Here is a 115,343-nt window from a genome sequence, read left to right as displayed (position 1 = left end):
TCGCACGCACCACGTTTTTCAGCAGAGGCCGCATCGACGCCGACCATGCGGTGGGCCGTTCGATCACGTCGAGGTAGGCTGCCGAATCGAATACCGCCGACGTTTCGGTCTCGTACAGCGTGAAGTAACGGTGCTGCCCCGGCACCGAAGACCGGTAGCGGCGGCCGGCGATGAAGCCGGCAATGCCGACCCGCTCGGGCACATGCTCGTCGGTATGCCAACGGTTGTATTCCGCGTCGGATTCAGCGCTGACGTCGTTCCATAGCGCGAGAAACGCGGGACCGGAAATGGCCATGATGCAACACTCCAGCTAATCGAAAACACCTCAGGATGGGCGTGCGTGCAGCACACGCGGCGCGGCTGCGGGCATGCTGAACATGCACAGCGCGGCAATCAGCGCGGGCACCGCGACCAGCACGAACAAAGTCTCATAGCCCAACCCCGACGACAGCAGGAATCCCCCCATCACCGAGCCGAGCATCGATCCGAAACGGCCGATCCCGGTGGCCCATGCCACGCCGGTCGCACGGCTGGTTGTTGGATAGTGAGTCGCCGCCAGACCGTTGATGCCGACCTGCGAACCGCTGATGCAAAAGCCCGCGAGAAAAACAATTGGGCCGAGCACCGCGGGTGTCGTGTAGGTCTGCCCGACCAGGTAGATCACGGCGCCGGCGAGACAGTACGCGCAACCCAGCACCCGATGCGGCGTCGCCAGATCCATGACGCGGCCGAGCAACAGACCGCCACACGTGCCGCCGACGGACCAGAGCGCAGTAGTCAGCGCCGCCGTCTTCATCGTGCCGCCGGAATGGGTGATGATGGTCGGCAGCCAGCTCGACATCAGATACAGCACCGACAGGCCCATGAAGAAGGTCGTCCACAGCAGCAGCGTGCCACGGCGATAAGGTGCCACCAGCAGTTCGCGCACCGCCGAGCGCAGTCGCTCCGGTTCGCGCGCGAGGAAGTGGCTATCCGCCCGCACCGTGGCCGCCGCGATACGTTGGCCGAAAGCACGCAGGTCCGCTTGCCGGTTCGGACGGCGCAGCGCGAGAAAGCGCATCGACTCCGGCAGCCACAACCACAACACCGGCAGCAGCAGCAAAGGCGTCACACCGCCGACGATCAACATAGCGTGCCACCCGAAGCGCGAGATCACCTGCGAGGCCACCACCCCGCCGAGCGCCGAGCCGAGCGAATTGCCGCACAGCATGATCGTGATGATGGTCAGGCGCCGACGCGCGGGGGCATATTCCGCCGTCAGTGTGACCGCGGTCGGCGTGGCGCCACCGATGCCGACGCCGGCGACGAATCGCAGCAACGCCAGCTCCGTCACGTTGGTGGTTAGCAGGCTGAACAGCGTCGCGAAACCGAAAAACGCGACCGACGCGAGCATCACCGGCCGTCTTCCGCGGCGGTCAGCGAGCGGGCCGAAGATCAGTGAGCCGGCCATCATGCCGATCAGGCCGAACAGGAAAATCGGCGAGAGCTGGTTGACCGTCAGCCCCCACGCCGCACGCACCGACGGCGCGATATAAGCGGCGAGCCCGATATCGATACCGTCGATCGCCACCGTCAGGAAGCAAAGCACGACGACCAGCCACTGGAAGCGGCTGATCGGCTGCGTGTCGACAAACTCCTGCACATCTATCAAATCGTTCTGCATCATGCTGCATGTCTCCTGCTCACATCCTATTTTGCGCGCCTGGTTCGGCGCGTCGACGCCGGTCTCTTAGAAGAGCTTTCTGAGGCCCACCCGCAGAGCCAGTTGATTCGAGTTGCTCGACGGCGACAATCCGAACAGATCCGCGACAGCCTGTTTGCCGGTCGAATCGACGCCACTCGCGTGTTGCCAGATGGCCATGCCGTACACGTAGGTCGACTTCGAGAAGAGATAGGCTGTGCCGGCTTCCAGCGAGTTGTAGTGACCGCCCGGCGAAACACTGTACTGCCATGCCACGGCGCCCATTGTGGCCGGCGTGAAATTAAACGCGTAATTCACCTGGTAGTTGTTGAACGCTGCGTTCGCGGGCGCCGTACGATTCGACGCCGTTCGGACAATGTCGAGAAAGCGCACATTCGAATACAGAAACGACCATTGAGAGCGGCCATATACGTATTTCGCGCCGCCGCCGAGCACTTGCTGGCTGGTTGCAGTCACATAGTTCTGGAAGATCGGATTGGTAACCGGATTGGTAAAGGCCCCGCCCGCCACCGGCGAGGCGCCCGCACCGAAAATCGAGGTAGCCGGCGTTCGCATGTTCATGTACGCGCCCGCAAGCGTGAGGCCGCCATTTACATATTGCGCGCCTGCGCCGTAAGTCCTGTCGTGCGAGAAATCTCCCGGCGTACCACCGAGGCTCAGCATCGCGCTGTAATTGAAGCCCCGATAGATCGGGCTTTCGTATTTGATCACGTTGCTGATCTTGTTGTAATTCCACGAACCGTCGATATCGCCGAGCGTGGCGCCGAGCCCGCCTGCGAACAGAAAACTGGTGCTCAGCGGCACGAAGTAGTCGTTGGTCATGGAGTACTGACGGCCCAGGTAGAGATTGCCCCAGTCGCCGCTCAGGCCCACGAACGCCTGTCTGCCAAAGAGTGTATTGGCGGGCTGAAAGGCCCCCGTCTCGACACTGAAGCCCGCCTCGAGCACGAAGATCGCCTTGAGATTCGAGCCTAGATCCTCCACGCCACGCAGACCGAACTTGTCGCCGGCGCGCCCGCCGCTATAGGTTTGCACGGCTGACTTGCCGCCCTGATTGTTGGTATAGGTGAGTGCGCTATCCACCGCCCCGTATAGCGTCACACTACTTTGCGCGTGCGCTAGCGCGCACGCCGCCAATGGCAGGCAAGCAACCAGATGTTTCACTTCCGTCTCCTGTTCGTTATCCGGGGTTGCGGCTGGCGCACCCTCTTTTTTTAACCAGGGCACCCGGTAATGAGCGGCCTGTCAGGAAAATGATCGCCGAAACGGGCGGCCGGAAATAGCAGCAAACGAGAAGTTCAGAACACGGTTTCTGGAAAATATCGGCGCGCGCGGCCGGAAACGTCGACACACTTCAGAGGAAATCGTCCTCGCGGGCGAGCTCGGCGAGACCCTGCGTCAGAAAATCGAGCAGCGCGTGGAACAGCTTCGGATTGTTATGATCCACCGGGCGTAGCACCTTGATCCAGAAGTCAGGCAGCTCGAAACCGGCGAGGATCTGTACGAGTTGACCCTGCTGGACACTCGCCTTCGCGCGGTAACGCGGAAGCACCGCAATGCCGAGACCGTCCACGGTAGCGCGATGCATCGCGTCGATGTCATTGGTCGAGAACGCACTGTTGACGGCCACGTCGATGCGGCCCGAGCCATGTTCGTCGAAGGTCCACGTACGGACCGGGCTGAGATACGAATAGAGCAGACATTGATGCGCAGGCAACTCGGATGGATGAACCGGCTCGCCGTATTTCTCCAGATACGCCGGCGACGCATAGACGAGCCGCTTGAACGGGCAGAGTGGAAATTCCTCGACGCCGTCATAGGCGACCGGCAAACCCGTGATCACGAAATCGAAACCCTCGAGCAGGGGATCGACCGGCCGGTTCCGCAATTGCAACTCGATGTCGACTTTCGGATGTGCACGGAAAAAATCGTTCAGCAGTTTACCGAGAAAATGATTCGTGAATGACGAGGGTGCCTTGATCCGCAATCGGCCCGTAAGCGCCGGGCCGCCGTCGACGGGGCCGCTCATCAGGCGCTCATAGGAGGCAAGGAAATCGCGCGCCAGCGCAACCGTCTCCCTTCCGCTCGAGGTCAGATGCAAACTGCGTGTGGTGCGTTGAAACAGCAGCGTGTTCAGTTCTTTTTCGAGCGCACCAACCCGTTTGGTGATCACCGAGCCTGCTACGTTCAACCGCAGCGCCGCACCGGAAAAGCTACCGATCTCCGCCACGGCGAGAAACGCGCGAACGTTGTCTACGCTGTCCATATGTAACCGCTTCCGATAGTTTTCGCAATTAAACTGCCATGCGCCAGGTCAGTTGATCGTGACTTTCGCCCTTTCAAGTATAACTGTCAGCAGCGATCCGTTCCGGGCTGAAGCCGCGTGGATCTGTTGCAGTAAGGCGCTCCGTTATTATGTGCGGAACGACACGAACACCTGAAAGCGCGATGAAGACGTTGAATCCGGCAGTGGCCCGAGTGCTCAAACACCTGCATTATCCGTTCGACGGGTGCTGATAATCATGTAGCCGGCCTGCCCCCGTTCCAGTAGAACGGTCGGCGTAGAGTCAGGGTGCAAACCCACCGACTTGACGCACAGGAGGCCGGCATGAACAAGTTTAGTGGAATCGACCTGCACTCGAACAACAGTGCGGTGGTGGTCAGCGATGACGCTGACCGGGTTCTCTACCAGCGGCCGTTAACGAACGATCCGCTACAGATCCGGGCGGCTCTGGCAGCGCACCGTGAAGGGCATTGTCACGTTGCTGAGGCAGTCGCGTAAGATTGAGCGATGAAGAATGCAAAATCGCTTTATCGCGGTCATCGCTTTCCGGCCGCTGTTATCAGCTGCGCCGTGCGCTGGTACTGATATGACTTCGCGTGTCAATCGCGACATTGGGTTTCAGGTTGTTGCATCGACGCATGAATTTCCTGAGGGCGGCGCAGCAGTAAGTCTCGACGGTGGATCGCACTGACATCCGCGGGTTGGATACCGCATTACAGAGGTCCGCCTCATGAGCCTGCCGCTAACTTCCGCCGCAAGTTGGTGATGCCCGTTGCGTAATACCATCGCGGGTTGCTCGGATGCCGGGCTGCGCCGCCTTCAGGAAACTCCTTCCGTTGTTCGGGAAATCACACACAGGCCGCGGGCGGTTTGCTGCGAGGTATTGCAAGCGCCATGGCCAGTCGACTGATGTCCCAGATGAACGCCGCCAGTTCACGGGCAATAGCCACGACCGTGATGTTGATGGGCTTGCCTCGCGCGGTCAGCCGGCGGAATCGTCGGCACAGCCGCACCTGGGCGTCCCAGGCGCGGTCGATGATGGCCTTGGGCAGACCTTCGAGACGGGCCTGGATTTCCGGACTGACGCGGGCAGGATGGCGGTAACTCCAGGCCGCTTCGACCAGCAGTCTTCGGGCGTAGCTGTTGCCGGTTTTGGTAATGCTGCCCTGGCGGCGTTTGCCTCCCGATGAATGCTCGGATGGCGTTACGCCGAGCCAGGCCATCAGCTGACGCGGGTGTTCGAAGCGGGACAGGTCGCCTACTTCTGAAATCATCCCGACGGCGGTAACGAACTGGACGCCCCGCATGGCCTGCAGGGCCAGCACTACCGGATAGAAGCGCCAGGAGATCACCGCTTCGCGTAGGGCTGTTTCGAGACGGGCGCACTGCGCAAGCCGGTCCTCGATCGTGCGCCGGTGTTCGTCAAAGGCAAGGTGCTGCCAGGCGCTGGGAAACGAACAGCGGCCCAGCCAGCGACGGTGCGCCTCGCCCCAGTTTGCGCTACCGGTATATCGGACGCCATGCGCGAGCAGGAACGACTTCAGTCGATGCCGTGCACGTCGCAGATCCTCGCGGGCAGCCGCCCACGCGCGGGCGAGATCCCGGAATGCCTCGTCTTCAATGCCGGGCACGTACACGGCCGACAGGTCGTCGGCGCGCAGCGAGCGCGCCAGCTTGATGGCATCACGCCGGTCGGTCTTTACGCGCTCGCCCGGCTTGCGCGGGATCAGTGAAGGTGCGCAGACCATGCAGTCGAAGCCCTTCTGGACGAGCTGACGGTACAGCCCGTAACCACATGGACCTGCCTCGTACACGACGCGCACGTGCGGCGCCTTGGATTGCAGGCGTGTGCACAGGCGATCGATGTCGGCCCCGGTTGTACCGGTCTTGCCCAGCAGCTCGATCTCGCCCGCGTCGATCGCGTAGGCGACCGTGATCGAGTCCTTGTGAAGATCCAGTCCAACGTACACCGTGCTATCGTTTCGCATGCTGGCCTCCGTGGAGGAAATCGCCGGGGCATGGCCCAGTCCACGCCCGTGCGGCTCTGACAGCAATGCTAACCCGCGTTCAGTTTCCCCACGGCGGGCCAGCCCTTGCCTCACGCAAAGTCATACTGCCTTCCGGTTTCAGTTGAGCTTGCGCGACATTGAAGAGCTGCTCTTCGAGCGCGGCGTCGTGGTGAGTTACGAAACCGTTCGCCGCTGGTGCGATAAATTTGGCACGGGGTTCGCGTATCGCGCCAAGGCTGTGCGACGCAAACCGGGCAGTACCTGGCATCTCGATGAGTTGTTCGTGAGGCTGCGCGGTGAGCCTTATGTGCTGTGGCGAGCCGTCGACGAGCACGGCGCCGAACTCGATATCCTGCTGCAGAAGCGGCGCGACACGGCCGCAGCCGAACGATTCTTCAGGCGCGTGCTTCGTTCGTGCCCGGTGCCGCGCAGGATCGTCACCGACCAGTTGCGCAGTTATCCGGCCGCGAAGTCCAGGATCCCCGAGCTGGCAAACGCCAGACACGTGTTCGTTAAGGCTGCAGCCCGCGTGAACAATCGGGCCGAGAATACCCATCAACCTACGCGTGAACGTGAGCGGCTCTTGCGCGGGTTTCGCGACCCAAAGCGCACCCAGGTGTTTCTCTCGAGCTTCGGACCGATCCGGCAGCACTTCGCGCTCAAGCGACATTTGCTGCGCGCTTCTCTCTACCGCAAACAGCTCGCTCAGCGTTTTGACGCATGGCATCGTTTCACCGAACTCACCCAGAATCCCTCAGCCGTCTGAGCTGATACGCGTCCTCTGTAGATTTGCGCCGTCGATCAGCCAACGTGACAATGCCTGCACGACATCGTCGATGACCGTCTCAACGGCGGCGTCCAGTCGCCCGCCTGGTATGCGACCGCAAGGCGACGGCTGCAGGGTGCTCGTTACAGGATTCGCGAGAAAGCGGCGACGCAAGCGATAGACAGTCGCCCAGTGAACGTTGAGCAATTGCGCCGCTCGTTTCGCCTGCTCCCGGGAAAGCACGCCGTTTCCTAGCGGTCTCAGCACTGACGCTATCTTCGCTGCCCGAGCTTCAATCTCTTCTGAGGAAGCCATGTCTGCCCTCAATACGCAGGAAGGACGCGCTAGCAGCATTAAAGAACATGGAAGCGACGCTAGCAACGTTAGTGGACAACGCGTGACTCAGTCGTTGTATCGCTACAACAACCTAAAGTCGCTCGGTTTTCGACTTTTCGATAGGTATGTATGACGTTTTACGACAAATTCGGCGCTAGCAGTTTCGTTGACACGGCTAGCGGCAATTGTGAGCTCCAACACTGTGAATAGCGAACTGTGGTCTGTCGCGCGTCGGACGGAACGGATTTACTTCACCAAGCTAACTCGCCACCAAAGCGAGGACGCGAAGCGGACTGCCCGAGCCATTCTTTATCTTAAGTGGAGCCGAAACGATGATCGCGCCGGTCGGAGGCAGGAGATCGAGGTTGGTCAAGCATTGAAGACCGTAGCGATTTGCGCCGTGCATCAACGTATGGCACGGGTAAGGGATTGACCAGGCATAGGCCTGGCCTGCATCGGTGTTGATTGTCTCCACGCCAAAACCGTGAACGTCGCGTTCGTGAATCATCCACTCCACCGCTTCCTGCGTCGGACCTGGCGTGTGCGCCCCATCGTCTCTCAGATTTAGAAATTCAGCCGGATCGGTACGCTTTGACCAGTCGGTACGGAACAGAACCCACGCGCCCGCAGGTATCCGACCGTGCTGCTCTTCCCACCTCCTGAGATAACCGGAAGTCAGCAGCCAGTCCGGATTCTCGGCGACCTCCGCGCTCGCATCGACTACGACCGTGGGCGCCACGAAGTTGCGTGCATCGATCGTATCAACAGAGTTGTGTGGATGATCCTTTCCAGTTACCCAGTGGACAGGTGCATCGAAATGCGTTCCCGTATGCTCACCACAGGAGAAATTGTTCCAATACCAGCCCGGCCCCTTCTCGTCATAATGGCTGATCGTCTCCATCTTGAACGCCCACACCTGCCCGAACTGCGGAGGGAGCTGAAGCGCGGGAAACTCGGGTGACAGTGTCTGTGTAAGGTCGACCACTCGCACATCTCCACGAGCAAGGCCGGAGGCAAGTTCACTAAGAGAGGAATGCATCGTTCAATCTCCTTGTCTGAGAAGCTATTACACGCATACGGAGTAGGCACTTCGCTCGTTCCCGTCGCCTTTATGCAAGAGCGTATCGGCGCAGCGTTTCACGCAGCCGGTTGCCGTGTTCATCGGCGAGAGCGGCGTCGCGCAATTCGCGCAGCGTGGCAGGTGCAATTCTCGCGCCCGCCCTGACGACTGCCGCCATCACCGTCTGGTAGTTCTTCAGGCCGCGCGCGTGCGTGTCGCTATAGCCCTTCACGAGACGCTGGCACTGCGCGACCTCGATAGCGAGCGCCGGATTGAGCTTCGCTGTCTCGATGATCCGCTCCAGCCAGTCTTCAATGCGCGCGTGCTCGATCTGGTAGCGTAACGTGCTGCGGCGCATGCCGCGCAGACGCGAAACCGCATACAGCGTCAGATAACCGCGCAACGAACTCGTTGTCACGACGCGTCCCGACCGCGTGAACCGCCGCACCAAATGATGTACCCAATGCGGCTGAGCGAGCCAACGGCCAAGCGCAGCTGGCAACGTCTCGCAGATTTCCTCGATACGCGGGTGCATGAACTCGTTGATCGCAAGCAACTGATTCTCCTCGGCGCGCACTTCGCCGCGCACCCGTTCGAAGCGCGAGCCGCGCGTCTTGAGATCCGCGACACGGATGGTGTCTTCGTATGACATCCACAGCGCGAGATAACGTGCGGTCTCGCGCAGCAGAGTCGCGTCGTCGACTGGCAGCGCACGGCGCAGTTCGGAGAGGCGGTCCAGATAAAATGCTGCGTAGATGATGTCCTGGTAGTCGATCAGGCGCCGCACCCCTTCGATCGCGAAAGTCTGCGCCTCAGGCGGCAATTCGGCCCGCACGCGTGCGAGCAGTTTCGCGGCCACCGGATGGCTGGGCACGGCCGGTGGTACAACCTCGGCCTTCGCGCCCTCCGTTGGCTCATCAGCACCACCGCGAAGATAGGCCAGGTCGAACGCGCGCAAGCTTGGCTTCACACCGACACCGCCACGCTCGATCGTTTCCGCGAACTGCTTGCGGCTGAACGGCAGCACGCCCGTTCCGGCCAGCGCGCCGAACAGCACCGCGCTGATCACGCTGCCAGTCGCCTCGGCAGCCTCTGCCATGTCGAAGCGTATGAAGCGCTTTGCCGCCTGCCTCGCGTGGGCGATCAACGTATCGCTATCGACACGGCCGTCGCCCATTGCGGCCTTTTCACCGATCGAATAGACGCGGTGCGTGGACGTCACCAGCGTCGTGCGGTCCGGCGTAACCAGACCGCGCTGCACTGCGCGCCCAGCCTCCATAAGCTCAGACGCGAGCACGACGTCAACATCTCCGGGCAACGGCATCAGCGCGAGTACCGGCGTGCGGCTGCTCGAACCGGTCAACTCGCGCGGGAACAGCTCGACATAATAGATCGTTGCACCGGTCCTTTGCGCGACACCAGGCACCGACGTGGTCTGCGCATAGTAACCGTTGTGCTCGCCAAGATCGACGATCCAGTCGGCCAGCACCCCGCCGCCTTCGCCACCCATGGCGAGCACGGCAACCTTGATGGGCTGAGCGTTGCTCATCTATTTCCCTCCTGAATCAGAACGCAAAGCGTGCGCGACGCTGAGCATCACGACGTTGCAACCAGCCGATCACCGCATTGCGTACTCGCTGGCGCAGCTTGTCGACGCGTGTCGGATTGCTGACGATCTGCGCACGATAGAACGACGGGCACAGGACAGCCGCATGCGATACCTCGCCGCATAGCCCGCAACCGACGCAACTGTCGAGCACGCTCGCAACCGGGTCGGTACGTAGCGGATCGGGATTCGGTTTGATTGACAGCGACGGGCAGCCGGATAAGCGGATACACGAGTGATCGCCAGTGCAGGTGTCAGAGTCGACACCGAAGCGCTCGCGTACCACGCGCTCACCCGCCGCAATTGCCTTGCGGGTCTTCGGTTTCTCACGGCGCTGCTTGTTTAGCATGCATTCGCTCTGCGCGATCAGTACCTTCGGCCCTTTCGAGGTGGTGGTGAGCGCTTCCTTCAGCGTTGCCATCATCGTCTTCAGGTCGTAAGTACGACGCACCGTCTTCACCCACTTCACGCCGACCCCGCGTACCGCCTGCTCGATCTCGTGACCGGTGCTGCGTGTCGGATTGAGTGCTGTCGACGAAAGAATGTCCTGGCCGCCCGTGGCCGACGTGTAGCTGTTGTCGACCACGATCGTCAAATTGTCGCTCCGGTTGAACACCGCGTTCGCGATACCGCTCGTGAGCCCGTTATGCCAGAAGCCACCGTCCCCCATCACGGAAATCGCGCGCCTGTCAGCGCTCGCGTTGAGCGCGGAAGCACTCGCGCTGCCGAGACCATAGCCCATGGTCGTCGCGCCCAGGTTGAATGGCGGCAGAATTGAAAACAGGTGGCAACCAATGTCGGCGCTCACATGATGCGCGCCGAGTTCACGTTCGACCAGCTTCATCGCGGTAAAGATCGGGCGCTCCGGACAGCCGGTGCAGAATCCGGGCGGGCGCGCATGCACATTGGCGTCGAGCGCCGCAACGGGATCGTGGAGAGCAACCTCGGCCTGCGCCGCTTCAGCGGGCTCTGTCACCGCGAGGGGCGTGGAAGAGACCGCCAATACCGGAATAACTTTTCGGGGAACCGGTTGCGGTTCGAGCACGCCATAGCGCTCGAAGAATGCGCGCAAGCCCTTGAGCACGGTAGCGGTGTTGTACTCGCCAGCAAGCGGCAGCATGTCCTTGCCGTGCAACGCCACGGTCGAACCGCACTGCCGCAGAATCGAACTCGCATTTTGCTCGACGAAGTTCGGCTGGCCTTCTTCGATCACCAGCACCGCACGTTTGCCTTTGCAAAAACGCTCCCATTCCGAATCGATGAGCGGATACGCAACGTTCATCACATACAGCGGAATTTCCGAATCGCCGTACACGTCGGCAAGACCGAGGCGTTCCAGCGCGCGCATGACTGTGTTGTAGCTGCCGCCCTGCATCGCAATGCCAATCTCGCCGGCGTCAGCCGAGAAGACCTCGTTGAGTTGCCGCTCTTCGATGAACTTGACCGCGGCCGGCCAGCGCTCATGAATCTTCTCACGCTCATGCATGAAGCTCGCGGGCGGCAGCACGATACGGTCGACGTCGCGACTCGGGTTTTCGAGTGCATCCTTGATCGAGAACGCCGCGCGGCGATTGTCCGAGGCGATGAACTGGCCATGCACATGGCAAGCGCGGATGCGCAGTTGCAGCATGACCGGTGTATTGCTCGCCTCCGACAAATCAAAACCGTCCTTCACCGCCTGCACGATGCAAGGCAAGTTCGGCCGCGGGTCCAGCAACCAGATCTGCGACTTCATCGCGAACGCGTGACTACGCTCCTGCATGATCGATGAACCTTCGCCGTAGTCTTCGCCGACGATGATAAGCGCGCCGCCCGTCACACCACCCGACGCAAGGTTCGCGAGCGCATCGGAGGCGACATTAGTGCCGACGGTCGCCTTGAACGTCACGGCCCCGCGCAACGGATAGTTGACCGACGCGGCCAGCGACGCGGCAGCCGTGGCCTCGCTCGCACTATTCTCGAAGCGGATGCCGTGATCGCTGAGGATATCCTGCGCATCAGCCAGCACGTCCATCAGGTGTGAAATTGGCGCCCCCTGATACCCGCCCACGTACGCGACTCCGGATTCCAGCAGCGCCTTGGTCACGGCCAGGATGCCCTCGCCGCTGAATAGTTCGCCCGCACCCAGACGCAGCTTCTTCACCTCTTCGACAAACGACCGCTCAGCCATGGCGTCTCTCTACCTTCCAGATTTATGCAATGCAGATGCCCGCGAGGACTTTCAGCGCAATCCTTCATGTGTGGACTCATCCAGACTCGTGGACTAGTCCACACCGAAGTGCGTCTTTCAATGCAGCCCAGTATAGGTGGCGAAGGAGAGTCAGCCTAATCAATCAAATTCGAACCGTGCATAAAATCGTTTATGACGGCCGTGTGCTATCAATCTTCGTGAAGGCTGTCGATAATCACCGAGCGGAGCCAGCGATTGCCCTCCTCCGACTCGAATGCATCGTGCCAATGCACGGTGACTTCAACTTCCGGAATCTGGACTGGGAGCGGATAGATAACAAACTCGCCTCGCTCGTTGAACAGGCGCGCCACCCGCAGTGGCAACGTGACCATCCATTCCGTGCGCTGGATGATCTGCGGGACAACCGTGAAGTGAGGCACGCGTAACGCGATTCTTCGGTGCAAGCCTTCCGCCTGCAGCAGGTGTTCTATGTTGCGATGGCTGCTCTCGCTCGATCCAACGGAAATGTGCGACAGGGAAAGAAATTTCTCGCGGGAGATCTGTCTGGCAGGCAAGCCTGTGCGCTTGCGCGTCATGCAAACATAAGGCTCGTGAAACAGCAGCGCGTATTGCGTCGTCAGCTTGAGCGCCGGCATATTGCCGATTGCAAAATCCAGTTGTCCGAGCCTGAGCCTTTCTTCAGTGTCAGCGATGGGAATCTGCTGCACTGAGAGCCTGACGGACGGTGCGGTTTGCTGAAGCTTGGTGCACAGGATCGGCAGAAAAACCTGCTCGCCGACGTCGGACATCGACAGATGAAATTCCCGGCTACTGGCACCCGGGTCAAAGCGATCGCCATGACGGAATACTTCACGAAGCGAAGAGATCGCCCGGTTGACAGGTGCAGATAGCTCCGTTGCGGTTGGGGTAGGCAGCATCTCCCCGGTGGTGCGCACGAAGAGCGGGTCGTCGAAGAGTGAGCGGAGCCTCCCGAGCGAATAACTGACTGCGGGCTGTGACAGACCCAGCCGCTGCCCGGCGCGCGTCAGGCTGCGCTCCTCCAGAATTGCCTGAAAGACACGCAGGAGGTTCAGGTCAACGTCGTTGAAGTCCACCACAATGGATTCCTTGCTCTTAAAGATCACCGGCGTGACCAATACGCACCCGTACTTCTTGCAAACGCATGGGGCGGTCCCCGATCAGGGACTGTCTGAAATGAAAATGGCGGCCTGGCGTGCGCCGAACTCACGTTGCCCACGCCAATGCGGAGGGCGGCGCAGGTCATTATTGTAGACGCGTCAAGTGATGGTAGGGTCGTATGATCGGGCGACGAGAGCGCTGTTTGCAAACAGACGCCTAGCGAACCGTGGCTCCGGTCGCGCTGTCTTTTTCATTGTGAGCTGACCTGGAAGCGCAGGCCAGCTTCGTGCTCATTCAACCGAAGATATGCGTTCGGTCGTGGTTACCGCTGGAGCGGATACCGTCCCACCCGAAACTCAGAACTTCTTCCGAATCCCGATCCGCAATGCCACCTGGTTGGCCGAGCTTGACGCCGCCAGCACGGGTGCGAGATCGGCAACCGCGCCGCCTCCGGCTCGCATGTAGGTCGCGCTCGCGTAGACATCGGTCGACTTCGACAGGAAATAGTCCGCGCTGGCGTCCGCCTCGTGGTAGTGCGGGGCTTGCCCGGTTGCGGACACATTGCCCTCGGTATAGCTATACGCGACGCCGAGTTGCAACGCTGGGGTGATCATATAGCTACCCACGATTTCAGCGATGTTGAAGGTCACGTGCCCACCGATCTTCGCACCCAGGCTGGGGTCGAGATTGCCGAACTGTGTGTGGGTCCAGTCCGCCGTGATGCGCGCGGGTCCCATCGTATAGGACGCCCCGACACCGAACACCTTGTAGCTGCCCGCCGCGAGACCGTAGTTGCCGTCCACTGTGTTCCCGGCGGTCCAGACGCCGTCCGGCACTGCCGTAGCCGGATGATCGATCGACGTATACGCGCCGACGAGCTGGAGGTTGCCGGTCGCGTATTGCAGTGCAAACGACTTCGCGCTGTTGCTGGCGAAGTTGCCCGGCGCGCCGCCGAAACTGTAGATACCGACACCTGTGAGACCCGCGAAGGTCGGCGAAACGTACTTGACCGCGTTTTGCAGACGAAAGTCGATGCCGTTGTTGTCGAGATCCCCCGGGTGCGGGAACAGTATCCCGCCGGGCAAGGTTCCGTTGGCCGACAGCGCACCGATATAGTCGCCAATCGCCTCACCCTGACGGCCGAGCGTCAGCGTACCGTAGCGGTCATTCGACAGCCCCACGTAAGCGAGGCGGCCGAACTCGCGCCCGCCCTGGCTGAGCGCGCCGGTGTTGACGTTAAAGCCGTTCTCCAACCGGAACAGCGCGGAAGTGCCGCCGCCGAGATCCTCGACGCCTTTCATCCCCCACCGATTGCCTTGCGAGATACTGCCTTGCATTTGCCACGCGCTGTGCCCGCTCTGGTTGCTGGACCAGGTGAGACCATCGTCAATGATGCCGTAGATGGTGACGCTGCTCTGCGCATGCGCTACCTGGAACATTGATAGGATACCGAATGAACAGGCAAGCAGTTTCTTCATGAATTTTCCAATTCCCGGTGAGCGTTTTTTTCGAGTGGTGTAACTGAACGGCTAGTAACGCGCGCCGCGGAAGCGGCCGCGCGGCGGTATGTCAACGCCGACGGGCAACGATTCGGTGTTGTGCATCCAGTGCGAGACTGACTGCATCGCCGGTCTCCACAGGAGAGTCGAGACGCGCGATGACAATCGGTCCCGCGTCTGTGGCAACGCTCGCCAGGTGGATGTCACCGCCGTTATCCGCACCCACTCGGCGCCGGACGGCAGTCGCCGCCGTCACGGTACCGCCCTCTGCGTCGAGCGCCGACCACTCGGCGCCCCCACAGGACGGGCACAGGTAGCGAGCCGGAAATAGCGTGGTGCCACAGTGCGTACAGCGGAAAACTTTTATGCTCATTGCGCGCCTCGATCGAAAGCTTCAAGCACCACCGCATTCGCACACATACCGTAGCGATACTCGACCATGCCGTATCCACTGACTAGCGCCCGCCGGGCACCCGCTACCTGACGCTCGCCAGCCTCACCGCGCAACTGTGTCAGAGCTTCGACAAGTCCGTGCATTCCACCAGCAGCGCCCGCCTGCCCGGCCGAAAGCTGTCCCCCCGACGTATTGACCGGCAATTCTTCCGACGCAATGCGCGCGATCAACGCACGCATGTCGCCGTCCGGCGCGAAGCCCAGGTCCGCCAGTTGAACGAGCACCATCACCGGATAGTCGTCGTACACGGACACGAGATCCATGTCGACGGGCGTCATGCCAGCGTCGCGCCACAGGGTCGGCGCAAGTGCGGCAAGCGACGTCTGCAATCCGTCGCCCATCTGGTGGTCAGGGTTATAGCTGCAGCGCAGCGCACGCACCGCGACATGCCGGTCGTGCTTCGCGAGGTCGGCGCGCGCGAGAACGATCGCGTTCGCGCCACTGACGACCGGGACGCAGTCGAAGCGTCCTAGCGGTTCCGCTACAAGCGGGGCGTCCAGATACGCCTCGACGGTCAGTGGCGCACGATAGACGGCTTGCGGGTTGCGCGAGGCCCACGCTCGCTGCGCAACGCACAGCGCGCCATAATCCGCGCGCGACAGACCGTAACGTTGCGCATGCAACTGCGTCATCATCGCGAACAGCGCGTTCGGCCCACCGCTTTCGAGGGGCCGCAGCCAGGTGCGCGTCGTCAGGTTGTAATGGTCGACGAGTTGCTTGAAATCCGCTGGCTCGAAGCGATCACCCGATACGAGCACGATCACGTTGGCGTCGCCACACTGGATCGCGCGCACTGCATGTTGCAGCAGGTTGATTGCGCTGGCGCCGCCGTGACAGTCGTCCATGCACCAGCGTGGCGAGAGCCCAAGGCGCCAGGCAACGTCGATCGCGTGATCCGGAGCAAGGGTGAACGATGCCACTCCCAGCCCGTCTACTTCATGGGCGGCGAAGCCTGATTGCGCCAGCGCTGCGGCGAACGCTTCCGCCAGCAGATCGCCTGTCGTGCCTTCTGGCGCCTGGCGGCGATAGGGAACTTCCACCCCGCCGCAAAGCAACACCCCCGCATGGTCGCGTGACTGCATGATCGATCTCCCCTTTAGCGTGCGGAGCGTTGCGCTGTTTCCCGCGCACAGAGAAGCGCCACGACGGTAATCGCACCCATAGCCATAAGCATCAGCGCAACCGGCCACGCCGCGTGGTACTTCGCGAGCAGCGCGGTGGCCACGAGCGGCGAGAGGCCGCCCGCGAATACGGAGGCGATCTCGTGGCCCAGCGCCATGCCTGAATAACGGACCTCCGTGCTGAACAGTTCGCCCATCAGGCTCGGCTGGGTCCCGATCATCGCACCATGACACACGCCATTGGCCAGCAGGAAAGCAAGCCAGATGAGCCCCGGCACCTTCGTGTCGATCAGCCAGAAGAACGGCAGCGCAATGACGATTAGCCCCACCGCGCCGATCATGTACACGGGCTTGCGGCCGATGCGATCGGATAGCCGGCCCCACACCAACATCATGCCCAGCTCGACGGTCATCGACACCATCACCCCCGCGAGCATGACCGAACTCGGCACGCCGATGAACTTCCCATACACAAGCGAGAAAGCAAGGAAGATATAAGACCCGCCGTTCTCGGCCACGCGCAGGCCCATTGCGATCAGCAGCTCCTTCGGGTGACGGCGGATCGCTTCGAGCACCGGCGTGTGCGTTGTCTTGCCCGCCGCCGCTGCCTTCGCGAATTCAGTGCTTTCCGGCAACCTCGAGCGGATGTAGACGCCGACGCCGAAGATCACGATCGATAGCAGAAACGGTACGCGCCAGCCCCAACTCATGAACGTGTCGTGTGGCAGCTTTTGCACGAGAAAGAAAACCGCCGCCGACAACACAAAGCCGCCGCCCACACCGATCTGGCTCCATGACGCATACATGCCGCGCTTTTCCGGCGGCGCCGACTCGCTGATCATCAACACGCCACCGCCCCATTCACCGCCTGACGCGACACCTTGCAGCACGCGCAGCACAAGAAGCAGCGCCGGCGCCCACAGCCCGGCCTGGCCATAGGTCGGCAACAGGCCGATCAGAAACGTCGCGCCGCCCATGATCGATAGCGTCCACACGAGCGCGCCCTTGCGTCCGTAGCGATCGCCGATGTGGCCGAACAGTACGCCGCCGAACGGCCGCGCAGCAAAACCGACGGCAAAGCCTGCGAACGCAGCAAGCGTCCCGATCAACGGGTCGGTGCCTTTCGGAAAAAACAGTTCGCCGAATACCAGTGCGGCCGCCGTACTGTAGAGAAAGAAGTCATACCATTCGAGCGCATTGCCTGCGACCGATGCCATGACTATGCGTCGCAACGACTTCTGATCGATCCCACCGCTGACGGCTTGTACGTCAGGCGCGGGAAAGGTTTGCGTGCTTGCCATACTGTCTCCGGTATGCCGCAATGCGGCACGAAAATGGGCTGGTGCGACGATCTATAGGCTGCGAGACGGCTGAGCGTGAGCGGCTCGCTTCGCGCGAGCGCGCCAGGGTGATGGCGTAGATGAGTAGCTCGCCAGGCTATGCCGCTAGGAACGCTTGAGCCGGTAGCCGGATTTTTCGAGGTCCCACGTGCTCTCTGTCACACCGGCCTCGCGCAGTTTGTACTTCTGGATCTTGCCGTTTTCCGTTCTGGGCAGCTCGCGCACAAAGTCGAGAAAGCGCGGCACAGCGAAGTACGGCAGACGCGGCTCGCAGTACTGGATCAGATCCAGTGGCTCCAGCGTCGCGTTATCGCACAGCACGAGTGCCGCCATCACCTCATCTTCGGCGAGTTCGGAGCGCACTGCGAATACTGCGGCGATTTCAACCGAAGGATGGCTCAGCAGAGCCTGTTCAACTTCGTAGGACGAGATGTTTTCTCCGCGCCGCCGGATCGCGTCCTTCTGCCGGTCGATGAAACGGTAGTAGCCGTCGGCTTCGCGTACCACGCGATCCCCAGTGTGAAACCACAGATTGCGCCACGCTTCGACCGTCTTCTCCGGCATGCCGAAGTAGCCGCTCGCGAGCGCGCATGGCTCGTCCGCCCGGATAATCAGCTCGCCAGCCTCGCCGTCCGGGACGGGATGGTCGTGCTCGTCGACGACGCGCGCATCGAAACCCTCCGTAAGCTTGCCCATGAAGCCGGGACGCTGTGCGTCGATGTGGGCGCCGATCACGAAGTTCGTTTCCGTCGAACCGTAACCGTCCAGCAATGCAATTCCGCAACGCTCGGTGAACTCATGCTGGAACTGACCCGGCACACCCGGCGCTAGCGCAATGCGTACCCTGTGTGCGCGTTCGTTCGGCGACACGGCGCGGCTGAGCAGAATCGGCACCATCGCGCCCAGCACGGACGTGACAGTCGCTTTGGTCTCAACGAGCGCTTCGAAGAAACCGCTCGCTGAAAAGCGACGATCGACGACAAGCTCGGCATCGTGCGTGAGCGCCTGAAAGAAGAAGTTCAGTGCATTCGTATGGAAGAGTGGCAGGCACGTATAGAGCACATCGCCGGCCGTGACGCCGAGATAATCTGCCGTGTGCCTGCCCCACCAATAAAACTGCGCGTGCGAACAGATCACGCCCTTTGACAATCCCGACGTCCCCGACGTGTACAGAATCGCGAGCGGATCGCTATCGGCAAGCTCTGCGGCTGCGACCGGTTCACCCCGCGGCGGCAGCGGCACAGACCGAACGCTGTATGCCGGCGCTGCGCTCGGCTCTTCCCCAATCAGCCACACAGATTCGACTGCCAGGTCGCGGGGATCGAGTGCGTAAACGGCGTCGACGAGATGGGTTTCGGCAACGACCAATCGTGCGCCAGAGTTGCGCAGAATGTGTTCGAGTTGCAAGCCGCGCGAAGCCGTATTGATCGGAACCGCGATCGCGCCGAGCCATGCGCACCCCAGAATGATTTCCATGAACTCGCTGCGATTTGTGCAAAGCAGCACCACCCGGTCACCGCGTCCCACGCCTTGAGCGGCCAGCGAACCCGCACGGCGCGCAGCGATATCGAGCGCCTCGGCGCCGGTCCATTGCGTCAAGCGATCAGAGAAAAGCGGTGCGTGCGGGTTTCGGGCCGCACGAGCGGCCAGCATTTCCGGCAGCGTGAGTCTCGTGGTGTTACTCCCGGGCGCCTGGCTGCAAATCGCAGCTGGCATGTGGATGTTGCCCATGTCGTCCCCGCCTGAAATGTATGCAGGCGAGTCTAGGATTCGCGACGGACATGTGTCAAATTCATCAATTTTGCTCTCGCTATCAATCTGGCGGATTTTGGGGTGGCACGCTCAGTTCGTCCAACCGACCAGGCTAAGGTGCGTTTTTACAGTTCGCCAATTCAATCTGCAATCCTTATAAACTATCGCCAAAAGCGACGCATTCGTGCCGAACCCTGTATTCCCACTACGGCGCTGGAACAGTGGAATTACCCTGAGTTGCGCGTTTCGCATCGAGACGCTTTTCTGCTGCAATGAGGTCGATTGGATAGTCATACCGTACTGCGTCGGGCTGATATCCAATCGCGACCAGTTCCCTGAGTTCCTGCGTCACCTTCATCCGGGTCACAGCGCTATCGCTCGATGTTTGCGCGAACGCGCCCCCGGGGAGAAGAACCAGCGCAGCGGCAACCGACACCACAATTCGAGGCATGTTCATGATCCACACTCCTGGCGAGGCGCTAAATGAGGTTGCGCCAGCCTCGCTCAGCCAAGTATAGGTGCGAATCCGCAGCGACAGAAATGCGTGAATTAACCGAAAGGTATTCGAAAGGATTATTCAAATATCACCCGAATCCCCGCCGGGCAAGGCCTCATTGATGGCAGACGCCAGGCCCGCGGGATTGTCCCGCATCATGAAGTGCCCCGCGTTTTGCACGATACTGACCGCGATACCCATCCTCGATAAACTGTCCGCGTCGGGATGCGGCAGCGAGCGCTCGCCGAAAATCGCTGAACGCGGCATTTCCAGCCGGAACAGCAATTCGCGCCACGCCACTGAATCGCCTTCTACCAACGATGTCGCCGCACGATGGACTGCTCTGGCACAGGAGATCGCGAGAGCGCCCGCCCAAACGGGATCGCCCTCTTTCGATGCGGTCGCGACCGTTTGCGCGTGGCCGTACAACAAGTAGTCAGATTCAGAGTAGGCCGCAATCTCGCGACTGAACAATCCTCCGCCCGCGTCGAGATTTGGCTCTGCGAGAACCAGATGGCGTACCCGGCGAGGCGCCAGCGTAGCCGCGACGATAGCGACCGCCCCGCCCATACTGTGACCGAAGAGATCGACTTCTGTTTCGAGACGCTGAATGAGTTCGACGACCGTTCGAGCATGGTCCTCGACGCGATATCCGAAACTCTCAGGCCGATCGCTATACCCGGATCCCAGCAGATCGACCAGAATGCTGCGCCGCCTCGTCAATGCCGGATCCGCAATCACTTGCGGGTAGTCACACGAGGACGCGCAGCCAAGTCCGTGGATAAACACTAGCGGCGTGCCTCCCCCCGGAATGTCATGGAATCGGAGCGTCGCGCTTTGCCCGGAAAGCTTGAGAGTGCGCACGAATGATCCTCTGTCGATGTGCCAGGCCTGTGGGTTCAGGCGGTCGCTTGAGTACGCGCCGGCGGCGGCAAGACTTCCGGCGGAATCGGGCAATCATAAGGCTTGCGCCCGCGCTTTTCGTCAAGTTCCACTTTTGCTGCGCGCAGCACATCAGGTTGGCCGACCAGATCGACGGCCGTGGCCGCCAGCGTCTGCGCCGCCAGCAACATACCGCGATGAGCCAGCGTCGCCTTTCCCTGCGAGACCATTTGCCACGAATGAAAACCTGTTCCCCATGCGAAGCAGGACGTCAGACATTGCGTGGTCGGAACGACCCAGGTGACATCGCCGACATCGGTCGAGCCTGTCACCGGGCGCACCATGTCGGCCCGATACGGCTGGATGTCCGTAACGATCGGACGCGGGTCGCGCAGCGCCGCCGCGAAGTGACGGGCGCTATTCTCGAAATCGTCAGACGAAATGGTCTGCTGAATCTGCCTCGCGAATTCGACGTCGCGATCGCTGACGTCGAAGCCGCCGAGCGCCCGCATGTTCCGGTCGAGAACCTGATCGAGCGTGTCGTTATGCAGCACGTTCGAGCACGCCTTATCAAAAACGATCTCGAGACGCGTGCCGGTCATCAATGCGGCACCGGCTGCGATCTGTTTGACACGCTCGAACAGGTCCCGCGCTTCTTCGCTGCGCGGTGCCCGCACTGTATAAAGCAGTTCGGCGAGTACCGGCACCACGTTGGTCGAAATGCCACCGGAATTGATGTAAGCGAAATGTACACGTGCCTGATCCGGCATGTGTTCGCGCAGGTAGTTGACGCCGATGTTCATGAGTTCTGCGGCGTCCAGCGCGCTGCGCCCAAGATGCGGCGCGAGAGCCGCGTGCGCAGCCTTGCCGTGAAAGCGGAAATACGCCTGAACGTTCGCGAGCGTGGCGTTCATGAACACCGAATTCGCTACCGACGGATGCCAGCTCAACGCGACGTCGAGGTCGTCGAACAATCCCGCGCGCGCCATAAAGGTCTTGCCGGCAGCAGCTTCCTCGGCGGGGCAACCGTAGAACCTGACCGTGGCGTCGATATTGTTGGCGGCAAAATAGTCTCTCGCGGCAACTGCGGCGAGATGTGCGCCCGCGCCGAGCAGGTGATGGCCGCAGCCGTGTCCATTAGTGTTGACGCCGTCAGCGGCCGGTACGCAGACCAGCGCGCCGCTTTCCTGGCTCAGCCCGGCCAAAGCATCGTACTCGCCCAGAAATCCGACGAGCGGGCCGCCGCTGCCCGCCTCCGCCACAAACGCCGTCGGCAGTCCGGCCACGCCACGCGTCACGCGAAACCCTTCTTCCTCGAGTAGCGCCGCGTGCAGTTCGGCAGAGCGATATTCGCTGTAGCGCATCTCGGCGTACGACCAGATTTCATTTGCCAGTTCAACGTATCGCTGCTGCTTTGCCTCGACGAGACGCTTCACCTGTGCTGCGTGCTCCACATAGCCTCCATTCGTTCAGGATCGGTAGTCGTTTCGAAAGATTCGCGCCGCCAACCGCGGCGCAAATTTTTCCACTTTCTGCTGGCGTAGAGTATGTCGACAGATAACCGGCCAACAACTCAATGAAAGTGTTGCCGTTGACTCCCGGTTGTCTCCTCCTGAAAAAATTTGGTGTCATACATTGACCATGAAGCTACATCAACTCCGCGCACTTGTTGCGATCGCCGACACCGGCAGCATCCGGAACGCAGCCCGCGCCACGGACCTCTCGCCGGCCGCCATTACGAAGGCGATACGCGAGCTTGAAGAAGATCTGAATGTCACGCTGATCGTACGCGAGGCTACGGGTGTGACGCTGACCGAGGCAGGTCAGACGCTGCTCGGGCATGCAAGGCTGACAGTCGGACAGTTGGCGCGAGCGCGGCAGGAAATGGAGCGGCTATCCGGTAAGAGGGACGGCACCCTGTCGATTGCAGCGGTGTCGTGGGTCGGTCTAACGTTGCTTGGAGAGGTTGTCGGCCTGTTCCAGACGCGTATGCCCGAGGTAAAGATGGAATTCTTCGAAGGATTGGCAACCGTGTCGATACCAAGATTGCGCGACGGAACGCTCGATATCTCGATTGGAAGGGCTAGCTCTGTTACGCAAACGGAGGAGTTCACACATGTCCCGTTGTTTCGCACCGGCTACGCGGTGGTCGGCCGGACAGAACATCGCCTGGCAGGATGTAGATCGCTGCATGAATTGAAGGACGCCGAGTGGATTCTGAATCGCGACTCCTCCGTCGACGAACTCGCCGCGACCAATGCGTTCACCGAATATTGCCGCGTCTACGAACCCCGCATTCATATTTCGCATTCCAGCGCCATCGCGCTTGGGCTGGTCGCAAGCACCGACATGTTGACGCTGATGCCCTGGCCGCTTGCTGAACTACTCGTGAGTAAGGAACGATTGACGGTCCTTCCGCTGGTCGACTCCATTGCCGAAGCCGAGATCAGTCTTATATACCGGCGCGCCGCACCGCTCAGCAATGCCGCCAAATACTTTGTGGAGTGTCTGACCAGCGTGATCCGCACCTCCATGGCATCCGAAGATCCTTTCAAGCGCCGGCTCTTTCACTCTGTTGAGTGCCTGCTGTAGGCAGCAACCACTCGCTCTGCGGCAAGTGGTTTCTCCTGGACGCAATCCATTCTCGCCATGCCGGACAGCATGGCGCCAGATTGCTTCGTGTGTACTTTCTGAATCATCAATCGTTCAGTAAAGCAAAACAAATTTTTGACACGTTGACGACACCAAAAAAGAACGTCATTATTTTTTCAATCGCACGGCAAGCGTGCCGGCGCTAACCCAATTCGGAGACGGGTGTGTCAAATCAAGCAAACGGGTGTGAGCACCCGACAGTCCGCACAGCATCGACCCTCGACTTCATTGCGGTGGTCGTGGGCAACGCCCTGGAATTCTTCGACTTCACGGTCTACGCCTTTTTTGCGGTATTCATCGGCAAGGCATTTTTCCCGGCGTTTTCTCCGGCGAGCCAGGTGATCGCATCGGTCGCGGTGTTCGGCGTCGGCTTCGTCGCACGCCCGATCGGCGGCCTGGTAATCGGTGCCTATGCGGACCGTTCGGGACGCAAGGCGGCGCTGTCTCTAACGATCGGTCTGATGGCACTTGGCACCGCGATCCTCGCGTTCACACCCTCGTATGCGACGATCGGCGTGGTGGCGCCCATACTCGTCGTCATCGGCCGTCTGCTGCAAGGATTTTCGGCCGGCGGTGAAATGGGACCCGCGACAACGTACATGCTCGAAATGGCGTCATCGAACCGGCGCGGCTTCTATACGAGCTGGCAGCTTGCAACCCAAGGCGTGGCTTCGCTGCTGGGCGGGCTGGTCGGTTACATCGTGTCGTCGATGCTGTCGTCAGCGGCGCTCGCGGAGTGGGGATGGCGCGTACCGTTTGTCGTCGGTCTGCTGATCGCACCGATCGGACTGTATATCCGGAAGCAGTTGAGCGAAACCCTCAATACCGAGTCTGCGGTCAAAGGTACGGGGGAACTCGTATCCATCATTGTCAGTAAGCACCTTTCCGATTTGCTGATCTCGTGTGCCGTGCTGATCGGACCGACGATCACGGTGTATGTCGTCGGGTACTACATGACGACCTACGGCCTGCGCGTGCTGCACCTGCCCACGTCGACCTCGATGCTGGTCGGGCTCATCACAGGCGGCGTGGGCATTTTTGCGTCGCTGGCCGCCGGCCTGATCTACGACCGGTTTCCCAATACGAAGTGGATGGTACTGCCGCAGGTTTTGACGGTGCTGGCGATCGTGCCGGCATTCGTGTGGGTCACTCAGAACGGCACGGCTGTCACCTTTCTTTCGATGATTGCACTGCTGACGTTGTTGCGCGTGCTGATGGCTCCGTTTCAACTGTGCTTCATTCCCGAGATATTTCCTAACGCGATTCGCAGCACGTGCGTGTCCGTCTGCTTCAGCGTGCCGACCACGATTTTCGGCGGCAGCGCGCAGGTCGTAGTCGCATGGCTCGCCGCGAGGACAGCCGACCCGATGTCGCCGGCCTGGTATCTGCTCGCCGCAAACTCTATTTCGCTGCTCGCCGTGCTGACGCTTTACATGCGACATCGCGCAACGCTGAGACGCAACAGCGTATTTCGCGCCAAAGCGGGGATCTAGCAGTCCGTCGATCCACCCGGATTAATTATTCATGTTCGTCATTCGACTGCGAGGCCCGGCATGTCATTTCGATTACGGGTCGAACGGCAACGGGTTTCGTGCGTCAATCGAACCGGAGAGCAAGTGAATTTCGATCAACTCGATCAAGAGATTGCCGCGCGGATCGAATCGTACCGTGATGTGTGCGTGCACCTGAGCGACCGGCTGTGGGATCTCGCTGAAACGGCCTATGCGGAGTACGAGTCGGCGGAACTGCAAATCCGCGAGCTCGAGCGGCATGGCTTCCGGATCACGCGGGACGTTGCGGGCATCCCTACTGCGTTTGTGGCCGAAGCCGGCGATGGCGGCCCGGTCATCGGCTTTCTCGGCGAGTACGACGCGCTGCCTCACCTCAGCCAGGTCGCCAACTCCGCCACCCGGCAACCGGCACCAGACGCCGGCAGCGGACACGGCTGCGGTCACAACCTGCTTGGCGGCGCGGCGCTGATGTCCGCGTTCGCCGTCAAGGATTGGCTCCATGCTTCCAGGCGCGCCGGCCGGGTCCGCTATTACGGCTGCCCCGCCGAGGAAGGCGGAGCCGGCAAGACGTTCATGACACGAGCTGGCGCATTTGCCGATCTCGACACCGCGCTCACCTGGCATCCTGCAAGCGTCCTCGCCATCGATGCGATGACAACCCTTGCGACGCTCCACGCGCGCTTCACGTTCAGCGGCGTCGCCGCACACGCGGCGGCCGCGCCTCACCTGGGACGCAGCGCACTGGACGCCGTCACGCTGATGAATGTCGCCGCCAACTATCTGCGCGAGCACATTCCAAGCGACGCTCGCCTTCACTACGCGCTGCACGACACGGGAGGAACAGCACCCAACGTCGTTCAAGCTCGTGCGGAGGTCGTCTATCAATTGCGCGCACCTGAACTCTCCACGATCCATTCGCTGCTCGATCGGCTACGCAAGATCGCGGACGGCGCCGCGATGATGACCGACACCACCGTCGTATGCCGGGTGGAAAAGGCCATGTCGAATATGAAGCCCAACAAGGTCCTGTCCGATCTGATGTACGAGCGCATGCTCGCAATCGGCCCAGCGCCGTTCGACACCGTCGATCACGATTTTGCCGCGCGCATGCACGCCGCCATTTCACCCGCCGAAGTAAAGGGCAGCTTGTCGATTTTCGGCGCCCATCGGCTCACGGGCATTCTGCATGACGGGGTCCTGCCCGCTGAATCGATGCCATCGTTGTTGCCGGCGTCGACCGACGTGGGGGATGTCAGTTGGGTCGTACCGACAGCCCGCTGTCTCGGCGCCTGCTTTGCGCTGGGCACGCCGTTCCATTCGTGGCAGTTGGTCGCCCAGGGCAAATCATCGATCGCGCACAAGGGCATGCTGCAGATCGCGAAGGTGATGGCCGCCACAGCCGCAGCGCTCTACGCGAGTCCTTCATTGCTTGAACAGGCCAAGGCGGAATTGCGTGAGCAATCGGCTGGAGAAACCTACATCTGCCCCATTCCGGACGACGTGCTTCCTCCCGTCGCTAAAGAAGGCCGAGCGCAAAGAGGTTCGGTTCGGGGGGCGTTTCCGCACCAATACGCCGGGGGTAACGCGTGATGAAGCGCGAAGATAACCAACGGATCGGACTCATCGAGCAGTTCGTCGAAGCAAAGCGTGACGACTTTATTGATCTTGCGGATCGGATCTGGGATCTTGCCGAGACTCGTTGGGAAGAATTTCGCTCAGTCGAAGCACAGATCGAGTTGCTTGAGCGCGAAGGATTTCGGATCACGAGAAACCTTGGCGGTCTGCCCACGGCGTTCGTCGCGGAAGCCGGGAATGAAGGACCCGTCGCCGGGTTCCTGGGCGAATACGACGCGTTGTCGAACATGAGCCAGCAAGCCTCGGCCGTGGAAGCGTGCCCGGTATGCGCCGGGGGGAGCGGACACGGATGTGGCCATCATCTGCTCGGTGTCGGCGCGATGCTGGCAGCAGTTGCCACGCGCGACTACCTCATTTCCCAGGATTTGCCTGGGATCGTCCGTTACTTCGGATGCCCCGCGGAGGAAGGTGGTGCCGGCAAAACTTACATGGCTCGCGACGGCGTCTTCGATGAAATCGACTTCGCGTTGACCTGGCACCCTGGCCCGTTCTCGGGGATTTTCAAGTACAAATCGCTGGCGGTGATGCAGGCATTTTTCCGCTTCTCCGGCGTGGCCTCGCACGCGGCGGCTTCACCCCATCTCGGACGCAGCGCGCTCGATGCGGTTGAACTGATGAACGTCGGGGTGAATTTCCTGCGCGAACATATGCCCACCGAGGCTCGCGTCCATTACGCAATCACCGATGCCGGCGGCCTCGCTGCAAACGTTGTTCAGGCTCGTGCCGAAGTGCTGTACGTCGTCCGTGCGCCGAACATCGAGCAGGCGTGGGCGCTATTCGAGCGCGTTCGGCGAATCGGCGCGGGCGCTGCGCTGATGACCGAAACAACCGTCGAAGTTGAAGTCGATCGCGCATGCTCGGACGTCCTGCGCAACGAAACGATTGAAGCCTTGATCATGGCGAACCTCGAGCGTTTCGGTCCTCCCCCCTTCGACCAGTCCGACCGCGATTTCGTCACGCGGCTCGCCGGAAACATCAGCGCGGGTGATTTGCAGGAATGTCTCGACGCCTATCGCGGACCCGCCGATGCTCGTGGACTCGCCGACACGCCGCTTCCACTGAACGAGGAACCAGGCTCGTTGACAGGATCGAGCGATGTCGGCGACGTGAGCTGGGTCGTGCCGACAACCCAATACCTCGGCGCGTGCTACGCAGTGGGTACCAACATGCACACGTGGCAACTGGTGTCGCAGGGGAAACTGCCCGCCGCGCACAAAGGAATGCTGCATGCGGCAAAGGTACTCGCGGCGACCGCGGTGGATCTGCTGGCGGAGCCATCGCGTATCGGCGCAGCTCAGGCAGAACATGCGCGCCTTACCGGCGGACGTCCCTATGTCTGCCCTATTCCCGAATCGGTACTCGCGCCGCCGCTGCGTAAAAGGACGGGAAAGGGAAACCCTACCTAGCGCCCAACCGCACTCCTTTTACGCACTTGACCTGACCTGATCCATGACATTTTCCTATTTCATCACGGCGACTAACGAGCACGATCCGCATGCTCGGGTAAGCGCGACACATTGTCGGCTCATTCGGGAAGCCATCCGTGCGACACCTGACATGATGAAGGCCGAGCTTTATACGCCTGCCCAAATCACGACTTATCACGACGACGGGCCTTCGCCCCTGCTCGCGCTGCGGCTCGAATTCGCCAGCATCGAGGCACTCGAGTCACAAGTCACCGCGGGCGGACATCTCTGGCGGCTTGCGCAGTCGGACGACTGGCTCGCGCCGGGCGCAAGCCTGGTCACGCATCAAGCCATGCTGACCCGAACGTTTCTGCCGCTCGCGAGGACGACCGCGGAACCGACGTTGTGCAGCTATCTCGTGCATTACCCGGGCGCTGCGGAAAATTTCAACGACTGGCTTTCCTACTACGTCGCACATCACCCCCAGATCATGCTCGACTACCCGCACGTACGGCAGGTCAACGTATTCACCCGGGTCGACTGGTGTGAGTCGATGCCATGGACGCGCGTGAACTACATGCAGCGAAACATGCTGACCTTCCCTTCGTCGCAACTGCTCGCCGACGCGCTGACGTCGCCCGTTCGTGCGCGAATGCGAGAAGACAACGGGCGGTTTCCGGCGTTTTCGGGACGAGCTTGCCACTACCCGATGCTCACCAACGTAATCGCTCCGGGCAACTAGAAGTCTTTCGAAACACCGGCATTCTTCGTCTGAACGTTACGTTTGACCCTGCAATCTGAATTGCTTGCCGGACGATCGCGCTTCCAGGGGCCGGCATTCCGAAGATGGACATAGTTGACAGGAGAAAGACAAACCAGATAAGTCTTCATTCGCCACCCCATATCACACGCTTTAATATTAGTAATACTTAGCAAATAAAAATAGTCAATTACGTTTTGAAATCAATTTCGTCAACGAATCGCCTCGAAAAATCGAACACCACTAACAACACTTCGAGCGATCTACGCAGCACTTTAAGAGGATGTTTAAAATGTGTAGGAAAGTTCTAATCACCGCTACTCTGCTCGGCTCCATCGCAGGCACCGCACACGCGCAAAGCAGCGTAACACTGTATGGGCTCGTCGATTCGGCAATTGGCTACACGAGCAACCAGGGTTCGACCAACGGCCATATCAATCACGGCATTCAAGCGCTGCCCGGCGCCATGTCAGCCAACCGGTGGGGCTTGCTCGGCTTTGAAGACATCGGCGGCGGTACGAAAGTCACCTTCAGACTGGAGAACGGCTTCAACATTCAGAACGGCGCGCTCGGACAAGGCGGCCGGATGTTCGGCCGCAGCGCATACGTGGGCCTCGTCAACGACCGTTGGGGGACCGTAACGGCCGGTCGCCAATACATGCCGTTTCAGGAAGATGTGGGCAACGAAATGGCCGCCTTATATATGTCCGGTTATACGTTCCACCCGTATGACAGCGACGACATGAACTGCACATTCCGGCCCAACAATGCGATCAAATACACGACACCTACCATCTACGGTTTCAAGGCGAAGGTCCTGTATGCGTTTTCGAACCTCCCTGGCGAGATCAATACCAACCGCCTGTGGAGCGGCAGCGCCGACTACGTGAACGGCCCGATCCACCTCGATGCTGGTTTCTTTACGGTCAATCAACCTGGCCACGGCACAGCCGGTGCGGAAGCGTCGGATAACACGTATGGCGCGCTTCCGACGATTGCTGCGGGCGGCATTGCGAAGCACACGGTATGGGGCGCCGGCGGCACGTATACGTTCGGCGCGCTCCTCGCGAGCGTCATCTATACACATGCGGCCTTCGACGCGACGATCGGCGGCACACTGAAGTTCAACAACTACGAAACGAGCCTACGCTATCAGCTCACGCCCGCTACGGTGTTAACTGCAGCCTATCTCTACACCACTCAGAGAAGTACCGTTGCCGCCGGTGGGAATACGCATTACAACCAGGGCGCATTAGGGGTCAACTACTTCCTGTCCAAGACAGTCGACCTGTACAGCAACCTTGTCTACCAAAGGGCCGCAGGTACGGCTCATGCGTGGATTCTCAACGGAACGGCGATGTCCAGCAATAACAGCCAGTTCATGGCCCTGGTCGGGATCCGGAAGAAGTTCTAGGGACCCTGGTTTCGAGACAACGGCAACGTGTGCTGACGGATGCGCGAACTGATCGAGGCGCATTCCGGCAGCACACATCGCGGCACAACCTGAAATGATGAGCCGCACGCGTTTTTAACGCCGCTCACGGTGTCGCCTTAACGGGCCTCACCGAAGAAGGTTCTTGCCGACATGGGATGATGGATATTGCTCCCTTCGAACGGCGGGAATTTCTCGAAATCTGCCCGCATCTGATGTCTTACCGGCGAATTCATGGCATGGGTAATCGCCTCGGCGCTATCGAACATCAGCTTGTTACGCTGCATGTAGTGAACCTTGCGCCACGGCATTGCATCAACCCAATCGACCCGTGTGAAAATCTCGATCTCACGCACACCGTCGAAGAACTTCATGATTTGTGGGTGGTGTGCCAGATAGTAAGTGAGCCACTCGTCGAAGTTTTCAGCGTGCCCCGGATAGTGAACCAGGAACTGGCAGGGAAGCGCGCCGTCCGGCACCTTGGCTTCTGGTTCAAGCACCGGATAGGGCCGGCGCGCCATGACCTGCTGTTCGACTGCAGACGGCTTCAGACTTTCGAATTCCGTGCGAGCGATCTGCTGCAGGTGACCGTCGGCGGATATTGCAGCTTCGAGCGCCGCGAGCTTTTCGAAGTCGAGCTGGAACGCGAAAATCGGCGACGGGCCGTCGTTCGTGTAGAAGTCTTTCGCGCTTTGCGGCGTGTACAAGCGTGCGCGGCTCATGGCAGGCGTGGTCCGAATGCAATCGGTGATGGATTGCAAATCCGCGTCGCTAATACGCGCATTCGCGTCGGGGTGCGTAAACGTTACGAGGTAGGAGAATTGCATGATTGTCTGAACGTAGGTGTTGTACGCAGGAAAAGGAACGCCTCGTCATAGGTCGAGCAGACAGGTCTGCAAGCGCTCGAAATCGACGCTCGCAGCCCGGTCAGGCGCAGCCCTGCCCGAATGATCCGCGGCCAGCGCAAGCATCAGCGCAATGCGCAGCTTCGCGGGCGCCAGATCGCCACCGACCAGTATTCCGTCAACCGTAAGAAAACGCTGCACCGGCACCACGCCGCGCGGCGCGCGCGTCGCCTGAACGACCATCACGCCCGCCTGCACAGCGTCCCGCAGAGCGCGCATTTCGCCGGAGGCCGGCCGCCCAGGCGCAAGCCCCGCGCAGACGATGCCACAAGCTCCCGCCGAAACAAAGGCGTCGATCGCCGTGCCGTCGGCGCCCGCATAGGATGTCACGATATCGACCCGCGGCAGCGTGAACGCGCGTGTGGAGGCGTGATCAAGCACCGCAGCAAATGCCGCGCCCCGCTGCCCGTCACGAAACACGCGACGGCGCCACACCACGCTGGCGTCGGCGTCGATCCGACCAAGCGGTCCGTATGGTGGCGCTTCGAATGCAGCAAGCTCGAAACTGGCCGCCTTCGTCACGTCCCGTGCAGCGAAAAACAATCCGCCCATCGTCACCAGCACGCCGGCGCCGCGCGAGGCCGAGGCAGCCGCGAGCGCGACCGCGCCGCGCAGATTCGCCGCGGCGTCGCTGCCTTCTGTGTTGGCGGGCCGCTGCGCGCCGGTCAGCACAACGGGTTGCTCGACGGCCAATACGAGGTCGAGAAACCAGGCGGTCTCCTCAAGCGTCGCCGTACCGTGCGTGACGACAAAGCCCGTCAGCAACGGATCGGCTGCGGCTGTATCGCGAATCAGCGCGGCGAGCTCCAGCCAGTCCTTCGGCGTAATCGCTACACTGCCCAGACTGCGGAACGGAATCGGCACGACGTCGACGTCCGGCGCGAGTTCGCCGAGCCGCGCCAACAGATCGTCGATCGGGTGAATCACGCCGCTGTCGGCATATTCAATCCAGTCGAAGCGGTGGCGGCCATGCATGGCAAAGGTGCCGCCCGTGCCGATCACTGCGATTCGCGGACGCACGGCATCGCGCGACGCAATCCGCGCTTCCATGTCGTCGTGCTTCATGCTTGCAGACGAACGAACAGTTCGTCCCCGACGATTTTCGCCTCGTGGCAGCGCGTATCCCGCGTGATCGGTGCCGACAACGCCTTGCCCGAGCGAACGTCGACGAGACCTGCATGCAGCGGGCATTCGATTTCATGCCCATCGAATTCGCCATCGCTCAGCAGCGCCGCGCCGTGCGTACAGATATCGTCGAGCGCGTGCACATCGCCATCGATCAGGAACAGCCCGACCTTGACGCCCTCCAGTTCGATCCCGCGACACGCGCGCGAGCCGAACACCTGTTCCATCGCCCCCAACCGATACCAGCCGTCGTCTTCACGAACGTAGTCGCCTGCGGACGCCACCTTGATTTCGTGAATCGCGTTCATAGGGCCGCCTTCTGTTGAAGTTTGATGGGTTCATGCATCCGCACAGCGCCGATCAGGTCGGACAGTTTCGATACGCCGTGCCGCTCGCAATACACAGTGAGATCGTGGATCAGGCGCGGCATCGCCGTGGGCGACACGAAGTTAGCCGTGCCGACCTGCACGGCGCGGCAACCGGCCAGCAGGAATTCCAGCGCATCGGCTGCCGTGCCGATGCCGCCGCATCCGATCACCGGAATCTTCACGGCCTGTACGCACTGGTACGCGATACGCAGCATGATCGGGCGGGTTGCCGCGCCGGTCAGTCCGCCCATCACGTTCGCGACACGCGGCCGGAACGTTTCGACGTCGATCGCCATCGCCAGAATCGCGTTGCTGACGACGAGCGCATCCGCGCCCGCCTCTTCCGCGGCCAGCGCGACTTCGACCACATTGCCCGCATTCGGCGTCATCTTCGCCCAGACCGGCAGGCCGCATGCTTCCTTCATCGCCTTGACGACCTGATACGTTGCCTCCGGATCCATGCCGAACGCACGGCCATCCTTTTTCAGATTCGGGCACGATACATTCGCCTCGATCGCGGCCACGCCCGGCACCGCGATTTTCGCGGCCAGCGTGCCGAACTCCTCGATCGTGTTCGCCGAGATGCTTGCGACCAGCGGTGGGGTGTAGCGGCGATAGAACGGAACAGTCTGCTCGATGTAGTAATCACTGCCCTTGCTCGGAATGCCGATCGAAAACAGCGTGGCATCGCGAAACTCGGCGACGCGCGGCGGCGGCACGCCTTCGCGGACATCCTGCGTGATCGTCTTCGTGACAATCGCGCCGAGCCAGTCGAGGTCGAACACCCGCGACGTGCCTTCCGCGAAAGTGCCGGACGCGGGCATGACCGGATTGGCAAGCGTGAGCGAGCCGATCTTGACGCTGAGGTCTACCATGATGTCGTTTCCTGAAGATCGAAGACAGGACCGTCCCAGCACACGCGGCGATAGGTCAGTTCGTCGGAACCGGCGGACTTGCGAAACGGGCGCACGCACGCATAGCACGCGCCGATCGCGCAGCCCATGTGCTGCTCAAGCGCGATCTGTCCAAGAATCCGCAATTCCGCTGCAACGCGTTGAAGCATCGACAGCAAGCGGTTCGACCCGCACGTCGTCGCAAAGGTGATAGGCCGGGACGCGTGGAGGCGACGGATCAGGTGCTCGACCTGAACCACGTCGCTGGTCTGGTCGTCGTCAGTGACGATGACGATGTCGGCCCCTGCGTCGCGCAAATAGTCCGCCGACATCACCAGCGACGGACTGCGCGCACTCAGCAAGGCGGTCACGTGGGCGCCTGCCGCAATCGCTTCTTGCGCAAGCGGCGCCATCGTCGCGAGGCCGACACCGCGCGCCAGCAGCAGCACGTGAGCCGCTCCGGTTGTCGCAGGAAGATCGAAGCCCTTGCCGAGCGGACCGAGCGCGTCGAGCGTGTCGCCCCTGTTCAGTTGCGCGAGGCCGCGCGTGCCGACGCCCTGCACCTTGTAAAGAAACTCGATGCGCTGATTGTCCGGCGCTACGCGATAGATACTCATAGGCCGCCGCAAATACGGCACTTCATCATTCGAAGGCGGACACGCCAGATGGAAAAACTGCCCGGCGCGCGCGGTCAGCGCGAGATCAGGCGCGCTCAACACGAGATGCTTGTATTCCGGATTCACCCACTCGTTCGAACGCACGACACACTGGTTCTCCGCAATCGACGGCATCCGGCTGCACGTCGGATCTGCAGCGGATGCTGCGTCGTCGCGATGCGCGCACAGCGGAACCACCTTGCCTGTTGCACGCGTTTCGTTGGTGCAATGGCCGCCCGTTGTTCGCGCGTCGTTGTCCGATGCCGGGTTCCCCGCCGCGCAGGCGTCTGTCTGTAAGCTTGTCATGTTTCTTCCGTTGTATCCTGTCGAATCAATGTCCTTTGTTCGCTCACTCGTTTCGCATTCAGCGATGCGAAGTCGCTCGCGAGCGGGAACGGCTGCGCGCCGGGCTCTAGCATGTGAAGCTGCGTAAATCGCATTTCCCGCACCAGCCACTCGCCCGACGCTTCGCGCACGTACTTCTCTTCGGTGACGGCGCCGAGCATCACGGCGCGTGCGTCATCGTCGCGCAGGGCCAGTTGCCACAAGCGCCAGGTGCCGACCGCGTTGCGGGTGTCGATGAATGTGAGCGTTTCGCTGACGTAGTAGTGCATCGCGAACAGCCATGGCGATCGTTGAAACCAGTCGGCCAATTTCTCGCGGCCCACCAGGTTGTCACCGAATCCGGAGCCACCGACCCACACCGCCGTTTCGGTGAAGCATTCCGCCTGTTGACGCGCGATCTCGCGCATCACTTCGTCGGGTTGGCGCTGATAGTCGGCGGTGTATTTGGCGTCGGCTAACGCTGCGTAACGCGCTTTCAGCGCGCGTATTGCATCGATCGCTTCGAGCCGCGCCACGCGCGCTTCGAGCGATGCGGTATCTCCCACCACGGTTTTCTCGATTGGGCTGTTCATTGTCAAACCAGCTCCTTCAGCGAAATCAGCGCGTTGCCAAGCTGTTGTGGATCGATCCGCTTGCGTGATTTGACAAGCGCTTCCAGATGGCGCCGGTCGCGGCTCTGGTTGATCGTGACGCCGGCGCTCACGCAGCCGTCACGCAGCGATATGACGGTCGCGCTCGCCGCATTCAGATCGCCGCGTACAACGGTCGCATCGTTAGCCTCGGGCAAACCGGTCACCTGAATCGCGTGACCGAGCTGATCGGTCCACATCCACGGCGTTTCCCGATACGGCTGCGTGCGCCCCATGATGATTTCCGCGACGGCGCGTGCCTGGTTCTCCGCGTTGCGCCAGGTTTCCTGGCGCAGATGAAGACCGGCGTCACTGTCGAGCGTGCAGGCGACGTCGCCGGCCGCGTATAGCCATGGCAATTGCGGGCTTCGGCAGAACGCGTCCACGGTGATACCGCGCGCATCAGACAGGCCTGTGTGCTTCAGAAAGCGCGGATTACAATCGACGCCGATCGCGATCAGCACGCAATCCGCGTCGACGCCAATCGGCACGCCGTTGCGTGTGGCATCGACTCGCAGCCGGTGCACATTCGTCTGTTGCCGTTCCGCCGCCACGATCCGCTCGACGCTGACGCCCGTATGCAACTCGACGCCTCGCGCGATGTGCTGCTGCGCGAGCCAACCGGCCACGAGCGGCGGCAGGCAGCGATTCATGATGCCGTTGCCCGCTTCGAGTACGGTAACGGGCACGCCGAGCGCGATCGCAGTCGACGCGACTTCCATCCCGATCACGCCCGCACCGATAATCGCAAGCCGTCGGCCACCGGCGAGCGACTCCTTCAGCGCAAGGCAGTCGTCAAGTGTTCTGAGCACGTGTACGCCCGGCATTGCTGCGGTCATGAAAGCGGGACGTCGCGCCTCGCCGCCCGTGGCAACGACCATCAGATCGAAATCGACGCTGCGTCCGTTGTCCAGTTGCACGCGTCGTGCGTCGATATCGAGCGAATCGGCGCACGCGTGAATCCGTTCGATACTCGCAGCCGACAACGCGTCTACCGACCAGAATTCTGCAGGCGCCAGCGCGAGGCTTTCCTGCGGGCTCGTGCCGAGTAGCAAATCCTTGGACAGCGCCGGACGCTCATAAGGCGCATGCGCTTCCGCGCCAATCAGCGTGACGCGGCCGGTGTGCCCGAGCGCGCGCAGGTGCTGCGCGACACGCCCGCCCGCGTGGCCCGCGCCGACAATCGCGATATGCGACGCAGTCATGGCTGATGCTCCTGATCCACAGCGGTACGCACCGTCACGCGGTACAGCATGCAGCGGTCCGACACACACGTATAGTGGCGTGGCTCGTTGGGCGGAATGAGGATCGCCTCGCCTTCAGACAGGATGTAATGCTCGTGTGCCGCAACGACGTCGACGCGTCCTTCGAGCACCGCACCGACCTCTTCGCCCAGCACGTCTTCGCCGAAGTCGACGGTTTCGTCGCGTGACAGCAGTTGTATTGCGGCGGCCAGCGCGTTTCCGTCCGCGGTCTGCATGGCCGACGACGCAACTGGCTCGGGAACCAGCAGGCACTGCTCGATGCGGGTCACGATGCGTTCTCCCGATCGGCGAGCGGATAATACGGCGTTTCGTCGCCGCTGCCGTATTCAGCGCGCGGCGGTGTCACGACATTGAGCCTCATGCTGACGCCCGCGCCTTCGAAGCGATTCACACCGTAATGGCTCAACCCGGCGGGGATGATCATCGCCTCGCCCGCATTCAGCGGTCGCTCGATCTCTGGGCCGCCCGCGTGCACCTCGAATATCGAACATGCACCGCGCACCTGCAACGACGCTTCCTCACCGTGATCGTGCGCCTTCGCGGGCAGCTCGCGCCCAGCGGCTTCCACAAACTTGATGACGGCAACGCTCATCGTTTGACCGATCATCGTCTTCATATAGAGTCCGTCGGCGACGACCTGCTTGAGACCATCGTCGATTCCAAATATCCGGCACTTCGGCATAGCGCTCTCCTGATCCGAATTAGCACGTCGCGGCGGTTTCAGATGGCCGGACGCATCGTGAACGTTTCATCGGCGACGAACCGGCGCGGATCGTATCCGTCGATCACCGCCGGCTGCTGGTAAAACTCGACGGCCGGCGCGATCTCCGCAAACGAGAGCAACAGGTACATCAACGTTTTCGCTTCCTCCGGCAGGCTGGCGAGTTCGTACTGGTTCAACCATGCGACGACTTCATCGACTTTCGGCAGCATCGCGTCCTTGAACTCGACGATCGCCTCCATGCCGACGGTATGGCGCTGCGTGTTGCGCTGGGTCTCCGTGGGTAGCGCCCAGGTCCCGATAAAACAGGTCAGATCGCTGAACGCTTCGGGCAGCGCGACCGGCACGGTTCGCGCCTCACGCTTTGCCATGACGATGACTTTTTGTTCCATGATCTTCACTCCGTAACCGCTTCGGCTTTGCTGACGGCCGTGTTAACTTCCGCTTCCGCTTCGGCCAGCAGGCGTTCAATGACGTGATAGCTGTGACGAACCAGCAGTTCGTTGTCCTGCAGCACCATGAATTTCTTCACACCCGTTTCCGCAGCACGCTGCGTGCGTTCGAGCGTGCTCAGGTCTTCGAGGAGCACGTCGCGCAGCGCCACCTTCATGTACTCGAGGAAGAAGCGGCCACCTGGCGTCGTCATTTCCGGGTAGTACACGCGCGCTTCGAGCAGCGTCCTGTTGTGCGCGATCGGCCGGAAGTTGTATGCCTGGCAATAGTTGGGCCGCAGCGACAGATAGAAGTCCGGAAACACGACGTTGATGTCGAACAGCCAGCTCGGGCTTTGGGTCCAGTTCACACCTTTGGGCAGTGCGTCGAGCGGAAACGCGTGGCGTGCGCTGCCGATGCCCGCGCGCAACGCCGACGCGGCAATCGGCCGTTTGGAACCGGCATCGGACAGCGCTTCGCTGGCGGCCGCGCCGCCCGACGTAACAGCTTTCGGATTGCCGTAGACCGACTTCTGGTTGCCCGCGAGAGACAGCCGTCGATGCAGATCGCCGCACAGCGCGTCGAGCGGCGGCATGCTTCCCCCCTCGCTCCTGTCAATTGCATCGGCGATCGAATTGCCGTGCACATAGGCGACGTGATACGCCTCCTGGAACGCGTCGAGCGCCAGCTTCCAGTTGCAATCGACCACCGTTTCCCATGCAAAACCGACCGTCATCTTGTCGAACGGATAGCCTTCGATGTCGCCGTACATCGGCTTCATGAAGTCGTCCAGCGACATCTTCGGTTCCGGATCCATGTTGACGAAGATGAAGCCCTGCCACACGTCGCAAGCGACGCGGGTCAGCGCGTAATCCTTGAAATCGATCCCGAAGAAACACTTTTCGTCCGGCACACCCGTCAGGTTGCCGTCGAGGTCGTACGCCCAGCCGTGAAACTTGCAGAAGAACTTGCGCGTGTGGCCGGTCCTGTCATACGCAATCTGGTTGAGCCGGTGCGAACACACGTTGTGCATCGCGCGAATCTGGCCCTGCTTGTTGCGCACCACGATGATTTCAGTGTCGCAAGCGTCCAGTTTTTTAACGAAGTAGTCACCGGCGGCGGGAATCTCCTCCACCCGGCCGACCTGCAGCCAGGTCTTCTTGAAGATATGGGCCTTTTCCCGCTCGTAGTACTCGGCCGAAATGTAAGGCTCGACCGGGATCAACCCCGAGCCGAGATGCGCATACCGCGCAGTGAGCGTGCCTTCCGGGGCGGGTGTCTCGTTCATCAGCAGAAATCCTCAACAGGAAGATGCAAATCGTCTAATAACGAATGTCATTCTGTTTTTGAAAAATTGTGCTGTCAAGTCTTTCCGGCCAAAGGTGTTGAGCGTCGATGTGCGACTCGATCGCTCACGCCGCGAGGACGGTTGCTAGAATGACGAGCGTGCAGGCGGGGATATCGCTCCGGCCCTCTCCGCCAGAATGCGAAAACCAACCGATTCAGGGGATCCAGTGCCGCAGGTAAAAAAAGCAGAAGTACGGGAAGCGATTCTGGCAGCCGCATTTTCGGCGTTCAGCGAGAAGGGCTATTCCGCGACCACGATGACCGAAATCGCGCGCCAGGCCGGCACGACAGTGGCCAATCTCTACGTCTATTTCGATTCGAAACTCATCATCCTGTACGAGCTCTACCAGCCATGGCTGATGAAGCAGCTCGACGCGCTTCGAGCGGAAGTGGTGCTGTTGTCCAATCCGAAGAAAAAGATACGACGAATCCTGACGGGCCTCTGGGCTGACATTCCAGCCTCCGACCAGGCATTCGCGAATGCGCTGATCGACGCGTTGGCAAGCGCGCCGCCGAACATGGGAAAGCCCGTGAAACTGCTCGATTCGGTCGAGGGATTTCTGACCAGGCTGCTGCGCGAATCGCTGCCGCCCGAGCGCGCGGAAGTCGCACGCGACGATCTGATCGCGCATGTGATCTGGATGGCGTTCGACGGCTTCGTCATCAACCATCGGATTGGCGACGTGCGGGATATCGAACGAATCGCCGCTTTGATGACTGATCTGTTGCTGGGCGACACGGATATGAAGGCCCGCTGAACACGGCGTCGCCGGTTCCCGCCGGTGCCGCTCGGAAGCTGTCAGAGGAAAAATAAAAAGACAATTTTGAAATTCTTTGACACGCTCGAATAAAGAATGTCATTCTGTATTTAGGCCGCAACGTCGGCTGCTTTCCGCGCGTGTCCGATTCGAAGCGACGCAACGGCCGCCTGGTGCATCGGTCCTGGCGTCGCATCCGGCCGCCCTGTGTGGACGGATGGCTTTGCACGCAAGCCTGGTCACGAGCTGGAAGCCATAACGTTCTTACCTATGAGCTGTGTCGCTAACCACCTGAGGTGTCTTCAATGGCCGCACTATCCGATAGTTCAGCAAGCCACCCGTTCGATCCACCTGCGCGAACCACCTATCTCGTTCTGATCCTCTGTTTCCTGACGATTGTCGCTGAAGGCTACGACATCGGCGTGATGGGAACGATCGTGCCGTCTCTGCTCGCCGATCGGGCCTGGAAGCTGACGCCGATCGAAATTGGCGCAATGGGCAGCGCCGCGCTGTTCGGCACGCTGTTCGGGTCATATTTCATCAGCGTCGTCAGCGATCTGGTTGGTCGCAAGCGGCTGTTGGTTGGATGCGTCGCGCTGTTTTCGGTGTCGATGCTCGGCGCCGCCTGGTCGCCAACGCCTTTTGCATTTTCAGTCGCGCGGTTTGCCGGCGGACTGGGTCTAGGTGGCGTTATTTCCGCCGCTGCCGCGCTAACGATCGAGTATTCGCCATCCGGGAAACGCAATCTGAACTTTGCGCTGATGTACTCGGGCTATTCGATTGGTGCGCTGCTGTCGGCATTAATCGGGATCGCCTTTCTGGGTTCACATGGATGGCGTTTCGTCGTCGCGCTCGGCGCAAGTCCACTCATTGCGATTCCGTTTCTGCTGTACCTGTTGCCTGAATCGCTCGATTTCCTGATCGCTCGTGGAAAACAGACACAGGCACAAGTTCTCGCCACCAAACTCGGCATCAAGATGTCCGGTCTGGAACGCCTCCCGAAAGACACGCTGCCCAAGCCTTCGATCAGCGCCGTATTTGGCGAAGTGTTCTCGAAACAGAATCGATGGGCGACGGTCAGTCTCTGGATCGCGCAGATCGCTGCCGTCCTCGTGATCTATGGATTGGGGACATGGCTGCCACAGTTGATGCGCAAACTGGGCTACGACCTCGGCCCGAGCCTGTCTTTTCTCGCTGTCTTCATGTTGTCGTCCGCAATTGGCGGAATCCTGATCGGCCGAATCAGCGACCGCCTGGGCGTGCGCAAAACCATCTGTGGCGGATACGTGATCGGCGCCCTGGCAATCTCGGGGCTCGCAATCAAGAGCAGTCTCGCCGTCAACTACATCCTGGTCGCGCTGGCTGGTTTCGGAAGCATCGGCGTCGCGATGGTTCAGCTCGGCTTCATCGCCAACTACTACCGCGCTCATGCAAGGGCGAGCGCAACGGGGTGGGCCGTGGGCATCGGCCGCTTCGGCGCAATGAGCGGTCCGATGGTGGGCGCCTATCTGGCGGCACAAGGCGTCGACGTCAAGTGGAATTTCTTCGCCTTCGCGGGATCGGCGCTCGTCGCGGCCATCGCCATCGCACTGACACGCAGTCCTGAGCGCAGCCACTCGTTTCTGAACTCGATGCGAGTTCCTGTCGAAAACTAATTTTTAAAAACAACAATATATTTAGGTATACAAATCAATAATATTGACAACGGGAATTTACGATGCATTCTACGAATAAAGTAGTCGATATCTGCTTGCGATACGCGAAGCTGGCGTTGGCCGCAGGCATCCTGGCAATGCCCTGCTTTGCGTCTGCCCAGTCGAGCGTCACGCTTTACGGCAGCCTCGACGCCGGGATTGGCTACAACAGCAATATCGGGGGCAAGCAACAGTGGGAAGCGACCTCCGGCAACAGTCAGCCGGACCAATGGGGCCTGCTCGGCAAGGAAGATCTGGGCGGCGGGCTGAAAACAGGCTTCCAACTGGAAAAGGCTCTGGTGCAAATAGCGCGGGGGCAAATCGGTTAAGGTGTCGGTCTGAACGAATTGAGAACCGCCGATGAGCAAGTTGAAGAGTCTGGACGAACTGTTCGCGGGCCGTCATTTTGACCGCGATGTGATCATTCTGTGTGTTCGCTGGTACCTGCGCTACAAGCTTAGCCTGCGCGATTTGGTCGAAATGATGGCGGAGCTGGGTCTGTCGCTGGCGCACACGACGATTCTGCGCTGGGTGCGGCGCTTTGCGCCGGAATTCGTCAAACGGTGGAACCGCTTTGGCAGGCCCACCGGCCAGTCGTGGCGTGTCGACGAGACTTACCGTACGCCCAGCCAACGTAGCCCGCCCACACGGGGGTGAAGTTGCTTGAGCATGTTTGGAATGCAGGACCCGGTGGATTTGAAGTTGCGGTACCGGGGCATGCCCTTTCTCTGCTGCGAGAGAAAGTGAGCCGAAGCGGCGGTGACTTGCTGGACACTGGCAAGGTGACGAAGTCCGTGGGAAACGGAGCTTGCGGCGAAGCGGTTACGCCAAGATGAGCTTCCAGGCTGAGCATGGGACGGTTGAGGGACACGAACCTATTGAAACGCATCTGAGGGTTGAATCGTCACCCCTGCCTACACCGCTTAAGAGGCAGGACGCGGATCGGCGTCGGTCACAGGTATGGACTGGTGCCGCGAATGCTGGCTGGAGATGTATGCCGGCCAGTTGGAATCACGGAGAGCGCGCAGCTAGGCCGTGGTGTCTGCGACGACTTGCGGCAAGCAAGGATAAAGACTGCGATAGGCAACCTCGCCCGTGCGTTGAGTCCGGCATGTGAACTGGGGAAGGCTTGCATAGATGTCAAGGGAGTGTGCCCCCGATGATATGCAGGCTGGCGGAGCCTCCGTAGTAGTCCGAGGTCGGGAAAACCGGCTACATGGCGAAGGGAGGCAGTTGAAGTGGTTTGCTGGGTTGATTAACTGACCACAGTGAGGTGAAGACCTTTGATAATCAGTGAAATGCAAAGCAAACTGGCGACGTGGTCGACGGAGGACAAAGAACGCAAGTTTGACCGCCTTCTGAGACTGATTGCCGACAGGGTTTGGCTGAGCGAAGCGGCTCGCATTACGCTGGCCTCCAGCGGGGCTCGCACGCCAGGCGTGGACGGTGTTAGCAAGCGCATGATGGAGGAGAATCTCCAGCATGAATTGACGACGATACGCGACGAACTGTTGGCGGGCTCGTACAGTCCGCTACCGGCGCGCCGCGTGTACATCCCGAAAGCGAACGGCAAGCTCAGGCCACTCGGCATCCCGACGGTGATCTCATAATGCACCTCTCACAGTTGAGTGTTGGAATGTTGCCGCTGTAGATGCCCTGAAGTTCGCACCCAATCCTTTAGTTGCCGTTCCTTGGCGGTATCCAGCGCGACCCACCACGGGCCCCGCCCATCAAGCTTGCGGGCCTGGACTACCTGGCGCTCGATCCAGTAATACACGACGTGTGGACTGACATGCAGCCGATGAGCGAGCTGCTGTACCGTGAGCTCGTCCGGCCGCTTGAAGCAGGTTACTTCAATTCGATACCGGTAGCGGATCCATTTGACCATTTCAAGCGTGAACGATTTGCCAGTAGAACTGCGTAAACCTTCCTGATTGAGGTGTGCCACGATTTGCCGGTCAGGCAGATGCTGCGATAGTTCGCGCACCCGCTCGACGAACGCGGCGGGGTAACGCATCGCATCGGCAGCCGGCTTGGGCAAGTCCACGGTGATATCAGTACACGCGCTGCCCTGCCAGCGGATATGCAGCACCGCTTGTCTCGTGGCGGACCGTCTCTCGACCGTGATGTCCCGGATGAGCAGTCGCAACATGCGCTTGCGATCCTTCGCTGATGTGGTCGGCGCCCGCCAGAGGTGCGGCAGATTGCGCGCTAGCGCGAGGACCTGAGCTTTCTGTTCGGACGTGGCGACGAGTGCCTTCTGGCTCCGGAACCGGGCGGCTTCCGTCCTGATCGCCTCAAGGTGAAGCATCGCGTCATTCCAGCGCCGCTCGAGGGTACCCGCGACCAGACGGTTGGCCGGGTCGCATTCCTGGTAGCGACGTTCAGCGAGTGCGACCTCATACTCGGCGCGTTCGATGCGCATGTGCCACTGGCGCATGATGGCATGATCGCGTTGCTCGAGTTCGCTCAGGGCGGTCACGGCGAGCTCGAGTTCGGCTGGCTGCAGGGCGGTGAATACCGCCTCGCCAATTGCGTTGTCAAGTAGTTCGCTGCGCATGCTCATGCAATCGGTGGTCGCCAGCCCCTCGCGGCGGCGAGCACTGCATAAGTACAATGGATAAAGGCCGCCGTTACCTTGGTAGCGAACGGTCAACGCCCGACCACAGCAGCCGCATATCAGCAGTCCCTGAAGCAGCGCCAATCCTTCACGCGCCGCACCACTGAGCACGGTACCTTCGCCGTTGGTCCTGTTGTGCGCCAGGCGGTCCTGGTTGCGCTCAAATTCCTCCGGGGTGATATATCCATCATGATGGTCTGGCAGATGAACACGCCACTCTGCCTTCGGAACCGGCTGCACGCGCTTATGGACCTCTCCCTGTGGTGTGATGCGCTGCCGATACTGGTATCGTCCAAAAACATAGATGCCGGCATAGGAAGGATTCCGTATCAAACCGAGAACACGTTCGTGACTCAGGCGCCCCCAGATGAGTCGACCCGCCCATGCACCTCCATAAGCGCGCTTGGGAAAGCGCAGGCCCTCTTCGGCAAAGCGCTTGACAACCGCGTATGCGCTGCCGGTCTCCTGAAACAGACGAAATGCCAGTTGCACGGCACCGCGTACCTCGTCATCGGGATCCAGGACGATGCGTCCTTGATCGTCGTAGCACAGGCCAACCGGGAGCGGAAACCGCAATTCACCCTTCTGCGCCTTGTTGAGCTTACCGCCCTGGAGGCGCCCGCGCAAAAAATGGAGTTCGGCCTGCGCCATCGTTCCTTTGAGACCGAGAAGCAGGCCGTCGTTGAAGTCGCCCGGGTCGTAGCAACCATCGGCGTCGATCACGAGAGTATGAGTAAGCGCACACAGTTCGAGCAGGCGATGCCAGTCCAGGTTCGAGCGCGCCAGGCGCGACACTTCCAGTGCAAACACTGCACCCACTTGCCCCATCGAGACATCCGCCACCAGCGTCTTGAAGTCCTCGCGGCCCGTCATCTGCGCCCCCGACTGACCGAGATCCCGGTCCAGCGTACGGATCGCCGTTTCCGTCCAACCCAATGCCAGCGCCTTGTCCTTCAACGCATATTGGCGCTCGGTGCTCTCCTGATGGTGTCGCACCTGGGCCAGTGTCGACTGCCGGATATAAATGTACGCCGGCTTGCTTTGATGTTGGGGGGTGATCTTGGTGTTCATCGAAGGCCTCCTCGGTCAGCTCCAGCGCGGGCTCGGCGGTGAGCCAGGCCTCGAGCATGTTGGCGATGAGTACGCCGGCCGATTGCGGATCGATGAAATTGGCGAGCGACAGCGACGGCTGGCTCACCGGCGCCCCTCAGAGCGCCTCGCGGCGGCGCAATAGTTCGCGGTTGATCTCGCAGATCTCCTCGATGATCTCGCGAACGCGGTGATAGTTCGCCAGGTGCTCGGCGACGTTGGTGTAATCGGCTTGCGGCACGTAGTCCATTTGCGGCCGGCGGCCGGGAAAGCTCACGGATAGGTAGTACTTGGGGCCATGGCCGGGGCCGTCTGCACACTTGCAACCCGGTTTGCCGCAGCGCTTGTAGCGCTCGATGAGAGAGCCGCGCAAGAGCGTCTCTAACGCCGGCATTTGCTTCAGCAATTGCGCGCGGCGTCTGCGCAAAGTGGACGAAGGAATATCTTCCATTGGCGGACCACGTTGAAAACTGGTCTGATAATAGGACAAGGAGATGCATTGATCAAGCTCCTTTGTTCGACGACTTCCTGGATGGGGCAAGCTGGTCGATCAACGTGACCAGCTCCAACAACATGCCCAGATCGAAGCAGCACACGGGCGCGATGGCGTCGTCGTGGACAGTCGGTGTGCCCCAGTCGGTCCATTCGCGCGCAATGCTAAAGCTGCCGCGTTCTGTATCGCGCAGAAGCAATGTCTCGGTGCCTGCGACGCGGCGCTCCTTCAGAACGGGAAAGCGTTGGCCCCTGAGGGGATGGAACGGGTGACGAATCTCAGCCCATCCCAAATGCTCGTTGAGCACTTGTGCAGTTCGCGCTGACCGTCCCGAGTCTGCGGGATAGAATTGTTCAACGGGCCATGCTGATGGCGATGGAGCCGATCTGGGAGAGTGATTTCCACCCGGCTTCACATGGCTTTAGACCGGCCCGCAGCGTACATCACGCTGTGCGCATGGTGAGACTTCAGTTAACGGCTGCAGATGAGCAGAGTGCTGCGGGACGCTGGGTCATCGAGGGCGACCTCGCCAGCTACTTCGACACCGTTCATCATCGCCTGCTACTGAAGGGGATCCGCAAGCGCATCGCCGACCAGCGCTTCCTTGCCCTGCTCTGGAAGTTCATCAAGGCGGGATGCGTTGATCATGGTCTATTCCGTGCCGCGAGTGAAGGTGTTCCTCAAGGCGGAGTTATCTCGCCTCTGCTGTCCAACATCATGTTGCATGAGTTTGATGCGTGGATGGAAACGAACTTCCTGAACAAGAAGGTACGCAAGGACCGGTGGGCGTGGAACTTCGCTATCCTCAAACAGCGGCCCATCGCTGTGCGAGAAAATCGGCAGTGGAAACCGGCAGTATCCTACTGTCGTTATGCGGATGACTTTGTGGTGGTCGTCAAAGGAACCCGAGCGCATGCCGAAGTAGTACGCGAAGCATGTCGGGAATTCCTCGAAGGCAAGCTGAAGCTCACGCTGAATATGGAGAAGACCCATATCACGCATGTGAATGACGGTTTCGTCTTCCTCGGCCACCGCATCATTCGCAAGCGCGGACCACGCGGCAGCATGCGACCTGTGACGACAATTCCGTGGGAGAAGTATCGGGGCTTTGCCGAGCGGCTGGTCAGACAACTGTCAGGAAATTACAGCATGAACCGGATGGATATGGTGGAAAGCCTGAATCGGCAACTGACGGGATGGGCAACCTTCTACCAGTACACCGACTACACGGCGACCCTGTTTAGCAGGCTGGACCGAACCGTCTTCTGGAAGCTGGGATATTGGCTTGCGCACAAGTACCGGCGTGGCTTCCGGTCGCTAATGCGCGATCATATCCGGGCCCCTGAACCAGGGAGGGCCACGACATGGGTGCTGCAAGGCCGGGATAGTCGGGGTCGGTACGGTGAAGTGGCGCTTCGGCGCCTCGTCACCAGCCGCAAGGGTCGATTCACCTGGCGAACCCCCATGGAAAATCCGTACATATTGCGCGATGAGACACGCCGCACCATCGAGTCGCGCTACGCTGATGTTGCCTTTGCTATGAGCGACACCTCAATGGAGAGCCGGATGCGCTGAGAGGTGCACGTCCGGTTCGGGGAGGAGAAACAGGGAAATAGTTCGACTACGCCCTGTTTCTTACTCCACTCAAGCTGCGCGGCAGGTGGGTCTATCTTTATCGGGCGGTGGATCGGTCGGGTCAGACGGTAGACTTCATGCTCAGCGCCAGGCGCGACGTGAAGGCGGCAAAAGCGTTCTTCAGGAAGGCAATCAAACATCAAGGCCAGCCACCGAAGACCATCACGCTTGATGGCTACGCCGCCTCGCACCGCGCCGTGCGCGAGATGAAGGCGGATGGCTTGCTGGCTGAGGACACGAAGGTCCGATCCTCGAAATATCTCAATAATCTGGTAGAGCAGGACCACCGCAACATCAAGTCCCGGACGAAAGTCATGCTCGGCTTCAAACGCTCCAGGAACGCAGCGATCACTCTCTCAGGTATTGAGTTGGTACATCGTATTCGCAAGGGCCAATTCAGCCTCGCGAAGCTCGGCCTCAAAGATATCGCTGCGCCCGCAATCTGGGAGGCCGTCCTGTTTGCCTGATCAGGTATCCTTTCTATAATAAAGATCTCGTCCATATCGCCAATTTCCACCAGAGCCTATAGGGTCAGACGTCGCCCCAGTTTCGGACTGAAGACGTCATAACGGTGCGCGCCGCGAGGACGCGGCAGCGTGAGTGGCTCGAAGCTTCGCGAAACGTCGACCAGTTGTACCACCTGCCTGAGGATTTCATGGTGTAGGACGAACGTGGGTTGACGAATTTCATGCGCACTGATGCGAAGTGACAACTTTACTTCGCTGCGCAACGAAGTAAATGCGTCAACTCAGAGGCTCACGCGCTGTCCCAGCGGGCAGTGGCCAGTGACAAAATTACTCCGCTCTACGAAAGGCGACTTTGAATACTTCTGAACATGCCTCACGCGACAGCTCCGATGACGTGGCAAAATCGTTTTTACTGACAGCAATCGCGAAAAAATCCGCTGCGAATCACGACTGCACTGATGGCTGGCGCTGACAAAATGGAGATTGCGACTGTGTGATACGCGACAGAGTCGGAGCTTCGACGATGCGAAGTAAAATCTGCGGCGTAGTATTTTTTCGTCACACCCAAACGCAAGTCTGTTTAAAACAGAATCGGTCAGAAGCTGCCATTGGCTAATTGCTTTCGACTCCCAAACACGGCATCCTTTGCCTAGTAGGCGCGGACCTTTTAGGGGGTACCATTTATGAAGAACGATTGATTACGTGGCAAGCTTTTCCATCGAGAACATATTGACCCACAGTGCACATTCGGAGTGGCGGCGTCGAGTCGGCGCAACATTCGGTCTGAGCGCAAGACGAACTAGATGATCCTCTCCACTCGTTACCTACTGGCGTTTATCGTCAACGTGATATTGCCAGCTGCCGCGTACCGGGTCGCATTCCCGTACTACGGAGCCATCGGGGCACTGACCGCTTCCGCGGTGCCGCTGCTGACATGGATGATCGTCGACCTTGCTCAATTTCGGCACTTCGATGCGCTCAGCGCGCTCGAACTCGCAGGAATTGGCATGTCTCTCCTTCTACTTACAGCAAGCCCGATGCAATGGGGTCGTGCTGCGCGTGAGCCGTTGGTGAGTGGCATTATTGGGTTGCTCTTCCTCGGGTCGATTCTTTTGCGCCGACCGCTTGTCTTCTATCTCGCGCGGTCGACGATGGCACGCGAACGGAAGGGCGGAGAGCTCGAATTTGACGCAATGTGGCACTCTCGCCCGGCGCTCGTAAAGTCGATCCGGATAATGACCGCCACATGGGGTATCGGCCTTGTTGCAGAAAATATGGCGCGGCTTTGGTTCACCTATAACTTAAGTGACGACGAAGCGCACCGCGTCTCTTCGTACATCAGCTACGCTGCGTACGTTGGCCTGACAGGCTGGACCATCTTGTACCGACGTAATTACATCGGAAAGCAGAGCGCGGCATCAATCGTAGGCTGATGACCGCCCCCTCTGGACGCATCTGGGTTACGGTAGGGATTGATGCGTACGAGACGGATGAGTGCTCCGAGCTTGCCACCGACAGCGAGAACGAGCACGGCGTCGTCACACTAAATCTATGGCCCCCCCCATTTTTTCGACCCTGATTTTGATCACTAGGACACGTTCGGCTTTCCAAAGGCGAATACAGAAATGCGGCTGGATCGCGCGCGATTCATTTCATCGAAGGAATGCGCGCGTTCCACGCCGAAATCGCCTCGTCTCGCCCAGATAGATCGGGCGGACAAACAGCAGTTCCGAAGCCCGCGTCCCAAACAGCGTGTCACACCGTAGTGACGATCCCCTACCGCAGCTTCACAGCCACGGTTGTTGTGAACCCCTCATAGTTGTCTCGCGCCACTTGCTCGCATTTCTCACGGTATGCACCAACGCCGCCGACGTACGGCATAAACACACGTGGCTTGCCTGGCACATTGGCACCCAGGTACCACGACTTTGCGTGGGAAAATAGAGTCTGCTCCGCTAGGTCATTGACATGCGAAACCCATCTGTCTTCAAAGTCTGAGTTCGCATCTATAAAATCCATTTGATTCTTGCGGAGATAGGTAAGGCAGTCAGCGATCCATTCGACGTGCTGCTCAATTGAGACAAACATATTGCTGAGCACTGACGGACTTCCCGGTCCGGTCACCATAAAAAGATTCGGAAAACCAGCCGTTGCAAGGCCAAGGTAGGTTCGAGGACCGCCCGCCCACTTTTCCCTGAGAGAATTTCCTCCACGTCCGCGGATATCGATTGCCTGAAGCGCGCCAGTTATCGCATCGAAACCCGTTGCAAATACCAAGCAATCGAGCTTGTAGCTGGCTGCACTTGTCTCAATGCCGCCAGGGGTGATCTGCTCCACCGGCTCGCTCTTCAGGTCAATCAGCGTGACGTTTTGCCGGTTATAAGTCTCGAAGTATTCGATATCAACGCAAATTCGCTTCGTGCCAATTGGGTGATCCTTCGGCGCAAGGGCTTCTGCAGTTACCGGATCGCTCACGGCTTGACAGATTTTTGTTCGCACGAACTTCGCAAGTGTTTCGTTAGCCTTAAGATCGCGCCCAAGGTCCGGGAACACCTGCACCAAACCAGGACCACCTCGGTTCCAGTTTGCTTCGAATATTTCTTCGCGCTCCCCATCCAAAATATCAAGCGCGGACTTATTCTCCTGAGTCCAGAGCGTTCCGGAACCAGACGTGCGCATGCGCTGACGATGCTCACGATAGCGGCTCTTGAACTCAGCGACCTCGTTTTCATCCAGTGGACGATTCTTGGCTGGGACGCTGTAGTTCGCCGTTCTTTGGAACACATAAAGATGCTTCGCCTGCTTGGCGATTTGCGGAATCGCCTGAATGCCCGTCGACCCCGTGCCGATGACGCCGACGCGCATCCCAGTGAAATCAACGCCTTCCCGCGGCCATCGGGCGGTGTGATACTGCGCGCCTTCGAAGAAGGACAGCCCGCGTATATTCGGTTCACGAGGTAACGAAAGACAGCCCGTCGCCATGATGCAATAGCGACTCAAGATCTGCTCGCCAGTGTCTGTTGTAACCGTCCAGAGATTACACTCTTCGTCAAACGATGCAGAACGCACACGGACGTTGAAATGAATGTTACGCTTCAAATCAAAACGATGTGCTACATGATTCGCATACCGAAGAATTTCAGGTTGCGTTGCGTAACGCTCATTCCATTTCCAATCTTGTTCTAATTCAGGAGAAAAAGAGTATGAATATTGCATGCTTTCCACGTCGCAACGCGCGCCGGGATACCGATTCCAATACCAGGTTCCACCGACGTCAGAGCCAGCCTCGACAACGGCCACGGTGAATCCGCGCCGTCGCAGTTCGTATAGGGCATACATACCGGAAAAACCTGCTCCTACAACCAGGACATCGAATGGACCCTTCCCCTCGGCCGATTCGTTGCCTCCATATCCTTCGTCGTTCATAGCTTTGTGTCTCCTGATTTTTTAAAAACTAAACGCGTGAACGCCCGTTGTTCCACGACGTTAAATTCTTTCAAGCATCAACTGCAAACCGACGCCACTGCGATCAACTGACTGATGGTTCAATTTCCCTGCTACAAAGCGTCTATGATCAGAAAGGATATTGAACTGGTTTATCAATCGCACTAATCCACTGTGTTTGCGTAAACTCTTCAACATTGGCTGGCCCGCCAAAACGCCCGCCGTTCCCCGAGGCACCCATTCCGCCAAACGGAACATGGAATTCGTTGTTTACGGTTTGATCATTGATGTGAATCATTCCGCTACGCAGACGATCGGCAATGGTCATCGCTGCTGGAATCGAACGGGAATGTACGGAAGCAGCAAGCCCATATTCGCTCGCGTGGACGATCTCAATCGCTTCATCAACGGAATCGAATACTGTTATCGGAGCAACCGGACCAAATATCTCTTTCTGAAATGCTGACATCTGAGGTGTCACGTTCATCAGCACCGTGGGTTCGAAAAAGTTGCCTCGATGCGAACCACCCACCACAAGCTCTGCGCCGGCGTCGATCGACTCGATAACAATTCGATGAACGCGTTCTGCCTGCCGCGCATCTATAAGCGGGCCAATATGAACATCACTCGTGCCAGGATTACCAACCACCAGACGACGGGCACGCTCAGCGAGCTTGGTAGCGTACTCGTGCGCAACGCTTCGATGTACGATATGCCGTCCGGTCTGCATACAGATCTGCCCTTGATGCAGAAATGCACCCCAGGCAGCACAAGATACTGCGCCGTCAATGTCTGAGTCGGCCAGCACAATCATCGGGTTGTTGCCACCGAGTTCGAGCGAGCATTTTTTTAACAGGCGACCGCAGATCTCCCCGATCTGGCGCCCTACATCAGTTGATCCTGTGAACGAGATCATATTTATGGCCGGATGCCTCACAACCGCATCGCCCACTGACGCGTCACCGGGAAGTACTTGCAAAACCCCTTCTGGCAGCCCCGCATCTGCGAATAGGCTGGCCAACAAGGCGCCCCCGGTAACTGTACTTTGGGGAGCGGGCTTTAGTATTACCGCATTGCCCAATGCCAACGCGGGAGCGATCGAACGAATCGCCAGCAGCAACGGAAAGTTCCATGGAGCGATAACACCCACAACACCGATCGGAATCCGCCGCCACGTATTGGTCCGTCCCGGCATGGCCGATGGGAACAGCATTCCTGTAGCCTGCATTGGTAACGCGGCCGCCGCCAAGATCTGGTCGTACGCCGCATCTAGCTCCCATTGAGCTTTTGTGCTGATTGATCCACATTCCCTGATATTCCAGAAATTGACCAACTCAGTGCGCGCTTTGAGCAAACTAGCTGCCTCATAAAGCACTGCAGCGCGTTTGTCGAACGACATTGAACTCCAGATACGCTGAGCAGAAGCAGCGCGCTCCGCCGCATCATTAACGTCTCCGACCGTCGCGATCCCCGTTACGCCGATTTCAGCGCCGGTAGCTGGCTCAATGACCGGGGCGCGACCACCGCTTCCTTCTGTCCAATTGCCCACGAAAATTTTTCCGGACCAAGCTTCTTGGCTCGACATACTAGACATTGTCGCCTCCATGGTTCTATATCGTTCGCAACCTGTAATTCACGCTTTTTTATTGAATCAATGTCATTGATATGCTGTTGATGCTGCCCAACCACACAAAAACATGGCTTTGGATAACATTCATATTTCTCAAGCATGCTTCACCCTCTAAGCCTTACCCCAAATCGGGTTCTAAACTCGCTACATCGGGTTGGGTTCGATAGCCTCTCAAGTTGGTCGGACACAAGCATTCGAAATTCGCCGGAAACGCTTATATGTAAGCGGTAATTTTCACTTCAATAGCCGCCCCCGGAATCGCGAGGGCACTGACTCCAAGCGAAGTCCACGCCGGACCCGGTCGCTGAACATACCGATCTCTGACAGACATGAACGCCTCCATCTGGTCGAAGATCGCTACTTCGCCAGTGTGATATGTATCGAAGGACGCAATATTCGAAAAGTCACCACCAGCTTCTTCGAGAACATCTTTCGCCTGTTCAAAAATCAGTTCTATCTGCTCTTCGAGGGAATCAGCAACAGATCCATCTGGGCGAAATCCAACCAGACCAGACATCAGCAAAATATTTCCACTTAGTGTTGCAGGCGATATATTATATTTATCATATAAATCGCTTCTATTTTTATGGTGTATATAGACGATTCCGGACATAAGCACTCCCTCGCTTAACTTGCAGGCATTACTTTGAATTACGCTAGATGACGATGACTCACCGCCGTGGCAAAGATGCGGCGCATGCACCATTCAGATGTGCGCCGCACAGTTCTTTGAGTGATATTCGAACGTCAGCCGGAGCCCAATTTTCTGTTCTGATTGAATTTTCCGAAAGCTAGGCGGATGCATTCGATGAGAGATTCTTCTCCAAGGGAAACCCCAACTCCTTCTGGCGGTCGATCATAATCCTGCACTCTGCTGTCGCGTTGAGCACGCGCTGCGCGTTTTCAACCGTTGCGCGCCCCGCTTTGTCGGGCGTTCCAACGTCGAACGGAGGCTCAGGATCATATTCCATCATGAGCTGTACCGTCCTGGCAGCCTCCTCTCCACGCAAAATCGCAAGCAGTCCAAGACCAAAGTCCAATCCTGCGGTTACTCCGCCACCCGACACTCGATTCCGGTCATGCACCACGCGCTTCTTCACAGGTATCGCGCCGAGAGATGACAGCACTTCGTGCCAGCCCCAATGTGTCGTTGCTTCGTAGCCTTTGAGAAGTCCCGCAGCGCCTTGTATAAGAGACCCCGTGCAGACGGACGTCACGTATCCTGCTCGCTCGCCTCTGTCACGCACAAAGTGCAATAGTTCCAGGTCCATCATCGCGTCGAGGACTCCGACCCCGCCAGGCACAAACAGGACGTCCAGGTCTTTCGGACATTCGTCAAATGTGCACGTCGGCAAAATCTTGACGCCCTGATCGCTTGCAACAGGATCCATTGTTTTCGCTACCAAATGAACGTCAGCGTGAAACCCCAAAGCGGTCGCGGGCCCGATTAAATCCAGAAGCGTCACCCTATGAAACAGTACCATTGCTACGGATAGCTTCTTTTGGCTATCAATATTATTCAGTATATCTAACATAATGACATCCTCGGATCGGTTTCGAATATGATGCATTGCTACTCAATGTGAAGCATTGGTGTGATGCTGGACACGATTGTAGTCTCTCACTACAATGGCACAAAGGACGAAAACTCGTCATTTTAGGACGCTCAATGATCCGCATCAGTTGCTTGCTTTTCGAAGGTTTCGTCCTTCTCGACATGGCCGGACCAATCACGGCATTCGAAACCGCGAGCCAATGCGGCGTCCCTGGCTATTCGATTGAGGTTCTGGGTTCAACCACTGGCAACGTGACCAGCAGTAGCGGAGCTACCGTTGGCTCGATTGATTTCCGTCGGACCCAAGGCTGCGATATCCTCCTCATCCCCGGAGGCTTGGGCGTCCAGAATCGGGAAAACTACGCACATCTTCTTCCCTTTATTCGAAGCGTGGCGGAGAACGGGTGCAAACTGGCGAGCGTCTGTTCCGGGGCCTTTCTTTTGGCGGAAGCCGGACTTCTCGAAGGCAGGACCGCCGCAACACATTGGCGGGAAGCCGCAGAACTTGCCAGGCGATTTCCCTCTATCAACGTGGATGCCGAAAGTCTCTTTGTGCGAGATGGAAACATCTGGACTTCGGCGGGAATATCCTCTGGGATAGATCTTGCGCTTGCCATGATTCAGGATGATTATGGCTTCGAGACCGCGCGACGCGTCGCTCAGATTTTGGTCGTTTCCGTTAATCGCCCTGGTGGTCAGTCACAGCATTCGGCGTTGCTGGAATTGGTAGGGGGTGACAACAGGTTCAACGAGATATTGATCTGGGCTCGTTCACATCTCAATGAACCTCTCGATGTCGAGCATCTAGCAGAGCGTGCCGCATTGAGCGTAAGACAGTTTACGCGGGCCTTCACCGCAACCATCGGTATCGCGCCGGCAAAAGCTATTGAGCGGCTTCGACTCGAAAACGCCCGGACCTCAATCGAGGCTGGGGCGCGGTCTCTTGAGCAAGTGGCTCGTGATAGCGGTTTCGGCAATATCGATCGGATGCGTCGCGCTTTCGTTCGAAGCTTCGGAGTAACGCCACAGACGATGCGTCGCCACCTATCGCCTGATGATTCAGCTGAGGCTGCCACTGATCACATTCGGTGAAACAATAGACAATCTGAACATCCTCGATGCTAAGTTACAACCCGACCATCATTGACCGGGCCAATGCGCCGAAACGCGCCGCGCAATCTCCATCCGCTCATCCGTCAGTTGCTGTGTCCGTCGCCGCACTTCGGTGACAAGGGCAGCCGGCGCGGATCGCGGAGAGCCACCCGCGAATGGCGGAGACGGGTCGTACTCCATCCCGAGTTGGATCGCATGCGCGATCTGTTCGCCGTGCAACAACCCAGCAATCACAAGGCCGAAATCCAAACCTGCCGTGACGCCGCCCGCAGTGATTCTGTTGCGATCCATCACCACTCGCTCATACACGGGCGTAACTTCGAAGGCGGGAAGTACGTCCATTGCCGTCCAGTGAGTCGCCGCTTTATAGCCTCTCAGTAAACCTGCGGCACCCAACAATAGCGCCCCCGTGCACACCGAAGTCACCCAGCTTACCTGTGCACCGGCCTGTGCCAGAAATGCAAGAACAGGCGGATTCTCCATCAACGGGTTGATACCCGGTCCTCCACCGACGAAGATCATGTCAAGCCTCGGACATCGGTCTATCGTAGTCGTTGGTAGCAGCCGCGCGCCGGTATCGCAGGTCACAACTCCATCGTCAACGCCAATCACATGCACCTCTGCCCCCGGCATTCGGGAGAAAACCTCAAACGGAGCAGCAAAATCGAGGTTGGTCATGCCTTGAAAAACGAGCATTCCGACACTAAAACTCACAACGGGACTATCCATTCCTAGTCTCCATGAAAGGGGACGCCTTAAAAACAGAGCGCATTGACATCTCAGATCGAATTGCGCGTGCGATCGCGCATGCCGATGAGGCCCAACGACGAAGCGACAAGAATAGCGCTTAAATACCAAGCAGGTGCCATGCGGTTTCCGGTAACGGCGACGAGCCAAGTATTGACGAATTGTGCGAAACCGCCGAACACGGAAACACCAATCCCATACACCACCGACATGCTGGTAACGCGGTTCGTGCGTGGAAACATTTCCGCAACCATCGTAATGATAGGTGTCATCTGTAATGCCAACAGCATGCCCAGTAACACAAGCACAGCAAACAGACGCAAACTTCCGGGCGCCGCGTTGATCCACTGCAGGCATGGGAAAACGGCCGTAATCGTGAGTATCCGCGCTGCCACGACTAGCGGCTTTCGCCCGTAGATATCCGAAAGGATGCCCACAACCGGCGCGGTAACGAATCCCGTGAATCCGCATACGACGGCGGCCGTCAGCGCTACACTGGAAGGCATGCCGAGCTGCTTGATCGCATAGGTTGGGATGAAGAAAGTCACGGTGTACGAGGTGGTGATTCCTCCGCCGACAAGCAGGATACCGCTGGTCGCGTTCCACCATTTTCCGTTGCCCAGCAGGCGGCTCGGAGCTCGATCGCCATCCATCATTCTCACATTTGAAGCGGCTGGGCGTAACGTTTCCTCGGTCGATCGGCGAATATACCAACCCACCGGGGCAATCAGTGCACCGAGAAGGAACGGTACACGCCAACCCCAGCGCTCGAAGCTGTTCGACGACATGGCCGTCGTCAATGCGACTGTCACCAACGCTCCCAGCATTACGCCGAGACAAGCGCTGGCGAACTGCCAGCTTGAGTAGTAACCACGCCGCGACGAGGGGGCACTCTCAAGCATCAACGTCGTAGACGCACCGACTTCACCACCCGATGAAAAACCTTGCAACAGTCGCGCAATAACAATCAGAATCGGCGACACTATGCCGGCCTGTTGATAGGTCGGCGCGATACCGAGAAGAAGGGATCCGACCGCCATCAACGCAATAGTCAACATCAGACCCGCCTTGCGTCCTGAGCGGTCCGAGTAGATCCCGATAACCAGCCCGCCGATTGGCCGCATCAAAAAGCCAACGCCGAACGTAGCCGTAACCAACAACAATTGTCCGGTTGCCGAAGCGGAAGGGAAAAACAACCGGCTGATCAGTACGCCCACAAAGCTGTAGACCGTGAAGTCGAAGAATTCGAGTGCGTTACCAATAGTTGTCGCGAATATGACGTGGCGGGTCTTGTGGGTTGGGAAAACACCATCGATGGCGCTCATTGCTGGTTCTCGTTAGATACACGCCTCTCAGTGCGCCGTCATTGTTGCCCGACGGCCCGAGCAGTTAGGAGGAGTGGAACATGTGTAGGGAAGCAGGCCCAGCGGGGACACACTCGCCATTCGTAGAATGCCGTGTCCGCAAGCCTGGCGTGACTAGCTGCTGCGGATTACGGCCACGCATTCGAGCTCAACGAGCATCGCCGGATCCGGCAGGGCTGCCACGATCACCGTTGTTCGTGCTGGATAGGGAGCAGGACCGAATGCGAGGCCGTACAGACGGTTCATCTCGGGGATGTCCTCTGCCCTGGTAAGATAAATCCCCACCTTGACGACGTTCTCGAGGCAGCTCCCGGTTCTTGCGAGGATCGCAGCAAGACTTTGCAAAGCTGTCTCAAACTGAACGGTGAACGACGGATCGAGTTCCATGTCATCGTCGTAACCGGGCGTGCCGGAGACGAAAACCCAGTCATCAACACGGCATGCGGACGACAGCGGGGGGATTTTTGCGTGCGAAATTGTCGGCGGGAAGTGGTAAATCATCGGCACCTCTTTGATCGAATGAGTCAATCATAGAGGTGCCGAAAGGGCACACGTTACCCGCGAATCTGATTCCTGCCGAAATGCACATGCAATTGCCGAAATCCGCTCATCGGGAACAGCGATGACCAACGAATCGCAATGTCTCGACAGGCGATTCCCCGAAGCGCTTACGATAATGTGAGGCGAAATTGCCAAGATGCCCGAAGCCCCATTTCTTCGAGATCACCGAGACCGTATGGGTCCCAGCCAGCAAATCGTCTCGGGCACGGTCGAGGCGAACGCCACGAATGAACTCAGCTGGGGTCATGTTGCGGAATGTCCGGAACCCGTTGAACAGCGCACGTACGCTCACGTTTGCGTGAGCTGCCAGCAACTTCGTCGACAGCATTTCTCCGGCATGTTCGAGCACGTACGCTTCTGCCCGCTTGACATGTCTTGGAGCTGGGAGTGCGCATGGCCGCCGGACTTCGTCCCAGAAATTGTGGCGCTGGCCAAAGACGAGCGCCGACACAACGGTGTTCTCGATCGACGCAAGTAACTTCGGTGAAAATTCGGTGGACGATTCATTGATCAAACCGCCGAGCATACCGGCAAATGGCGCCCAGCTATGCCATGCGCTTGAGTCCAGAGCCATGTCGTCTGCAAAGCGCAGCTCATGCCCCAGAGGCGTGCCGAGCACTTCCTCCAGATACTCTCGAATACTATCGACGCGAACACGCAAAATCAGTGCGTCGAAGTCCGCATCACACGTAAAACGCTCGACCCGACGTACATCAATAACACCATAGCGTGCTGCATCAATAGACACTTCGCCACCCGCATATACCGCACTTGCACGGCCCTTGATTGGCATCTGGACTAGCAGAACCTCGTCCCGATCCCAGGGTGCAATGCTCACGTTTGCGCCGTACGATAGCCGGTTGACGGTTAGATTCTTGCTGATTCTGAGTTGGCTAAACCGCAAATCCATCTGCGCACGACCCACAGTCGAAATCTTATGGCGGGACCATTCCCGGCAGAGGATTTCGGTGGATTCGATCAGCGAACTGGCACGGAATTCGGACACGCTCATGCGAATACTCCGACGGAAGGTGGACGCCGTCTGGGGGCGGGATGCGGCACTCAATTGAGTGAGCAGACGAGTCACGGTAACGCACCAGAATTTCCCGGACAACACTCGAAAACTCCAGGTTCCCGACCGACGCTGGAAGATTACCTGGCGTATCAACAGCAAGTTTCGGCAAGAAGGTTCGGCAATCGGCACCTAACTTCGACATCATTTTTGTAAATCTTCACCCATGCGTACGATTCGCTCGTCAAACGAGACTGTGCCGATAGTCCCGAAGCCAAACGCTTATCTCTTCCTGCGAGAACGTGTCCATGTCATCTAAAAAAGCTCCGTTTGGAGCGATGTTGTTCGCCTCACTTCTTGCCGGATCCGCTCCGGCGATTGCGCAGTCATCAGTGACGCTTTACGGCGTCCTTGATATGGGCATGACGTACTTCAGCAATATCGCAGGCAGTTCCGCATTGCGGGAAACCAGCGGGGTGGCCAATCCAAGCCGCTGGGGACTCACTGGCAAGGAGGATCTCGGCAGCGGCACGAACGCCGTCTTTCGTCTCGAAGGCGGCATTAACCTAGCCAATGGAGCCTTCGCCACAAGTGGGCAGGAATTCAACCGCATCGCGACAGTTGGATTGCAAAACGTCAACTACGGCACAGTCACATTCGGGCGCCAACCGGACTTCATGATCCGGTTATTGCCGGTCATCGTCGGGCCGATCTACGCCTATCATCCAGGAGACTACGATCGCATTGCAGGTGAGTTCCTCAGCAATACCGTGTCCTACGAAAGTCCCAGATGGGCAGGAATTCATTTGGGGGCACTATATAGCTTCGGTTCATCGACCGCGCCCGCGTCCAACACCGGCCGCGGCCTAAGTTTCCTGATCGACTATCTCGGTGGGCCGCTGACTGTGATCGCCGCGATGACGGATCTGAACGGCGTCAATATCAATCCCGCCTCCATTGGCCTTACAAGGGCCTTCGGCGAAGAGCTCGCGCCAACGCTGGCAACGGGCATCAATCTCGACAATCTTTCGACATATGCGGCCAGTGTCTCGTACAGGATCGGACCGTGGCTCGCCTCGGCCGCCTATAGCCGGACTTATCTGCGGGCGCTATCGGTGACGGAGATGCTGCAGACCGGCAATTTCTCCCTCTTCTACTATGTATCTCCCGCACTTATCGTCTCGGCAAACTATGCACGCTCAGTCGGACTCAACGGACGATGGAATGTCGGATCAGCCACGGTGGATTACTTTCTCAGCAAACGCACGGACGTTTATCTGTCGACGGCGTATCAACGTGTGGGAAGCGAAGGGCAGCACGCGGCCCTGCTGTTCCAGACGCCTTCCTCCAGCGCATCACAGTTAGCTGTCCGCGTTGGTATGACTCATCGATTTTAAGTATTGGTTCACGATAAGAGGATGAGAGATATGAGCATTGACCGCCACCACTGGGATACGCTGCGCGCACCGGAGTTTCTGGAAGGGAAGACGGCAAGCGACATCGCGATTGTACCGATTGGTTCGACGGAACAGCACGGACCACATCTACCCGTCATGGTCGACTCGCGACTAGTTGCTGAAGTTGCTGCACGCGCCGCGAGCATCACTACCGGCAATGCTCGCGTCCTGGTGACACCAGTGTTGTGGGTTTCCATGGCCGAACATCACATGGTGTTCCCAGGCACGCTGACACTCGATTTCGACACTTTCCGGAGCGTATTGCGATGCCTCGTTAAATCCCTTCAGGTGCAGGGTTTTCGGCGCATCTTGCTGCTCAACGGGCACGGCGGGAACATCGCTGCCTTGTCGATCATCGTCGACCAGCTAACGAAAGAACTGGGTGTACCTCTGATGACCGCAACGTATTGGAACGTATCAGCCTCGGAGTTCGGCAATATTCTTGAGGGACAGCGAAATCTTCTGCATGCCTGCGAGGCGGAAACATCAATGATCATGGCGTTGCACCCGGAGTTCGTAGACGTTGAAGCGGCGCTAACGGTCCATGCTCCCGTTGGCGGATTTGGCGAGGTAAGGGGAGCACACCGGAGCCGCACCATGGTCGAAATATCACCTTCTGGCGTGGTAGGCAGCCCGTCTCTTGCGAGCCCAGAAAAAGGCCAAGCGCTACTCGACGCCGCCGCAAGGGCGTTGGCGGAACGACTCAGTGACGATACCTGGTGGGGCAATTCTGAACCGGTAACGCGATGACTATCTGGGCGTTAGCGCGAGTAGTGACCTATACGGTCATTCACCGACCGCCCCAAGCAAGTCTCTAAGCTGCGCAACCAAGTTGTCAATCAGATTGGGACTGGCGCGCGTCGGATGGCTCGGCCCGGCGCCGTCAGTTTTCCGGCAGCCGCCTGTGCACCGTGTGTCGGGACAAACCCACGGGTCGTGTAATCCAGCCTGCGAACGGAGAGACGAGCATGGGATCCTCGCCAGAGACGGTGACCCATTTTCCGGAAGCAGAGGATTGCGCTGACAGACGAACCGTCAACTCGTCAAAATTTCAGCCATACGTTCACCGATAATCACGCAAGGCGCCATCGTATTTCCCGTCGTGACACGCGGCATGATCGACCCGTCCGCAACGTACAGGCTCTTCAACCCATGTACCGCAAGGTTGGAATCGACCACCGACATTTTGTCTGTTCCCATTCGGCAGGTACCCGTTGAATGGCCGTAAGATTCTGCCGCATTACGAAGAAGCGTGGCAACTTTAGCTTTGCTGACTGCTCCCGGAGAAACCTCTCGTTTAACGAGATCTCGCATCTCCGCCGAGTTTCCTATTTCACGGCATAGCTCCACGCCGCGTGTCAACGCCTCAACGTCGTCCGGATGCTGCAAAAAGTTCGGTTGAACCAGAGGCGATGCATTTGGATCTGACGAACGGAGTTGCACGGTGCCTCGGCTCTTCGGTCTGACGAGTCCTGGAGCAATCACGAAACCATTCTCCGGCATCCTGTAGAGTTTGTGCATTCTTTCACCGGCGACAGGGATTTCAAGGAGAAACGGCTGAAGATCCGGCTCAGCCAGTTCTCGCCGGCTCTTCCAGAAGAATGTCCACTCGGCTGCGTTGTTGCGTGGCGCGAGCGGCGTCTTATATTCCCAAATGCAACCCTCCACGATCGGATGATCCTGGTAGTTTTCACCAACGCCGGGCAAATGGTGATGCGAGCTGATTTCAAATTTCTTCAGGGCGTTCTGATCACCAATACCAGATAGCATCAGAACCTTCGCCGTATTGATGGCCCCCATAGAAAGCACTACCTTCCCGGCTTGAATTCTGTGCAATTGATCGCGCCATTTGAATTCAACACCGTCGGCATCATCACCCCGAAGAAGAACCTTACTTACAAACGCCCCACTCAAAACCGTCAGATTTGGTCGTGTCAGCATTGGCCTCAGGTATGCACTGAACATGTTGTGACGACGCCCTTCCTTGATGATCACGTTGGGCATTGCACTTCCGCCCTCGCCTTCCATCATCTCGCCGTTCATGTCGTCAAATGCAGGAATGCCAATGCGAGCCGCCGCCTTCTGAGCCATCGTCGCGACAGGACTAGGGTCCTTCAATTGCTGGATCCACACAGCCCCCCCCGCGCCTCTCCGCGCCGGATCTGGCGTACCTTGCCAGTTCTCGATTCTCTTATAGATCGACAGAACATGATCATATCCCCAGTTACGATCCCCACTCTCCTTGGCCCAAAACTCGAAGTCGTTCTTGTGACCACGGGCCCACACCATTGCGTTGATGCTACTACCGCCTCCCAGGGCGCGCCCCATAGGCACAACAACCGAACGCTGATTCAGCGCTTCCGTTGGCTCCGATCTATAATCCCAATCAGTAGGACTACCAATATTTTTGAACCAAATTCCAGGATCAACGAGCCCTGGAGCCTCGTCGCTCCCACCGGCTTCCAGGAGCAACACTTTTACTCTCGGATCCGCAGCGAGCCTGGATGCGACAACGCAGCCACTCGATCCAGCCCCGCAGACGATGTAGTCATAGCGACTCTCCAGCGACCTGGCCCGCTCCAGTTGATTTGAGAATGCTGCGCTCGATTCGGCAGCTATGACTGTGGCGCTTGCAGCTGACATGCCGGCGGATACGCAGAGTCGAATGAACGTCCGCCTGTCAATTCGCCCCAGAAGCAGCGCCATGTCTAGCGCGGCCAGACGATTTGGCTTATCGGAAGAGGCGTCTTTTTCTTTAATCATGCTGCACCATATTAATTTTTAGAATTGAGAAATGACATCGAATATCGCCATCGTGACGGGCGCCGTCCTACCGTTTTGGTACGAACCAAGCCGCATCAGTAGACGTTTGTACGGTGATCGATTTGAGTTGGCTGTATGCGTTGAGAGTGTCCCGGCAAAACTCGCGCCCCAGCCCGCTGTCGTTATATCCACCGTACGGTGATCCTTCAACGAGATTGAAGAACCGATTAATCCAGATTGACCCTGCGTTCAGCCGATCAGCCGCATTCAGCGCATTGCGCAACCCTGATGAGTAAATGCCCGCAGCGAGTCCGTAGCGGCTGTCATTTGCTTCCGCCAGCATCGATTCGTAGTTATTCCATTTGATAACCGAAAGCACTGGGCCGAAGATTTCCTCCTGGGCTACGCGCATATCGTTCTTCACCTCAAGAATAGTCGGCTCTATGAAATATCCATACTCGTTACCGGAAACGGTAACCCGACGTCCGCCACAGACGAGTCTTGCACCTTCATCGCGCCCGATTTCCAGATAGTTCAGTACACGTTTCCCTTGCTCCGGCGTCACAAGACAGCTAACAATCGTACTCTCCGCCAGCGGGTCACCGACCTTCGCACGGCCAAACGACGCAACGAGTTTTTCAAGAAAAACGTCGTAGATATCCGAATGTAGGAAAAGTCTGGTACCTGCGAAGCACGCCTGCCCGTTCGCAAATATCGAACCAAAAGTAACGTTGTCGACGACCTCGTCAATGCTTTCGATATCCGGAAAAACGATATTTGGGCTCTTGCCACCCAATTCCAATGTGGCCGGAATGAGCCTCTCAGCAGCCGCTCCGCCAACAATCCTTCCCGTCTCAGTGCTGCCTGTGAACGCGAGCTTCCTGACTTTCGGATGCGCGGTTAGTGCGGCACCGGCTTCAGCGCCAAGACCTGGCACAATGTTCACGACACCGGGCGGGAATACCGCCGCGATGTGGCGAGCCAATTCCAATGTTGACAGCGATGCGTTCTCGTCTGGTTTGAGTACAACCGTATTTCCGGCCGCCAAGGCGGGTGCCAGCTTCATCGCGACCATGATCGCCGGGGCATTCCACGGAATGATTTGCCCGCACACGCCAAGTGGCTCGCGCTTTGCTACGAGATGCCCCCCTTGAATGGGGCGACCAAAATCCTCGTGAGCCAAGATAACCGAGGCAAAGTAACGGAAGTGTCGTACGGCGATTACCTGATCGATGCGTGTCTCGAAGAGCCGGCGACCGATATCCCGTGCATCGATCTGTGCAAGTCGCTCCGCGTCGGCCTCAATCAGATCAGCAAACCGGTGAAGCATTCTTGCCCTGTCTTCGAATCCGAGAGCCTTCCATGCGGGGAAGGCCGCCTCAGCGGCACAGACGGCCGCATCAATCTCCTTTTGCCCGCAACGAGCAATCTCGGCAAGATGCTGGCCAGTGGCCGCATTGATCGCCGGAAAGCTCGGACCCGAGAGCAGTTGCAGCTCGTTATTAATGAACGCGCCGTAGCTCTTCTGCAATTGAAGATCCATAATCATTCCAGTTTAGGTTTGAGCACTAATTTTTTTAACGACAACTACGATTCAAACGACCCTATCCGGTCAGATGCCGAATCGAGCAAGTGGCCGCTCTTCTTCTTTGCTCTTCCGGCGCGTCTCCGTTGACAGCACTGCAGCTTCAGGGCCGATCAGCGACCGAAGACGCAACTGCTCGAAGCGCTCGAAGTCTGCCTGCCTTTTCGAGAGCAGGGTCCCAACCACCGATGCCACAAATCCAGACGGCACTGCAAAAATAGCCGGGTCCATCAACGAAATGGGCGAAGGATTTGAGCCGTGCCACAGCAAAGGCCCAAACGCGACCCCGACAACGGACGCAACCAGACCGACGAGAATTCCGGACACTGCGCCTGTCGGAGTGAACCGTCGCCAGAAGAGCGCCAGGGTCAGGGCGGGAAAATTGGCGCTGGCAGCGACTCCGATTGCCAATGTTGACAGCGCGAGAATCGGTGGTGTCTTGCCGGCTGCTGAGATGGCGATAGTTACTACAGCCATAATTGCGGCAATCATGAACGACACATAGCGTCCTCTCTTGATGCCAGAGGAACCCTCCGCAGCATTGTCAACTCGCCCGTGCGAAGGCCAAAGATCGCAAACCACGGCACTCGAAGCATTTACCAGGAGGCCCGACATCACAGCGAGAATGGTCGCGAAGGCTACCGCAGCAACTAGCCCCAACATTAGTTGTCCGCCTATCGTCTCCTTGCCTCCGCCCAGAACGCTGGCAAGCATCGGCGTTACAACGTTGAGATTCCCCCCTTTTGCAATCGACGCGAGTTCTGGGCCAAGATATGAGCGTGCCGACAAACCAACAATGATGACCCCCAGAACCGAAAGTCCAAGCACGATTACCGTCACGGAGGTCGACTTTCTCGCAGAGATCGCGTCAGGCACGGTGAATATCCTCATCATCACGTGCGGCAGACCAATTAAGCCGAACATTAGAGCCATACCAATTGAAGCGAAATTCCAGCCGTTCTTGAAGAAGTTTCCTGGTACTGCTGGATCGAGGTGTCCCAAAGGAGCCGTTACTTGATCTATCCAGACATCGATGCCACCCATGGCAGGTATACGCACTAGCGCTAGCAATACGAGCGAAGCGAGCACGGCAAGGAGCAACGACGCCTTTACCACCTGAACCCAAGTTGCGGCCAACATGCCCCCAAGTACTACATAGGTGACGACGATCGCGCATGTCAGCACTACAGCTGCTGGAAAGCTGATGCCAGCAAGGAGTTGAAAGAGTGACCCCGCAGCAATGAGCTGAGCCAGGAGATACAAACCTGTAATCACCAAGGTCGACAACGCCAAAACGACCCGGATCGATGGCGAGTTGAAACGACTGGTCAAGATGTCTGTCAGCGTAAAGTGCCCAAGGTTACGCATACGCTCTGCATAGAAGAGAAGGACCGGCACAAAGGCAATCGTCGGAATTATCAAAAATACTATGCAGTCGAACCCAAAAAAACATATCAAACCCGTGCCGCCAAGAAACGTAGAGGCAGAAAGAAAATCACCACTGATCGCGAGCGCATTACGCACTGGACCGACTGATCGACCTGCCGCCCAGAAGTCTTCTGCGGTGTGGGTACGTCTGCTGGCAAGATAAGTTAGCAAAAAAGTGGCGCCGAGCAACACGGCGAATATTCCAAGCGACCAGGTTTGCCCGTTCATTTCTGCACCCCATGATGGCCGCGAGAGATCAGTTCAATAGCATCCTTTCGCAAGGGATCCAGTACTGTTCGAGAATAGTGATTGAAAATTCCAGTAATGACCACACCTGCCATTAACATAACAGCCGCCAGTATCCAGCCCAAAGGGATCTTCCCGAAAATTTTGATAACCATTAGTTCTGGACTGAGCTCCGATGCGGCAAAAAATGTGAGTATCATCAAAGCAAATGAAAGACCAAGCGAGCCAGCGATCCAAGCTTGTCTTAAGGCCAACAGTTCAAGCACGACAAACGCATCACCAGATGATCTGGCAATTTTCAAATTATCACTCATTACACTGCACTCCTAATAAACAAAATATCAAATCAATCTATCGAAAGCCAACCACGGTCTCGAATCAATAAATCTGGAGTGGTCCCCGCGCGTCAATTCTCCAAATATCGACCAGTGTGTCATGATCGATCAGATGAAAGTAGTCGTGCAGACCCACCGTAGGGTCGCAGTGTGGAACTACAATATCGACATGGTCTCCGAGCTTTATATTTTCTATTTTTGGCCCGCTAATGCGGCCGTATTCGTCGCCAAAAAATTCGTATCGCGTCGATGAGTCATCTCTTATTTGAGGCAACGGACCGTCCGTCGATAGGCTCTTGAATCCGGCGTTTATTGTCAGATGCTCCCGAGCATTGGCACTAATAACAGCAGATCGAACGAAAAGAGCCGGGCTGAATGGGTTCTCGTTCTTCTGCAAAAGTTTTACGTTTGAGTATTCAACATCCATGAAAACGTAGGAACCGAACTGGACCTCAGTCATCAATCCCATCGACAAGTCCAAGTCCATAGTGCCTGTCCCACCACCCGAGACGATTCTCGGCGCAGCCCGTTCAACTCGCAATATCTCGATTATTTCTCTCAGATTCTCTAGTTGAGCACGATACGCAGTTTCTCGACTGTCAAATTCCTCGATGTGTTGAACCATGCCTGAGTACGCCTGGATGCCGACGTACGTCATCCCGCGCGACTGCTGAGTTCTCTTTGCAAGAGTAACTACATCGCCGCCACGAGCGCCCGTTCGCCTCATGCCAATATCGACGTCGATTAGGACGTTCAGGTTAGCGCCGGAGTCATCGATAGCTCGCTCCCAGAGTTCCAGTTGAGATGCATGATCAACTACGATTCCTAACGTGATTTCACTTGCCAACGCCACCAATGCAGAGATCTTCTGCCGTTCCGTAACCGGCGTTGTCAGCAGAATGTTGTCAATTCCGAGACGACCGAGAGTAATTGCTTCGTTCGCCGTGGCACAACATATTCCTACTGCTCCAGCTGAGATCTGCTCGCGAGCTACTTGAGCCGATTTATGTGTCTTTGCGTGCGGCCTTAGCGCCACGCCGGCGGCGGCACATCGCTCGGCCATTGCATGCAGGTTTCGGAAGAACGTATCTTTCTCAAGTACTAAGGCCGGACCCCACAGGTCCCCGGCGCGTCCGAATTTCCCGATAAGGGCATCGTTTGGCATCTTAGGCATTTTGAGCGGGTCTCCGATACCACGTTTAAAAGATGGGCCTCGTGAACTCTCGGGCCGGAAATGCGTTAATGAATATCATGACCAGTGGCCCGACTTACCCGTCCGGTCAGAACAGTTCCTGGTAAGACATCCAAGTTTTCCCCGTTTCGATGCACGGAATTTCCTGCGACAATGACCTCGTGTATGCCCGATGCAAGGCGGTACGGTTCTTCAAACGTGCTTTCGTCGACAATGACCGCAGGATCGAACAGCACCAGGTCTGCGATGAAGCCATCTTTAATTTCTCCTCGCTCCTGCAGCCCGAATCGTCGAGCCGGCAAACTCGTCATCTTGGCGATCGCCTCTTCAATGGACAGGATTCCGCTTCGAACGAAAGGTCCCAAAACGCGTGGGAACGTCCCGAACGTACGGGGATGCGTACCGTCAAGCGAAGGCATTCCATCCGACCCAACCATACAGAGGCAATGCTTAATCACCCGCCTCTGAGTTGCCATCGTCGACAGCGTCAGGACGATGCCTGCGAGACCCTCAGAGTCGCGCATGACTCTTGCGGCCGCCGCGGCCGGAACTATGCCCATTATTTCTGAGATATCCAGAATCGACTTGCCAATTAGCTCTGGTTCACAGTTTCTGTTTATAACAATCTGGTCGTATCCAATAGGCCGCACGAAACTGTCAATCTCCGGAGTCATCCGCGCTATCTCGGTATCGCTTGACAGTCTCCGTAGCATTTCCTCGGAACCACCAGAGACGACCCACTTCGGAAAGATCAAACCGAGTCTTGACATACCCTGTTCATATGGATACCTATCTAATGCAACATCAATTCCTCGGGAAATTGCCCGGTCGATCGCATCAAGCATGATTTCAGCGAGACCCTGGGCATCTCTTCCAGTTGGCGATAGATGCGATAATTGCAACCTCACGCCGGTAGTCTCCGCGATCGAAATCAGTTCATCCATGCTCGATATCAGCGTCGAAACATCGTAGCCTCGGAGGTGAACTGAGACTACGGCATCATGTTCCGCTGCAACTTGGCATAGGGATTTAATCTCAGCTTCTTCCGCGTAACTACTCGGGTGGTACATTAGTCCGAATGACAATCCGGATGCCCCCTGTTTCAGGCACCTCGCGAGTAGTACCTCCATCTCAGTGAGTTCTTCGGCAGTAGGCAAGCGCAAGGCCATTCCCATAACCGCTGAGCGCAGCATCATGTGCCCCACCTGACCGACGACGTTGGCTTGGCATCCAGCATCCAGCACCGCTGCTCGAAATGAGGCCCAATCCGGCCATCCGACGCCCTGCTCCACGTCAAGCTTCCTGGGGGCGATAAGACTCGTGAGGTCCGGCGTCAGATGAGCATTCCGGCTTGTAACCGGAAAGGCCGAAAACCCACAATTGCCAAAGATCTCCGTAGCTACCCCTTGAGATACTTTGTCGTTAAGTCTTGCACCCATGACCGCCACCAGGTCGTTATGGGAATGTATGTCTATAAAACCTGGCGCAACGGCAAGACCTTCGGCGGGAACGATTCGCTTCGCCTGAGGCATCGCAGCGTCGCGGAGGATTTGGATGCGGTCCCCGTCTATCGCCAAGTCGGATCGGTAGGGCGGACGACCCGTTCCATCGACGATCGTGCCTCCCAAGATGAGGCAATCTACCATGTCCGCACTCGGGACGTAGTAAGACGCTCGGCTCCGTTTTCCGTCACAAGAATCGGATCCTCGAAACAGCTGCAACCCATGTGCGTGGGAACAATCATAGGTTCAATGAAGAACGTCTGTCCTGCCTCAAGGGGCTTCGGATTGTTGGGTATGATCAACGGGTCCTCAACCAACGTCAGTCCAAAGCCGTGACCGGTACACCAGTCCCATTCGGAGAAGCCCCATTTGCTCACAACAGCTGACATCGCCTTGATAATTTCGCCGGGCATTACACCAGGACCAGTCGCCCGAATGCCAGCTTCTTCGGCCTCAGCGCAAGCCTCAAGAAGCCTGATCTGTTCAGACGTCGCTTTCCCAGCGACTGTACTGCGATTGTGATCCGAGATATAGCCACACATTTGACCATGAAGGTCGATCGAAACGAGGTCCCCGTCCTTGATAACCTTGCCCGGAAGCGCGAACACATTCTTCATGGCACTTCGGACGCCAGCGACACATTTCGGACCCAGCGGGTTCAGTTCACATCCATACGCCGCCATCTCTTTCTGAGCAGCGGCCGAGAGGTCGCACTCCGTAAACCCGGGCTTGGCGATGTCAAGCGCCGCCTCCATCCCGGCTGAGGTCGCCACGGCAAGCTTGCGAATGATCTGGATCTCGAGCGGAGACTTGATTCTGCGTAGTGAGAACAGGAGATCCGATACGTCAACCAGGTCAGCTTTTGGAAGTTTTTCGCGTAACGCTTTGTCGAACATCGCCGGGATACGGCGTCCGCCGACATAACCGATTCTTCCTTCGGCGCGATTTGCCTCCTGCAGACCATCGACGACGTAATCGATGATGCTCTTTTGTTTGAGAACGGTTCCAAATGCTTTTAGCGGTCTGAAATCGGGTACCCAGCAAGTCTGGATATTCGAGTGCATCGGTTCGCCGTGAAAAATGCTATTCGTGATAACGACCGGATCGTTCTTTGTGGAGACGATCGCGAAGCTGTCACCAAATGCACTCGACCACCCTGTCAGGTACCGCACGTTTGCGTCGTTGTTGGGACCACCGTAAATGATGGCGATATCGATGCCGGCTGAGTCCATGAGCGAACGAAGCTTTTCCAGTCTCGTTCGATACTCATAGACCGGAAATTCGAGCTCAAGGACCTTCTCACGCTCATCCCATGTGTAGGGCCAGCGCCCTTCAACGTCGGTTTCGAATGTTGACAACATCTGCCTTCTCCATTTGCTCAAGTATTAGTCCGATGGCAGTCCCGACTCTTGATGACGCTTTCTATCTGAATCGGTTTTGCCGTTGGAACGGTATGCACTGCTCTCACGCGCGTTGGCCCCGGGCTCATGGGCATTAGCGAGGTAGTTCGTTCAGAAGCTGCCCGCCATCGGTAGCACCAGATACGGAAGCAGATCGGCATATGTCATAACCGGCATGACGACGGTCTGAACCGGACCGCAGCATTCGGCGGTAGCACTTCCACTGTGGGAGGTGATCTCTTGCCGGCTTACGGAGCCCGCCCCCGTTTGGTCCCACTCAGTTCCAGCCACCCCATACCCGGGCGGACACGTACCTGCCTCGCGTTGCGAGCAGTTACCGCATCGACAGACACCTTTACCCATTGTTCGCCCCCTCTTGCATGTCGCGCTATCAGTCACGCCCGACTCTTAAAAGATCTCTGAAAAGATATTATAAATACTCTGTACTGCCCCTTTCGTGCATTTGTAGGGGTATTACAATCTAGTTTTAGCCTCCAAATTCGTCTTGTCAAGTGCCTTTTGGAGTTGTTCACTTTGCAGGGGTGAGCCGTCACCACCGATCTGGAGGGAACTCAACAGGCGGGGGCACCTGCGCAAAGCACGTAGAGGCGTACGACACCCTCACGTATGGATCAGCCTGCCGTGGGCCGCCATGCGAAGGAAATCACCGCCATCGCAACGGCGAACATGCCGGTGAATACGGGGTGTTGGATTGCTTGCGGGAAACTGGCTCGGCGGCGTCGGAGGTAGAGTCGCCCAAGAAATAGTTGATATCTATCGACTCCCAATCGGTGCCGATGAACCATGCGGCGAGGGGAAAGGTTCGATCGGCAGGGATGTCACTTTTGATACCATTGAGCTCTACTGTGCCGATAGGCTGGAGGCGGTCAGCGCCGAGACAGGTCGCTGCGATTTTTGCTGTCTTCTCGCAAGCGCAGGTAGTTCTACAACTTGGCAGTGGACAAAAACATCGGCGCCCCCGTCTCACGCGCCAGGAAGATCCGAATAAATTTTACGATCAGTAGTCCATAGTATATGAGGCGAAAAACACCATTCGTGCGTGGACTTCAGTCACTAAAGACTAGCCAGATACATTGGAGAAGTCGCGTTGCAGCGGAACTCCACTCACGAACTAGATATCCAAAACGCCCGATTTCGCAGGGACACGAGCCCGTTTGACGGCTGGCGCAGACAAACCATCGAGAGCCTGGACAGTCGTACGACTGAGGTTCGAACTATTGATAATCGTATCCATAACAATGGAATAACCGTTCTCAATGTGCTTGCGTGCAAGGCGTTCCGCCTTCACTCCATCACCCGACTCAAGTGCATCGATCATAAGACCGTGATCGTCTTGCATGATTTTCACGTCGGCGTTCCGCACCAGCCCGAAATAGTAGACTCGGTCGATGTCGCTCAGAATTTGTCCAACCAACGTAGCGACCTTCTCGTTGCCACACGCATTCATGATCAACATGTGAAGACGCCGGTTGGCCTCAATAACAAGTGCCTCCGCAGCCTTGTCACCTGCCTTTACTTCGCGTCCCGCATCGTCTGCAGCGCGCCGCAAGGCAGCGATATCCACTCGCCCAGCGGCGAGCCTGACCGCAGGGGGCTCGACCATCAAACGCAACTGAAAGCTGTTTTTGACATCGGACAGGGTGATCGGCGCGATCTCGAAACCTTTCCGGTGTATCGGTTTCACGAGCTTCAGTTGGATCAGCCTGTCCATAGCCAGCCGGATAGGGACACGCCCGAAGCCATAGTCCTGCTCCAACTGTGGCTCAGAGACGATATCGCCAGGCGCCAGTTCACATTGCTTGATTGCCCGTGAGAATACATCGAACGCCTGGTCGCTCTGTCTTTCCTGGGGAGCGCGCCCTGCATCCTTCGCCTGCACCATAATAACTAACCTTTTCGGGGAAACTTTCAATGCTTTCGAGCCGTGTCGCCACCGTTTCGATGCGCTCCCGCCAGTTCGCGGTATTACCGCGCCGGCGGAACCAAAGCAAATTGCACGGCTTCACTAGGGATATTACTGACAAACCATAATACCCCTAAAGTGAGAGGTAGTGCTGGCCTTCAAAAACAACGGGACAGCGTGCCAAAGTCGGGAGGTCGATTTCCTCAAGCCGGCCTGGCGATGCTGACCCGATGCATTTGCCTCGACGTGAGGCGACTATCTCGAACGCCGAGATGCGGCAGGGCGAAAATTCCCGGCTCCGAACCGGCCCCTGACCTGCACCACGCAGTGCCCCCCTTCGTCAGTCCCCCCCGCTCAAATCTCTATATACGGTCACAGAGATCGACGTTTGGTCATGATTCGGCAACTCACTGCACAGTCCGGCAACTAACGGCGCCACCTCATTTGGCGTAGCGCCAACAGCCTCTAAGATTGCGCCAATTAACAGATCAAGTTCTCAAGGCTTGCTTAATCGTCAGCAGTTCCAGCTCAGACTACTCCCGAGCCAAGTAGACGTTATGCCCCTTGTCGAACTGAGTCGAGCAGCACCGGCACTGCGTGCATTCCGAAAACCGCTAATGGCACCTGTGAGCGGAAGGAGAAAGTATTCGTCGCAACGATCGTTCAAGATCGGCGTGGTCCGAATTATTGCAAGGCAATTCCGATGAGTTCGCATCACATCTCTTTGACCAGGAAGTAGACATTGTCATGACCGAGAATAACTGGGATTACATCATCGTCGGTGGAGGCTCTGCCGGTTGCGTCTTGGCAAACAGACTCAGTGCTGATTTACGAAATTCAGTTCTGCTTCTCGAAGCTGGGGGCCCTGACTCGTCACCGGTTGTCCGTGTCCCGGCTGGCGAAATGAAGGCAATCATGAGCCGGAAATATAACTGGACCTACATTGCTGAACCGGATCCGTCTCGAAACAACCGGGCCGATATGTGGCCTGCCGGTAAGGTCTTGGGAGGTGGCAGCTCGATCAACGGCATGATGTATGTACGGGGGAACAGGCGGGACTACGATCACTGGGCGGAACTTGGGAATAACGGGTGGGACTATGAGTCGGTGTTGCCCTACTTCCGCCGCGCAGAGACGAATGAAAACGGAGAAAACAAATTTCGAGGAGGGAGCGGGCCGCTTTCCGTGTCCAACAGCAGGGCACCCCATCTTCTCACCGATGTCTTCGTAAAGGCCGGCGTTGAAATCGGATTGCCCTACAACCCGGACCCCAACGGGGAAAGACAGGAAGGCATAGGTCGTATTCAAGCAACCCAAAAGGACGGCTGGCGGCACAGCACCTCTCAGGCCTACATCCGCCCAGTCCGCAGTCGGAAGAACCTTACGATTGTCACGGATGCGTACTGCGAGCGCGTCATCGTTGAAGCAGCGAGGGCGACCGGCGTCACATACACGCACCAGGCATACTCCAGAACGGCCTTTGCCCGCAAAGAGGTCATTGTGAGTGCCGGTGCAATTGCAAGCCCCAAGCTGTTGATGCTGTCCGGCATCGGTCCGGCCGCGGAGTTGCGGGACCACGACATTCAAGTCATGCATGATCTGCCGGGTGTTGGAAAAAATCTTCAGGAACATCCCGGGATCATGATGAGCCAGCATGTGAATGTCCGTACGCTCAATATGGAGGCGACCCCACTACGGACGATCTGGCACGGCTTGAACTTCGTGCTGCGTGGCCGAGGGCCAGGTACGGCTTCCATCGGCCACGCAGCGGCTTTCGTGCGAATTGATCCCGACTCTGACGGGCCAGAGGTGCAGATATCCTACGCACCTATCGTCTATGACTTCAACGACGGCGGGCTGACCTTGTACAACCGGCCGGCCATCTGCGCTGCGGTAAACGTTTGTCGGCCCGAGAGCCGTGGCAGCATCACACTCGCGTCGAAAGATCCCTACGCTCCACCGCGCATCCGACACGAACTGGTCGGCTCAGAGCGCGACATGCGCCTGCTGATAGAAGGTTGCCGGATCCTTCGCCGCGTGTTCAATGCAGACGCTTTCACGCCCTACCGGATTAACGAGAGGCTACCCGGCCCCGAGGTCCAAACCGAGGATGAGTGGCGTTCATTCATCAAGCGTGATGCATTCCTGATGTATCACCCGGCCGGTACGTGTCGGATGGGAGCCGATCCTTTAGCGGTGGTTGATTCCCGCCTACGTGTTCATGGCATTCACGGGTTGCGCGTTGTTGATGCATCCGTCATGCCGATGCTGCCAAGCGCAAACACCAACGCCCCCACGATCATGATCGCTGAGAAAGCGTCGGACTTGATTCTCGAAGATGGAGCCAACAAATGAATTCCGTTGTGACCAAAGCAGACTGGCAAGCAAGGGCTCAGACGCTTTGCATCCCCGACAAGCCGTTCATAAACGGAAGGTTCGTATCATCACGATCCGACTCGACTTTCTCTCCAATCAACCCTGCAACGGGAGAGGAGATATGCAAGATTGGAATCGGCTCATCGCTCGACGTTGACGAAGCGGTTACGTCCGCCAGGGACGCATATGAAGATGGCCGCTGGCGCAGCGCTCCGCCGCTTCGGAAGAAGCAGGTTCTGCTGCGCATCGCCGATCTAATCGAGCAACATGGCGACGAGCTTGCCCTGCTAGATGTGCTAGAGATGGGAAAGACGATCTCCAATGCAAGAGCCGAACTGGCGTTCTCCTCGGGTTTCTTCCGGTACTACGCCGAAGCAGTTGACAAGCTCTATGGCGACGTAGTGCCATCTGACCTGTCAACGCTCGGATATCACCTCTATGAGCCACGCGGCGTAGTCGGCGCTATCACCCCTTGGAACTTCCCGCTGATCATGGCGAGTCTCAAAGCAGCGCCAATCCTGGCAGCAGGAAATTCACTCGTACTAAAGCCGTCGGAAATCGCATCCACGTCCACGTTGAGGCTTGCCGAGATCGCTGTGGAGGCAGGACTCCCCCCCGGCGTATTCAACGTTGTGCCGGGTCTTGGCCGCACCGTGGGCGAGGCAATAGGTCGGCACATGGACGTAGACATGTTGAGCTTTACGGGCTCCACGCGCACAGGGCGGCAACTACTGCGTTATTCAGGAGAATCAAATGGGAAGGCACTCCTGCTCGAACTTGGAGGCAAATCGCCGCAGGTAGTCGGCGCCGACATGCGGCCCGACCTGGAGGCAATGGTCGCCCAGATTATTCACGAAGCTTTCTGGAATCAGGGACAGTGGTGTGTAGCGCGATCAAGATTGATCGTTGAGGAACCGTTCCACGATGAGCTGGTTGAAGCGATCGTGCGAGCCTCTGCGCGCCTAGTCCCCGGTGACACCCTCGATCCCGACACCACCTTTGGCGCCATCGCCACCTTAGGCCAAATGGCACGCGTAAGGTCATACATCGATGCCGCCTACGACGAAGGAGCACGACTCCTCTCTCCTGAAGGGAAGATTGATGGATGTTTCATGGCACCTATGGTCTTTGGTGACGTCTCTCCAACCATGAAGATCGCAAAGGAAGAGATATTTGGACCGGTTCTTTCTGTGCTCACGTTCAAGACTTTCGACGAAGCTCTTCGAATCGCAAATGACACGTCCTACGGCTTGGCTGCGACCGTCTGGACGAAGGATATGACTCGCGCACACGCGGCAGTCCGCGATCTAAGGGCCGGCAAACTTGCAGTTCGCAGCAGGCCTGGAGGCGGCGAACAAACTGGATTTGCGCTTTCGACCGAGCCGTGGGGATCGTCCGGGTTCGGTGTCGAAGGCGGCATGAACGGTCTCAGGAGCTACTGTCGCCTAAAGGGCGTCGAGTTTGTGTGCGGCTGAGTTCTCCCCGCGGAGGGCACAGACGCGTGAATACCGCAAGCATGCCGCATGAGCAACGCAGTCTAAACTATCGTGTCGCGTAATGATCGATGCGTGTGCTTTCGGTGTTCATGAGTTGGGGACGTGCCGAATAACTTTCGATAAGCGGCGGAGAAATTGCCAATATCGGCATAACCTGCGAGGTCCGCCACGCGGGTACTGTCACGTTGTTAAAGGTCGCGTGAGCGAAGACTATAACGTTAGTATACCTTATTGATTAAGCAAAACGATTCAGCATTGGAGTGCCGGTCACTGGTTCCCATGCTTCGAAGGCCTTCGTGCGCACCTGCCGCTTCTCGTGTGCGTTCGCGTCGTAGCGACAGTGCATAAACAGATTTTCCACCTGATCGTGGACCGACGTGAATCGCTGCAGATGTCTTGCAGATTTGAAGCGGCGCATCACCTTCTCGCGCACTCGCGTTGGCTGATGCGAGTTTTCGGCCCGGTTGTTCAATCCTTTGTGCTGCCGGTGTTCCGAGTTCAGCCCAAATCCCTGTTCGCTGCGGCGTAGCTCTTGAGCTTGTCGCTGATTAGCACACACGGTGCGCGGCCGTGCTTTTTGAGTAATTTTCGCATGAGGCGCCTGGCCGCATGCCGATCGCGCCTGCTCTGCACCAGTACGTCAAGCACCGCACCGTGTTGGTCCACCGCTCGCCACAGCCAGTGCTTCTTGCCGTTGATGGTGACCACCACTTCGTCGAGGTGCCACTTGTCGCCTCGGGTCAGCGCGGTAGAGCGAATGCGCCGGGCGATACTCAGGCCGAACTTCAGCGACCAGCGTCGCACCGTCTCGTAAGTAAGATCAATGCCGCGAGCAGTCAGCAACTCCTCGACCATGCGCAGGCTCAGCTGAAAACGATAATACAGCCACACTGAGTAGCTGATTCCGTCGGGCGGGAAACGGTAGCCCGAATAGGAGATGGCATCGTTGGCAGGTGCGTTGTGTTGCAGATCGGTTCGCTCCATACCCGCAATTGTCGCTGCATTTCCGGCAACATTCCAACAACGTGACAATACCCGACAGCGTTCGACTGCTCTCCGACGGCGATTGCACCCGTTCTACCCGGTAGCCCGTCCAGCAGCCCAGTGCCTGTAGTACTTTGCGATCCACCGATTTGGCCTCCAACAACCGTTTCTGGCGGCGTCAGATTACCAACTGCCTCGAAAACCTCCACGGTTTTCCACGATGAACCTTTTCAATGCCACTAGACCGTCTTGCCTTATGGGCGTCATTCTGCGCGGGGCTTGATCTCGCCGAAGCTAGCAGCTCAATGATTGCGCGGGTGCACACGCCTTGGACCAGCGTGTCCCAGTTCGGGGCACACCCCTCGAGAGCAATGGTTGCGGAGACTTACCGTCTCCGAATCACTATTGTTTATGAGCTTGCCAGACTCCGCGTCCATTTGGTTGACACGGTTGGGATCTAACCAAATTTTGGAAATAGGACTGCATCACGGAATACCTGAGAACCGCGTGGTATGCGGCCGCTTGGGCGCACGACTTGCCGGCAGACGCGCTGGTGCAACGAACGATTATCGAGACCGACCTAGTCCTGTTCCGAGATTCAATGGATGCACCGATCGCCACAAAGTGCATGCTGGGGCGAGAAGCAACCTCGCAAATTGCTTCGGCATCGGCGAAGTCCGTCTTGTTGCCCTTCACAAAGGGTCGGACAAATTGCGGCGCGATCAGGCGCACCTGGTGCGCTAATGCCCGCACGCACCCGCGCAGGCCTCCATGGCGATCGTGCTGGCCGGACAACCAGCCAGCAACACCAACAACTGAGCGCGCGTCACCTTCTTGCACCATGCCTCGTGACCGTGACGGTCCTGCGCATGCCGAAAGAAGCCGTGCTTGCCTAGGTCGATTCCGATCAACGTTGCGATGCCCGTGATGATCTCCCAGAAAGGAAACAGCCCGATCAGCGTGCGCTGATCGGGCTGCCTCGGTCAGGCTGACCATCTGATTAAAGCTGACACAAGTACAGGCGTTGCAAAGTAGAGGCGCACCATGCTTGAAGTGAAACTGGTCGACAGCTAGATCGTTGCCGATGACATTCGGGCTTTCGAATTTGCTCACCCGTCAGGTCTGCCCTTGCCGGACTTTTCGGCGGGCGGGCAAGACTACGCTCGACTGGCAGACTCAGCGACGGTGGGATGCACGATGCGGCCACGCTGTGTCGGCACATCCTCGCCTAGATTTTTTAGGAAAACTGTCAAAAGTTTCGTTATGTTGTCTACATTTTCGACTGAAGCCGATCTTCCACTATGTAAACCAATATAGTTCTCCCAGCGCCTGAGTATGAGCGCACTCATCAAGCTAGGAGACGTAATGAACGACACCCTCACCAAAGATCACACTGACATCCGAGCGGACAAGCGCGTCGTGCGCAAGGCAGGTTCGTACTTCGTCAGTCCGGATTCTATTCCATGGACATCCTTCCCGTTTCCAGATACACAATTCAAACTCCTCAGTGTGAACTTCGAACGCGGTTCGATAACCTTGATCCTGCGTGCAGGACCTAAAGCTCTCACGCCATTGCACAAGCACATCGGGGCCGCCGAGTTGTTTGTACTGAATGGCTGGTTCTCCTACGAGGAGGGCAAGGGCACCAAGGGCGATTTTGTCTACGAAGCGGGAGGAGTGATCCACATCGCCGAAGCGGGCAATGGGGTGGAAGCGCTCATTGTTTTCCAGGGACCCATTGTCGGGCTGGACGACAATCACGGCGTGACCGGAATCATTGACGCAGAGCTGGTATACGCCTTGGCAAAGGCAAACAATGCGACAGCCCACATCGACAATTCGCTAGCTGCAATGGCGGACTCGATCTAAGCACTGCCTTCTGCTCATGCTGCGCCGACCGAGTATTGTCACCACCCTCCCCGTGCCGGACAGCGTAACGGCGCGACGTCATTCAATGACGAGTCGCACACAAATCGCCTAACCCACGAAGCTAGGCGAACAATCCGATTTGACCAGTCGGATTGTGAGCGACAAGGGCAGCGTGCAATGCGCTGCGGGAGTGTCGCCGCGCATGACAGATAGTTCATGCCGGCGACGTGACTCAGTACTGTCGAAATTTGAACGGGCGTTTTACGTTCTGAGTGGTCCAACTTGCTATTCCAGCAGCACGACGCCCGTCCGAGCATCGGTCAACACGATGTTGTCGCTTCTGCCTCGAAACGAAGGGTCGTGCATTTAAGCATGGCCGAGACTGGCTGCCTCGGCCTTTACTAGTGCAGTTATTTACAGATCAAGTCAAATGGAAATCATTTCTGATAGTCTTAGTCAAACGCGTGATATCAATGTCGCAATGGTAATGTTCCCTGGATTCACGCTATTGGATCTGGTTGGCCCGCAAACGACGCTTAGTTTCCATACCAAAGTACATTTAGTCGCCGAAACGATGGACCCAGTAGCGAGTGACAGTGGCGCGCAGTTGCTGCCAACCTGCACTTTCGCAACGTGCCCTACTGATGTCGATGTTCTGTTCGTCCCTGGCGGCTTCGGTACGGCGGACGCTATGGAACACGACGCGACCATCTCGTTCTTGCGAGATAGGGGTGCGACGGCACGATTTGTGGCGTCGGTCTGCACCGGTTCGTTAATTCAGGCAGCAGCAGGGTTGCTTGACGGATATGAAGCCACGACTTACTGGGCGCACCTCGACATCCTGGGGATTCTTGGCGCAAAGCCCGTACATCAACGAGTGGTGATCGACCGTAACCGGATATCGGGTGGCGGAGTCACCGCTGGCATCGACTTCGGCCTCTCTCTGCTTGCCGCGCTGCGAGGCGAGGAAACAGCGCAAATGATGCAGCTTTTAATGGAATACGATCCTGCCCCCCCGTTCAATTGCGGAACACCCGCGAGCGCCGGATCGGCGCTGACAGTCTTGGCAACGGCAGCTTTGGGCGATGGCATTGAGAAACCGCGGGCGGCGGCACGCAGAATCCGCGAGAAGGAATCTATCCGTTAGAAACCTCAGAACGCGCCGACGCCGTTGCAGCAATGAAAGAGCGGCCGTTCGGTCCCTGGAAGACTCGGGTTGGCGTCACCAGACGCCTTGTGAAGATATGGGGACGATGAAGATTAATCGGATCGTTCCGTCGGGGCTCACTGTCCGCTGCTCATCTCTCGCCCCCTGAACGGACATGCCATGAGCGTCAGCGAATACACCTCCCGCTCGCTTGAAGAATCCACTGAGATCCTCTCGCGAGAGTGGTCGCGTCATAGTATCTCGATACCGAGAAATGAACAGATCGACCTGCAATTCTGTCACCGGTCAATCGGCTCGAGTATGTCTCTAAGCTGCCTTTCCTATGGGGCAAACGTCGCGATCACGCCTTGTGATCGCGCCGATGTACTGCTCGTCGAAATGCCACTGAGTGGGCAAGCTCGAGTCCGCTACAAGAGTGGCGAAGTCGAGGTGAATCCTGGCAGGATCGGTATAATCGACGTGAAGCGGGTCATTGCCTTTGAGGCGGAGAAGGATTTTGAAGCGGTCGTGCTCAGGGTCGGCAAGGCCCATGTACGCTGTTGCATCGAAAAATTGCTCGGCACCGCATTGCACGGCGAATTGACATTTGCACTCGAAATCGTAGAGGGCACGCAAACGTGGGAATCGTGGACCCCAATGTCAGGCTTGCTGAGAGGTATGGCCGCAGCTCGCCGAGCGAATTGGCCACCGCTGATGCTGAAGTTCTACGAAGATGCAATCATGGCCGCTCTAATCTTCGGCCAACCACACAGTTTTTCCGAGAGAATCCGTCAACCGGCCTCGCTGCTTGCTCCGCGTCACGTCAGAAAGGTCGAGGAGTATGTATACGCGCACGCGAGCGAGCCATTGTCGACGCCATTGCTTGCCGCTTATGCCAATGTGAGCGTCCGTGCGCTGTTCGACGGTTTCCGCACGTTCCGGAACGTCACTCCGGCGGAATTCGTTAGAAACGTCCGCCTTGATAAGGCAAGGGTAGATCTACAGGACGGGTCTCTGCCCATTCTAGCGATTGCAAAAAAATGGGGGTTCAGCCACGGGGGAAATTTCGCGGCACACTACCGCCGCCGCTTTGGCGAGGCACCAGCGGATAGTCGACGCCTCCAACGAGATTTTCCTTCCGAGAGTCAGAATCCACAGGTTTAACGCCCTCGCGGCAACCAGAATTCCGCTTCGACACGGTTAAAACGATGGAGTATCGATGTGGCGAATTCATACTACTATTCTATCAGCGCCCCTAGATTGACCGTTTCCGTTTCAGGCGCCAGATCTGCTATCGCACGACGTTTCTTCAATAAGCCCCCGTTCTAACAGCAGGCGAGTGGAAATATTTTCAGTTATCCTCGTAGACTTCGAGTCTGAGCGAGTTTTATCTACAACAGTCACGTATCGAACAACGAATACGTTGAGACTATTATTAGCATATTCACAATCAATTCGGATATGTCTTTTTTACGGTGATAAATTGGCAGTTGGCAATGTAGCAAGCACGTTCCTTGCGGCAACTGGAATCGTAGAGACCGTCTTGCGCTAACAGATCCGGTTTTCTTATGGAGAGAGTTCGATTTCATCTGACAATTCAAAAACCTCTCTGCGCGGCTCAGCCTTGTGTGAGCGCCAAACAATGGTTCGTGACACATTGCTCGACCCTCTGTCGTTCTGACGCTTTTAATTTGACGTTGCCGATCATCTACCGAATAAATAGCCTTCGTGATGAGCGAAAATGACGTGTGATATCGTTTACGTGGGTAACCGGATTTGTCTGGCCCTAGTGCACAAATGATTAGGTGTAAAACCTTGGCTTCGACCTGATCAGCTTGCGTTTTCGCCTGCATCAGTTCACCCCCTCCCCTTTTCCAAGGCCACCTCAGACTTGCAAATCACGCCACTCGCATACCCACGAACGCGAGTAACATGCTCATAGGCATGCAATCGGGAGCAGATTTTGGAAGCAACGACATCGCCAGCTGAAGATCCACCATCCATGTCGATAGTGGACTCTATAGCCAGTCAAGTAGGGTGTCCTCCCGAGTATGTGGTCCGCACCGGTGATCACGATGCTATCGCAGCTCGTTGGCGACACCCGGCCTCGTTCGCGGAGATACCTAACCTGGATGTCGCGACATTGATTTTCCATCTCGGCGGATCGACCGACGTGGAACGATGGAAGCCGTCTATACGCACGCGAACTCGTGGTTCCCGCGTGGGGACCGTCACATTGCTGAGGCCACATGAGGAGACCTCCTGGCACGTGCGCGGAGAGGTCGATGTGCTGCACGTTTATATGCCAGAACGCGTGCTGTGCGAATCCGAAGGAATTCGAAAACCTCTAACTTTCCGTGATGTGTTCTCAGAAAAAGATGTTTGGCTTGCGAACTTTGGCAATCTGATTCTTCAGTACATAGAATCACAGCCACTAGCGGGATATCCCGTGGACTCGTTGCTACTTGAACAAATGCGCGATTCGCTTGCTCGCTACATTCGACTCAACTACCACGAAGGTGGGCATACTTCCGCAGATCCCCTGACCGAATCGCAGAAACCCCTCCGTCTCTCGCCGGCCACTGTCAAGAGAGTTCTCGATTGGATGAATGAGAATTTTTCGCAGGATATTCGAGTCAGCGATATGGCTGAAATAGCGTGCCTATCAGAAACTTATTTCCTTAAGGCGTTTCGAGATACCGTAGGAAAAACACCGTATCGATATTTGCAAAAAATAAGACTTGATGCAGCGCGCAATTATTTGCGCACAACGCTGATGTCCGTTGCGAGCGTTGCACTAGCATGCGGATTCAGAAGCACAAGTCACTTCTGCGTGGAATTCTCGCGCGATGCTGGTGTCTCGCCTGGCCGATTTCGAAAGAACTCGATTGATCGCCATCATCAGTAGGTCTTGGATGTGCGCCTACAACATACCATTTGTTCGTGCGAACTCCGATACGTCAGCATGGAATGAGTCAGCTCTGCTGAGTTAGCCAACATCGACCTAGGCGATCAGTCACTATCTCGCTAGTCCGCGAAGACTTGCACCTTACCGCTGTAAATAGAGCGCCTCCTAACAGTTTGATGACCTGCGATCGGCCGCAATAGTTCTGACAACCGTCGTTGACCAACTGAACTGTCACGCGCTCGTGCATGAGGCGCGCGACTAGGCTCGAGACCGATCGCGCCGTGGCCACTCCGGAAGAAGCGCGCATAACGTAATGCGGGCAACCCAAGATCACTGAAACCGATCAGCGGAATCAGTCTACTTGCGATGCATCCACCGAGAGGCTGCGCGCCATCACTCTCTAAGCTGAAGGGGTAGACTCTCATTTTTTCATGAGAGTCCGCCTGACGCTTCCCGTCCAGTGCTCGTGTAGCTGACGTGCCTGAGGCAGCCTCTCGACCGTCCATTCGTCCGGAACAAGCTGGACGGCATTTCCATCGCGGCTAACGGAATGATTGTTCGCGTTAACACCGAATCGTCCCTGCGACGCCAGATCACGTTTCGGCGAATTTGGTCCCATACCGGCACCTAAGAATTCGCACTCGGTTTTGCAATTTTGACATCGATAGTATCGGCTGCGTCGACTCTGCACGCCGATCAACACATGCGAACAAGTCTACGTTCTGTAGTGGATAGCCGCGCAGGGAGAACAGGCGTCTTCTAATGACTGATCGTTAAATGTTGCGAATTAATAAATTTCCGCATCCTAAAAATGGAAATCAAAATGCAAAATCAACAACGTAAAAACACCGAGTCGGACGAGAAAACGATTCGACATCTCAACCACACCGTGATTGCCGGTCTAAGCAGTGGTGACATCGCTGCGATCACCGCAGTCTACGACACAAACGCTGCGCTTCTCATGCCTGGTGCACCGGCGTTCGTAGGCATCGAGGCAATCTCGGCCACCTGGCAAGGACTCGTGGACACGCCGGGAATTTCCCTCGAAGCCGAACCGATCGAAATCGAGTTTTCCGAGTCTGGCGAGATGGCAATGGATCGCGGATGGTATCGATTGACCACGGCGACTGCAGGCGGATCAACCGTGGAAGAAGGGAAATATCTCGTCGTTTGGCGTAAAACTGACGGCCAATGGAAAATGATCGCTGACATGATCAACAACAATGCGTAGAAAAATCAAGGAATAACGTCCTCGACATCAATTTTCTCACCGGGAGTCATGCCTGCGCAATTCTACATTCGCGAAAGCCCTTTCTCCCAGTACTACCTTGGCCATGCACCGGAATTCGTTGCTCGGAGGTAAACAGCACCACAAAACTAGACGGCATAAAAATCGTATGCGCGAATCTTTGCCCAATATCCAATTCCTCATAAATATCCGCCTTATCGATTCGATATCAGTTCACATATTTCATTAAAAACCAATAATCAAGGAGAAAAAATGAGAAAGCAAACCCCACCGACTGTCGGAAGATTGATTCTATACGCTGGACCAGCACTTCCAATGTCAATGCTATTGATGCCGCCAATTTTCTATATTCCTCCGTTCTACGCCACGGAAATGAATATCAGCATGACTGCCATCGGATTTATTTTCTTTTTGGCACGATTTTGGGATGCATTGATAGATCCACTGATAGGGTCGATGTCCGACCAAACGAGATCTCGTTGGGGGCGACGAAAGCCCTGGATCGCACTAGGCTCATTGCCCTTGCTTGTGGCGACATATTTTCTTCTTCAGCCACCGCCGAAGGTCACGTCTACCTATTTGATGATCACAATCTTCATATTCTATCTGGCGTGGACGATGGTTCAAATCCCATACCTATCGTGGGGAGCAGAACTCTCAACGGACTATCGGACGAGAAATCGCGTAGTCGGTTATCGAGAAGCCGGGACGCTAATCGGAATCCTAGTCGCGACAGGCGTTCCCACGCTCGTCTTTTTCGGACGCGAGCCTTCGATAAGGGAAATACTTCTCGTCTTTGTGATTACTGTTTCAATTCTTCTTCCGACAACCGTTTTCATGGCACTCAAGTCGGTTCCAGATCAGGCTGCAGATATTCCTCAAAAAATATCTTTGAAGAATGCATTTAAATCACTTTCTTCAAACAAACCTTTAATGCAATTTATTGCTTCCACGTTCCTAATGTGGCTCGGCGTGTATATCCTCAATGCCTCAATTATTTTTATCCTAGAAAAATTACTCAATTTTTCAGGCCTCGATTTTCTGAAAATGGTGTTTCTGCAATTCCTGATCGGCACGCTGGTCACCCCCGTCATCGTCAAACTGGCCAATCGGTTTGGTAAACACCAGGTTCTTGCCGGAGCAGCCATATTGACTGCCGCGTCTTGCTGCGCGCTCTCATTCGCGCGCCCTTCCCAACCAACGGACGTCGTGCTCTTCTTCGCTGCAATTGGTTTCTTCATTACACCCATCTGGGTCCTTCCGACCGCACTCGTTGCCGATCTCGTCGATCTTGGAGCACTTCTCGGTGGCGGGAAGAAAGAAGGCCTTTACATGGCCTTATACAATTTGGCACTCAAACTCGCGGTCGCAGCCAGCGTAGGTATCGCACTGCCCCTGATGTCCAGGTTGGGCTTTGATCCGTCTCAAGCTCTGACGGTGAACGGACAGCACGCGCTAACTCTCGTTGGTCTCTATCTGCCTGCCACTCTCCTCGCGATCGGTTCCGTATTAATGTTTCTTTATCCGCTCGACGCAAAGACGCATGCTGAGATAGTTAGCAATCTGGCAACAATTCGCGTTCCCGCATCGAATGCTAGCATGGTGAGTAGTGAATAAAATTCACCCAGTTCCCATCGAACACTATCTAATTCAATTCGAAAATCATCGGACAAATCCCGGAATCAGATCATTTTCAATGACGATTCCACGGATTTCCTCGCCCTCTGCATCGGGCACCTTGAATTCGAGGCACCACCAAAAATGAGGTTCGCATGAATGACTCTCTCTACACACGCAGGGTGTTGGCCTGGAAGGAAAAAAATCGAAATTGTAGCAACGACACAATTCGATCGGTCCATCACCTGCAGATCAAATGGAAGCACTTCCTCGTCTTCGGGATACTTCTCATCGCAAGTACAGTCCAGGCTCAATCCTCGGTCACACTATACGGTGTCATTTCGGATGGACTCTTGTTCGCAAATAATGTCAACGGAGCCCATCTTACTCGCTTAGTAAACGGCGGATCGTGGTCGACAAACTTCGGAATGACAGGTACTGAGGATCTCGGCGGCGGTACAAAGGCCATTTTCAACCTGAACTCGACATACGATCTGAACACCGGGCGTACTGCCGGAACTGACACACTTTTTGGTGGCAGCTCATTCGTTGGTATAACTAATGATTCGTATGGAACAGTCAAACTTGGACGACAATACGATTACTCAGTCGATTTTATTGCGTATTCTGTTACGAGCTCCAATACGCTATTTGCGTTCCATCCTGGCGGCTATGATCGAATTCTGGGAGTCAGTCTCGCAAATGCAGTTTCATATGAGTCCCCGCGCGTCGCGGGCTTTCATGTGAAAGCAATGTACAGCTTCGGCTCAGCGGGAAGCCCGACCAATTCTAGGCGCGCATATAGCGCGGCAGGCGACTATGCGAACGGCCCCCTCAATCTCGAGGTTTTCACTACAAGCGTTGGAGGCAATTCAATAACTCCAGGACTAGACGCTGGACTGGCGAATTTCCTTGGTCGTTCGCTTGTTGTGGATCGATCACTAGTCATCGCGTTGCGGAAGACAGATATATATGGCGTAGGTGGGTCGTTTGACATCGGAAACTTCACGATCAGAAGTAATGCGACCAAGGTCTTCTTCACCGATTCAGAGGGAAAAAACAAATCGTCCATAAGCAACATCGAAGCGTCGGTCTTATTCAAAGTTCATCCTGATTTGTTCATCAATACTGGCTTTGTCCATAGCTACACTACCGGCGCCAACTGGAACACCTATGATCTCTCGGTAGATTACCTATTGTCGAAGAGAACAGATCTTATGATCGCGGTGAACTACCAGCGGGCATCAGGATCCGGACAGTTGGCAAATTTAGTCGCGGTTGGCAACTCCTCCAATAGCAATCAATTAGCCATTTTTTCCGGGATAAGATATTTCTTTTAAATTAATCACACAATCATCGCAGCAATCAATATAAATAACATGAGAAAATTAGGTGGCCCGATAGATTGAATAGAAATCAGCCAGATCGATGATGCTTATCAGGCAAATTATTCCTCTTCCGAGTGCGCCAACCGTCGAGATGATGGCAGACGTTATCTATTTTCAGCTTCACATATAGAGACTCTGTTTCGGCATCGAAACACAAATTTCGGCAAAAAACCTACGGCCGGCCGGCTATTTTTTTGATGTCGAATTATGATGAAAGAAATAGGTTTCGCGACGTTAGTTCATGCTGCTCCGCCCAACGAACGCGCATTCGATTAGCAGCACGAAGCCGAACTGGCAAAATTCGATCACAAAGGCAAGTGAAAAATGAATATTACGGGCTATGTCGATAGATGGAGCGCCCACCCAGGCGACACTTTGAAGTTTTACGTTAGCTGCACCCGACCTAGTTATAAGGTTGAGTTACGCCGCTTAATCCATGGCGACGCCAATCCCAGCGGACCAGGAATCAAGGAAATTTTGATCGACAGTCTTCCAGGAAAACAGGCCTTCGACGGAAAATTGCAGGAGGTGCGCAAAGGGTCGTGTGTTGTGGTGCCGGATGTCGCAGCAGAGGATGTCGTGTTGCTCACTGGCTGCTTCCTCGTCACGCGAACTGAATCTGATGCCGATCAAAGCATCGTGACATTCCAGTGGAATCAGGTTCGCCTGAGTCTTAAATTGCGCGCTGGTATCTTGATACTGGACTCGTTGTCCGATAACGAGGAACGAGTACTTGGCGCTGGAAAGAAACCGATTGCGGACAACATTTGGTATCGATTCGCGCTGAAGGTAGATCTCGAAGCCGGGATATTCGACGTGCATTTTTGCAGAGTCGACCCATATCCATTCGATGCGGTTACACAACACCTGTTCGGCGACATTGGACATGAAGCGATAACAGGGCAAGGAAGCTTGTTGTTTGGGGCAGAGAGTGCCAACCAAATCAGTCGGCAATGGCATGTCCGCAATTCTTTTAACGGAAAAATTTCCGATTTGCAATTTTTTTCAAATAGAACAAATTGCAAAGAGGCACTCGGTGCATGGCACTATTCGCACCCCCAAGTCAATCCTTCCGCTGCATGGGATTTTGTCGAAAAATGCGACACCTCTACTCTACCGGATTCCTGCGGGAAGCTCGACGGTCTGGTTATAAATCGCCCTACACGGCTAGTTACCGGGCCGAAATTTTCAGGTCAAACGGTCGACCCGTTCGTTGCACCTGAGCTTTTTAATGCCGCTCATTTTCATGACGATGACCTGGAGGATGTCGGCTGGGACGAAAGCTTCTCGTATTTGATTCCGGACGATTTATCATCTGGCGTGTATGCCTTTAGGCTAATTTGCGAAGAAGGGGAAGACTATATTCCATTTTTTGTCTCTCCAGTAGCTGGCAAGGAAAAAACCAAAGTTGCGGTTTTGTTGCCGACTTTCAGTTATCAAGTGTACGCGAACATGCACATGGACGTGTCTGTTCTTCCTGAAGAAATTCTTCCGCTGGCCGATCGATTGAGTGCCATTTCGCCGGAGGAGAACTACGTAATTCAGAATGGGCTCTACAGCTGTTATGACCGACACAGTGACGGGTCTGGCGTATGCATGGCGACCAACCAGAGACCAATGCCAATTTTTGTTCGACCTCGATCTTCGAATAGGTTCAATGGCGGACAACATCTACTCGGTGCAGACCTTTTCCTCATCGATTGGCTTGAGGAGAAAGACATCCCGTATGAGATCGTAACGGATCACGATCTTCATTTTCGTGGCGTGAATGCCCTCAGTTCGTACGCCACTGTACTTTCTGGCAGCCACGCGGAGTACTGGTCGTCTGCGATGTTAGATGCACTGAAGTCCTATCAGGATGAAGGAGGTCGTTTCGTCTATCTTTCTGGTAACGGCTTGTATTGGGTCGCTGAGCCAAACGCGGACGGAAGCCTGATTGAAATCCGACGAGATCAGGGTCTTAGGACGTGGGATTCTGCTCCAGGCGAGGCGTACATCAGCCTGTCGAAAACCCGTGGCGGTACCTGGCGCCACCACGGTAGAGCGCCGCAGAAGTTCGTTGGAGTAGGACAATCGGCAATGGGACTAGACAATGGCCGACCATATAACAGAACGGATGCAAGTTATCACTCCCGGGCTGCCTTTCTTTTCGATGGAATCGACGATGATTTGATCGGGGATTTTCGTGGTCTGGTCTCGGGCTACGGTGCTGCTGGCGTGGAAATCGATCGGGTGGCCTCGGATCTAGGAACTCCAACCCACGCCTTGGTCCTCGCGACGGCCAGCGGGTTCTCGGATGCGTATCAACTTGATATCCAGGACATCGGAGCTTCAACGCCGTATTTTGGCGGGACGAAGAACGAGAATGTACGGGCTGACATCGTGTTCTTTGAAACTCCGAATAATGGTGCCGTGTTCTCCGTCGGTTCGATAGCATGGTGTTCAACGTTGTCGTACAACCAATACGACAACACCGTCTCTCGTCTTACCGAGAATGTAATTCGAAGTTTCATACGTTCAAAAGATGAGGCCCTGACGTCTTTCGACGAATCCTCCGAAATTTATGCCTGACCGGCTCTACTTAAGCCGACTGTACCTCAGCGGCTGGAGCAGTCTCAACGGAAGTGCCTACGCGCTCTGGCACCGCAATCTGAATTTTAGGAATAGTGCTTTGGATTTCGATTTACCGCTGAAATTTTAAATCCCCGCAGTCTTTCTAGCGTCGTCTCCAATACGGTTCCCCGAGCGTTTGAGGTTCGGCGCATCCCAAGAAGCCAAGAGACAAATGAACGATATTACGGGTCACACCTTAGAATAATTCACGACAATGGATGGAAATCGTTATGACAAGATTTGTAGGTAAAGTCGTTATCGTCACCGGAGCGGGATCCGGTATTGGCGCGGCAACCGCAAGGCGGTTCCTTAGCGAAGGGGCTTCCGTCGTACTTAACGGTAGGCGCCGGGAAATGCTTGTGGCAACCGCGGACGGATACGCTTCGGCCAATGTCTTAGTTCATAACGGTGACGTGTCCGATAACCGCTATGTGCAGACCCTCGTTGATGCCACCGCCTCGCGTTATGGCCGCATCGACGTCCTCGTGAACAACGCCGGAATTTCCTCGTTTGGCCCGATTCTCTCTCGTCCAGTCGAGGACTGGCATCAAGTCCTGCGCGTCAATCTCGACGGGGTCTATCTCGCTACCCGAGCTGCTCTGCCCTACCTACTTGAGACAAGAGGATCGATCGTTAACGTGTCGTCAGTTTCAGGTCTGGGGGGAGACTGGTACACCAGTTCCTATAGTGCGGCGAAGGGCGCCGTCTCGAATTTGACGCGCGCGTTAGCGTTAGAACTTGGAATGCAGGGAGTCCGGGTGAACGCTGTGGCCCCTAGCCTGACGCTAACAGAAATGACGGCGACTCTAGCGCAAAGTCAGCCCTTGATCGACATGTTCATGGAGCGCATTCCGTTAGGGCGTGTCGCTAAACCCGAAGAAATCGCAAGTGTCATTGCCTTCCTGGCCAGCGAGGATGCGGCTTTCGTTAACGGTGTTAATTTGCCAGTAGACGGTGGCGTGACAGCCTCAAACGGTCAACCCAATGCCACAGCGGTGCTCAGTTTGCTCGGGATGGCCTGAAGTTTGTAGCACCTCGACAGTTCCGTGTCCCGTCTTTGGCCGTGGGACCAAGTGAGCGACCAAAGAGATGCGAGTCTGTATAAAGGACTTCAACCTGTCGACTGGTCTTGACCATCTCCAATTCACGCTGGACGTTCGAGGTTCCGCGGAAGCGAAGATAAATGTGAACTTTGTGCCACTAGACATCGTCGGCCACCATGACGTGCGTGATGGATTGGTCGAAGGAACAGACCTTCCATGCTGCGCTGCGAGATGCGCGGATCGGAATCGACTCAGACGTTTCGTTGGCGACCGATGCTGACGGCTTCTATGCACATGCCGCGATAAAAGGCATCACCGTCAAGGCCAAACTGTCGCCGGGCCCGACTGAATTTTTGTTGAAAAGCCCAGAGTTGTTGGTCAAGTGCCCGGTGCTCGCCGCTGTAGCGCCGATAGCCCTTACGTTGACACCCTTCGTGCCGATGTTGAAGGGTGACATCGACTACGACTTTCCAGACCAGAAGCTGAGTATGAAGCTGGTCGTCTCCGAGCAGAAAATCGCCGATCAGACACTCAAGATAATGCTAGCGTCGAATCCGGTGGCATTGGTAGCTCATGGAGAATACAAAGCGCGCTAGCCGCTCGAAAGACGAGCAGCAACGGCTGTCTATGGCGCATATCTGACCAGCCAAGTGTCGTTTCTACTTGATGGGCGCTGTTGTGGGAACGGTCACGCAGCGTGTCACCCTTCAGGTAGCGCCACCGAAGGCTGCGACCAACGACGCTCTGCGCGGAGATTGAATCTCATCATGCGTGTGCGCGTCGCCCGACAACGGCTCGTGCAACGCGTGCTCCCATGCTTCGCAAACCGTCATGGTTTTGCAATCCATTCGTTCGCCTCGCGAAGGTCCGTTGATTGGCGACGAGCCGCCGTTCGAACGTCGTTGCAAGCACTGCGACAGATGTCGCTTCATGGCCGAACTGAGACCAGGTCGCTTCGCGCTCGCGTGCACGCACGGCTGCGCAGTCTGTCGATCTGAAGGGGTTGCCCAGGGCAGTCGTGTCAGACAGGGCGACCCAGTCGCCTCGATAGGAAGATCCACGCCAGTTCGCGGTCCGGCAGGGGTTCTTCAGGCCCTCTGTAGAATGTCCATCGCCTTTTCGGCATCGTCCAACGAGTCGACCGCGAAATAAGCAATGAACTGTGTGCCAAGTACAGCAGCGGAAACGCCGCGGAGGTTGATCCCCCCGTCGGCCAGCGTCTGGGTCAATTGCGCGATGATCCCCAACTGGTCCAAGCCCATTACACGGACGGAGTGAAGGCTCGGAGTGACTGCGAACCCGACCTGTGTCGCGGCATGGATCTCCCTCTCCCCCTGCAGCGGTGCGACAAACATGACCCCTTTGCCCGATGCTTCCGGCGTGCGACGTGCGATGACGAACTGCAGGTCTACGCCAGCATCCCGCAAAGCGCTTAATACTTGCGCAAGCCCTCCCGGTTTGTCATCGATGGTAGCTGCCCAAACATCGACGCGTTCTACGCTCAGTTCCATGGCAGCCCCTCCCGCCTGATCCATCTCCCAATTAAAATCTACTTCACCAACGGCACGCGAGCAAGGCCAGCGCCGTAAGCGAGACACGGAAATGCCCGGAATTCCCGGGCCGGCACTGCCGGGGTTCATGTTCTGCAACGCCGGCACTGTGCGCCTAGGAAACTACTCGTTTCGTTTTGTCGTCATGCGACGCTTGCCTACCTCGAGAGCATCCGAACAAAGAGCTTTGTGTGTCGCTTGTCGGACCTATTCCGAGAAGACCTTTCCCAGCGATTCACCGCATATTTAGCGCGGATTGGTCTGCCACCTGCATAAGTCCGTACCGGAGCATGCGTAGCTTAAGAGCCCCGCGCCCACGGCTGCAAACAGGTCCGATAGGTACCGCCTGCGGCTCGGACTTGCTCCCACTCAGAACCTCGGGACCGCCCGGTGTTTCTGAGGCTCCCGGTCCAGCTCCGTCCGCCGTTGCGCCTGCTCGGGCGCAGCGACATCTATCGCAGCTTCGTCCTTGGTGCGGAACTCCGCGACGCCCACGCCCCGTAGGACCAATCCGTGTAAAGGAGCGTATCGATGCCCTCAACGAGAATACAGAAGTCATACAAAGGGGTGTCCGTTGGGACGGTCTGCCGTTGCCGGTACTGGTATCCGACGGACCCTTGTCGACCCACAAGCGCCGTTAGCGTCGAATCAGCGGATGACCGCTTCCACCGCAGGATGAGACCATGACAGTCGACGCCGGATTGTTCGCCTTCGCCGGAACCGCGCCGACATAGGCAGTACAGCTATCCCCTTTTTCTATAGTTCGACGCTCAGATCTGTTTCGGCCCAATCAATCTCGCCGCGGCAGGAAATCATCGGTCGACTCGCCTAACTCCAGACCTTGAAGGCCTTTGAGCACGGTGGTGCAACGCACTTATCCACGCTCTCGCTGCGGAATTCACGCCTTATCTCTTTTTGGTCTTAACAGACGATTTTTTATTATTAACAGTTATGACACATTACTGTCATATTTACTTGGGACCAACCTAACGACAGAGAAAAAATGGCTAAAACAACTATTGTGGCAACAATCGGCCCAGCATCTGACAACCCTTCAACTCTTTTGGCTTTACACCGCGCTGGCATGACTGTCGCGCGGTTAAACGGGTCACATAGCAGTCTGGACTGGCACAAGGCCACCATTGCTCTTATTCGGGAAACGCTTCCCGAACTGCCGATTCTTTTAGATATACCCGGACGCAAAATCCGAACGATTCAACTACGCGTGGAACCCTCATTTAACGTCGGTGATCGTGTGATTCTCACGACCGACTTGTCTCATGACGGCAGCGAGAAGGTACCCGTTAACTATGCTGAGTTTCATTCGAAGCTCCGGGTAGGCGTACGCATCTATGCGGACGATGGCACGCTGTCGTTCCGAGTCGAGAAAGTTAGTGGAAGGGATGTACAAGTTGTCGCCGAGACGGCAGGAACGCTCAAAAGCCGGAAGGGGATTAACGTTCCAGAAATTGACCTGGGCCAAGAATTGGTAACGCAACGCGATCGCGAAATGATCACGTTCGCCAAGAGGACAGGAGTCGATTTTGTTGGCATTAGTTTTGTCGAGTCTTCCCGGCACGTAGAAGCGATTCGTAGCCTAATCGACGCTGCCACGCCTCAAATCGTTGCCAAAGTCGAAAACCAGGGTGGACTCGATCATCTTGATGAGATCGCCCAGGCAACGGACATTATCATGATCGACCGCGGTGATCTTTCGGTTGAAACCAGCATCGACCACGTATCGATTTATCAAAAAAAGATCATCTCTGCTGCCCAACAATATGGAAAACCTGTAATCGTCGCGACGGAACTGCTTCACAGCATGATCGAAAGTCCACTGCCGACCAAGGCAGAGATCAGTGACGTGACGAATTCAGTTATCGACGGTGCATCCGCGGTGATGCTTTCCGGGGAGACGGCCGTCGGCAAATTTCCTGTGGAAGCCGTTGCGCGTCTGCGCAGCATCGTTACCTTGGCCGAAGCCCACAGGCACGCGTCAGCTCCGGCACTCGCGAACACAGCCGCCAGTCATAACGACTTGCGAGCCGCAACGCAAGCACTGGCCCGCACCCTTCCCATCTCGAAGATTGTGGTGCTATCGCGAACAGGCTATGCCGCACGGCTCGTCTCTATGGCGCAGATTCAGCAGCCAATCATTGCTGTTGGCAACGACACCGCTCTTGTGCGCGCCTGGAACTTATTGCCCGGCACGGTTGGCGTCCATTTGCCGAATGTGAACATAGCTGCCGACAGCGCGGGCACCATCACACTCGAAGCACTGTGGTCGTCTGGTCACATCACACAGAGCGACGTTGTTCTCGTGGTCCTGGCGACGACTAACGACGCCGACGCATCGCTGAGTTTCCTCCAGACCGTGCGGGTGGGTCAACTTGCAGAACAACAGGCTTGGCCACTCGCTGAGAGCCTGGAGGCGGCATAGCATGAACGACGTCTATCTGCTTTCGGCAATCATTGCCTTGCTAGCCATGATTCAATCCATTTTTGGAATGGGCATCCTCGTCTTTGGTACTCCTACGCTTTTGCTGATCGGATTCGACTTTACGACGGTGCTCGGCCTCTTGCTTCCTTCGTCGATGGCGATCTCCTCGATTCAGGTGTGGTCAGGACGCAATCTACCATTGCCGGCCCGAGAACGGGTCAATATGAAGATCTGCGCGCTTGTCGTAGTGGCGTCGCTGGCGATACTGATGTACACAAATCTTAAGGCGCGGGCCGATATCCTTATAGGCCTCACGATGCTGAGCGCCGCAGCAATCCGATACTCCCGACGCCTGCAGACACAGTTGCAAGCGTTCGTGCTGCGCCAAGGTCGCGCGTACGTCGGCGTGATGGGACTCGTCCATGGGCTAACCAACATGGGCGGCGCTTTGCTCGCCGTCTACGCCGTGAGCGGCTATAGCGAAAAGGACCAGGTGCGTTTGGCCATCGCCCGCTACTACCTGGTGTTTGGTGCGATCCAACTGTGCACGCTCGCGGTCTTGCGACGATCTGCATTGAGTTGGGAAGGCCTTGCAGTCGCACCGATTGCGGTCATTGTTTACTTCTCTGTCGGCAACCTCCTATTCAAACGCGCCGGTGCTCCACTGTATGAACGCGCTATGACCGCGTTTATCGGTGCCTATGGTGCGGTGGTGTTGGCTAAGACGTTTATTTAACGGAGAGCGCCATGCAAAGCGTTTTTACAGCGCTCGCCCCGATCTTTGCCCTCATTCTTATGGGTTTTATCCTTCGCCAGCGCCGAATGCTGGCCGATGAATTTTGGCTACCATGCGAAACGCTCAACTACTACTATATGTTCCCAGCGTTGATGTTCAGCCAGGTGGCAAAAGCAAACTTGACGCAGTTTCCGATTCGCCCCATAGCCATTGCGATTCTCGGAGCGGTCGGAACCGGCGCACTGGTGCTGTACGCCTGGCGCATCTGGAGCCAGCAATCAGGCGCAGTTTTTTCCTCTGTGATTCAAGGCGCACTGCGACCCAACACCTACGTGGGCGTCGCAGCCGCGGCAGCGATGTATGGAAGTGTTGGTCTGACGTTGACGTCCATCAGCATTGCGGTCGCAATCCCTTTGCTTAATGTGGCATCGATCATCATCCTGATGCATTACGGGAGCGGCGGCGCCCCAACGAGCCGGCAAATCATGAGCGCGTTGTTGAAGAATCCCGTGATCATGGCCGTGTTACTTGGCGCGCTCTTTAATGTGAGCGGTCTTTCACTGCCGAGTACGCTTTCGAACATTCTTTCAATTCTTGGAGCGGCGTCATTGCCATTAGGTCTTCTCGCCGTAGGTGCTGGGCTTGATATGAAAGCAGCAAAGGAGGCGCGGGGGCCCGTTCTGCAGTCGTCGTTTATCAAACTATTGCTCGTCCCGCTACTTACACTCTGGATAGGCGTGAGTCTCGGAATTCATGGGCCAGCGTTGACGACGATCGTTTTGTTCAACTCGCTGCCATGCACCCCATCGGCATACATTATGGCGAAGCTCTTAGGCGGAGATCATCGGTTGTCGGCCGGAATTATTACGATTCAGACGGCGCTGGCAGCAATCACTATGCCGCTCGTTCTATTCATTTCGCATCGATAAAACAGTGTGCTGATCGGACCCGGCATGGGACAAGCCGGCATGTCGCTTCGCTGAAGCCGCTGCGTTTGCAACCAGTACGAGACTGCCCTCGACGTGGCTAACTCGTACGCAACCAGGCGGGTCGTTCTGTTGCAAACCCACCATCTAACTGCGTGCTTTTGTCGTAAATGATATGAATAGGAACTTGGACGGAGCAGGACACAAGTCGCGCGTAAATGTTGAAGGCTTAACTGACTTGGCAGCCTATTTAACCGATCTCGTGGCGCGCGGAGCGTTAGATGCGGGCTTTGCCCACAGGCTTGCACGAGAAGTGAGGACAGAGGCTGGCCCCGGTAATGTCGACAACGAGATGGCCTGGATTGAACTGCAACGTGCCTTAAGCTGCTTTGATGCCGAGGTAAACAGGGCAAAAGCCGATGGTTTTGTTCGAGCACTGGCTCGGCTGCGCGAAGCCGACCAAATGCCAAAAGGTGGTTGATCAATGTCGCCCCGAGCCGACTGCGATGGCCCGTTTTTGCCCGTCGCAAACCGGCGATGGGGGGATACTCGCGGCCGTCCAACGGGGTCGCGACTGAGCGACGTCTCGTTGAATGACGAGGCAGATTGCGTCGCGCTTCAACATGAAAACAGAGTCGGTTTCCTCTCCCTGATCACTAACGTTGGCCGGAGCCGCTTACCGCGCGAGCGGTTTCGTTCGTCGGCCATCAAGCGACAGTCACCCCCGATGCTCGGACGACTGCTTTTCGGTTGAACCCGCCGGTTGGTGTTGACCACATGGTCGGCAAGCCGAGTCCGGCCCTCAGGCACAGCCGCTCGACCGCGATCGGTAAAATGACATCAACGCGACCGCGTAGCTTCGACAATATCTTACGAGGACGACCGTTCCCGGAAATCTGCTCAAATACCTCCCAGTGGTATTGCCAGCTGTCTCACCCTGAAAAAGGAAATCCGTTGTTTCAACTCGACAGTTTGCCGAACCAGTGAGGCTGCAGCGGCCGACGCCTGCTCGACGAGCGCTGCGTTTTGCTGGGTAGCCTCGTCCATAAGCGAGACTGCCTGATTGACCTGCTCGATACCAGTGCTTTGCTCGCGGGATGCGCTCGATATTTCGCTCATAAGCGCCGTAACCCGTGCCACGGCCGTGCTTACCTCGCGCATGGAATCGCCCGCTCCCTGGGCGAGCAACGCGCCGCTTGTCACCCGCTCATTCGAAGTCAGGATCAGATCCCTGATTTCTTTCGAAGCGGCCGCGCTGCGTTGTGCCAGCATGCGGACCTCTGACGCGACCACTGCGAAGCCGCGCCCCTGCTCGCCCGCACGGGCGGCCTCGACAGCCGCGTTTAGCGCCAGTATGTTGGTCTGAAACGCTATTCCCTCAATGACACCAATGATGCTGCTCATTTGCTGGGCACCCATCGCCAGCTGATCCATCGTCCCGGCGACACGACCCACCTCCGCGCTACTGCCGCCAGTCGCTTCGGACGCGGCGCTCGCCAACTTGCTCGCCTGCATGACGTTCTCGGCAGTGTGTTTAACGGTGGCCGTCAGTTGCTCCATGCTTGCCGCCGTTTCTTCCAGGGACGCGGCCTGTTGCTCCGTCCGCCGTGACAGGTCGTCATTGCCGGCTGAGATCTGTGCCGATGCTGTCGCAACGGATTCGGCCGTCTGGTGAACGTGACGGACGACGTCGGAGACCCTCTCATTCATGCTGCGCATGGCGTCCAGCAATTGCCCCGTTTCGTCAGTCCTGTCGACGATGATCTCGCTCGTGAGGTCACCGTTTGCGACGGCCCGGGCGACAGTCAAGGCGGCCCCGATGGGGCGGGTGATGCTTCGGGTCATGAAAAAGGCGAGTAACGTCGCGGCAATCAGCACGGCAATCGTGACCACCACGACAGCGACTTCTGCGACATGCGCCAACTCGGTAATCGTCGCGCCCTGTTCTGTCGTGCGCTGCATGACGATCTGGATCAGTGCGTCCAGCGCCTTTCCGATCGGCTTGTCTGCGCCGGCGACGCTCCTGTCCCGAACATCAATTGCCGCCCCTGACTCCACAAGCGGAGCCAGTCGGTCCATCGACGCCCGATACGCTCTCGTCGCGTCGAAAAGCGCCTCACTTGCCGTCTGTTCGTCGGGGCCGAGATGCCCTCCGGTTTCCAGCGCCTTGACAGCAGCATCGATGTCGTCCAGGTTCGCCAGAAACTTCGCCCTGTAGTCGCCTCCACGAAGCACATAGTCCTTGTAATTATGAACGGCATCGCCGAAAGTGCCTTTGGCGTGCTGCAGAACCTTTAGCCTGGTAAGAGTGACCGATTCAAAATCGGTCCATTCATTTGTGATTCGCGTGAGCTTGATGAATGCCGTTGCACTGAGCACCACTGTGAGGAGCGCGGCCAGGGAAAATGCGATCGCGAGACGCACTCCGATGCGGAGATTTCTGAAACGAAGGAAAGTACCTGTCATTATTTGTCCTTATCCCAGCCGTGAGAATCGAGAATCTCTTCAGATGCGTCGCCGTTGATCTCATCGAACCGATCGGGCTCAGACGGATTCCGGCAGCGTGCCATGCATCATGTATTACGGCCTGATTCAACGCGGACTTAAGATACGGAGCCACACGAAAAGGTTCGCGACCGGATTATTTTTTCATCAGAATTTACCGATAATCGACCAGGTAATTTCCTGATCGCGTCGGGACCTAACTACCCTTCAGTAAGTGCTATAGAGCCTCTGACAGAGTTCTCGATATGGTCCACCGCAATATCCCGGTGCAGGGTAGAAGACACCCAGGCGGGCGATCCCGGGCACGGGCCGACGCAGCGCCCGACAAGCAGCCGGGCGAGCATCCAGATCAGTCAGAGCCCGATGCACATCAGCTAGAGCGCCCATCTGTCGTTCGATCCGCCACGTTCAAGATCGCTTGCCGGTTAGCGATCGAACCTTATTGGCTTTCGTGACCAAAAAGATCATCGACAATTCGCCGTGCAGCGCTGTAACCGCTCATCAAGGCATCTGCTTCCGTCGCAAACGGGCGGCCGCCGGCCTCACCGAAGCGCAGCGGCGAAAATACCGCCACAGCATTGCCTGCCTGAAAAATTCTGACTATCGCCACGTAGCCCGCGCGCGCAGCAGCGCCATCGCCCAGCCGCCAGCTAGAGTCGGATTCGACGGCTACCACGAGGGTGTACCCGTGATATTCATACGTGCGCGTCATGGCCTGCTCCGCTTTCACCTGCCGTTCCGGCATTCACGGACGCCCGACATTGCTGCCAGGCGTGAACAGATCGTCGCAAATTCGCTGGCCGTCGCGCGCGACAGCCCGATCTGCACGTCGTCGAGTTCAGGGTCGTCTTCCGATTGCTGGACAATGAACTGTTTGACCCGGACACTTCCCGTACCCAGGGCGTTGTGCACACTGTCGAGCATACGCTGCCGCGTTCGACCAGCAGGGTTATGTTGCGCTGCTGTTTGACCGAAATGAAGCGACGTTCGAGCGGCTTCACGCCGTCAAGAATGATCAGGACGATGATTGTCGCGCCGAGGGCGGCGGTGTACATCCCACCACCGACCGCCAGACCGATTCCTGCGACCGACCAGAGGCTGGCAGCGGTCGTCAAACCCCGCACGATCTCTCCACGCAACAGGATTGACCCCGCGCCCAGGAAACCAATGTCCGACATTACCTCTGGGCGGTGATCCGGGAAGGATCGAGCACGACGTTCTTCTCTCCCTGTACATCGGCAAATCCGAACGGTGAGACCAGCATGATCAACGCCGAGCCGACACATACAGGCATGTGCGTGCGCAAACCTGCCGCCCAGTTCATTCTTTCGCGCTCAAAGCCTTTGACGCTTCCAAGTAGAGCCGCCAGGACGAGGCGAGATAGAAGCTCAATTTTGCCAATCACACGTTACCCTTTGATAGCTTGGCATTAAACCTGTTGTGAAGCCGTGTCGGCGACCTGGGCGCACGGCTGGCCCGTCCCATTATCGCGTCCATCCCGTTTGTCGATGACCGCCGACGGCGTTTCGCCGCGATTTTCGTGCATGCAAGCATCGTGTCGTCTGCAGAGTGGTCAGCGCTCCCAGCACGTGGAAGCGCGTGCATCCAAGTCGCGGGACGATAACGACCCAAGCAACTGAGCAGGTGAAGCGCTATAAACCGCAGCGACAACTCAGAAACGTACCCTTCCATTGATCGCCTGAATTGCGCAGGCGCCAGCGCCGCCATCAAAACCTCCAACCAAAGGGTCCAGATGTGCCGCGCCGTCAGCAGAGTAGTCGTTTGGGTCGACGTGTATCGCCGAAGTAATGCCCTACGGACTGGTCGAGTGTGGTTCGGCTGCACTGCGTGAAGTCCATCACGAAGATTACGTCGGTTCCGGGCGACGGTTGCGATCTCTAATGCCCCGGGGAATGCGGCTCACCGCGGATGTTGGAACGATGTAGTCTGTGCCGTGTGGAGCGAGGTCGCCACAACCCACGGAAGAGCACTCAATCGTCTGGCGATTTCGGCCAGGTCCGCAGGTGAAACAGACTCGAATGCGACCGTCATTTCGTCAAAGTTGTGCTTTTCGTCGTGGCGAAACCGGGTCCGTTTCGCCTGCGCGGCGTGCTGTCCCAAAGCCTGCCAGACCGGAATGATTCTCAGTTGACCGGCGGCAGTCCGCACCGTGATGCTCGACGGGGTGGCATCGGTCTGATGCTTGTCTGGATATGTCATTGCATTGATTGCCAGGTCGACGGTTGCCCGTCGCCATGCGGCTGTGTTGTTGCCAGCACGCTGCGCCGGCAATGTGTGAATCGCTTGTCACGTTCGCTGCCGGGCGACATCGGCCCGGATCCTCGTTTCTCGCAGACACGGATGCGCACCGGCAGACAGGCAGTGCGGTCAACGCCGACACCGCATCACGTCCCAGCAGTGACGATGATCCATCCGCCTGAGCAGTCGCTCCCGCAGATGTTCGCGGCGATAGTGGCCCATGACCAGCATCGCTGCGATTGCGAGCGCAAACGAACCGACAACCACGCCCATCCAGGATTCGATCATGGCGAACTCCTTTCTGCCTGCGACTGTCCATTAAAAGTTCAGAGTAGGCGGCGACAACCGGCAATCGCAATACATCATCTCGCATTCTTAAGTGCATCAGCAATGCCGTCCAGTTTCGTCAACAACACTGATGCCTGAGCAACGGTGGATCCGGAAATTGCCGGCCTGGCCAGCAACGCATTGATCCGGATTCGCCAGTACTCAGGTTGCATGACAGGGACTTCCCGGCCAACGTCATCGAGGTTCTGGACCAGCCGCTCAAGCTCAAGCACCATCCTGCGGATATGAAAGAATTCCTGCTGCTCATGGTTCTGCGCCATCGCGTGCCTCTGCTAGCTCTTTTTTTCGCGCTTTTCCACGTTGCGTATTGATGCGATTCAACACCGATGGAATGCGGCGCGATACGAGTGGATCACCGCGAGGTCTCGCACCGGAAGGACGATTCCCCCAGAATATGCGGAAACGCAGCATCGCCTGCTCATCGCCACAAACGAACATCGTTTGTGGCGATGACGCCGCGATCTGACGGCCAGCCGGCTCAATGCATATGCTGGCCACCGTTGATAGCGATGTTGGACCCGGTCACGAAACCGGCATCGTCCGAGCACAGGTAGAGAATCAACGCGGCGACTTCCTCCGGTTTGCCGAGACGACCGGCCGGAATCTGCGGCAGGATCTTGGTGTCCAGGATCTCCTGCGGGATCGCAGTGACCATCTTGGTGGCGAGATAGCCGGGCGAAACCGTGTTGACGGTGACACCTTTGCGCGCCACTTCCAGCGCCAGCGATTTGGTGAAGCCGTGCATGCCGGCCTTCGCCGCCGCATAGTTGGTCTGGCCGACGGAGCCTTTCGAACCATTGACGGACGAAATGTTGATGATACGGCCCCAGCCGCGCGCGACCATGTCTTCGCACAGCGGTTTGGTCATGTTGAAGACCGAATCGAGGTTGGTGCGCATGACCGAGTCCCAGTTGACCTTGTTCATCTTCCTGAGCGTCATGTCCTGCGTGATCCCGGCGTTGTTCACCAGAATGTCGACGGGGCCGACGTCAACCTGAATCCTCGCAACACAGTGCTGGCATGAGTCGTAGTCGGCCACGTCGACCGGGTACGCACGGAAGCTGCGGCCCTGGGCTTCCATGCTGGCCAGCCAGTCGGCTACGCCGGGGTTATTTGGCGAGTGAGTAACTACCACCGCATAACCCGCGTCACGCAGTTTCGTGCTGATCGCTTCTCCAAGGCCGCCCATGCCGCCCGTCACTACAGCGATTCGTTTAGTCATGCTTAAATCCGTGATCCTGATATATCTTGCGAGGAACATAAGTATCCAATGGCTGTCCCGCACTCACGGCCATTGGCTTTGCCACAATGCGTCGTCGTCGCCAGCGGTGGTGCAGGCGGATGAGTTCAGCATTGTCTGAATTGCGCGGGTTTTTGTCGGCTTATGGTATTGCGCGAATGAAGCTCGGTCCGCCTGCGGGCGATAGTTCGCCTCGCGCGCGCACCGCTTCGCGTGATCTGAACGGCTGGTCGCGCTCAAGCGCGAGTGCCATGTCCATGCATCCAACTACGCACAGCGAAGCGCGGCGTGCTGACATTCAGGGCGACCATGGTGCTGTGCGAATGGGCGGGACGGAAGGGAGGTTTACTGCCCGCCGTGACATAAAGCTCGCGGCAAAGCCCGCAAAAGCAATGGAGCGTTCTGTGCAGCCTCCACCATTCCGTGCCCCCCGCCGATCCGGCCGGACGCATCAACACGCTCCGGAAGCGCGGTCGTGCACGGTCCGGTTGGCGTGACCTGCCCGATCGCCTGGTCTGTGTGCGGAAGCAGGTGCGCAGCGTCGCGACAACCACTGCGCAACCGATCAACTACGCCTGCTTTGCGGCGCGCGTCCCCTGTCCCGCGGCTTGCTGGCCAGCCTTCGAGGCAGCGGCGGTCGTGGCGGCAAAGTTGCCTTTAGCCACTTCGATGGCCTGCTCGGCGGCCTTGCGAACCGTCTCGTACGCAGTATCGGCGGCCGAGAACGCCGATTTCAGCGCGGCGGTCGTGACTTCCGCCCCAGCTGGCGCGTTCCTGACAAGGTTGTCGACGAGCGTCTGGGTGTTACTGCGGTGCTGTTCGTATTGCGCCTGTGCAACCTTCGCAAATTCGGCCTGGGTGCCCGATGCGATGTCATACAGATGACGGGTGTACGCCAGCGCCTTCCCGGCGGCTGGCTGGGTAGCATTGGCGTGGCGGGTGAGGAGCTCGACCGGAGTCTTGCCGGACAGCGCTTGCTGCCAGTTCTCCTCGCCCTCGGCAAGTGCTGACCTGACGACCTGCATGTTCAGGTCGACCAGTTTCTGAAAGCCCTGGAACGCCTGATTCGTTAGGGTGAACAGGGTGGCCATGTTGGCCCGGTGCACCGTAACGAAATGCTCGGGCTCGAAAACGCTCATCTGTGCTCTCCTTGGTTCAGCTCAACACGCACCCGACGGATGTCGGGCTGGAAAAGCCCGCTGCGGGATAGTGAGAGCCGGTCCACCGCCTCTCGCCCGGCCCGGGCTTGTGCGATGCATCATTAGAGCAAACATTCTAACTTTGTTAAATGTTCATTTCGCAGGCTTCTTATTAGGTACATACCCTTAGCACGGGCGGGCAAATTGGCGATGTGGACGAAAAGCGGTAGCCGCCGTAGTCGGCTGTCGTTGGTCAACGGCGTCAGCCCGGACGTTCTGACACGATATTGAGGAGCGCGCACCCGTGAAGCTGGCAAGACACCGGGTCGTTGGCGGCATCGGTCGGCCCTTTGATACCGCCGCCGCTTCGGCACGCTGCAACCATCATGGAGGCACGGCCGCACGCGAGCGTCGTCGCCGAGCAAGGAAAAAGCAGCTTCATCTTCATTGTCTGACTCCGGGTTGATATTGGTTCGCATTACGAAATAAGCCGCTACCTGTGACCCTGTTCTTCTCCTGTATGCGCCGCCTGGCAACGCGCTTCCGGATACGAGTGACACCGACTCGCCGATCCCGCATCGCAGACTGCAATCTACGATGAAATATTCTCGGCATCAAATCAGTCAAATATAGGCGCGACATAAGTGCGACTTATCCGATGCACCAACGGCAAGACCAAGGCCCCTAGTGCCGTAACCGCAGGCTGAGTTCGAACGGTCCTCCGAATTGCCGAGCCCTGACGCGGCTGGCGCCGCTTCAACCTTGACCGTACACATTTATCTTTAACCAACCGTTTGGCATCAGTCAGCAACGTTCGAATCCGCTGATCCATTGCCGTTCCGTCACGGCCGAAGCTGCCGTTCGCCCGCGGCTCTCAACTGCTGTCAGTTTTTGGAACCCATATCAGGCGTCAACGTGTAGTGGGTGAGTGGTGGCAACGGCCACGTCCCCGCCCGCCGGAACGGCCGCACGAATGACCGATTTATCCCTGGGAGATTACCGTGAGGCTGCGCCGAGTCGGAGGGCAAAAGTGGGTCGACTACGATCTCTCGTCGCTGTTGTGCGTGAGGTATATCCCGGCGATCACGATCACGGATCAAGGTGATCGCGTCGCCGATCCGACTGACAAGAATGCAGAAACACGCAGGCACGCCTCCACGCGTCTGAATTCCGCAGCCTACAGCCACGGAATGGTATCCCAACCGGTTGCTGTGCGCAGTGTCGCACTGTAGGATTTCCCCACCCATTGGGAGGCGACGATGCAGTTCGACTACAAGGACTTCCATATCGACGCGTCGCCTCTTGATGAAGGCGGCCATTACTACGCCCGTGCAAAGATCTACCGGCGCGCCTCGTTGGGCGCCGACACCATCGAGGTCAAATGGTCAGGCGACCTCGGCGACTATCCCTCCGACGCAGACGCTATCGAGGCGGCGCAGCGCTGGGCGATCCAGTGGTGCGACGAGAACTCGGCATAGGCCGAGCGATTTGACTCCTCGAATCAGATCATTGGAGACAGTTATGCAGCCTTGCAATGCCTGTCGCGAATTAGTTGGCAAGCCATCCAGCGTTCCCCCGCATGGCGATCTTGCTCCTTCCGGCGTCAGTGCAATCGGGCCGCCGAGCCACATGACGAAAATCAGCAGCAACTGGAATTGCACGGTCTGCGGAAGCTGGCTGTACCAAAATACAGCTGATGGCACCCCTCCTAACGAGTGGGTGATGGGCGAGCATCAGCTAGCTTGGCCCGAGAAGGCGTGACAAGCGGTGCTTCGAAAATCACGATGGAGATCGGCATGCTGCGACGCAACGAGCTATATAGGGAATGCAAACTGGACGTCGCGGTCGATGGTGACGCACTTACCGGGTTCTACATCGCCGCGCAGACAATACAACTCGCGGCGATCGGCGGCGCACGCAACGTTCCGATGCCAATTGCTCGATTCCGTGACGCGTCGGCTGCATTCGCAGACGGGTTCAATCGGCTTCGCGCTGCGGTTGACGAACACGAAGGCAAGCCGGGCTAGGCTTGCACATTGGTTCACGGAACCCCTGTGCGAAGACACGCGCCACACGGGAACGGTTGCCTACAACGTGCAGGTTACAGTTGACGTGAAACGATTGGCTCATGTCGGGCCGGAAGCTACCGCTCACGAGTCGTTTCCGAACGGCTCAAAGGGGTCGATGACGGTCCGACGCGAGTCGATTTCTGGCGAGCACCCTATGCAATCAGCATCGGACCGTGATCGGCCAGCTACGGCCGTTCGCATGAGCTTTCACGCTGACATTCAAACGTCGGCGTCGCACGGTTAACGGACCTTCGCGCGCCGATTCTTTTCGACGCGTCCTCGGCCAGAACCGGTGTTTGCGCTGTTACCAGCCTGTGTGCCGGAGACAGGAACGAGGGCTAACTGAGACGGACAGACAAGTGCGTTCGAGAGTGGCTGAAACAATAGCGACGGAACGACGCGGACATTCGAGTGTGCCTGCGCCCGACAACGGACACTCGTCCGTTGACGGAAAGACGGGTCCCCCTTGTCTGTACGCGGCCTAAATCCCGTGGATCGTGTCGCCTATTAGGCCGACACTTCCTGGACGCGATATTTGCTGTTCCTTTCGAAAAATATGAAAAAAAAGCCAGAGAGAATATGAGGATTAAAAGCAAATGGGGAAGGGGCATTCACGAAGGAAAAGTCGTTTCCATCGTGGACGGCAAGAGGATTTTCATCCATCTACGCTCTGCGACTGAGACGCACGCTTTGGGCAACATGGCAACCCGTCTAAGCCAAAGCGTGCTTGCCGTCTCGATCGACAATGTGCAAAAAATAGCAGATCACATGAGTGAGCCATTTACCCACGCGAAACGAGACGACGTTGTAGTTCTGCTTTATGCAAGCGACGAAACCCGTAGAGCGGCCCTCACCGTGCTCGGTCTGTGTGATGCATAAGCAGAGCTTCACCGTCATTCCGGTCGAGTCAAACATGGCTGTTACACTCAGTAAGCTGCCATTTGGTTTGCTTGGTTCGAACGGCAGAAGCGGGTCGAACTGCGACTTTCGAGCACCCTCGACGGGCCTGCCAATCCGATCCAAGATAGTGTGCCGCAGCTTGTGAATCATGCGTATCAACCGGCTAACGTGGATATGGTCGGTTTTGTCGCCGGAGATGCTATTAGGACATGAGAGTACGCGGACCGGGACTGTCAGAAGCTGTCAACGCGAGCCGCTTGAAATCGGGCAATTGCTCGAGGTCGCACGTAACGATGCTCCTGTTTCGCTGAGCACCAATTGGTTCCTTCTCGGACGCCATGTCATGGGGCTGACGTAGTCGAGTATGGGCCGGCGAGCATTCTAAAAAGCGGACCCGTTGACAACCTCATTCATCCCAGCTCGCCTGGTAGCGAAGTGGCGGCCTTGCAAGCGTGACAACTTCGAGGAAGCCAATTCAAAAATGTTGATTAATATAATTATGACGAATACAGTAGTCCTATATATATTTCCGCACGGAAAGCCACTCACCAGAGCCTCGATTGAGGCGACATCGAAATCGGGGAGTCGCTCTTCCCCGTCAGAAAACGCCTCAGCTGTCGCTCGGCTTCCATGACCTCATGCAGTCGTGCGCTTGCGAGCTGGGCGTCATAGAGCGAAAGCAGCGTTTCGAAATCACTGATGACATCAGACGCAATTCGCCATTTACCGGTCACATGCGCGCGCCAGCGTGTTCTCAACGGCATATTCGGCGATCTTGAGCTGCTCGGCCGGCAGATTTCCATGACCGGCGCGCTGCAGGTACCAGCTCAGGTACACCGCATGCATGAGCTCGTTGATCAGGTAGCTATTGCCATGGTCGTCACGACAAGCAGCCAGTGCAAGATGACACGATAGCGAACGTTTACTGGCAGAGGACCGGTCCATCGGCAACAGAAGCGTTTTCGTCGGAGGCTTGCGGGCTTGGCCACCGCGAGACTTGCTTTGCCTGGAAGACATTTTTGACGTTATGGCTGGGGAAGCGAGAAATTATAGCGAACCTCTGTCCGCAATTGTCCGTAGCCGCCCTCAACAGCCTTTCGGCCATTTTGGACAATTGACCGTGAGTGGCCCGAAAGCGGACGCGTCCGTTCCCCCGTCCTACTTGACGCCGGCCTAGACGTTGTCGAGACCATGCAGATCAGTGGCCTTGGGCGGTGCTGACAGAGCAAACGGATTTCGCGAGTGTTAGCGGGAAGCGCGCCTCAACGACGTACGCGCGCCAGCCTGCCGGGCAGAGCGACCTGATCGGAAACATCCATAGTCCTGACCGGCGATCCTACCGACGATTGTGCCAAAGTTCGCGCCCCGCGTAGACGGCCAAAAACAGACCAATAAGCATCGCCGCTACGGCCAACGATTGATCTTGCCGTCCCGGGGGTACCGACAACGTCGCATAAAACCAGAGGCCTATGCCGATTGCCGTCATGAACATGCCAAAGATAAGCCCCCACACCGGTCCCGCCGTATCGGAGCTTCCTAATCTGTGAGACATTTTCATCGCTATACCCCCCGTCCCGCACCGACGTTTCCTGATTGCCGCAGCCTGCGAGTTCCGCATTCGCACGGTCTGACGGTAGCTTACGCGGCCAAAAAGACGCCATCAACAAGCTAAATTATCATTCGTTTGTGGCGGATGCTGGAACAGCTGGGAGGAGAAGTCATCGCCGGCCGTTCATAGCCGCGCAGAGTCCGACGACGACCGATCCAGCTCGATCCGTTGCTGACCTCCGTCCCGCGCCCTTGAATATCTAAAAGTTGGCGCATACCGGACATATGTTGAAACCCTGCCGCGCAAGATCGTGACCGACCAACTCCGTAGCTACCCGGCGGCGAAGACTCAGATCCCCGAACTGGCCAACGGCAAACACGTCTTCGTCAGAGCCAGTGCCAGGGTGAACAACCGGGTCGAGAACAGTCATCAACCTACGCGTGAACGCGAACGCCGCATGCGAGGCTTTCGCGATCCCGAACGCACGCAGGCGTTCTTATCGAGCTTCGGTCCGATCCGACAGCACTTTGCGCAAAAGCGGCATTTGCTGCGCGCTTCGGTCTATCGCAAACAACTCGGCGCACGCTTCGTCGCTTGGCATCGCCTCACTGATTTCACCCAGAATCCGTCTGGATTCTGAGGACGAGGTCGGCCCCCCCGCAATTCTACGTCGCGGACAATTTAACGTGACAACGCCCGGTGTGCGTGAGTGCCGGCGCGACTAGCTATTTTGGGTGGTTGAATGATACGGACCTCTCAGTACAAGGGTTTCACGATAGAGGTCGCCATGGAGTCCAGTTTCAATTCGCCCCTACCGGGCCAGCGAGCGTCGATCCCAGCCTATGTCGCAGCCGTAAGGATTGAACGAACCGGGACATCGCTCGCGATTTTGTCGCCGCCACGTCTCGGGGATTCCAGTGGAGAGTCCTTTTCGACTGAAGGGGAGGCGTTACTGACCGGCTACAGCGCCGCGCGGCGCATCGTTGACGTATCTTTTAGGCGCGGAAGCCCTCGCATGATTTCACCGGTTTGCGTTCGCAACGACGCGCGCCGCTGAAGTCGACGATCATCTTTTCTTCGAGCAGCCTGGTCGCTCGCAACGGCTTGCCTGACGTTACAACGCGTTAATTCGCAGGCGCTTCGCTCGCCCACGCCGTGGCTGTCCAAACTGGCCCTTCGGCGGGCGTGCTACCGCACGGCGATGTTGTACATGGTGACATTGCCGGCAGTCCAATTTAATCCCGTCGTCTATGCCTTCTGTCACCGCCTCATCGCCATCTGAGATCTCCGGAAAGTTGCCCTGGCCGCCTGCATGCGAAAGCCGCGTGCCATCCTCAACGTCAACGCAAAAACAGGAAAGCCGCGCGGTGAATCCATCCACACGGCTTGACCGGCAATACAGTTGCTCATTAGGGGGTTTCCTGAACGACTACGCGGTGCGGGACACCCACTCGATCATCGGTTTTTAAATGCGAAAGCGATAACCAGGATGGCGATAAGCGCTGCAAGCCATTTCAGGCTGGCGACCAGCTTGCTTAGCTTCTCCGCCAATGCGCCAATGGCATGTGCCTCGGTCATGTTTGTCCGCTCCTGATGCGGCAGACCCTCGTGCGTGCTGTCGTTTTGTTCGAGCCGCCGCAGGCTGACTTTTGCGCGGTCGAGCGTGAGATGAACAACGTATCCGCTTGGGATTTCCGGCGATTCCATGATGTTGCCGCTCTTGCCCGGTCTGAGGAACAGACACGGCTCCCCGGGAAAATCAGCCCCAGCGTGGCCGGACATGTAAACGTTCTTCAGGCATAGCCCGACCTTCACAGCAGTGATCCGGCCGGCCTCAACACCCTCGGAAAGCACCCGCATGCTGCTTTCTGGCACGTGGAACGACGCCCACCACTGATCAGGTACCTGCATCTCACGGTCTGGGCGGTTATAGCCGAGCCTTGCAGTGCCAAGCGGAATGTCGGCGAAGGTAGTGCCGACCTCGTCCTGCCATTCGCGAAGGCCTTGCTGGTCTGCCATGGCGATTTCCCGAGCCGCAAACGAGACCTGGATCGTACGTGTATCGTTCCCGGATTCACCAATGATGGACAGGCGATAGTCGTCCACGCACGCGGTCCCGTGGATATAGGTAGCAAGCGTGGATTGCGTTTCTCCCCCTGCAGGCTCCAGCTGTTGAACGACCAGGAGATCCTGCAGGGTGAGCCAAAGTGACCTTGCAGGGTAATACGTCTGCGTCTTCCCGTCAGCGCCGACGTGTTCGAGCGAGTGGCCACTGCCTTCCCGTATTTCGATTCCATCGCTCTCCTCGCGATACGCCACGAGTTCTCTCTCATTCAGACGCCGATGATCATGATCCGCAAGCGGCTCGGGATCAGGCGGCGTCAGGTAGGTCTTGGTCGCGCTATTTAGGCTGTCCAGAATATCGTCGCGCCGACGGATGTCCGCGACCAGTTTTCGGTCGCGTTCAACCGGCGCGGCACGGGTGCCCGACAGCATCCCGCCGAGGACATCTGCGAACCGAAGTGCCTTGCGTGCCGCGTCGCCGGGCGCCTCCATTGGGATCTGCCTTGCGGCGGGATCGCCGAAGGGCCGCCGCGGCGGGTCGGTGACCGCCACGAGCGGCGGCAGTAGTCGGCTTAAAAGATTCGCATAGTGGGAAACCAACGGCAGGAACACGCAGGCGAGAGCCAGGTTGAACAGCGTATGGAAATCCGCAACCACTCGCGCATTGTCCGGCTCGATGGTGACCATGAAGCGGCCGATTGGCCCGAGCGCTGCGAGCGCCACCACAACGCCGACTGCCCTCGTGAGCAGATTACCAACCGCCAGTCGCTTCGATATGAGATCGTTTGGCGCGCCCCCTTCCAGCACGGGTTTGATTGCAGTGCCGAGGTTCGCACCCAACACCAGTGCAAAAGCTGTATCAGGCGGAACCACGTTCTGCGCGCAAAGCGACGCGATGAGCAGAACGGCCGCAACGTTCGAATCCGCCGCCCAGGTCAAGCCGGCAGCCAGCAGAACATCGGCTAGCGGTACGGTGGACGCGTCGCCCAGCAGCATGCGAAGACTGGGGGCATCCTCGTAGTCCGTCATCAACACGAGCAACTGGTGCAGCGCGAGCTGCATCAGGCCCAGACCGATGAACATGCGGCCCAGATCGTGTGCACGTGCGTTCGATACCTTGCGGAACATCAGCGCGCCCACCAGGATCAGGGCCGGTGAGAGGGTCAGTGAGAGGGTCGGCGAGACGGCCGCGGCGTCAAACGACATCACTTGCACGATCAATGTCGCACCGACGTTCGCGCCGAGCATGACGGCAAGGGCGGGGACAAGGTCGACGAGCCCCTCGGCAGCGAAGCCGGCAGTCATAAGTCCGGTTGCGGTAGTACTTTGCAAGACCGCCGTCGCGCCCATTCCGCCGAGGAAGGCGCAGATTCTTCCGTGCAGCGTCCGACCCAGCAGTGACCGAAGGCCGGCGCCGAACGCGCGCTGCATGCCGGTCTGGACCATTTGGGTGCCCAGCAGCAGCAGGGCAATAGAGCCAGCGAGATCGATCAGCGTGAACGTAGTTATCATGATCCAGATCCCCGGCGCAAAATCGTTGCCTATGTGACTCTCACCACTGGCCTGCCGCGCCTTAGCGGCCAGACGTCATCGCGCCCAAGCACCGGCCGCTCAAATCTTCTTGGGCTCGGCAGGCACCCAAGATCCCCTGCGGTTTTTCTCTGCGGAAACGTCCGCCAGCAGAAGGAGCGCGGATCGTATAGTGTGGCCAGTCTAACGCGACTTCCTCCAGATAGTTGGAGTGGAAAGACACGATGAGAGATCGTTTGCACGGAGCACGGCCTGCCCCAACACCGGCGACGTTCCATGTTTACCCGGACCTAGCTCCGGCGAACACGGCCATCTCAAAAAAATTTATGCCATATATTGATCATTGGCCGGAGACAGCATAAAGTGAATTCCTCTGGGTGCGACACGTACCCAGTCAGCACAGACGTCCCGCATCCGCGATTGATGGAGTGATCCGTATCCCAGCGGGACGGCGACAGATCAAGTTCCCAGCGAATGCAGCCCCTACAAGCAAGGCGACGAAGATGCCGAGTCCTCATGAATTCGCAACCCTGATGCTGCTCAAGGACGCTCCAGACTCAATCGACCTGGACCGTGCGGATCTCGAAGCCCTTCTCGAACGTCAACTCGTCACGCTGGAACAGCTCGCGCACGGGCAACAACGGCCTTTGATCACCATCAACGGTCACTCGGTTCTCAAGGCTGCCGCGCGGATCCGATAAGTGACACTTGCGTCGATCGCTTTGCCGTCCGATCCCTGCATAATGCGCGGTTCGATCGGCGCCTGATCGAGCGCCACATCGCAAAGGCAAGCAAAGTCCTGCTTCATGCGCCGTACTTAAGGTTCCATAGCGACGGGTTTCGATGCAACACACATCGGGCCTGCCTGCTCGACGCCATCTTGCCGCACGAACCTGTTCATCCTGTTGTCTGGCGAGCGTTGCGGCGCTTCTCAGGAGCACATCAATGAATCTGTTGTCACCCGAACAACTCGCGTCAACGCAAAAGGCTAGCCTCGATACGATGTTCGTTCTAGCGAGCAAGACCTTCGACGGATAGCAGAAGCTGGTCGAGCTGAATCTCCGGACCACCCGATCGACGTTAACTGGTGGGCAGGAACACGCACTGAAGGCACTGCCGTCCAGCGCCCCGCAAACAGCGCTTGCGTCGCAGGTGAAACGGTCCAGACATACAACCGTGATCTGTACGGCATCATCGCATCCACGCTGGCGGATTTTGCTGCGGCTGTGGGCACACAATACAAAACGCACGACCTAGACGTCCGGACGATTGTCGAAGGTTTTCTGGAAAGTGCGCCGGCAGGTTCGGAGGCAGTCGTCGCTGCGGTGGAGTCGACCATCAGCTCCAGCAAAACGCTTTACGACACCATGCACAACACCGTCCAGCAAGCGATCGAAGTCGCCGGAAGTAGCATCAAGGCTACGCTGAACGGCACATCGAAGACTGGCAGGCAAGCGGGCGCGCGGACACCACGCATCGCGAAACCGTGATGATCACTTGCCGAGGCCTGTGATCCACGTCGCAACGCGGCGGGCGGTGATGGCTGGTCAGGACAGACGTGGCACAGACAATGGTATCGAACGGCACGTCCTGTAGTCTGAATCGCCACGCCCACGGGCGCAGCGATAGATAAGGAACCTTGCTCATTGATCTGTCGGCGGGTTGGCCGCGGCCTCCGTCTCTGGAGGAAACGCTTCCACGAAGGCCGCTACGGCGCGCATATCCTGCTCCGACATATTGCCGCAGACCTCCTTCATGATCTCACCGCGAGGTCTTTGAGCGGTGTCGCGCTGGAAAACCAATAGCTGCTTGATGATGTAGTCCGCGTGTTGACCGGCGAGCCGCGGAAACTGATTCATTCCCTCGCCATGCTGGCCGTGACACGAAACGCATGCTGCGACGCCCTTGTCCGGCAACCCAGACACAAAAATCGCTTTGCCTTCGCCAATCAGCGATTGGTCGCCGGATTCACCCAGAGCCGGCTTCTGACTGGAAAAATATGCGGCAAGTTCGTCAATTTGCGCCTCGCTCAGGTGCGTAAAGCCCCACATGAATCTCTTGGCGTTCGGGTCTGATCGGGCATGCGTCTTGAAGTCCGTCAATTGATCGACAATGTATTCCTTTCGTTGCCCCGCCAGCTTGGGAAAGGCCGGCGATACCGAAACGCCGTTCACGCCATGACAGTTCGAGCAGACCTGCAGAGCAATGGTCTTGCCGGCCACTGCCGGGTTATCGACCGCCCTTGACCGGTCCATTTCGTGACAGCCCGATCCTGCAAGCAGCATCCCAAGGGAGATGATTTGCGCCAACGTTTTCATGTCACGAACCTCCAGACTGCGCTTACCGCCCTTAAAGGCTGCGCGACAAAGCGCAGCGCAATGAGTACGTATTTCAACGCCCTCGCTTCCGCCGATACTGCAAAAACGCAAGGCACCTTCCTTTTATTCCAGGGGCAAGTACGACTAACTTGCGTGGGAAACACCGGCATCGATGTCACCAGTACGCCGCCCATAAATAGACGAACAGCGTGTCGTTGTCCGATGCGTTTCGCCCGGTGCCGTCGTAATTGGATCGGGATCCAAGGTATTTAGTGAAATGCGTGTATTGCAGGCCGACCCGGATGTTCGGCACCGGAATCCAGAAGATCTCGGGTATCCATCCCTGCGTGGCAGGCGAAAAGTTCGC

The 115,343-nt window shown here is 57.5% G+C and carries 95 protein-coding genes and 10 pseudogenes (1 of these 105 running past the window's edge); 42 read left to right on the top strand and 63 right to left on the bottom strand.

What is annotated here, in order from left to right:
* The 4 genes from P3T25_RS18825 to P3T25_RS18810 all read right to left on the bottom strand — a co-directional run.
* Positions 1-295 carry the 5' portion of a hypothetical protein gene (locus P3T25_RS18825; RefSeq protein ID WP_429358643.1) on the bottom strand. The gene continues 401 nt to the left of window position 1, outside the view, so only the first 295 of its 696 coding nucleotides appear in the window; the start codon lies at positions 293-295; its stop codon lies off the left edge, out of view.
* 30 nt (positions 296-325) lie between these two features.
* Positions 326-1,666: an MFS transporter gene (locus tag P3T25_RS18820; RefSeq protein ID WP_429358642.1), complete on the bottom strand. Its 1,341-nt coding sequence runs from the start codon at positions 1,664-1,666 to the stop codon at positions 326-328.
* Positions 1,667-1,729: 63 nt separating this feature from the next.
* Complete coding sequence (locus P3T25_RS18815; RefSeq protein WP_429358641.1) at positions 1,730-2,866, bottom strand: porin; 1,137 nt, start codon at positions 2,864-2,866, stop codon at positions 1,730-1,732.
* Positions 2,867-3,056: 190 nt separating this feature from the next.
* Positions 3,057-3,968: a LysR family transcriptional regulator gene (locus P3T25_RS18810; protein ID WP_429358640.1), complete on the bottom strand. Its 912-nt coding sequence runs from the start codon at positions 3,966-3,968 to the stop codon at positions 3,057-3,059.
* Positions 3,969-4,310: 342 nt separating this feature from the next.
* On the opposite strand from P3T25_RS18810, the gene P3T25_RS18805 reads away from it, so the two are divergent.
* Both P3T25_RS18805 and P3T25_RS18800 read left to right on the top strand, forming a co-directional pair.
* A complete protein-coding gene (locus P3T25_RS18805) occupies positions 4,311-4,484 on the top strand; it encodes a hypothetical protein (protein WP_429358639.1) in 174 nt (57 codons plus the stop codon).
* Positions 4,485-4,493: 9 nt separating this feature from the next.
* A pseudogene (locus P3T25_RS18800) lies at positions 4,494-4,568 on the top strand (IS6 family transposase); the annotation flags it as partial.
* Between the two features lie 266 nt (positions 4,569-4,834).
* On the opposite strand, the gene P3T25_RS18795 reads toward P3T25_RS18800, so the two are convergent.
* Complete coding sequence (locus tag P3T25_RS18795) at positions 4,835-5,974, bottom strand: IS110 family transposase (protein ID WP_154568000.1); 1,140 nt, start codon at positions 5,972-5,974, stop codon at positions 4,835-4,837.
* 130 nt (positions 5,975-6,104) lie between these two features.
* On the opposite strand from P3T25_RS18795, the pseudogene P3T25_RS18790 reads away from it, so the two are divergent.
* A pseudogene (locus tag P3T25_RS18790) lies at positions 6,105-6,761 on the top strand (IS6 family transposase); the annotation flags it as partial.
* Positions 6,762-7,356: 595 nt separating this feature from the next.
* Here P3T25_RS18790 and P3T25_RS18785 read toward each other — a convergent pair.
* The 12 genes from P3T25_RS18785 to P3T25_RS18730 all read right to left on the bottom strand — a co-directional run bounded on the left by P3T25_RS18785 (position 7,357) and on the right by P3T25_RS18730 (position 22,071).
* Positions 7,357-8,136: a cyclase family protein gene (locus P3T25_RS18785; protein WP_429358638.1), complete on the bottom strand. Its 780-nt coding sequence runs from the start codon at positions 8,134-8,136 to the stop codon at positions 7,357-7,359.
* Positions 8,137-8,206: 70 nt separating this feature from the next.
* Positions 8,207-9,706 (bottom strand): indolepyruvate oxidoreductase subunit beta family protein, encoded by a 1,500-nt coding sequence (locus P3T25_RS18780; RefSeq protein WP_429358637.1) that lies wholly within the window; start codon positions 9,704-9,706, stop codon positions 8,207-8,209.
* A gap of 16 nt (positions 9,707-9,722) precedes the next feature.
* A complete protein-coding gene (locus P3T25_RS18775; RefSeq protein ID WP_429358636.1) occupies positions 9,723-11,933 on the bottom strand; it encodes a thiamine pyrophosphate-dependent enzyme in 2,211 nt (736 codons plus the stop codon).
* Between the two features lie 209 nt (positions 11,934-12,142).
* Positions 12,143-13,051, bottom strand: a complete 909-nt coding sequence (locus P3T25_RS18770) for a LysR family transcriptional regulator (RefSeq protein WP_429358712.1) — start codon at positions 13,049-13,051, stop codon at positions 12,143-12,145.
* A 378-nt stretch (positions 13,052-13,429) separates the two neighbouring features.
* On the bottom strand, positions 13,430-14,551 hold the full coding sequence (locus P3T25_RS18765; RefSeq protein WP_429358635.1) for a porin: 1,122 nt from the start codon (positions 14,549-14,551) through the stop codon (positions 13,430-13,432).
* A gap of 91 nt (positions 14,552-14,642) precedes the next feature.
* Positions 14,643-14,945 (bottom strand): Zn-ribbon domain-containing OB-fold protein, encoded by a 303-nt coding sequence (locus P3T25_RS18760; RefSeq protein WP_429358634.1) that lies wholly within the window; start codon positions 14,943-14,945, stop codon positions 14,643-14,645.
* Positions 14,942-16,108 (bottom strand): thiolase family protein, encoded by a 1,167-nt coding sequence (locus P3T25_RS18755; RefSeq protein ID WP_429358633.1) that lies wholly within the window; start codon positions 16,106-16,108, stop codon positions 14,942-14,944. The genes P3T25_RS18760 and P3T25_RS18755 overlap by 4 nt, the downstream gene beginning before the upstream one ends.
* Positions 16,109-16,122: 14 nt before the next feature.
* Complete coding sequence (locus tag P3T25_RS18750) at positions 16,123-17,448, bottom strand: MFS transporter (RefSeq protein WP_429358632.1); 1,326 nt, start codon at positions 17,446-17,448, stop codon at positions 16,123-16,125.
* 144 nt (positions 17,449-17,592) lie between these two features.
* Positions 17,593-19,203, bottom strand: a complete 1,611-nt coding sequence (locus P3T25_RS18745) for an ATP-dependent acyl-CoA ligase (protein WP_429358711.1) — start codon at positions 19,201-19,203, stop codon at positions 17,593-17,595.
* 241 nt (positions 19,204-19,444) lie between these two features.
* On the bottom strand, positions 19,445-19,696 hold the full coding sequence (locus tag P3T25_RS18740) for a DUF4148 domain-containing protein (protein ID WP_429358631.1): 252 nt from the start codon (positions 19,694-19,696) through the stop codon (positions 19,445-19,447).
* 120 nt (positions 19,697-19,816) lie between these two features.
* Positions 19,817-20,692, bottom strand: coding sequence for an alpha/beta fold hydrolase (locus P3T25_RS18735; protein ID WP_429358630.1), 876 nt, complete (start codon positions 20,690-20,692; stop codon positions 19,817-19,819).
* Positions 20,635-22,071, bottom strand: coding sequence for an amidohydrolase (locus tag P3T25_RS18730; RefSeq protein WP_429358629.1), 1,437 nt, complete (start codon positions 22,069-22,071; stop codon positions 20,635-20,637). Before P3T25_RS18730 ends, P3T25_RS18735 begins: the two co-directional genes overlap by 58 nt.
* 187 nt (positions 22,072-22,258) lie before the next feature.
* Here P3T25_RS18730 and P3T25_RS18725 point away from each other — a divergent pair, with 187 nt between their 5' ends.
* From P3T25_RS18725 to P3T25_RS18700, 6 genes are all read left to right on the top strand, one after another.
* On the top strand, positions 22,259-23,209 hold the full coding sequence (locus P3T25_RS18725) for a LysR family transcriptional regulator (protein ID WP_429358628.1): 951 nt from the start codon (positions 22,259-22,261) through the stop codon (positions 23,207-23,209).
* A gap of 224 nt (positions 23,210-23,433) precedes the next feature.
* Complete coding sequence (locus tag P3T25_RS18720) at positions 23,434-24,762, top strand: MFS transporter (RefSeq protein ID WP_429358627.1); 1,329 nt, start codon at positions 23,434-23,436, stop codon at positions 24,760-24,762.
* Between the two features lie 123 nt (positions 24,763-24,885).
* Positions 24,886-26,370 carry an amidohydrolase gene (locus tag P3T25_RS18715; protein WP_429358626.1) on the top strand — a complete coding sequence of 495 codons (1,485 nt, stop codon included), beginning with the start codon at positions 24,886-24,888 and terminating at the stop codon, positions 26,368-26,370.
* Positions 26,370-27,821 (top strand): amidohydrolase, encoded by a 1,452-nt coding sequence (locus P3T25_RS18710; RefSeq protein ID WP_429358625.1) that lies wholly within the window; start codon positions 26,370-26,372, stop codon positions 27,819-27,821. The genes P3T25_RS18715 and P3T25_RS18710 overlap by 1 nt, the downstream gene beginning before the upstream one ends.
* 43 nt (positions 27,822-27,864) lie before the next feature.
* Positions 27,865-28,563, top strand: a complete 699-nt coding sequence (locus P3T25_RS18705) for an ethyl tert-butyl ether degradation protein EthD (RefSeq protein WP_429358624.1) — start codon at positions 27,865-27,867, stop codon at positions 28,561-28,563.
* A 310-nt stretch (positions 28,564-28,873) separates the two neighbouring features.
* Positions 28,874-29,995, top strand: a complete 1,122-nt coding sequence (locus tag P3T25_RS18700) for a porin (RefSeq protein WP_429358623.1) — start codon at positions 28,874-28,876, stop codon at positions 29,993-29,995.
* A gap of 137 nt (positions 29,996-30,132) precedes the next feature.
* Here the strand turns inward: P3T25_RS18700 and P3T25_RS18695 are convergent, their stop codons facing one another.
* Genes P3T25_RS18695 through P3T25_RS18645 form a run of 11 tightly spaced genes read right to left on the bottom strand, consistent with a single transcriptional unit; the run spans position 30,133 to position 38,640 of the window.
* Complete coding sequence (locus tag P3T25_RS18695) at positions 30,133-30,840, bottom strand: hypothetical protein (RefSeq protein WP_429358622.1); 708 nt, start codon at positions 30,838-30,840, stop codon at positions 30,133-30,135.
* Between the two features lie 45 nt (positions 30,841-30,885).
* On the bottom strand, positions 30,886-31,983 hold the full coding sequence (locus tag P3T25_RS18690; protein WP_429358621.1) for an asparaginase: 1,098 nt from the start codon (positions 31,981-31,983) through the stop codon (positions 30,886-30,888).
* On the bottom strand, positions 31,980-32,351 hold the full coding sequence (locus P3T25_RS18685; protein ID WP_429358620.1) for a non-heme iron oxygenase ferredoxin subunit: 372 nt from the start codon (positions 32,349-32,351) through the stop codon (positions 31,980-31,982). Before P3T25_RS18685 ends, P3T25_RS18690 begins: the two co-directional genes overlap by 4 nt.
* The gene (locus P3T25_RS18680) at positions 32,348-33,286 is read right to left on the bottom strand and encodes a dihydroorotate dehydrogenase (protein ID WP_429358619.1); all 939 of its coding nucleotides are present in this window, start codon (positions 33,284-33,286) and stop codon (positions 32,348-32,350) included. Before P3T25_RS18680 ends, P3T25_RS18685 begins: the two co-directional genes overlap by 4 nt.
* A complete protein-coding gene (locus tag P3T25_RS18675) occupies positions 33,280-34,266 on the bottom strand; it encodes a dihydroorotate dehydrogenase electron transfer subunit (protein WP_429358618.1) in 987 nt (328 codons plus the stop codon). The genes P3T25_RS18680 and P3T25_RS18675 overlap by 7 nt, the downstream gene beginning before the upstream one ends.
* Complete coding sequence (locus tag P3T25_RS18670; RefSeq protein ID WP_429358617.1) at positions 34,263-34,877, bottom strand: nuclear transport factor 2 family protein; 615 nt, start codon at positions 34,875-34,877, stop codon at positions 34,263-34,265. The genes P3T25_RS18675 and P3T25_RS18670 overlap by 4 nt, the downstream gene beginning before the upstream one ends.
* Before the next feature lie 2 nt (positions 34,878-34,879).
* The gene (locus P3T25_RS18665; protein ID WP_429358616.1) at positions 34,880-36,139 is read right to left on the bottom strand and encodes an NAD(P)/FAD-dependent oxidoreductase; all 1,260 of its coding nucleotides are present in this window, start codon (positions 36,137-36,139) and stop codon (positions 34,880-34,882) included.
* A complete protein-coding gene (locus P3T25_RS18660) occupies positions 36,136-36,468 on the bottom strand; it encodes a cupin domain-containing protein (RefSeq protein ID WP_429358615.1) in 333 nt (110 codons plus the stop codon). The genes P3T25_RS18665 and P3T25_RS18660 overlap by 4 nt, the downstream gene beginning before the upstream one ends.
* Positions 36,465-36,881 carry a cupin gene (locus P3T25_RS18655; RefSeq protein WP_429358614.1) on the bottom strand — a complete coding sequence of 139 codons (417 nt, stop codon included), beginning with the start codon at positions 36,879-36,881 and terminating at the stop codon, positions 36,465-36,467. The genes P3T25_RS18660 and P3T25_RS18655 overlap by 4 nt, the downstream gene beginning before the upstream one ends.
* A gap of 38 nt (positions 36,882-36,919) precedes the next feature.
* Positions 36,920-37,312, bottom strand: coding sequence for a hypothetical protein (locus tag P3T25_RS18650; protein WP_429358613.1), 393 nt, complete (start codon positions 37,310-37,312; stop codon positions 36,920-36,922).
* 5 nt (positions 37,313-37,317) lie between these two features.
* Positions 37,318-38,640 (bottom strand): aromatic ring-hydroxylating oxygenase subunit alpha, encoded by a 1,323-nt coding sequence (locus P3T25_RS18645; RefSeq protein ID WP_429358612.1) that lies wholly within the window; start codon positions 38,638-38,640, stop codon positions 37,318-37,320.
* Positions 38,641-38,866: 226 nt separating this feature from the next.
* Here P3T25_RS18645 and P3T25_RS18640 point away from each other — a divergent pair, with 226 nt between their 5' ends.
* The 5 genes and pseudogenes from P3T25_RS18640 to P3T25_RS18620 all read left to right on the top strand — a co-directional run bounded on the left by P3T25_RS18640 (position 38,867) and on the right by P3T25_RS18620 (position 42,761).
* The gene (locus P3T25_RS18640; RefSeq protein WP_429358611.1) at positions 38,867-39,457 is read left to right on the top strand and encodes a TetR/AcrR family transcriptional regulator; all 591 of its coding nucleotides are present in this window, start codon (positions 38,867-38,869) and stop codon (positions 39,455-39,457) included.
* A gap of 305 nt (positions 39,458-39,762) precedes the next feature.
* A complete protein-coding gene (locus P3T25_RS18635; RefSeq protein WP_429358610.1) occupies positions 39,763-41,112 on the top strand; it encodes an MFS transporter in 1,350 nt (449 codons plus the stop codon).
* A gap of 62 nt (positions 41,113-41,174) precedes the next feature.
* Positions 41,175-41,441, top strand: a pseudogene (locus P3T25_RS18630) (porin); the annotation flags it as partial.
* 70 nt (positions 41,442-41,511) lie between these two features.
* Positions 41,512-41,769, top strand: a pseudogene (locus tag P3T25_RS18625) (IS6 family transposase); the annotation flags it as partial.
* Positions 41,770-42,449: 680 nt separating this feature from the next.
* On the top strand, positions 42,450-42,761 hold the full coding sequence (locus P3T25_RS18620; protein WP_429358609.1) for a hypothetical protein: 312 nt from the start codon (positions 42,450-42,452) through the stop codon (positions 42,759-42,761).
* An 8-nt stretch (positions 42,762-42,769) separates the two neighbouring features.
* Here the strand turns inward: P3T25_RS18620 and P3T25_RS18615 are convergent, their stop codons facing one another.
* The 3 genes from P3T25_RS18615 to P3T25_RS18605 all read right to left on the bottom strand — a co-directional run bounded on the left by P3T25_RS18615 (position 42,770) and on the right by P3T25_RS18605 (position 45,660).
* A complete protein-coding gene (locus tag P3T25_RS18615) occupies positions 42,770-44,842 on the bottom strand; it encodes a recombinase family protein (RefSeq protein WP_408519086.1) in 2,073 nt (690 codons plus the stop codon).
* 136 nt (positions 44,843-44,978) lie between these two features.
* On the bottom strand, positions 44,979-45,311 hold the full coding sequence (locus tag P3T25_RS18610; RefSeq protein ID WP_408243326.1) for a DUF6788 family protein: 333 nt from the start codon (positions 45,309-45,311) through the stop codon (positions 44,979-44,981).
* Between the two features lie 52 nt (positions 45,312-45,363).
* Positions 45,364-45,660, bottom strand: coding sequence for a Y4bD/Y4pK family protein (locus P3T25_RS18605; RefSeq protein ID WP_429358608.1), 297 nt, complete (start codon positions 45,658-45,660; stop codon positions 45,364-45,366).
* A gap of 2 nt (positions 45,661-45,662) precedes the next feature.
* Here P3T25_RS18605 and P3T25_RS18600 point away from each other — a divergent pair, with 2 nt between their 5' ends.
* The 3 genes and pseudogenes from P3T25_RS18600 to P3T25_RS18590 all read left to right on the top strand — a co-directional run bounded on the left by P3T25_RS18600 (position 45,663) and on the right by P3T25_RS18590 (position 48,888).
* On the top strand, positions 45,663-46,928 hold the full coding sequence (locus P3T25_RS18600) for a reverse transcriptase domain-containing protein (protein WP_429358607.1): 1,266 nt from the start codon (positions 45,663-45,665) through the stop codon (positions 46,926-46,928).
* Positions 46,929-46,990: 62 nt separating this feature from the next.
* Positions 46,991-47,455 (top strand): annotated as a pseudogene (locus P3T25_RS18595) (IS6 family transposase); the annotation flags it as partial.
* Positions 47,456-48,258: 803 nt separating this feature from the next.
* On the top strand, positions 48,259-48,888 hold the full coding sequence (locus P3T25_RS18590; protein ID WP_429358606.1) for a VC0807 family protein: 630 nt from the start codon (positions 48,259-48,261) through the stop codon (positions 48,886-48,888).
* 343 nt (positions 48,889-49,231) lie between these two features.
* On the opposite strand, the gene P3T25_RS18585 is transcribed toward P3T25_RS18590, so the two are convergent.
* The 4 genes from P3T25_RS18585 to P3T25_RS18570 all read right to left on the bottom strand — a co-directional run bounded on the left by P3T25_RS18585 (position 49,232) and on the right by P3T25_RS18570 (position 54,064).
* A complete protein-coding gene (locus P3T25_RS18585; RefSeq protein WP_429358605.1) occupies positions 49,232-50,881 on the bottom strand; it encodes a flavin-containing monooxygenase in 1,650 nt (549 codons plus the stop codon).
* Positions 50,882-51,029: 148 nt separating this feature from the next.
* Positions 51,030-52,493, bottom strand: coding sequence for a benzaldehyde dehydrogenase (locus P3T25_RS18580; protein ID WP_429358604.1), 1,464 nt, complete (start codon positions 52,491-52,493; stop codon positions 51,030-51,032).
* Between the two features lie 250 nt (positions 52,494-52,743).
* The gene (locus P3T25_RS18575) at positions 52,744-53,142 is read right to left on the bottom strand and encodes a Rid family hydrolase (protein WP_429358603.1); all 399 of its coding nucleotides are present in this window, start codon (positions 53,140-53,142) and stop codon (positions 52,744-52,746) included.
* Between the two features lie 178 nt (positions 53,143-53,320).
* On the bottom strand, positions 53,321-54,064 hold the full coding sequence (locus tag P3T25_RS18570; protein WP_429358602.1) for a DJ-1/PfpI family protein: 744 nt from the start codon (positions 54,062-54,064) through the stop codon (positions 53,321-53,323).
* A gap of 134 nt (positions 54,065-54,198) precedes the next feature.
* Here P3T25_RS18570 and P3T25_RS18565 point away from each other — a divergent pair, with 134 nt between their 5' ends.
* Complete coding sequence (locus tag P3T25_RS18565) at positions 54,199-55,176, top strand: GlxA family transcriptional regulator (RefSeq protein ID WP_429358601.1); 978 nt, start codon at positions 54,199-54,201, stop codon at positions 55,174-55,176.
* A 48-nt stretch (positions 55,177-55,224) separates the two neighbouring features.
* On the opposite strand, the gene P3T25_RS18560 is transcribed toward P3T25_RS18565, so the two are convergent.
* The 4 genes from P3T25_RS18560 to P3T25_RS18545 form a co-directional block, all read right to left on the bottom strand.
* Positions 55,225-55,926 (bottom strand): DJ-1/PfpI family protein, encoded by a 702-nt coding sequence (locus P3T25_RS18560; RefSeq protein ID WP_429358600.1) that lies wholly within the window; start codon positions 55,924-55,926, stop codon positions 55,225-55,227.
* A 50-nt stretch (positions 55,927-55,976) separates the two neighbouring features.
* Positions 55,977-57,269 carry an MFS transporter gene (locus tag P3T25_RS18555; RefSeq protein ID WP_429358599.1) on the bottom strand — a complete coding sequence of 431 codons (1,293 nt, stop codon included), beginning with the start codon at positions 57,267-57,269 and terminating at the stop codon, positions 55,977-55,979.
* Positions 57,270-57,422: 153 nt separating this feature from the next.
* Positions 57,423-57,809 carry a RidA family protein gene (locus tag P3T25_RS18550; protein WP_266240216.1) on the bottom strand — a complete coding sequence of 129 codons (387 nt, stop codon included), beginning with the start codon at positions 57,807-57,809 and terminating at the stop codon, positions 57,423-57,425.
* Positions 57,810-57,915: 106 nt separating this feature from the next.
* Positions 57,916-58,881, bottom strand: a complete 966-nt coding sequence (locus P3T25_RS18545) for an AraC family transcriptional regulator (RefSeq protein WP_266240215.1) — start codon at positions 58,879-58,881, stop codon at positions 57,916-57,918.
* A 308-nt stretch (positions 58,882-59,189) separates the two neighbouring features.
* On the opposite strand from P3T25_RS18545, the gene P3T25_RS18540 reads away from it, so the two are divergent.
* The gene (locus P3T25_RS18540; protein WP_429358598.1) at positions 59,190-60,278 is read left to right on the top strand and encodes a porin; all 1,089 of its coding nucleotides are present in this window, start codon (positions 59,190-59,192) and stop codon (positions 60,276-60,278) included.
* 30 nt (positions 60,279-60,308) lie between these two features.
* Positions 60,309-61,088, top strand: coding sequence for a creatininase family protein (locus tag P3T25_RS18535; RefSeq protein ID WP_266240213.1), 780 nt, complete (start codon positions 60,309-60,311; stop codon positions 61,086-61,088).
* Positions 61,089-61,373: 285 nt separating this feature from the next.
* Here P3T25_RS18535 and P3T25_RS18530 read toward each other — a convergent pair whose 3' ends face one another.
* The 8 genes from P3T25_RS18530 to P3T25_RS18495 form a co-directional block, all read right to left on the bottom strand.
* Positions 61,374-63,101 (bottom strand): GMC family oxidoreductase, encoded by a 1,728-nt coding sequence (locus tag P3T25_RS18530; RefSeq protein WP_429358597.1) that lies wholly within the window; start codon positions 63,099-63,101, stop codon positions 61,374-61,376.
* A gap of 67 nt (positions 63,102-63,168) precedes the next feature.
* Positions 63,169-64,644: an aldehyde dehydrogenase family protein gene (locus P3T25_RS18525; RefSeq protein WP_266240209.1), complete on the bottom strand. Its 1,476-nt coding sequence runs from the start codon at positions 64,642-64,644 to the stop codon at positions 63,169-63,171.
* Positions 64,645-64,713: 69 nt separating this feature from the next.
* Entirely contained in the window at positions 64,714-66,342 is a 1,629-nt protein-coding gene (locus P3T25_RS18520; protein WP_429358596.1) for a solute symporter family protein, read from the bottom strand.
* Positions 66,339-66,674 carry a DUF485 domain-containing protein gene (locus P3T25_RS18515; RefSeq protein ID WP_429358595.1) on the bottom strand — a complete coding sequence of 112 codons (336 nt, stop codon included), beginning with the start codon at positions 66,672-66,674 and terminating at the stop codon, positions 66,339-66,341. The genes P3T25_RS18520 and P3T25_RS18515 overlap by 4 nt, the downstream gene beginning before the upstream one ends.
* A gap of 64 nt (positions 66,675-66,738) precedes the next feature.
* A complete protein-coding gene (locus P3T25_RS18510; protein WP_429358594.1) occupies positions 66,739-67,869 on the bottom strand; it encodes a DSD1 family PLP-dependent enzyme in 1,131 nt (376 codons plus the stop codon).
* 65 nt (positions 67,870-67,934) lie between these two features.
* Entirely contained in the window at positions 67,935-69,533 is a 1,599-nt protein-coding gene (locus P3T25_RS18505) for an N-acyl-D-amino-acid deacylase family protein (RefSeq protein WP_429358593.1), read from the bottom strand.
* Complete coding sequence (locus tag P3T25_RS18500) at positions 69,527-70,750, bottom strand: M24 family metallopeptidase (protein WP_266240198.1); 1,224 nt, start codon at positions 70,748-70,750, stop codon at positions 69,527-69,529. Before P3T25_RS18500 ends, P3T25_RS18505 begins: the two co-directional genes overlap by 7 nt.
* A 1,171-nt stretch (positions 70,751-71,921) precedes the next feature.
* The gene (locus P3T25_RS18495) at positions 71,922-72,692 is read right to left on the bottom strand and encodes a GntR family transcriptional regulator (RefSeq protein ID WP_429358592.1); all 771 of its coding nucleotides are present in this window, start codon (positions 72,690-72,692) and stop codon (positions 71,922-71,924) included.
* Positions 72,693-73,460: 768 nt separating this feature from the next.
* Here P3T25_RS18495 and P3T25_RS18490 point away from each other — a divergent pair.
* Positions 73,461-75,068, top strand: coding sequence for a GMC family oxidoreductase (locus P3T25_RS18490; protein ID WP_266240194.1), 1,608 nt, complete (start codon positions 73,461-73,463; stop codon positions 75,066-75,068).
* Positions 75,065-76,564 (top strand): aldehyde dehydrogenase family protein, encoded by a 1,500-nt coding sequence (locus P3T25_RS18485; RefSeq protein ID WP_266240192.1) that lies wholly within the window; start codon positions 75,065-75,067, stop codon positions 76,562-76,564. Before P3T25_RS18490 ends, P3T25_RS18485 begins: the two co-directional genes overlap by 4 nt.
* Before the next feature lie 256 nt (positions 76,565-76,820).
* Here the strand turns inward: P3T25_RS18485 and P3T25_RS18480 are convergent.
* Both P3T25_RS18480 and P3T25_RS18475 read right to left on the bottom strand, forming a co-directional pair.
* A pseudogene (locus tag P3T25_RS18480) lies at positions 76,821-77,569 on the bottom strand (IS6 family transposase).
* A 618-nt stretch (positions 77,570-78,187) separates the two neighbouring features.
* Positions 78,188-78,489, bottom strand: a pseudogene (locus P3T25_RS18475) (IS110 family transposase); the annotation flags it as partial.
* A 445-nt stretch (positions 78,490-78,934) separates the two neighbouring features.
* Here P3T25_RS18475 and P3T25_RS18470 point away from each other — a divergent pair.
* From P3T25_RS18470 to P3T25_RS18425, 10 genes are all read left to right on the top strand, one after another.
* Entirely contained in the window at positions 78,935-79,438 is a 504-nt protein-coding gene (locus P3T25_RS18470; protein WP_429358591.1) for a cupin domain-containing protein, read from the top strand.
* 430 nt (positions 79,439-79,868) lie between these two features.
* The gene (locus P3T25_RS18465; protein ID WP_266240188.1) at positions 79,869-80,585 is read left to right on the top strand and encodes a DJ-1/PfpI family protein; all 717 of its coding nucleotides are present in this window, start codon (positions 79,869-79,871) and stop codon (positions 80,583-80,585) included.
* 180 nt (positions 80,586-80,765) lie between these two features.
* Positions 80,766-81,749: an AraC family transcriptional regulator gene (locus P3T25_RS18460; RefSeq protein WP_429358590.1), complete on the top strand. Its 984-nt coding sequence runs from the start codon at positions 80,766-80,768 to the stop codon at positions 81,747-81,749.
* 1,123 nt (positions 81,750-82,872) lie between these two features.
* On the top strand, positions 82,873-83,493 hold the full coding sequence (locus tag P3T25_RS18455; RefSeq protein ID WP_429358589.1) for a helix-turn-helix domain-containing protein: 621 nt from the start codon (positions 82,873-82,875) through the stop codon (positions 83,491-83,493).
* 823 nt (positions 83,494-84,316) lie between these two features.
* Entirely contained in the window at positions 84,317-84,724 is a 408-nt protein-coding gene (locus P3T25_RS18450; protein WP_429358588.1) for a YybH family protein, read from the top strand.
* A gap of 270 nt (positions 84,725-84,994) precedes the next feature.
* Positions 84,995-86,359 (top strand): MFS transporter, encoded by a 1,365-nt coding sequence (locus P3T25_RS18445; protein ID WP_429358587.1) that lies wholly within the window; start codon positions 84,995-84,997, stop codon positions 86,357-86,359.
* Positions 86,360-86,514: 155 nt separating this feature from the next.
* Positions 86,515-87,699 (top strand): porin, encoded by a 1,185-nt coding sequence (locus P3T25_RS18440; protein WP_429358586.1) that lies wholly within the window; start codon positions 86,515-86,517, stop codon positions 87,697-87,699.
* A gap of 372 nt (positions 87,700-88,071) precedes the next feature.
* Positions 88,072-90,318: a N,N-dimethylformamidase beta subunit family domain-containing protein gene (locus P3T25_RS18435; protein ID WP_429358585.1), complete on the top strand. Its 2,247-nt coding sequence runs from the start codon at positions 88,072-88,074 to the stop codon at positions 90,316-90,318.
* A 260-nt stretch (positions 90,319-90,578) separates the two neighbouring features.
* A complete protein-coding gene (locus P3T25_RS18430) occupies positions 90,579-91,382 on the top strand; it encodes an SDR family NAD(P)-dependent oxidoreductase (protein ID WP_429358584.1) in 804 nt (267 codons plus the stop codon).
* A gap of 209 nt (positions 91,383-91,591) precedes the next feature.
* Positions 91,592-91,999, top strand: coding sequence for a hypothetical protein (locus P3T25_RS18425; protein WP_429358583.1), 408 nt, complete (start codon positions 91,592-91,594; stop codon positions 91,997-91,999).
* A 492-nt stretch (positions 92,000-92,491) separates the two neighbouring features.
* On the opposite strand, the gene P3T25_RS18420 is transcribed toward P3T25_RS18425, so the two are convergent.
* The gene (locus tag P3T25_RS18420; protein ID WP_429358582.1) at positions 92,492-92,914 is read right to left on the bottom strand and encodes an ACT domain-containing protein; all 423 of its coding nucleotides are present in this window, start codon (positions 92,912-92,914) and stop codon (positions 92,492-92,494) included.
* A gap of 1,042 nt (positions 92,915-93,956) precedes the next feature.
* Here P3T25_RS18420 and pyk point away from each other — a divergent pair.
* From pyk to P3T25_RS18400, 4 genes are all read left to right on the top strand, one after another.
* The gene (gene pyk / locus P3T25_RS18415) at positions 93,957-95,393 is read left to right on the top strand and encodes a pyruvate kinase (protein ID WP_429358581.1); all 1,437 of its coding nucleotides are present in this window, start codon (positions 93,957-93,959) and stop codon (positions 95,391-95,393) included.
* A 1-nt stretch (position 95,394) separates the two neighbouring features.
* Positions 95,395-96,129 carry a TSUP family transporter gene (locus tag P3T25_RS18410; RefSeq protein WP_429358580.1) on the top strand — a complete coding sequence of 245 codons (735 nt, stop codon included), beginning with the start codon at positions 95,395-95,397 and terminating at the stop codon, positions 96,127-96,129.
* A gap of 11 nt (positions 96,130-96,140) precedes the next feature.
* A complete protein-coding gene (locus P3T25_RS18405) occupies positions 96,141-97,058 on the top strand; it encodes an AEC family transporter (protein ID WP_429358579.1) in 918 nt (305 codons plus the stop codon).
* Positions 97,059-97,242: 184 nt separating this feature from the next.
* Complete coding sequence (locus tag P3T25_RS18400; RefSeq protein WP_429358578.1) at positions 97,243-97,536, top strand: hypothetical protein; 294 nt, start codon at positions 97,243-97,245, stop codon at positions 97,534-97,536.
* Between the two features lie 419 nt (positions 97,537-97,955).
* On the opposite strand, the gene P3T25_RS18395 is transcribed toward P3T25_RS18400, so the two are convergent.
* The 9 genes and pseudogenes from P3T25_RS18395 to P3T25_RS18355 all read right to left on the bottom strand — a co-directional run bounded on the left by P3T25_RS18395 (position 97,956) and on the right by P3T25_RS18355 (position 104,994).
* Positions 97,956-99,521 carry a methyl-accepting chemotaxis protein gene (locus P3T25_RS18395; protein WP_429358577.1) on the bottom strand — a complete coding sequence of 522 codons (1,566 nt, stop codon included), beginning with the start codon at positions 99,519-99,521 and terminating at the stop codon, positions 97,956-97,958.
* 478 nt (positions 99,522-99,999) lie between these two features.
* Positions 100,000-100,272 (bottom strand): hypothetical protein, encoded by a 273-nt coding sequence (locus tag P3T25_RS18390; protein ID WP_429358576.1) that lies wholly within the window; start codon positions 100,270-100,272, stop codon positions 100,000-100,002.
* 14 nt (positions 100,273-100,286) lie between these two features.
* Positions 100,287-100,965: pseudogene (locus tag P3T25_RS18385) on the bottom strand (MgtC/SapB family protein).
* A gap of 515 nt (positions 100,966-101,480) precedes the next feature.
* On the bottom strand, positions 101,481-101,852 hold the full coding sequence (locus tag P3T25_RS18380; RefSeq protein WP_429358575.1) for a hypothetical protein: 372 nt from the start codon (positions 101,850-101,852) through the stop codon (positions 101,481-101,483).
* Positions 101,853-101,948: 96 nt separating this feature from the next.
* The gene (locus tag P3T25_RS18375; RefSeq protein ID WP_429358574.1) at positions 101,949-102,107 is read right to left on the bottom strand and encodes a hypothetical protein; all 159 of its coding nucleotides are present in this window, start codon (positions 102,105-102,107) and stop codon (positions 101,949-101,951) included.
* A gap of 74 nt (positions 102,108-102,181) precedes the next feature.
* The gene (locus P3T25_RS18370) at positions 102,182-102,427 is read right to left on the bottom strand and encodes a hypothetical protein (protein WP_429358573.1); all 246 of its coding nucleotides are present in this window, start codon (positions 102,425-102,427) and stop codon (positions 102,182-102,184) included.
* A 218-nt stretch (positions 102,428-102,645) separates the two neighbouring features.
* Positions 102,646-103,389, bottom strand: a complete 744-nt coding sequence (gene phbB / locus P3T25_RS18365) for an acetoacetyl-CoA reductase (RefSeq protein WP_429358572.1) — start codon at positions 103,387-103,389, stop codon at positions 102,646-102,648.
* Between the two features lie 587 nt (positions 103,390-103,976).
* On the bottom strand, positions 103,977-104,546 hold the full coding sequence (locus P3T25_RS18360; protein ID WP_429358571.1) for a phasin family protein: 570 nt from the start codon (positions 104,544-104,546) through the stop codon (positions 103,977-103,979).
* 262 nt (positions 104,547-104,808) lie between these two features.
* Positions 104,809-104,994: a hypothetical protein gene (locus tag P3T25_RS18355; protein WP_429358570.1), complete on the bottom strand. Its 186-nt coding sequence runs from the start codon at positions 104,992-104,994 to the stop codon at positions 104,809-104,811.
* An 811-nt stretch (positions 104,995-105,805) separates the two neighbouring features.
* On the opposite strand from P3T25_RS18355, the gene P3T25_RS18350 reads away from it, so the two are divergent.
* A complete protein-coding gene (locus P3T25_RS18350) occupies positions 105,806-106,024 on the top strand; it encodes a hypothetical protein (RefSeq protein ID WP_429358569.1) in 219 nt (72 codons plus the stop codon).
* 318 nt (positions 106,025-106,342) lie between these two features.
* Positions 106,343-106,573: a hypothetical protein gene (locus P3T25_RS18345; RefSeq protein ID WP_429358568.1), complete on the top strand. Its 231-nt coding sequence runs from the start codon at positions 106,343-106,345 to the stop codon at positions 106,571-106,573.
* Positions 106,574-107,326: 753 nt separating this feature from the next.
* Here the strand turns inward: P3T25_RS18345 and P3T25_RS18340 are convergent.
* Positions 107,327-107,665 (bottom strand): hypothetical protein, encoded by a 339-nt coding sequence (locus tag P3T25_RS18340; RefSeq protein ID WP_429358567.1) that lies wholly within the window; start codon positions 107,663-107,665, stop codon positions 107,327-107,329.
* Positions 107,666-108,214: 549 nt separating this feature from the next.
* On the opposite strand from P3T25_RS18340, the gene P3T25_RS18335 reads away from it, so the two are divergent.
* A complete protein-coding gene (locus P3T25_RS18335; RefSeq protein WP_429358566.1) occupies positions 108,215-108,430 on the top strand; it encodes a hypothetical protein in 216 nt (71 codons plus the stop codon).
* Between the two features lie 929 nt (positions 108,431-109,359).
* Positions 109,360-109,704 (top strand): annotated as a pseudogene (locus P3T25_RS18330) (DDE-type integrase/transposase/recombinase); the annotation flags it as partial.
* An 815-nt stretch (positions 109,705-110,519) separates the two neighbouring features.
* Here P3T25_RS18330 and P3T25_RS18325 read toward each other — a convergent pair.
* Entirely contained in the window at positions 110,520-112,640 is a 2,121-nt protein-coding gene (locus tag P3T25_RS18325; protein WP_429358565.1) for a Na/Pi cotransporter family protein, read from the bottom strand.
* A 521-nt stretch (positions 112,641-113,161) separates the two neighbouring features.
* On the opposite strand from P3T25_RS18325, the gene P3T25_RS18320 reads away from it, so the two are divergent.
* Together P3T25_RS18320 and P3T25_RS18315 are read left to right on the top strand one after the other, a co-directional pair.
* Positions 113,162-113,359, top strand: a complete 198-nt coding sequence (locus P3T25_RS18320; RefSeq protein WP_429358564.1) for a hypothetical protein — start codon at positions 113,162-113,164, stop codon at positions 113,357-113,359.
* 525 nt (positions 113,360-113,884) lie between these two features.
* A complete protein-coding gene (locus P3T25_RS18315; protein ID WP_429358563.1) occupies positions 113,885-114,148 on the top strand; it encodes a hypothetical protein in 264 nt (87 codons plus the stop codon).
* 153 nt (positions 114,149-114,301) lie between these two features.
* Here P3T25_RS18315 and P3T25_RS18310 read toward each other — a convergent pair whose 3' ends face one another.
* Positions 114,302-114,976, bottom strand: a complete 675-nt coding sequence (locus P3T25_RS18310) for a c-type cytochrome (protein ID WP_429358562.1) — start codon at positions 114,974-114,976, stop codon at positions 114,302-114,304.
* A gap of 175 nt (positions 114,977-115,151) precedes the next feature.
* A pseudogene (locus tag P3T25_RS18305) lies at positions 115,152-115,343 on the bottom strand (cytochrome C); the annotation flags it as partial.

Source organism: Paraburkholderia sp. GAS32, assembly GCF_050434225.1.
Lineage (GTDB): Bacteria > Pseudomonadota > Gammaproteobacteria > Burkholderiales > Burkholderiaceae > Paraburkholderia > Paraburkholderia madseniana.
Note: the sequence above shows the minus strand (reverse complement) of the source record. Positions and strands in the feature narration are given on the sequence as shown.

Bases quoted from the DNA above. Each gene is read 5' to 3' on its own strand.
- P3T25_RS18820 (WP_429358642.1), bottom strand. From the start codon at position 1,666: ATGATGCAGAACGATTTGATAGATGTGCAGGAGTTTGTCGACACGCAG.
- P3T25_RS18810 (WP_429358640.1), bottom strand. From the start codon at position 3,968: ATGGACAGCGTAGACAACGTTCGCGCGTTTCTCGCCGTGGCGGAGATC.
- P3T25_RS18805 (WP_429358639.1), top strand. From the start codon at position 4,311: ATGAACAAGTTTAGTGGAATCGACCTGCACTCGAACAACAGTGCGGTG.
- P3T25_RS18795 (WP_154568000.1), bottom strand. From the start codon at position 5,974: ATGCGAAACGATAGCACGGTGTACGTTGGACTGGATCTTCACAAGGAC.
- P3T25_RS18785 (WP_429358638.1), bottom strand. From the start codon at position 8,136: ATGCATTCCTCTCTTAGTGAACTTGCCTCCGGCCTTGCTCGTGGAGAT.
- P3T25_RS18780 (WP_429358637.1), bottom strand. From the start codon at position 9,706: ATGAGCAACGCTCAGCCCATCAAGGTTGCCGTGCTCGCCATGGGTGGC.
- P3T25_RS18775 (WP_429358636.1), bottom strand. From the start codon at position 11,933: ATGGCTGAGCGGTCGTTTGTCGAAGAGGTGAAGAAGCTGCGTCTGGGT.
- P3T25_RS18765 (WP_429358635.1), bottom strand. From the start codon at position 14,551: ATGAAGAAACTGCTTGCCTGTTCATTCGGTATCCTATCAATGTTCCAG.
- P3T25_RS18760 (WP_429358634.1), bottom strand. From the start codon at position 14,945: ATGAGCATAAAAGTTTTCCGCTGTACGCACTGTGGCACCACGCTATTT.
- P3T25_RS18755 (WP_429358633.1), bottom strand. From the start codon at position 16,108: ATGCAGTCACGCGACCATGCGGGGGTGTTGCTTTGCGGCGGGGTGGAA.
- P3T25_RS18750 (WP_429358632.1), bottom strand. From the start codon at position 17,448: ATGGCAAGCACGCAAACCTTTCCCGCGCCTGACGTACAAGCCGTCAGC.
- P3T25_RS18745 (WP_429358711.1), bottom strand. From the start codon at position 19,203: ATGCCAGCTGCGATTTGCAGCCAGGCGCCCGGGAGTAACACCACGAGA.
- P3T25_RS18740 (WP_429358631.1), bottom strand. From the start codon at position 19,696: ATGAACATGCCTCGAATTGTGGTGTCGGTTGCCGCTGCGCTGGTTCTT.
- P3T25_RS18725 (WP_429358628.1), top strand. From the start codon at position 22,259: ATGAAGCTACATCAACTCCGCGCACTTGTTGCGATCGCCGACACCGGC.
- P3T25_RS18710 (WP_429358625.1), top strand. From the start codon at position 26,370: ATGAAGCGCGAAGATAACCAACGGATCGGACTCATCGAGCAGTTCGTC.
- P3T25_RS18705 (WP_429358624.1), top strand. From the start codon at position 27,865: ATGACATTTTCCTATTTCATCACGGCGACTAACGAGCACGATCCGCAT.
- P3T25_RS18700 (WP_429358623.1), top strand. From the start codon at position 28,874: ATGTGTAGGAAAGTTCTAATCACCGCTACTCTGCTCGGCTCCATCGCA.
- P3T25_RS18695 (WP_429358622.1), bottom strand. From the start codon at position 30,840: ATGCAATTCTCCTACCTCGTAACGTTTACGCACCCCGACGCGAATGCG.
- P3T25_RS18690 (WP_429358621.1), bottom strand. From the start codon at position 31,983: ATGAAGCACGACGACATGGAAGCGCGGATTGCGTCGCGCGATGCCGTG.
- P3T25_RS18685 (WP_429358620.1), bottom strand. From the start codon at position 32,351: ATGAACGCGATTCACGAAATCAAGGTGGCGTCCGCAGGCGACTACGTT.
- P3T25_RS18680 (WP_429358619.1), bottom strand. From the start codon at position 33,286: ATGGTAGACCTCAGCGTCAAGATCGGCTCGCTCACGCTTGCCAATCCG.
- P3T25_RS18675 (WP_429358618.1), bottom strand. From the start codon at position 34,266: ATGACAAGCTTACAGACAGACGCCTGCGCGGCGGGGAACCCGGCATCG.
- P3T25_RS18670 (WP_429358617.1), bottom strand. From the start codon at position 34,877: ATGAACAGCCCAATCGAGAAAACCGTGGTGGGAGATACCGCATCGCTC.
- P3T25_RS18665 (WP_429358616.1), bottom strand. From the start codon at position 36,139: ATGACTGCGTCGCATATCGCGATTGTCGGCGCGGGCCACGCGGGCGGG.
- P3T25_RS18655 (WP_429358614.1), bottom strand. From the start codon at position 36,881: ATGCCGAAGTGCCGGATATTTGGAATCGACGATGGTCTCAAGCAGGTC.
- P3T25_RS18650 (WP_429358613.1), bottom strand. From the start codon at position 37,312: ATGGAACAAAAAGTCATCGTCATGGCAAAGCGTGAGGCGCGAACCGTG.
- P3T25_RS18645 (WP_429358612.1), bottom strand. From the start codon at position 38,640: ATGAACGAGACACCCGCCCCGGAAGGCACGCTCACTGCGCGGTATGCG.
- P3T25_RS18635 (WP_429358610.1), top strand. From the start codon at position 39,763: ATGGCCGCACTATCCGATAGTTCAGCAAGCCACCCGTTCGATCCACCT.
- P3T25_RS18620 (WP_429358609.1), top strand. From the start codon at position 42,450: ATGCAAAGCAAACTGGCGACGTGGTCGACGGAGGACAAAGAACGCAAG.
- P3T25_RS18615 (WP_408519086.1), bottom strand. From the start codon at position 44,842: ATGAACACCAAGATCACCCCCCAACATCAAAGCAAGCCGGCGTACATT.
- P3T25_RS18610 (WP_408243326.1), bottom strand. From the start codon at position 45,311: ATGGAAGATATTCCTTCGTCCACTTTGCGCAGACGCCGCGCGCAATTG.
- P3T25_RS18590 (WP_429358606.1), top strand. From the start codon at position 48,259: ATGATCCTCTCCACTCGTTACCTACTGGCGTTTATCGTCAACGTGATA.
- P3T25_RS18585 (WP_429358605.1), bottom strand. From the start codon at position 50,881: ATGAACGACGAAGGATATGGAGGCAACGAATCGGCCGAGGGGAAGGGT.
- P3T25_RS18580 (WP_429358604.1), bottom strand. From the start codon at position 52,493: ATGTCTAGTATGTCGAGCCAAGAAGCTTGGTCCGGAAAAATTTTCGTG.
- P3T25_RS18575 (WP_429358603.1), bottom strand. From the start codon at position 53,142: ATGTCCGGAATCGTCTATATACACCATAAAAATAGAAGCGATTTATAT.
- P3T25_RS18570 (WP_429358602.1), bottom strand. From the start codon at position 54,064: ATGTTAGATATACTGAATAATATTGATAGCCAAAAGAAGCTATCCGTA.
- P3T25_RS18565 (WP_429358601.1), top strand. From the start codon at position 54,199: ATGATCCGCATCAGTTGCTTGCTTTTCGAAGGTTTCGTCCTTCTCGAC.
- P3T25_RS18560 (WP_429358600.1), bottom strand. From the start codon at position 55,926: ATGGATAGTCCCGTTGTGAGTTTTAGTGTCGGAATGCTCGTTTTTCAA.
- P3T25_RS18555 (WP_429358599.1), bottom strand. From the start codon at position 57,269: ATGAGCGCCATCGATGGTGTTTTCCCAACCCACAAGACCCGCCACGTC.
- P3T25_RS18550 (WP_266240216.1), bottom strand. From the start codon at position 57,809: ATGATTTACCACTTCCCGCCGACAATTTCGCACGCAAAAATCCCCCCG.
- P3T25_RS18545 (WP_266240215.1), bottom strand. From the start codon at position 58,881: ATGAGCGTGTCCGAATTCCGTGCCAGTTCGCTGATCGAATCCACCGAA.
- P3T25_RS18540 (WP_429358598.1), top strand. From the start codon at position 59,190: ATGTCATCTAAAAAAGCTCCGTTTGGAGCGATGTTGTTCGCCTCACTT.
- P3T25_RS18535 (WP_266240213.1), top strand. From the start codon at position 60,309: ATGAGCATTGACCGCCACCACTGGGATACGCTGCGCGCACCGGAGTTT.
- P3T25_RS18530 (WP_429358597.1), bottom strand. From the start codon at position 63,101: ATGATTAAAGAAAAAGACGCCTCTTCCGATAAGCCAAATCGTCTGGCC.
- P3T25_RS18525 (WP_266240209.1), bottom strand. From the start codon at position 64,644: ATGGATCTTCAATTGCAGAAGAGCTACGGCGCGTTCATTAATAACGAG.
- P3T25_RS18520 (WP_429358596.1), bottom strand. From the start codon at position 66,342: ATGAACGGGCAAACCTGGTCGCTTGGAATATTCGCCGTGTTGCTCGGC.
- P3T25_RS18515 (WP_429358595.1), bottom strand. From the start codon at position 66,674: ATGAGTGATAATTTGAAAATTGCCAGATCATCTGGTGATGCGTTTGTC.
- P3T25_RS18510 (WP_429358594.1), bottom strand. From the start codon at position 67,869: ATGCCTAAGATGCCAAACGATGCCCTTATCGGGAAATTCGGACGCGCC.
- P3T25_RS18505 (WP_429358593.1), bottom strand. From the start codon at position 69,533: ATGGTAGATTGCCTCATCTTGGGAGGCACGATCGTCGATGGAACGGGT.
- P3T25_RS18500 (WP_266240198.1), bottom strand. From the start codon at position 70,750: ATGTTGTCAACATTCGAAACCGACGTTGAAGGGCGCTGGCCCTACACA.
- P3T25_RS18495 (WP_429358592.1), bottom strand. From the start codon at position 72,692: ATGGTGCAGGCGAAGGATGCAGGGCGCGCTCCCCAGGAAAGACAGAGC.
- P3T25_RS18490 (WP_266240194.1), top strand. From the start codon at position 73,461: ATGACCGAGAATAACTGGGATTACATCATCGTCGGTGGAGGCTCTGCC.
- P3T25_RS18485 (WP_266240192.1), top strand. From the start codon at position 75,065: ATGAATTCCGTTGTGACCAAAGCAGACTGGCAAGCAAGGGCTCAGACG.
- P3T25_RS18470 (WP_429358591.1), top strand. From the start codon at position 78,935: ATGAACGACACCCTCACCAAAGATCACACTGACATCCGAGCGGACAAG.
- P3T25_RS18465 (WP_266240188.1), top strand. From the start codon at position 79,869: ATGGAAATCATTTCTGATAGTCTTAGTCAAACGCGTGATATCAATGTC.
- P3T25_RS18460 (WP_429358590.1), top strand. From the start codon at position 80,766: ATGAGCGTCAGCGAATACACCTCCCGCTCGCTTGAAGAATCCACTGAG.
- P3T25_RS18450 (WP_429358588.1), top strand. From the start codon at position 84,317: ATGCAAAATCAACAACGTAAAAACACCGAGTCGGACGAGAAAACGATT.
- P3T25_RS18445 (WP_429358587.1), top strand. From the start codon at position 84,995: ATGAGAAAGCAAACCCCACCGACTGTCGGAAGATTGATTCTATACGCT.
- P3T25_RS18440 (WP_429358586.1), top strand. From the start codon at position 86,515: ATGAATGACTCTCTCTACACACGCAGGGTGTTGGCCTGGAAGGAAAAA.
- P3T25_RS18435 (WP_429358585.1), top strand. From the start codon at position 88,072: ATGAATATTACGGGCTATGTCGATAGATGGAGCGCCCACCCAGGCGAC.
- P3T25_RS18430 (WP_429358584.1), top strand. From the start codon at position 90,579: ATGGAAATCGTTATGACAAGATTTGTAGGTAAAGTCGTTATCGTCACC.
- P3T25_RS18425 (WP_429358583.1), top strand. From the start codon at position 91,592: ATGGATTGGTCGAAGGAACAGACCTTCCATGCTGCGCTGCGAGATGCG.
- P3T25_RS18420 (WP_429358582.1), bottom strand. From the start codon at position 92,914: ATGGAACTGAGCGTAGAACGCGTCGATGTTTGGGCAGCTACCATCGAT.
- pyk (WP_429358581.1), top strand. From the start codon at position 93,957: ATGGCTAAAACAACTATTGTGGCAACAATCGGCCCAGCATCTGACAAC.
- P3T25_RS18410 (WP_429358580.1), top strand. From the start codon at position 95,395: ATGAACGACGTCTATCTGCTTTCGGCAATCATTGCCTTGCTAGCCATG.
- P3T25_RS18405 (WP_429358579.1), top strand. From the start codon at position 96,141: ATGCAAAGCGTTTTTACAGCGCTCGCCCCGATCTTTGCCCTCATTCTT.
- P3T25_RS18395 (WP_429358577.1), bottom strand. From the start codon at position 99,521: ATGACAGGTACTTTCCTTCGTTTCAGAAATCTCCGCATCGGAGTGCGT.
- P3T25_RS18390 (WP_429358576.1), bottom strand. From the start codon at position 100,272: ATGACGCGCACGTATGAATATCACGGGTACACCCTCGTGGTAGCCGTC.
- P3T25_RS18375 (WP_429358574.1), bottom strand. From the start codon at position 102,107: ATGATCGAATCCTGGATGGGCGTGGTTGTCGGTTCGTTTGCGCTCGCA.
- P3T25_RS18370 (WP_429358573.1), bottom strand. From the start codon at position 102,427: ATGGCGCAGAACCATGAGCAGCAGGAATTCTTTCATATCCGCAGGATG.
- phbB (WP_429358572.1), bottom strand. From the start codon at position 103,389: ATGACTAAACGAATCGCTGTAGTGACGGGCGGCATGGGCGGCCTTGGA.
- P3T25_RS18360 (WP_429358571.1), bottom strand. From the start codon at position 104,546: ATGAGCGTTTTCGAGCCCGAGCATTTCGTTACGGTGCACCGGGCCAAC.
- P3T25_RS18355 (WP_429358570.1), bottom strand. From the start codon at position 104,994: ATGAAGATGAAGCTGCTTTTTCCTTGCTCGGCGACGACGCTCGCGTGC.
- P3T25_RS18350 (WP_429358569.1), top strand. From the start codon at position 105,806: ATGCAGTTCGACTACAAGGACTTCCATATCGACGCGTCGCCTCTTGAT.
- P3T25_RS18345 (WP_429358568.1), top strand. From the start codon at position 106,343: ATGCTGCGACGCAACGAGCTATATAGGGAATGCAAACTGGACGTCGCG.
- P3T25_RS18340 (WP_429358567.1), bottom strand. From the start codon at position 107,665: ATGATTCACAAGCTGCGGCACACTATCTTGGATCGGATTGGCAGGCCC.
- P3T25_RS18335 (WP_429358566.1), top strand. From the start codon at position 108,215: ATGACATCAGACGCAATTCGCCATTTACCGGTCACATGCGCGCGCCAG.
- P3T25_RS18325 (WP_429358565.1), bottom strand. From the start codon at position 112,640: ATGATAACTACGTTCACGCTGATCGATCTCGCTGGCTCTATTGCCCTG.
- P3T25_RS18320 (WP_429358564.1), top strand. From the start codon at position 113,162: ATGCCGAGTCCTCATGAATTCGCAACCCTGATGCTGCTCAAGGACGCT.
- P3T25_RS18310 (WP_429358562.1), bottom strand. From the start codon at position 114,976: ATGAAAACGTTGGCGCAAATCATCTCCCTTGGGATGCTGCTTGCAGGA.